This is a genomic window from Micromonospora sp. NBC_01699, from assembly GCF_036250065.1.
In the GTDB taxonomy this organism is placed as follows: domain Bacteria; phylum Actinomycetota; class Actinomycetes; order Mycobacteriales; family Micromonosporaceae; genus Micromonospora_G.
Genome location: NZ_CP109199.1, coordinates 2,815,206 through 2,930,548, shown reverse-complemented (window position 1 = coordinate 2,930,548; position 115,343 = coordinate 2,815,206). Strand labels below are relative to the sequence as shown.

Here is a 115,343-nt window from a genome sequence, read left to right as displayed (position 1 = left end):
GATCTGTTCACCGCTTCGGAGCGACGGCTGCTGCTCGGCGGCCTGCACCCGTCACCTCCGCCGCCGGCCGAGCCGGGATTCGTCGACGATCTGGTGGCCGCGCAGGCCGCCCGTACGCCGGACGCCCCCGCCGTGTACGGCGACGGTGAGCTGGTCACCTACGCCGAGCTCGACCGGTGGGCCGACCGGCTGGCCCGGCGGCTGCGGTCGGCCGGTGTCGGGCCGGACGTGCCGGTCGGGCTGGCGCTGCGGGCGGGTCCGGCCGGGATCGCCGGACTGCTCGGCATCCTCCGGGCCGGTGGCGCCTACCTGCCGCTCGACCCGACCCACCCGCCGCAACGGCTGGCCGACCTGCTCGCCGACGCCGGCACCACGATCCTGCTCACCGCCGAACCGGCCCCGGACAGCTTCACCGGCACCCTGATCCGGGTGGACGACACCACTACCGTCCCGGACGACTCCCCCGCCCCGCCGCACCGGCGGCCGGAGCAGCTCGCGTACGTCATCTACACCTCCGGTTCGACCGGGCGGCCGAAGGGCGTGATGGTCGCGCACGACACCGTCACCCGGCTGGCGGTCGCCTTCCGGGACAGACACGGCTTCGGTCCCGGGCAGCGGATCCTGATGATCCCGCCGCTGACCTTCGACGCCTCGGTCGGTGACGTGTTCCCGGCGCTGATCAGCGGCGCGGCCCTGGTCGTCCACCCGGAACCGGCCGCGCTCACCGGGCCGGCGCTGCTCGACCTCTGCGTCGAGCAGCGGATCACCGCGGTCGACGCGCCCTCGGCGCTCTGGCAGCGCTGGGTGGACGACCTCGCCGACCACGAGCTGCCGGCGGACCTGCCGCTGACGGTGATGATGGTCGGCGGGGAACGGGTACCGGCCGACAAGCTCGCCGAGTGGAACCGCCGCACCGGCGGCCGGATCGCCTTCTACAACCACTACGGCCCGACCGAGGCCACCGTCTGCGCCACCGTCCACCGGGCCGCCGCCGCTACCGTTCCCGCCTCCGTGAGTGCTGTCGACGAACACGGCTCGCTGCCGATCGGCGGGCCGCTGCCGCACGTGCGGGCGTACGTGCTGGACCCGGCCGGTCGGCCGCGTCCGGTCGGCACCCCCGGCGAGCTGTACCTCGGTGGTGACTGCCTGGCACGTGGCTACCTGAACCGACCGGGGTTGACCGCGCGGGTGTTCGTCCCGGACCCGTTCTCGACCACGCCGGGGGCGAGGCTCTACCGCACCGGCGACCTCGCGAAGGTACGCGCCGACGGCGAGCTGGAGTTCCTCGGTCGGGTCGACCGCCAACTCAAGATCCGGGGTTACCGGATCGAGCCGGCCGAGATCGAGACGGTGCTGGGCCAGCATCCGCTGGTCGGCGAGACCGTGGTGGTGGCCCGTGACCAGCGGCTGGTCGCGTACCTGGTGCCCCGCTCGGGTGCTGCCGCGCCGGCCGGTTCGTCGCCACCGGCGGCGGCCTGCTCGCCGGACCCGGACGAGCTGCGGGCGTTCCTGCGGGGCCGGTTGCCCGACTACCTGGTGCCGTCCGGGTTCGTGCCGCTGGACCGGTTGCCGCTGACCGCGCACGGCAAGATCGACCACCGTCGCCTGCCGGCGGAGGAACCCGAATCGCAGCGCCCGTTCGTGCCGGCGAGTACGCCGACCCAGGCCCGGCTGGCACCGATCTGGGCGGAGGCGCTGGGCCGGGACCGGGTCGGCGCCCGCGACGGCTTCTTCGACCTCGGCGGGCATTCGCTGCTCGCCGCCCCGCTGCTGGCCCGGATCAACCGGGAGTTCGGCGTCAACCTGCCGCTACGGACGATCTTCGACGCCCCGCACCTGCACACCTTCGCCGCCGTCCTCGACAGGGCTACTCCCGGTCTCAACACGGCTGCTCCCGGTCTCGACGCGACTGCTCCCGGTACGGCCCCGGCGGCAGCCCTGACCAGGGTAGACACCGACCTGTGGGCCGAGGCCGTGCTGCCGGACGACGTCTGCGCCGACCTCGGATCGCCGCCTGCCGGCCGTGACCCGGCCCGGCCGGAGCAGGTGCTGCTCACCGGGGCGACCGGGTTCCTCGGCGCCTTCCTCCTGGACGACGTGCTCCGGCACACCACCGCCGAGGTGCACTGCCTGGTCCGAGCCGGTTCGGTCGGCGCGGCCGTGGTCCGGGTGGAACACAACCTGCGCCGGTACGGGCTGTGGCGACCCGAGTACGCGGCCCGGATCGTGCCCGTACTCGGGGATCTGGGGCGGCCGCGGCTGGGACTGTCCGCGCCGGAGTTCGCCGCGCTCGGCGAACGGCTCGACGTGATCTACCACAACGGTGGGGCGGTGCACTTCGTGCATCCGTACCGGCGGTTGAAGCCGGCGAACGTGGACGGGACCATCGAGGTGCTGCGGCTGGCCGGGGTGGGCCGGGTCAGCGCCGTACAGCATGTTTCCACCCTCGGCGTCTATCTCGGTCCGGTCGACGGCTCGCGGACGGTCACCGAGACCGATTTGCCGGACCGGCCGGACGGGTTGTGGGGCGGCTACAACGAGAGCAAGTGGGTGGCGGACCGACTGGTCCGGGCCGCTCGGGACCGGGGTCTGCCGGTGTCGATCCACCGACCGGCGCGGGTCACCGGCCACGGCGGCACCGGTGCCGGCAACACCGACGACTACTTCAGCCGCCTGCTGAAGACGTTCGTGCAGGTGGGGGGCGTACCGGCGCTCGACTTCGCGGAGGATCTGGCGCCGGTCGACTACGTCGCCGCCGCCATCGGGCACCTCTCCCGCCGCGCCGACACCGCCGGCCGCGCCTTCCACTTCTACAACCCGAGAACCATCGGGTACGACACGATCGTCGAGGTCCTGCGCGAGCGGGGTTACCCGGTCCGGTCGCTACCGTACGAGCGCTGGTACGCCGAGGTGGTCGAGGCGACACAGCGGTCGGCCGAGATCGCGCTCGGTCCGTTCCTAGCCGGACTGCCCCCGACGATGAATCCCCGCGAACACCCCACGTTCGACTGCACCGCCACCGAGCAGGCCGTAGCGTCGGCCGGGATCCACTGTCCACCCGCCGACGCCACACTGCTCCGGCGATACATCGACTTCCTCACCCGCACCGGTTTCCTAAACCCCCCACCCACCCCACCCCCCACCACCCCCCACCCAACCAACCCCTAACTCCCCCACCCCCCCACCCCGCCCCGCCCCACCCACCCACCCACCCACCTCGACGATCTTGCAGTTGTGGCGCCCGGATTAGCACACTCGTCCGGATTTGTGAGCCACCACAACTGCAAGATCGTCGCGGTGGGGTGGGGTGGGGTGGGGGGTGGGGGGTGGGGGGTGGGGTCAGGGTGGGGTGAGGAGGCAGAACTCGTGGGACTCGGGGTCGGACAGGCAGGTCCAGGGGACGTTGCCCTGGCCGAGGTCGAGGTCGGTGGCGCCGAGGGTCCGCAGCCGGGCCACCTCCGCCGCTTTGTCGTCACCGGGGTACGGCAGCAGGTCGAGGTGGACGCGGTCCGGCACGGTCTTCACGCCGGGCGTACGGAGGAATTCGAGGTACGGGCCGACACCCTTGGCGGAGCGCAACACCGCAAGATCGTCGGTCGCCTCGTGCCGGGTCCAGTCCGTCGCCGCACCCCAGAACCGGGCCATGACCTGCGGATCCGCACAGTCGACCACCACCGCGGCGATCGGCCCGGTGTCCCGGTAGATCTCCCGAGGCTCCAGCACGCAGAACTCGTTGCCCTCCGGGTCGGCGAGGACCGTCCACGGCACGTTGCCCTGGCCCACGTCGGCGGGCGTCGCACCGAGAGCCCGGAGGCGCGCGACCAACTCCGCCTGATGGGCTTCGGAGGTGGTGGCGAGATCGAGGTGCGTACGGTTCTTCGTTGTTGTCTTGGGCTCCGGGACAGGAACGACGTCGATGCCGACGGCGACCGGGTGCGGCCAGACGAAGCCGCCGACGGGTCCAACGTAGGTCGTCGCGCCACTGTGCACCTCCCAGCCGAGCGCCTCCGCCCAGAACCGGCCGACCGCGAGGTGATCGAGAGCCTTTATGTTCACCTGAACAGGTCGCAGTGCCACACCGGCGATCCTAAACGCCGTCGACCGGCTGCTCGAACGAGATGTGCGCGAAGGCGAAGTCGTTGGCCAACTCGTGCTGGCGCAACCGCAGCTCGGTCAGGTCCCGGCCGAGCCGGTCGCGGGCGTACAGCACGGGTTCGTCGCCGCCGAGCCGCTTGAGCTGCTCACCGATCGCCGCCGCGGCCAGGTCCTCGGCGAACCTGCCCGGGTCGACGCCGCAGGAGAAGCCGTGCTGCCAGACCCGGACCCGTTCGAAGAAGAACTCGTCGGCGCGCACCTGTAGCCACGCCCAGCCCTCGGCCGGACCGTCCGCCCAGCTCACGTGCAGGCTCCGGATGATCGGGTCGAACACCTGCCGGCTCGCGTACGCGTCGACGGCCGTCGAGCGGGCGACGGCACCGAGGTCGTTGACGTACCCGCTGCGACCGTCGGGCAGGCGGCCGATGATGTCCCGGTAGGTCTGCGGCCCGTCCGCCGCCGGATCGACCTCGTCCGGGCCACCGGCGTCGCGGAAGGCACGGGCGTCGAGCACGTAGTCGAGGATCCGGCGTCCGGTGCCGCCACCGCGCAGCGTCGGCGACTCGATCCGCAGCAGTCGCAGGCCGATCGCCGCGCAGACGGCGTTGGTCATCCTGTCCTCCCGACCGACGTCCGGGCCACGGCCGACGGTCGCGCTGAGGTCGACGGCGAAGGTGGGCGCGACGGTGCGCTGGTCACCGACGACGAACGCGAACTGGGTACGGATCGCGGAACTCCACTGGTGCGCGGTGACCCCCGGCGGACGACGGCGGGTGAGCTGGCTGAGCTTCCAGTCCGGCTGCACCACGTCCCCGCCCCGCTCGAACGCTTCCCCACGGGCGACCCGGGCCGCGTACTCGGTCGGCGGGAAGATCGGTCGCAGCCACAGATCGTCGTCGATACCGGTGTCCACCATGAATGTCGATCCCAAATGTCGCAGCCCGGACGCCGTCCACCACGGATCGGGTGGACAGCCGGTAACCATGCTAGAAACGCGTTTCCGTACGGCCGGCGGCAGGTTCGCCACCCTCACTCGCCGCTCGGTCAGTCGGCGCGGAGCAGCAACTTGGCGACCTTGCCCATGGCGTTGCGCGGCAGTTGGTCCACCAGGTGCACCTGACGCGGACGCTTGTGTACGGACAACTGCCCGGCCACGAAGTCGATCAACTGCTGCCCGTCCACCCCGTCCGCGACCACGTACGCGGTGACCTGCTCGCCGAGGTCGGCGTGCGGGGTGCCGACGACGGCGGCCTCGGCCACGGCCGGGTGCGCCAGCAGGGCATCCTCCACCTCGCCGGCCCCGATCCGGTAACCGCCGCTCTTGATCAGGTCGGTGGAGGCCCGGCCGACGATCCGGTGCCACCCGTCCGGCCCGATCACCGCGACGTCCCCGGTGGCGAACCACCCGTCCGCGGCGATCTGCGGCTCAGGTTTCCCGTTGCGCAGGTAGCCGTCGAACAGGGTGGGTCCGCGCACCTGGAGATCGCCGATCGACTCGCCATCGGGTGGGAGAATCGCGCCGTTGTCGTCGACCAGCCGGGTCCGTACGCCGGTCACCGGCAGGCCGACCTGACCCGGGCGCCGCTCACCGGCCGCCCGACCACTGACCGTGATCAGGGTTTCGGTCATCCCGTACCGCTCCAGCGGCGGTTGGCCGGCGAGGGCGGCGAGCCGGTGGAAGACCGGCACCGGCAGGGCGGCACTGCCGGAGACCAGCAGTCGGGCCGGGCGCAGGGCTCGGGCGGCGGTCTCGTCGGCGCTGATCCGGGACCACACCGTCGGTACGCCGAAGTAGAGGCTGCCGGCGGCTGCCGCGTACGCGTCGGGGGTGGGTCGGCCGGTGTGGACCAGCCGGGAGCCGAGCCGCAGTGGCCCGAGCACCCCGAGCACCAACCCGTGTACGTGAAACAGCGGCAACCCGTGCACGAGCGTGTCGTCCGGGGTCCACTGCCAGGCGTCGGCGAGCGCGTCGAGGTCGGCGGCGATGGCCGCCCGGCTGATCAGGGCGCCCTTCGGCGGGCCGGTGGTGCCGCTGGTGTAGAGCACCAGCGCGGTCGACTCCGGCGACGGCTCCGGGTAGCGGGTGGACGACCGGGTGCTCCGGCCGATCGGCAGCACCGCCGGACGGGGTGTCCCGTCGGACAGTGCGTCGAGCAGGTCGGGACGCTCGGTGAGGACCAGGTCGGCGCGCGAGTCCCGGAGCAGGTGGGCGAGTTCGGCCGGGCCGGAGTCCGGCGGCAGCGGCACCACCGGCACGCCACCGATCAGCCCGGCGAGGACCCCGACAACGGTTTCGACGGTCGGGGTGGCGTGCACCGCTACCGTCGCGGCGCCGTGGATGTCGTCGGCGACCGCGGTGGCCCAGCCGATCAGGTCGTGCCGGGACAGCGTGCGCCCGGCGACCACCAGCGCGTCGGAGTCGTCGGATGTTTCCGTGAGCAGGGCGTCCAGCAGCACCGACCGCAACTCCTCGCCGCTTCGACTGACGGTGGTACGCACAGTCGGCGGGTCGTCCCCGACCGTGCGTGGCCGCAGCCGGGTGGAATGGGCAACTGACAAGAGCGTAGCCGCGAGAATGGGGGGTGGCGGTCCGACGGTGCCCGGAACGGACGCGCCGACCCTTGCCGGTGGTGCCGACCGGGCGGCGGCAGGGCGCCTCCGGGGAAACCAACGCCTTCGCCTCGTACACCTTCTTCGATGTACGTACGCCAAAAAGGGCGTACGAAACCCACCCGGTTGAAGGCGACAAAGCACTACCGGAGGCGGGGCAGCAGTTGCCGGGCGACGTCGAGGGCGCGACCCGGGGACGCGACGCCGCCCTCGGCGTCCCAGACCTCGGACAGCACGCACAGCACAAAACCCCAGGCCACGACCCGTTCCACCGGTAGCGCCAGCCCGTCGGCGAGCTGTTCGATCCGGGCCGGTACGAGTCCCAGCAGCTCGTCGTCGCGGCGGGGCGGCTCCGGGTTGTAGAGCCACGGACCGACCTCGGACCCCGGATCGCCGACCAGTCCGTGCGGGTCGATGGCCAGCCACGGTTCCCGGTCGGCCCGCAGGATGTTGTCATGGTGCAGGTCGCCGTGCAGGACGACCCGCTCGGTGGCGGTCGCGCACAGCTCGTCGAAGAGTCGCCCGGCCCGTTCCACCAGGTGCCGGGGCAGGACCCGGTCGTCCGGGAACCGTCGCAGGTGGTCGGCGAACGCCTCACCCCGGTTGGCCAGCTCGGGCAGCGGGCAGTCGGCCGGCGCTGGCCGGTGCAGCCGCCGGGTCAGCGCGACGAACGCGGCCGTCGCCTCCTCGTCCCGCTCGGGTACGAGCACACCGGCCGGCTCCCCCGGCGCGGCCCGTTCCAGCAGCAGCGCCCCCCGCTCGACATCCCGGTCGAGCAGGCGTACGGCACCCTCGCCGGCGAAGCAGGTGAGTGCCGCCGCCTCGTGGAAGAGGTGGTCGGAACCCGGCACCCCGAGCTTCAAAACGGCACTCGACCCGTCGCCGCGCCGGACCGGGGCGACCCAGTTGAAACTGAGCGCGTACGGGTCGCCGACGTCGAGGTCCCAGTCGCGGGCGACGGTCGTGACCAGTGACGGCAGGTCGGTGAGCCAGCGCTGCCCGTCGTCACCCCACACTTCAATGACGTTGCGGTGGAAGACGGGCGGGATGGTCATTTCGCGGGACATGCCGCGAATCCTGCCAGTGGTTGCGGGTGTCCGGAGTGACGTCGAGTGTGGACCTTACCGATCAGGGTGGGGTGGGTCTTGTTTCCTCGATGTTCAATCCGTAACCTGCCGATTAAACATCCGATGCTTGTCGGGCACCTTACTGCCATTAGTCCGCTTTTATCCACCAAAACATCAACACCACCACCACGTACCTCGGATGATTCCGGAGGCCCCGTTGATCCACCACCCCCGAAGAAGACGACTTCTCCCCCGTACGCTGCTCGCTGGCGTGCTTGCCGCGGCGGTTGCCGTACCCGTGCCCGCCTTTGCCGGTCCGACGCCGCTCGCGGCCCCGGACACCGCACCGCTCGCGGCCGGTGCCGACCCGCTGACCCTCTGGTACGACGAACCGGCCGCCGACTGGGAGACCCAGGCGTTGCCGATCGGTAACGGCGCGCTCGGCGGCATGGTGTTCGGCCGGGTCGCGAACGAGACCGTGCAGTTCAACGAGAAGACCCTGTGGACCGGCGGACCGGGCGCGCCCGGTTACAACTTCGGCAACTGGACCTCGCCCCGGCCGAACGCGATCGCCGACATCCAGGCCCTGATCAACCAGAACGGGCGCATCTCCCCGCAGGAGGTGGCAAACCGGCTCGGCCAGCCGAAGAGCAGCTTCGGCTCCTACCAGAGCTTCGGTGACCTGTCGCTGCGGCTGACCGAGGACCCGGGCACGGTCCAGGAATACCGCCGCGAGCTGAACATCGGCACCGCCGTCGCCAAGGTCAGCTACGTCGACGAGGGCGTCCGCTACACCCGCGAGTACTTTGCCAGCAACCCGGACAACGTGCTGGTGGTCAAGCTCAGCGCCGACCAGCCCGGCAAGGTCGGCTTCACCGCCGGCGTGACCGCGGCGAACAACCGCTCGAAGACGACCACCGCCACCGGCGGCCGGATCACCTTCGCCGGGGCGCTCAACGACAACAAGCTCAAGTACGAGTCGCAGATCCAGGTCAACAACGACGGCGGCACCCGGACCGACGGCACCGACGGCACGGTCACCGTGGCCGGCGCCAACTCGGCCACCCTGGTGCTGGCCGCCGGCACCGACTACGCCGGGGTCTACCCGACCTACCGGGGCACCGACCCACACGCGGCGGTCACCGGCCGGGTCGACACCGCGGCGGCGAAGTCGTACGCGGAGCTGCTCGCCGCGCACCAGGTCGACTACAAGGCCCTGTTCGACCGGGTCAACCTCGACCTCGGCCAGGTGATGCCGAACATCCCGACCGACGACCTGCTGCGCAACTACGACAAGGGCAACGCCGGTGCCGACCGCGCGCTGGAGAGCCTCTTCTTCCAGTACGGCCGCTACCTGCTGGTCGCCTCGTCGCGGGGCGGCTCGCTGCCGGCGAACCTCCAGGGCGTGTGGAACAACTCCACCAACCCGCCGTGGGACGCCGACTACCACGTCAACATCAACCTCCAGATGAACTACTGGCCGGCGGAGGTCACCAACCTCTCCGAGACCACCGCCCCGCTGTTCGACTACGTCGACTCGATGGTGGCACCGGGCAAGGTCACCGCCCAGCAGATCTACGGCAACCGGGGCTGGGTGGTCAACAACGAGACCAACCCGTGGGGGTTCACCGGCCTGCACAACTACCCGCAGTCGTTCTGGTTCCCGGAGGCGGGCGCCTGGCTGGCCCAGTCGTACTTCCAGCACTACCAGTTCACCAAGGACGACAAGTTCCTCCGTGAGCGGGCCTACCCGATGATGAAGGAACTGGCCCAGTTCTGGATGGACGAGCTGGTCGTCGACCCGCGCGACGGCAAGCTGGTGGTCTCCCCCAGCTACTCGCCGGAAAACGGTGACTTCACTGCCGGTGCGTCGATGTCGCAGCAGATCGTCTGGGAGCTGTTCACCAACACGATCGAGGCGGCCGGCATCCTCGGCGGCGACGGCACCTTCCGCAACGAGGTCAAGGCCGCCCTGGCGAACCTCGACCCGGGCATCCGGGTCGGCTCGTGGGGCCAGCTCCAGGAGTGGAAGCTCGACCTGGACAGCCCGACCGACACCCACCGGCACGTGTCGCACCTGTTCGCCCTGCACCCGGGCTCGCAGATCTCGCCGACCAAAAACCCGGAGATCGCCGAGGCCGCCAAGGTCTCGCTGACCGCCCGTGGCGACGGTGGCACCGGCTGGAGCAAGGCCTGGAAAATCAACTTCTGGGCCCGGCTGCTCGACGGCGACCACTCGCACAAGATGCTGAGCGAGCAGCTCAAGGGCAGCACCCTGGCGAACCTGTGGGACACCCACCCGCCGTTCCAGATCGACGGCAACTTCGGTGCCACCTCCGGCATGGCCGAGATGCTGCTCCAGAGCCAAACTGGTGAGATCCAGGTCCTGCCGGCCCTGCCGAGCAAGTGGGCCAACGGCTCCGTCACCGGCCTGCGGGCCCAGGGCGACAACACCGTGGACGTACGCTGGTCCGGCGGTGCCGCCGACGAGATCAAGGTGACCACCGGTCGCGCCGGCAAGGTCAGCCTGCGCAACTCGATGTTCACCGGCCCGTACACCCTCGTGGACGCGGCCAGCGGCCGGAAGATCACCACCACCGGCGGCGGCGAGAAGATCACCTTCGACGCCGTCAAGGGCCACACCTACGTCGCCACCGCCCAGGTCGACATCAACATCGCGGCGCCGGCCACCCTGGAGGTCGGCCAGACCGCGCCGGTCACCGTCACAGTCAAGGCATCGGGTACGGCCACAGTGCCGGCCTCGACGGTCAAGCTCGCCGTTCCGGAAGGCTGGACCGTACGGCCCGGCCAGATCGCCACGCCGAAGCTCCGCCCCGGAGACTCGCAGGTCTACACGTTCACGGTCGCCCCGACCAGGGAAGCCGAGGCGGGTCCGAACCGGATCGAGGCACGACTCATCAACGATGACTGGCGGGCCACCGCCAGCACCTCGATCGCCCTGCCCGTCCCGCCGCCGTGCGACGTGCCGAACCAGACCCGCCCGCTCGTCGCCTGGGACCCAAGCTCAGGTGACACCATCGCGGACCGCTCCCCCAACGGGCGCACCGCGACGGTCCAGACCGGAGCCGGGTACGTCGCCGCCGGCCCGACCGGCAGCGCGCTGGCGCTCAACGGCCAGCGTTACCTGCGTACGACCCCGACGACGCTCGGCTACCTGAACACGGCCACGTTCGCGGCCGAGGTGAAGGTGACGACAACCGGTAGCTACCGCCGGCTGTTCGACTCCCAGCCCGGCGGCAACCCCGGCACCGACGGGGTCCTGATCGACCTCACGCCGAGCAACCAGGTCCGGTTCATCGGCGCCGGCAACGGCGTGACCACCACGGCGACCCTGCCCACCGGCCGGTTCATCGACCTGGTCATCACGATGGCCGACGACGGAGCCATCACGGTCTACGTCGACGGTCAGGTGGCCGGTACGGCGAAGGTGCCGGACGGCGGCATCATCGGCTGCGCCACCCGCGAGCTGCGGTTCGCCGCAGACCAGGACGGCGGACAGCGGCTCACCGGTGAACTCGACCGGGTGGCCATCTTCCCGACGGCACTCCCCGCTGACCAGGTGGTCGGCTGGCAAGCCCGCGCCTTCGGCTAACCACCACCAGCACCACCAGCAGTACGCACACAGGGCTCCTGCCGACTCCCGTACCGGGAGCCGGCAGGAGCCCTCAGCTATTCGCTGCGATCCTCAGCAGGGCACGTTGCAGTAGCATGCCGGTCCGGCCAATTCAACGAACCGTTCCAAAGCAGCCACGGCCGCGCATGCTTGTGGCTGCGATGACAAGAGCCTCGTGACGAAGGAGGCTCTGCGGCGTTCTTCCAGGTTCGAGTCTGAACGCACGTGTCTGTCCAACTCCACGAAAAGTCGCCAGCGCCAACTAAGGTAGTCCCGCCCACTCAAAGGTTGGAAGCTATCGGGCGGTCACGATCGGTTGATTGGAGTTAACGGGTGGATATAGAGGACAAGCTGAGCGGTTGGACGCTTCCGTCCAGCGTGACGGAACAGGACAAGCAGGACCGCACGGAGAGAATGATCCGTGCGGCCATCAAGGAGCACGCGGCGTTCAACGGCTGCGATCTCAAGGTCTACGCAAAGGGGTCATATGCGAACAACACGAACGTCAAGGCTGACAGCGACGTAGACATTGCGGTGCAGTGCAGCAATCTCATCTACTGGGAGACGGAAAGCTCAGGCGCCAACCCACCCGCATCGCCGTATGCAGGGATCTGGACACCCGCAAAATTCCGGTCGGAGTTGGGCGCCGCGCTGCGGACCAAGTTCCCTGGTCAGGTCGACTCCTCCGGCTCGACCGCGTTCCGTATCAACTCCGGCAGCGCTCGAGTAGAGGCGGATGTTGTCCCTTGCTTCGACTACCACTATTACTTCACAAGCGGTGGGCGCCGGGAGGGCACCAAGGTTTTCAAAAAGGACAATAGCAGCCTCATCAACTACCCGACTCAACAGTTGCAGAACGGAAAAGACAAGAACAACCTCACCAGACAGTACTACAAAAAGACTGTGCGCATCATGAAGCGGGTCGAGAATGCGATGGTTATTGTGGGCACCCATCGGGAGGTGCCGTCGTTCTTTATCGAATGCTTAGTTTATAGCTGCCCCGACGAGATCTTTCTTAGGTCAACCTGGACTGAGACGGTTCGAGGAATCATCGCCCACATCTGGGGTGGCCTCCAAGGCGGAGAACCAAGCGTAGAACGCGAACGCTGGAGGGAGGTCAACGAATGCAAGTATCTATTCGACAGCCAGCAGTCCTGGAACCGCGCCGATGGACGTGACTTTGCTAAGGCGGCCTGGAATTACTTGGGTTTCCACTCATGAGACGCACGCTCACCATCCGCGTTGTCACGTCAGTCGCGGTCTTTGTCTTCGTGGCCGGCACTTGGCTCACGAACCGTGAGTTCAACCTCGGCTGGTTGCGATTCTTCTCCGCCGCCGTACTCATCGCAACGCTCGTGCTTACACTTTGGGACATCTGGCTCTGGCGACTGCCTCTGATCCAACGCATACCAGGAGTCCCTCGTTGCGCCCGCGGCACCTGGCAGGGGACGCTTACTTCTTTGTGGATTGATCCCACTACCCGAAAGTCACCGGCTCCCAAAACCGTATACCTGGTCATCCAACAGACCGCGACCCTCGTTACCGTCAAACTCCTCACCAATGAATCAAGGTCGACGTCCGTACTCGCAAATGTATTCGAAATCGACGGCTCAATCGTTCTGACTTATCTGTACTTCAATAAACCTGACATGCGTATCGAGCATCGCAGCAGGATGCATCACGGATCCGCAGTTCTCGACGTGTCCGGACAACCTGTACGGCGGCTCAGGGGCCGGTACTGGACCGATCGCGACAGCAAGGGCGAGCTTGAGTTCACGCAGCAAGACAGACGTCTGGCCGACGATTTTGCAGAGGCTGCCGAGTACTTCCGGTAGCGCCGATCAACCAGCGCCACCACCGACTACTCCACCTGATGAATCGATGGGAAACGATGGTAATTTGGGACCTGGATTGGCAATTCAGAACACATCTAGAGGCCGCCACCAAGGGCACTTTGGAGGCGATCGGATTTCGCGGCGAAGTAGAGGGAGCACTTATCGGCTTACGTCATTCAGGGGACGACGCGACAGTCATCTTGCAGCGACAGAACAACACAGCTTCACAGAACGTAGAGCGAGCATTCAGAGATATCGACATCCCGGCAATTGAATCGATACTTAAGGGCAGGGGCGATGGACCGCACAATGAACGGCCAGACTACCGGCACAGCATTGCCCTGCAACGCTACTTGAATTCCTCGAACAGCAATAGATCCTGGCGCTATTTTCTGGCACCAAAGTCGGCAACAGTAGGAGATTTTTCCGTCTACGCCACCCTCGCCACGACTTCAGTAGCCATAGGTCTGGCGCCACAACTGAGGCGCACTAAGAGCGACGGCACGGTGGCCACTTCTTCTTTAGTCTCCCAAGTTATTGACGAAATTCTCCGTCGATCATGGCTCCATCTGGCTAGCGATCCTAACGGCTACGGCATGTCCTCCCTGCGAAGCCAGAGATTCGAGCTAGTCCGTGCAGCGACCGCCACTATTGTTGCGGAAGCACTCGATCCAACCGGCCTACACGGAACGCGCGATAGCGATTTGCTACTTAGCAGCCTCTCGGCGCTTCCTTACGAGGGGAGAGTAGGCCGAGGAGCCATCATCGTTGCAGCACCAGATTCCACGAGCATTAGGGTCAACCTGCACCTCCAATCGCCAGTTCCCATCGACAGACTTCACGCGGTCCGAAAGTTGATGGAGGTAGCAACCGAGAAGACCAGCCTTCTCCTGTATCAATCGGCCATATACGGCATCGGCGAAATAGATGACTTTACAGAAAATTCAGACACGGAGCTAGCGAGCATAGATTTTACGGGCCGTAACTCTTGGCGGCTTCGGCAAGGCGAAAGGACTGTGCTACAAGTCAAAGATGGGATAAGCCAACTGCCAGATGATGTGGACGCCAACATTGCAGGCATTGCGGCGAGAGTTTCCTGGCTATTTCCGGAGGCCAACGTCGAAACCCTACTAAGGCTGGCCCGGGCGGCCCGTCAAAACCGTCACGGCGCCATGCTTATCATTTCAGCCGACGCCGCAGAGGAGTCGCGTCGCCTTGCTCCCCAAGCCTGGGCAGTTCAACCGACTGAGATTAGTGACGAGATGATGGCGCAACTCACCGATATGGATGGCGGCGTATTAGTTGACCCTCAGGGCCGATGCCATGCCATTGGTGTCATCCTCGATGGCCTAGCGTCAGGCACGGGAGACCCAGGTCGAGGCAGCCGATACAACAATCCGATTCGATACTTAAGAACCAGCAAGGGGACGGAAAAAAATATCCCCAATGCAGTCGTGGTGGTGTACAGCACCGATGGCGCCATCGATATACTCCCCCCATATCCACGTAAAGTTGAACAAGCCCTCATAAAACACCTGGTCGCTCGCCTGATTCGGAACGCCGATGTATCCACGCCAGACCTAAATGACCTTGGATTCGTGCTGCAAGCACTCCGCGATCACCAGTTTTATCTTTCACAGCGCCAATGTACGGACCTAAATGAGGCGCTCGATCGACTAGACCAAACTCTAACCGATTCCGCGATTCGCGATGCTTTGCGGCAAAGATTCGATCCAGACCCTCGCATGGATGAAGATCGGTTTTTGTCTTAACGCCGACGCGGAGCAGTAGAGAATTTAGTATAAGCCACATAGCTCTGCCAAGTGACCGCTTCGCCACCTGCTCGCGAATCTGTAGACACACATCGAGGGTTGCCAGAAGCTCTCAGTCTGCCGCCTTCCACGTCGCGTATTCGTCGTCTACCTGGCTCGTTTCGACCAGCGACCGCTCAAGCAACTTCGGTTCGGCAGTCCGCTCCCGTTCTATGATCTTTCCTGTCGCTTTTATTGCATCGGTTACGTTCTCCAGTTGCCTCACCACAGAATAGAGAGTCGTCGGCGCCGCCCAAGCGCCCTTGTAAGGAGTCAAGTCAACCACGTAGGTAGCTTGCTGCACTGGACCGAACGGACCCTCGCAGTCCACCACGAACTCGCATTTCAGTGGAGAGTTGCCTTTGAACGGCTGGAAACTGACGTCAAAGAAGAACTGCATCCTATGTCCGGGAGGCATCGTCTGAATACCTTCAGTGAACACGGTCCACTCGTGCATCTTCGTGCCGTCCGAGCGGAGCATCTCCTCAGGCGCCTTTATCTGAACGTTCCTAGCAATCGTGGAACCGATATTAGCAATCGTCAAGACGAAGACGCCAGGATCGTTCGCGCCTGGTGCGATATCCACAATGACTACCGGTTCCAGAGCTTCGCGGCGCGCGAGCCGATTCGCAGCTTCCATCCGCTCCGCTTGTTCGATCTGCCGCAGCAATAGATCGATTTGTCGGCGTCCTAGATCCACCTGCTCATGCGCCATCTGAGCCTGTTGCCGCGCCATCTCTGCCTGCTCTTGCGCGGCAACCGCCGCCTTGTCTGATGAGACTGTCTGCGCCTTGGCCGCTCGGGCTGACTGCGCCGAGTAGACAACCCCAGCCAGGGCAGCCATCGAGATCACTACCGAGGTCCGTCCCGCGTTGAACCAGTCGATGATTTCCGTAAAAGCTTCCACCTGACCGATTGTAGGTGGATGAATCAAGATGTTGCATCGACATAAATTATCTCTTGAAACGGACGGATTCGCCCCAAACTTCGGAATATGTCTACTACGTAACGACTTATCAAGTCAATGCGATCGTCATTCAAATAGCCTCAGCGGAGGTCGGGCCATCTCTGAATGACATCCAATCATTGAACGCTTCATCGCAAGTAGTTGTTCAAGTACAAAAAGTCACGCCCGAGCTTTCGCCACCTCTACGGAGACTCAATTTGAAAGGCGGTCATCGATGCGCGATTGATTTGCGCTCGATCGAGGATAGCGGAAGCACCAATAGATCCATGGTCGGGCCCCACGAAAGCACAGCCTTACCGACACCGCTCCAGCCCGCACGCTCATATATGGCTCGGGCAGCCGAGCGCGAGTCAGATGCCAAGGTTGCCCATGGCTCTGATCGTCCGTCGATCAGCCAACGGATCAACTGCGCGCCAATCCCCTGACCCCGTCTATCTGGCTGAACGATCCACTCCATGATCGCAAGCTTGTCAGCGGCCTTTAGGACAGGCGGCGGCTCGCGGTCGGCCTTGGACCACCACGTACCCGCCGGCATCGTCCATCCATATGCAAATCCAAGCAGGGCATCGTCATCGGTCGCGATTACCAACTCGAAGCCGGGGCGGAACATGTCCTCTGGAAGCTTGACCCGGAAGCCCTCTACCTCCTCGGGCCCTTCCTCATACGGAGCCTCGGCATATACGACGGCGTACAGGTCGACCAGCCGGGCAACCCAAGGGGCTGATGATGAGCCGGTGAGCCGTTTGTAGGAGATGGACATCGGCAACCCCCTCAGGCGATAGAGGTGATCGGCAGTCGGGCTGCCAGGTCGCCGAGTTCGATACGTCGACGTTCAGCCGTCGGTACGACTGCCATTACATGTCGAGCCACCTCGTACAGCAGCTTGTTGTGTTGCTCCACGGGTAGCTCATCCAGCAGGTCGGCGGCGAAGCGAAGGCCCTCCCCGACATGCCCCTTTTGAATCAAGCACGATGCTCGGTGCAGGGAGACCTGTGTCCTGAGTCGGGCTTGGCATTCCGGGTAGAGGACGAGCGCGCGGTCCTGCGCTGCATCGGCGTCGGCAAGGTTGCCGGTGTGGGTGGCGACGTACGACTCCGTGTGGCGGAGCCGGTGTTCGGGCCAGGCCCAAAGCGACGCAGCGTCGTTGGTGATCTCTGAAGGGAGCCTCGCCGTGATCTCCGCGACCTGACGTACTGCCGTCAGGGCTTCGTCGTGACGACCAGCTAAGGCGAGTGCCTGTGCACGTCCGGCGTACAGTCCGGCCGATCCTGCCGATGCTCGGTTGCCGGCGAGCGCAATGGCCTCGTCCGAGCGTTCGATTACTTGGGACAGTGGACGTCCGTCGTAGCAGCCGTTTGTCACGTCCCAGGCCCGCGCCAACACCTGCGTGTCCACACAGCGCGACTCGTCGGCGGCTCGCCGGGCCGTTGACCACCAACGTCGAGCCATGTGCAGTCGGCCGGTCGCGGTCAAGGTCATCGCGACGATCACCGAGAGCTGGGCGGCAGCTCGTAATAGGCCGGTCTTCTGCCGACTGCTGCTCTCGGCCATGACCGCTTGCAGCACAGCGAGATCGGCGGTGACCTGCTCCATCAGCACGTCGGGTGGCGTGAGGTAGTAGGCACGGCCATAGTCGAGCGCGATCTGCTGCCACTCGTCGTGGTCCTCGCCATCGACCGCATGACCGAGCCCCTGGCGAAGCGCCTCCAAGCCGACGAGAGGCGGGCCTGTCCCAACTGCGAGGGCGCTGAGCGCCCGGAGAACCGTGCGGCGTTGCATGCCGTCATCTAACGCCGCTCGCTCGTACTCGTCTATAAGGATGCCGTTGGCATCAAGTGCCTTGTCGCAGGCGTTGGCGACCTTGGACGTCGGTGAACGCTCACCTCGCTCAAGCTGGCCCAGGTACCCGAAGTCGTAGTTGACCAGCATGGACAAGCCACGGAGCGAGAGACCGCGCTCATTCCGGAGCCGCCGCAGGGCACTGCCGAATCCGCTCAAGATTCACTTCCGGGTTTGTGGGCTGTCGCGTGGGCCTACTGCTCACAGGTTCTACCTACGCAGGCTACCGGTAACGCTGTGTGTGCACCGTCCCGCACGCGCGGCATGTCGAGCGGGATACGAAGCCGTCGTCACGTTGCGAAGTGGCGGCCCACATGACGATCGAACGTAGCGGCTGGCAGGTATCCGAGTTCAGCCGTCACGTCTTCACAAAATGGCCGAACAAGATCGGACCGAGGCTGATGGGCAGGTGGAAGTGGTTCAGCGATCCGTACGAGCCGACCGAGGATGGGATCGGTCCTGCGACGCTTTACCCAGAGCGCGCTGGCTATCGAGGCAATGGGATCAACGCGGTACCTCCGTCGAATGAGTCAGAGGATGAGGCGTCCCCTCGCTCGACCACTTCGGCAGATCCGAGACCGGCTCGGCTACGCGGCAATCGGGGGTGCCGGTTCCGTCACGGAAACGATCAACGGTCGTGACCACTCCTGCCGGGCTGCCACAGATGCCGACAGGCACCGTACGTCGTCTTTGGGTCGGTGAATGGTCGCACTGCCGCGACCTCCCGCCGGGCGCAGCGGTCGATGTGGTCGTGGCGCGGATGCACGTGGACCGGTTGCACGTTCGATCGGACGAGGTGGGTGACCGGGCACACGCCGGAGTGCGCGTGGGAGTCGTCCGACTACACGAACCCGTTTACCGAAACTCCTGGTGCGGGTGGCCACGATCGTCCGTGACCTGGCCGCGCGATGAGCAGCGAAAACAGAGGTCGTGACCGGGAGGAGCAGGGGTGAGTACGCATAATCCGGTGGCGCGTACGTGGGTTTGCTCGGGGTGTGGGGGTGACTGGCCGTGTGCGACGCGGCGGCGGGAGCTGCGGGCCGAGTTCGCTGGCAGTCGGGTGTCGCTCGGGCTCTACCTGGGTCAGTACTTCGTCGTCGCGGCCGAGGACCTTCGGCACGTGCCCAGCGGTTGGCTGCACAACCGCTTCGTCGGCTGGATCCGCGCCGACGAGCAGGCGTCGCCGTACACCTCGGTTGATGTTCTTGTCAGCTCGTATGAGCTGGCCAGGGCCCACTCCCCCGACCGCGACGGACGCTGCCCCACCTGCGGCGAGCAGACCGACTGCTGGGTCCGCATCTCCCCCGAACCACCGGGCCTGTTCGTCCCGCTCCCCTGATGTTCGGCCCGCTGCCCCGACTCGACATGTGTCTTTTGCGCTTCTACCTCCTCAGAGGTCGAGGTTCGGCGCTTGGGGTGCTCTCGACAACAAGGAGGTATCGCGATGTTTTTGGTTCGCCGTTGGTGGGGCTGTGTCTGGCCGTGGCCCCTCGGGGCTGCCGCACCGCAGCTACCCGTCTGGTCATCGTCCACCTTTGCCCGCTCGTCGTGGGCCGGTGAGTTGACGGTGGACCTGAGGGCGGTACTCACGTTCGGGCAGCGCGCGGGCTATCGCGCCGCGGAACGGCGACCGTGATGATCAGTAGTGGGCTCGTGCGGGTGGGCGATGTCATCCACGCCGAGGCGGGTGACTACCGCCGAAGCAAGGTTCCCGCGTACGAGGACCACATGGGTGATCTCCATTTGCGGGTGACGCACGTGGCGATGGACGCCGGGGCGTACGACACCGAGTGGGTGACCGTGCGCGGCATCGAGAAACCGGCGGGAAAACCCGAGCTACCCGAGGCGGAGTACGCGATCCGTCGCCGGGTCCTGGCGGACATCGAGCGGCCCGTACCGAGGACGGCCTGACCGATGAGTGGGGAACTGAGCATCGACACGTTGGCGTGGATCGCTCGCGCGGAGGTGAAGCGCCACCGCCGGGGACCCCTGTGGCGGCCGGTCTGCCTGCACTGCACCCAGTACGGATGCCCGTACATGGATCGCGCGATCGAGTTCCTCCAGGCCCTCCCGAGGGTCACGGGCACCGGCACGCTGGCCGACTCCGGAGATGGTGAAGGGGATGGGGATTCGTGAGTAGGCAGGACCCGGCCGCCGGCCCGCGCGAGCCGTTCGTCGTGATCGGCGCCCGTCGTGGTTGAGCCGGACCGGTCAGCGCTGACGAAGGTAACGGTCAACCTGGTGCCGCGCGCGGTCGACGCGCTCGGCTCCGCGTGCACCCGTACACGGGACACGAAGACGGACACGATCAACCGGGCGTTGGTCGTCTTCGACCTGGTCCTCGACCTGATGGAACAGGGCGGGGGAACCCTCACCGTACAAAAATCCGACGGCAGCACTGAGCGCGTCCACCTGCTCTGAACGGAGAAGACGTGGAACACGACCCAGACGACGGCGACCCGATGGGCGCCCCGCACCGACCCGGCGACGACTGGCACTGCAAGGACGACGCCGAGGAATGGCCCTGCCAGGTGTTCCGCCGCCGGATGTGGTCCCTCTACCAGGGAAACCGGCCCCGGCTCGCCGAGGTGATGGGCGGCTTCCGCGACAAGGCAACGGCGACCCTGCCCGACCTGACCCCCGAGCAGGCCGAAGCCCGCTTCGTCGGCTGGGTCCACGACCCACCGGTCCGCCGCCGACTGCGGGCGGTTTAGCCGCCCCACGACCACCTGACCACCCGCTAGCCGCCGCGCTCGCGATTCGGCACCAAGCGGGCACGCCGCCGCCGTGTGCCACCTGCGACGGCGCAAAAGGCGGTTACGCGGTCAGGACGGTCAGGACGGTCAGCGCACTCCGGGGTTGTCGGCGCCTGCTCGGAGTGGCAGGTATGCCAGCGCACAAAGGTCAATCCGATGTGGACAGCCGCGTCATCCTAGAAATCCGTCCCCGGTCCTCGTCGACGAGGCGAGGGGCATGCCGGGCATCACCGGTGCGGCCTGGGCGTCGCGCCCGATCCGGGTCTCCTGAGCGGCCGACACCCGTGTGATCAGCAGGATCAGAGCCGCACCGGCCACCGCGCTGAGCAGCGCCACCAGCAGGTTCGGCCCCAGCGCGGCGGAGTAGTAGTCGACGTACAACTGGTAGTCGCTCTCGTCGGCGAGTGCGGTGGGCAGTGCCTCCCAGTCCTGGCTGTCGGACAACGTGTTGATCTGTCCGACAAACAGGTAGAAGAGCCACCCGCCGAACCAGATCCGTACCAGGGCCGGCGTGCTCGACCGCCAGAGGCTGTCCCGGGCGATGCCCGCCATCATGCGTGCCGGGATGATGAGGTTCGCGATCGGCACCAGCCAGCCGCCGATCGCCCAGCCCTTGCTCAGCGTTGTCGTGGCACCCGGGAAGGCGTCGAGGTTGGCCCGCGCCCGGTAGCACCAGACGATCACCAGCACACCGGCCGCAGCGAACGGGACGAGGTACGCCACCTGGGCGAGGGCTTCGACGAGGGAGGCGGCGTTGATCACGTCGGGGTCGAGGTCGCGCATCGCCCGCTCGGCCATCGCACGCCCGACGAGCGGCCAGAAGGCGAGCAGCAGATCGAGCAGCACCACGACGCCGACCGCGATCGACGCTGCCATCCCGACGCCACGAACGGGGTACGTCCGCGCCCCGGGAACGATCGCCGGCGCACCGGTCGGGGTGGCACAGACAGCACATTCCAGGCTATTCGGCGTTGATTCGGCGTGACAGGTCGGACAGCCCATTCAGTTTCCTCCGATGTTGTTGGCCGCGTCAGCGTACGGATCTGCGGCTGAACCCACGCGGCCGCGTCCGACAGCGGCGGCCCGAGCAGTCGACTACTCGGGCCGCCGCTGTCGGACGACCGGACTCCCGGACCGCGCGGCCGACGCGGGTCGGCCGGCGGGACCGACAGGGTGGTGGTCCTCGGCGTCAGCTCTTCAGCTCCCTGCGGCACCAGCGTTGCACCAGAGCGCGTTTACCCGCGGACAGCTCCCGGGTGATCGGCATCTCCAGGGCGGTGCCCCGGCGACTCTCGTCGATCACGTCCAGCATCAGCGCCGCGAAGTGGGTCACCCGGTCCGGGTCGTTGGGGACGTTGACCGGCCCCCACGGGATGATCGCCCCCATGATCGGGTAGAGCAGCGCGTAGTAGCGGAACACCTCCCGGTACACCAGCTCGAAGGTGAGCTGGTCATCCGGTATGCCGCTGTAGTCGTCGTACGGCAGGGCCCGGACCGTGGAGAAGTACTCCACCGCCCAGGCCGGGTTGTCCCGGTCGGCGTGCGTGTCCGGCGGCAGGTAACGCAGTTTGTAGCAGGCGGCGGCGTCGACCTCGATCGGCACCTCCACCCGACCGCCGGCCGGCACCTCCAGGGTGAACTCACGGATCTTTTCCTCACCGATCGACGTCGCGGTCAGCACCAGCGGGTTGACCGAGTTCGCCCGGCCGGGCGTCTGCGTGTCCCGCCAGAGCTGCACGGTCAGGGTCAGCGGCTCGGTGATCGGCTCGCCCTTGCGGAACACCCGCAGCGCGGCCGTGCCCTTCGCCCGGCCCTTCGCCGGCATGTCCAGGTACACCGCCTGGTCGTCGGTGGTCACCTGGACCGTCTCGATCTCCCGCAGCAGTGGCACGCGTACGCCGTCGGTCCGTACCTGTAGCAGGCCGTCGTGAATGTGCTGCCCAGCCTCGCTGCGCGGGTTGAACCCGTACTCCAGCACCCCGCCGTACAGCTCGTAGGGACCCTGTTCGTAGTCCACCACGTCGATCAGCGCACGCCGCTGCTTGCCGCCGACGTCGTAGAGCAGTTCCAGGACCACCCCGCCGAAGTCGACCTTGTCGAAGTCCCCGCCGCCGACCTCCGGGAACGTGTTGCCCAGGTCGAGCACCACCCGGTCCTCGGCGACGTACGCCATGGCCGGGCCGATCCGCTCGGCGTCCGGGCTCGACGCGCTCAGCGCGTTCAGGGCGGTGCCCGGGGTGGCGATCCGTTCCACGTCCTCGTGGGTCTTGACCCGCATCCGGGTCACCGCTCGGGCGGTGCCGCCCTCGGCCGCGGAGTAGGGCGGGCCGGGCTGTTGCAGGTTCCGGCCGACCGGGGCGGAGACCATGTCCGTGCCGTTCCACACGCCGACCGTGCCGACCACCCGGCCGATCTTCGGGTTCATCGCCCGCTCGCCCCGCTGGAACTTCTCGTACATGGTTATCTGGTCGAAGCTGGTCCGCATCCCGTAGAAGCACCAGCGCAGCAGCAGGCCGGCGCCGTCCGCGGCGCCCTCGCGCAGGGCGCGCAGGCCGTCCGAGTGCGGAGCACGCGCCGGGTCGACGAAGCTCAGCGCCGAGTTCGGGATGACGGCCTGGAACGTGGCGGCGCCGCCGGGGCGGAAGAAGTTCAGCCACCGGGTGAACGAGGTGGTCGGCACTCCCCGTACCAGCTCGACCAGGTCGCCGTCGCGGTCCGGACCGATGATCCGGAAGCTGGCCGCGACGAACTGGGTGCCGTAGCTGTCGGCCGGGTTCACGTCGACGATCCGGGCGTTGAGCGCGAAATGCGCCTTGAGCAGCGGATCCTCGGCCGGTCTGGTTACCGGCCGGTCGTCCACCCACACGCTGGTCGCCCTCGCCCTGCCGAACGTGGTGAGGTGGTCGCCCCAGTAGTTCCAGTAGCCGGGCATGCCGGACTGCCAGTTGGGATTGGCGGTGGCCGCAGTTTCGGCGTCCGCGTACACCACCAGGCTGGTCATCCATTCCCGGTACGCGGCGTCGTCCAGCGCCGGCAGGGTCGCGCCCTCCACCGTCGGCGGATTCAGCAACTGGACCCGGTCGTAGTCGAGCAGGTGGATGATGTTCTCGTTGTTGGCCGTGGACGGGTTGACCATCGCGTCGGTGCCGAAGAACCCGATCCTGGGCCGGTCCAGGTAACTCATGCCGGCAGCTCCACGGTCGACGGGGTGAACAGTGGGACCAGCGTCTCCAGGCGGGCGGCAATGGTGGCCAGCGCGTCCTGCGTACCGGCGTCGAGTCCGGAGTCGGTCAGGCCCAGTACCCGGCACCGCCCGGCGAGGGCGAGCAGCCGTCCGGCCAACTCGTCCACCGTGGCCGGTGGACCGGTCGGTTGCGGTTGCGGCAGTTCGAAGGCGGGCCCGGCGTACCGGCCCGGATGCTCCGCCCCGGCCGGCAGCCGGGTCAGCAGCGCCGCCAGCGGCTTGATGCCCAGCGGCATCAGCGCGGTGACCACCCGCGCTAAGCCCTGGCGCTGCCCGGTGCTCTGCCCGTCCGGGGTGAAGAGCCGGACCAGCATCTCCACGAAGAGCAGGTACAGCTCGTTGAAGGTGACGCCGACCGCACGCACCGCCGGGTCGGTGATCAGGGTGCCGCCGGTGTTCGCCGGGTCGTACACCGGGTTCTCCACGGTGGGCCAGCCCGGAGCGAAGTCCGGCTGGGTCTGCTTCAGCCCGTCCAGCTGGTCGGCGATCTGGTGGAAGTACGCGAAGTGGGAGTCCGACTGCCAGTCCGGCGCGCCCTCGCCCTCCAGGACGATGATGTCGATGTACCTGGCTGCCTGCTCGGCGGTGGTTATCGGGGTCAGTGTCGGGGTCAGCGGGATGAGGGCGCTGGTGACCTGTCGGGCGGCGGATGCCGGGTCGATCCACTCCGGATGGCCCAGGATCGCCGCCTTGATCTGGTCGTAGAGTTCGGCGATCGAACCGTAGGGCCGCTCCTCGCTGGCGGTCATCGCCAGGTTGAGCCGGGTGTGCGCCTGCCGGCCGCACTCGGCGCAGAAGTCGTCCCACCAGCCGTCCGGCTCCGGTTTCTCCCAGCACAGAAAGCGGCTCACGGTTTCCTGGCTGAACGGCGTCAGGGTGGACGGCAGGTTGATGTCCGAGTACCGGCTGGCCGGCTGTGGGAAGTTGGGCCGCCACAGGTACGGCGCGGCGCCCAGCGCGATCAGGATGTTGTTGGCCAGGGTCAGGTGGTACATCTCCTGCACCGCGATGCGGCTGAGCTGCTGGCTCCACTGCTCGGTCAGCGCCGCCCGGACGGTGGTGACCCCTGGGTCACCGCCGTGGGACAGGGTGGCCGCCGCGTACAGATACTGCACGCAGAGCATGTGTTCCAGCTCGCAGGCGTCGTGAAGCATGTTGATGGTCGTGGGCTTGTCCAGCAACGCGGGCTCGGTAGTGGCCACGCACAACCTCCGAGGGGTGCGGAAGGTGTTCTGATGACTACCCAAAGCTACGAAAGAGGGGACGGCACCACCAGCACAGTGACAGGGATCTATCGAATCAGCCAGAAGTCGATCGCCACCCGTTATGCTGCCGCTGTTACGGTCAGCGCCATGGTCGCGGTGTGGCGGATCGCGGGCTACCACCGGGCCGACACGCCCGTGACCGGGCAGGTCACCAAGTTCGGCGGGCAACCCGGCTGGCTCGGTGCGCCGCAGTGGCCGCTCGGCGCGGCGCGGGGCACGCCGATGCGCTTCCTCTGCCAGATCGTGCTGGAAGCCGAGCTGGTCGGCGACGGACCGGGACGGCTCGCCTACGTCTTCGTCAGCCACGGTGACCACGGGCACGACGCCGAGGACTTCGACCCGGACGTCGTCTTCCCCGACGGCGGCGAGAACGCGGTGATCGTCCAGCCCGGCGCCTTCACCGGGCCGACCATCCCGCTGACCAGCGGCCCGACGCTCTACCACGGGGACGGGTCGCCCGCGGAGTACACGGTCGACCTGGTCCGCGACGAGGACCCCGAGCCGATGTCGCCCGAGGCGTACCTGGCGCTACCGCCCGAACGGCGGGACCAGTGTTTCCAGGCGCTCGACGTGGAGGACTCCTAGCGCGATGGTCAGGGTCGAACAACGGGGGAAACGCCGAAAGTGCTCGTTCGGCAGTCCCCGTGCCTGCCGAACGAGCACCTGTCAGATTCTCCCTCAGCAGGAGGCGGTTACGTTTCCGCAGTAGATCCAGCCGTAAACGTAGGTGGTGGGGCTGTCCCGGTACCTCACGTAGTACCACCGGTTGTCGTACTGGTTGTCGGCGTAGTGGCTCCACTGGAGCGTCAGGTGGGGACTGAGGTTGATGACCGTGCCGCAGGTCGACTCATAGCACGTCCTGATTGGTCCGCCGAGAGACGTGGTCCACGTCCACGTGGCCTGGGTGCCGACAGCTGCGCTTGCTGCCGTCTGCCCCGTTGGCTGCCCGGTCGCGCCGGCGGGGGACGCGAGCAGTCCCAGTGTCGCCAGGCATGCCACGGCGACAGGAGCGACTTTCAATCTCATACCCATGTCAGCTCCCCGTTCAATTCTGAGGTGTTCAGTAACCCGCGAAGAAATACCAGACGCATTCGAGGAATGGGTGCTGGTCGACCGAAGACCCGCCGCAGATGTGGACCGACGAGGCCGGGCAGCACAAATTCTGCTGGCGCCGAACGGGTCGGGTCAACCGCGGACGGCGGCCCGGACAGTCCGTCCCTGTCCGGGCAGCTCACCGCCTTGTCCGGGACTGTGTCCGGCGCCTGTCCGAAGCCTGTCCGGCGACGCCGGCAAGATCATCCATGGATCTTGCTCGATGATGGCGCCGTCGCGATGATATGGACATGAGTAACCAAGGGGACTTGACGCCGCAAGACGCTCGGGACGTTGTCGAGTTCGTCGCCCTGTTGGGAGAGCTCAAGAAGCAGTCGCGGCTGACGTACCGGCAATTGGAGCGGCGCGCCTCCGAACAGGGCGAGGTCCTGGCCCGCAGCACGCTGGCCGACGTCCTGGCTGGTCGGACGGCGCCGCGCCCCGAACTGCTGGCCACCTTCGTACGAGCGTGCGGCGACGGCGACCGGGTGGAGATCTGGCTTCGGGCCTGGAACGAGATCGTCGAGCGACAGAACGCGACCGACGTCGGCGGCGGAGTCGGGAGTGGAGCCGGAGGCGGGGTCGAGATGATCGAGCCGACCCGACCGACCCCGCCGGCCAGGAAGCCGTACCGGGTTTTGGCGCTGGCCGTGTCGGCGTCGGCGGCCGTGGTCCTGGGCGTCGTCGGGGTCTGGATATTCGCCATCCCCGATCAACCGGCGGAGCCGCGCACAGCCGACCAGCGCTCGGAGTCCACTCCCCCTGGCAACGCGCCGGCTCTACCGAACGGCTGGGTACGCATCCGGCCCGTCACGGCTCCCGAACTCTGCCTGACCGACGGACGCGTCAGAGACCGCCGCTACACCCCCTTGGTGGCCGTGCAGCGCCCCTGCGACAGCGTGGCCCCGCAGGGCACCATGCTGGAACCCATGGGCGGTGACCTCTACCGGATCCAGTGGCACCATCCCGACTATGGCGTGGGCTGCCTCAAGGTATTGACCGAGGGACCCGGGGCCGGGTTGTTGGAGCCGATCGACGACTGCGCCCAGGACAGCCGCTTTCACCTCGAACCATCCGGACCGTACGGGGACAACATGTACGTACTGCGCGTGGACGGTCAGGGGTGCGTGGGCATCAGCGGGTCCGACGAAACCGAGGGTACCGAGGCGCTGATGGAGCGGTGCGTGGGAAAGGGCGGCCAGGTCTTCTTCGTCGAGCCCGCGTCCGGAACGGCCGGGTCATGAGCCGACCGTGGCGTCGCACCGCCGCCAGCGGTGTGGCGCGGCGACCGGTTCGCCGCCGCGCCACGGGTGCCGCTCCGGGGGGGGTTCGGGTCAGCCGGCGCTACAGGAGACCGTCGGCCAGGTCGTGTTGCCGTTGCCCTGGATGGTGACGCCCCAGTTGTTGCCGTTGCCGTTGGGCGTGGCGGTCAACACCTGGGCGCTGGGATAGGTGGCGCTGACGTTCCAGGTGGAGAGGACCCTCGCCGGGGACGGGACGTTCATCGTCACGGTCCAGTTGGTGGCGCCGGACACCGCGACGTTGAGGTTGTAGCGGTCGCTCCACTGCTGTCCCGCGGAGAGCGTGGCGGTGCAGCTGCCGCCACCACCGCCCCCGCCACCACCGCCGCCGGAACCGCCCAGCGTGATGTTGGAACTGCCGCTGCTCTGATATCCCTCGGTTGCGAGAATCATGTAGTTGTGGCTGCCCAGACTCATTCCGTTACGGGCCCACGCGTCGAAGTGGTTGCCACTGGTGATGGTGCCGCCGGTCCGCTTCGCCTGCCGGACGCTCCAGTACTGGTAGAAGGTGGCGATGCCGATGATCGAGGGTTGATTGACCCGCTGCGTCTGGTAGATGTCGTACGTGCCGCCGTCGCTGGTGACCGTGCCCTTGTACGTTCCCGTGGGCCGGTAGGTGCCCCAGTTGTCGACGACGTAGTACTCGATCAGCGGGTTGGTGGTCCACCCGTAGAGGGTCAGGTACGCGTTGCCGGACGGGTTGAAGCTGCCCGAGTAGGTCACGCTCCGGCGTCCGCCGGTGCTCCAGCCCTTGCCCGCGACGAAGTTACCGGTGTTGCGCCACGAGGTGCTGTAGTTGCCGCCGGACCCCAGTTCCATCGAGACCGATCCGGGGCTGTCGGTCCAGAACGAGTAGAAGTAGCCGTTGTTCGTGCCGGTCTGGTTCGAGGTGATGGCCGCGTACGCGATGCCGGGCAGCATCGTCGTGGCCGCGGTCAGCGCCACGGCGCAGGCGCTGCCGATGAGCAGTCTGATGCGGCCGAGTCTGCGGCTTTTCGGGTGGGCCGGGGCGTTGCTCATGTGCGTGCTTCCTCCTGGTGAGGGCTGGCGGGAGGCCAGGCAGCGCGATACGACCCGGCGAGGCTGTCGGCGGTCGGGGTGGTGGCCCGCGCGGCGGCGTCGTACAACGCGGTGGTGGTGGGCCGGTCGTCGTGCGGGTTGACGACCGGAGGTGCAGGTCGCGGTGGGTGGTACGGATCGACAGGGGTGGACGCCTGTCGATGGCGCCAGTATTGGTTCGACTTCGTCGCACTGTCAACAACTTCCGGAAACATTTCGGAAACACGATCTTAAGACAGCAGTCCACGATGGAGCGTTCGGCGTGGTAGCCGACCAGGCCTGATCGACCAGCTTCGGAGTTGATCGATGGATCGCTCCGGCCCAGGATCAGAATTTGACGCTAGTACCGGAAGTTTCCCGGTCCATATCGGACGGACGCGGTGGGATCGAACACGCGACGTCACTGACCGGCCGGCTGCGGGACGGACGGGCGCCCCTCCCGCTGGGTGATGCGCGCTCCGGTCGGCCGCATGAAGACGAACACGAGCAGGCTGGCGAGCACACCGGCGGCTCCGGCCACGGCGAACGTCGCCTGCACGCCGGTCACCGCCGCGGCGTGCGTCGCGCCGTCGAGCAGCACCCGCCCGTCCGGCGGGGCCGCTTGCAGCAGATTGTTCGTCTGTCCACCGGCAACGGCGTGGGCGACGCGGTCCGCGTCCGGGATGCCGCGCCCGGACAGGCTGTCCTGCGCGCGGGCGACGAAGACGCTGCCCAGGGCGGCGACACCGAAGGCGTAGCCGAGCTGGCGGGCGGTGTTGACCGCGCCACCGGCCATGCCGCCACGCACGGCCGGCACCAGGGACATGGCGGCCGAGCCGAGGATCGGCGTCGCCAGGCCGACACCGGCGCCGATCACCGCCAGCCCCGGCACCAGCGCCGGCCAACCGGCCGAACCCCGCAACAGTACGGCCGTGAGCAGGCTGCCGAGGCCGACGAGCAGCAGCCCCGCCCCGATCACCAGGTCCGGTCGCCGGCCGTGCAGCACCCGCCCGAGCACCGCCGAGACGGCGAACGCCATCACGGACATCGGCAGCCCGGTGAGTCCCGCCCCGATCGCGCTGAGCCCCAGCACCGACTGCAACCAGATCGAGGTGTACGCGAACGTGGCGAAGGCCGCGAACGTCAGCAGCGCCCCGGCGAGCAGCACCCCGACGAACGACCGGTTGCCCAGCAGGGTGAGGTCGAACATGGCGTGCCGCGAGCGCGACTCGACCAGCACGAACACCGTCAGCAGCACCGCCGCCAGCCCGAGCAGCCCCCAGACCCCGGCGTCGGACCAGCCGGCCCCGTTCGCGCGGATGAGCGCGTACGTGGCGGCGGCTGCGGCGGCGGTGAAGCTGGCCATGCCGCCGATGTCCACCCTGCCGCCGCGCTCCGGCCGGTGGGGGTCGCCGAGCAGGGTGACGCACACGGCGAGGGCGACGGCGCTGATCGGCAGGTTGACAAAGAAGATCCAGCGCCACGACGCGCCGTCGGTGAGCAGCCCGCCGAGGATCGGGCCGACCGCCGCCGAGGCGCCCGAGACCGCACCCCAGATGCCGTACGCACTGCCCCGGTCGCGGCCGACGTAGGCGCTGTTGAGCAGGGCGAACGTGGTCGCGAACAGGGCCGCCGCGCCGACGCCCTGCACCGTACGGGCGGCGATCAGCGCCCCCGGGTTGGGTGCGAGACCGCAGGCCAGTGAGGAGGTCGCGAAGATCGCGAGCCCGACGACGTAGACGCGGCGGTGCCCCAGCAGGTCGGCGATCGAGCCGACGCCGAGCACCAGGGCGCCCAGCGCGAGGGCGTACGCGTTGATGACCCATTGCAGTGCCCCGAACGACGCGTCGAGGTCGTCGACCATGTCGGGCAGGGCCACGTTCGCGATCGTGACGTCGATCAGCAGCATGAACGTACCCAGGCAGACCGAGATCAGCGGGAGCCATTTGCGCATGTCGCTACCTGTTCCTCGGGAACCGGAGACGGGATGGTTCGGCCTGGCGACGGGACGGGTCCCGGCCGGCCGCGTTACCCGCGTTGGACCGCTCGATGGACAAACGAGTGAGCTCCTCGGGCCGCATGGCCGTCCCGCATTCCGGCACGATCTGTCCGGAACACCCGCCTCGCCGGGCCCCGCCCACCGGTCAGAGCAGCCGCAGCCGGTCGCGGAGGAAGCGACGTTCCGCCTCGGTGGGCGCGAGGTCGAGCGCCGTACGGTAACTCGCGTCGGCCTCGGCCCTGCTCCCGAGACGTCGCAGCAGGTCCGCCCGGGTGGCATGCAGCAGGTGGTACCCGTCGAGCTGCCCGGTCGCGGCGATGGCGTCGACCAGCGGCAACGCCGCCCCGGGACCGTCGGCCATGCCGATCGCCACGGCCCGGTTCAGCTCCACGATCACGCTCGGTGCCACGAGCGCGAGTTGTGCGTACAGTCCGACGATCTGGGGCCAGTCGGTCCGGGCCGCGACCGGCGCGGTGGCGTGGCACGCCGCGATGGCCGCCTGGATCTGGAACGGCCCGGCCCGGCGTCGGCGCAGCGCCCGTTGCAGGATCGTGTCACCCTCGGCGATCTGCGCCCGGTCCCACCGCGAGCGGTCCTGTTCGTCCAGCGGGACCAGGCCGCCGTCGGCGTCGATCCGCGCCGACCGTCGGGCGTCGTGCAGCAGCATCAGCGCGAGCATGCCGTGCGCCTCGGGCTCGTCGGGCATCAGTGCCGTCAGCACGCGCGCGAGCCGGATGGCCTCCCGGGACAGCCGAACCTTCCGCAGGTCACCGTATCCCTCGTTGAACAGCAGATAAAGCACATGGAGTACGGCGGGAAGGCGCTCCGGAAGCAGGTGCGCCGGTGGTACGCGGAACGGGATGCCGGCGTGGGCGATCTTCCGCTTGGCCCGGAAGAGGCGTTGACCCATGGTGCGTTCCGGCACCAGGAACGCGCGGGCGATCTCGGCCGTGCTCATGCCGGTCAGGCTCCGCAGGGTCAACGCCACCTGGGCTTCGAGGTTCAGCGACGGATGGCAGCAGGTGAACATGAGTTCGAGGCGTTCGTCGGGAATGTCGCTGTCACTCGCGTACGGCGGGGTCGGCTCGGGTTCCATGGCGGCCACCTCTCGCAGCTTCGCCGCCTCGGTCGACGCGCGGCGGATCCGGTCGACGGCGCGGTTGCGGGCGGTCGTCGTGAGCCAGGCCAGCGGCTGCTCCGGTACGCCCGACTCCGGCCATGTGCGCAGCGCCTGTGCGAACGCGTCCTGTGCACACTCCTCGGCCAGGTCCCAGTTGCCGCCGGTGAACCGGATCATGGCGGCCACGATCCGGCTCCACCCGTCGGCGTAGAGATCGGCGATCCGGTCCCTGACCTGCGCGGTCACTCGTCCCCGTCCGCTTTCGCCGCTCGCCCGTTCCCGCTACCCATCGGTTCTCGCTACTCGTGCTCGTCGTCCGGCCAGAACGGGCGCAACTCGATCGCGCCGGCCCAGGCCATCGGGTGTCGGGAGGCGACCTCGACGGCCTCGTCGAGGTCGGCGCATTCGAGGATGTCGAAGCCGGCCATCAGGTCCTTGGTCTCCGCGTACGGACCGTCGGTGAGCAGCACCTCCCGGTTGCGTACCCGGACCGTGGTGGCATCGCTGGCCATCCGGGTGCGGCTACCCATCAGCCGGATGCCCTTCGCGTCCATCTCGCTGGCCCAGTCCTCGACGTCCGGGGCGCCATCGTCCTGGCCGGGGGTGTACTCCGGGTCCGTGCACACCAACATCAGGTACTTCATCGGGTAACTCCAATCGCGGGCTCGGCGCCGTCGCTCAACTCGTAGTGCCAGACCGAGCCGACCCGGCCGGCGTCGTCCAGGACCGTCCAGGCGAAGGTGCCCGGCCGCTCCGCCTCGGTGACCACGCAGGTCACCGTACCCATACGTCCGTTGGCGAAGCGGTTGCCGACTACATCCATCACGACTTCTCCTTCCCGTTCGTCAACTGGATGACGAACGGGTGGGGCGCTCCACTACCGGTCCACCTCAAGATCTTTTGTACGACGCTCGGGCGTCGGCGGCCGTACGCGGCGGTTGCGGCCAGGTGGTCACTCACCGCTACCGGGCGACGGATCCGGCAGTTTGTCTGCCGGAAAGTTTCCGGGACCTGAGGCCGGTCGCCGACCGGTTGCGGGCGGCACTCCCGAACGGCGTGACCGGGTGCGATCGCGGTGACCAGCGAGTGAGGGCCCATCGGAATTACCGAAACTTTCGGAAACAGGATTGACACTCGGCGATATTCTGCTCGACACTTGGGAGGCTTGGCATTCGTGATCATCGATCATTTCGGTCGCTCGTCATCCCCCAACCGGCTCGTCATCCCCCAACCGGAAGGAGCCCTAGTGATCATCAGCTCGGGCCGCCCCAGGATCCGTTCGACAGTCGTCGCGCTGGCGGTAGCGGCGCTCACGGTCGCCGGAGCGGTCACCGCAGTAGCGAGAACCACCACCGCCCAGGCCGCCGCCGGCGACATCGGCGCCGCCGCACTCGTCGAGGACGAGGGTGCCGACTGCGCCGTGTCCCTGCCCGGCTCGCTGACCGCCAACTCCAGGCTTCCCGATCCGTTCAAGAAGATCGACGGCGCGCGGATCACCGCCAAGTCCGACTGGCGATGCCGGCGGGCCGAGATCAGGGAACAGGCGGAGCGCTACGTCTACGGCGACAAGCCGGCAAAGCCGGCGAGCGTCACCGGGACGGTCTCGAACAGCAACATCACCGTGAACGTGGCGCACAACGGCAGGAACTCCACCTTCTCCGCGAGCGTCCAGCTGCCCAGTGGCACCGGCCCGTTCCCGGCCGTAGTCGTACTGGGTGGTTTCGGCGCGGACACGGCCGCCATCAGGGCCGCCGGTGCCGCCGTCATCAACTACGACCCCTATGCCGTCGGCCGAGAGGGCACCCCACGGAACAACAAGCAGGGCGCCTTCTACACCATCTACGGCGCCACCAGCAGCACCGGGCTGCTGATGGCCTGGTCCTGGGGGGTCAGCCGGATCATCGACGTCATCGAGCAGTCGGGCGGCAACATCCTCCGGCCCGATGCGACCGGCGTCACCGGATGCTCCCGGTTCGGCAAGGGCGCCTTCGTCATCGGCGCCTTCGACCAGCGGATCGCGTTGACCATGCCGATCGAGTCCGGTAGTGCCGGCGTGCCGATCTTCCGCGGGATCCCCGGCGAGGGCGCCCAGAGCCTGAGCAGCGCGTACGGTGAGCAGCCGTGGCTGGGCGACGCGTTCGGCTCCTTCACCAGCAGCCCGAACAACCTGCCGGTGGACACCCACCAGATGGTGGCCATGGTCGCGCCGCGCGGATTGTTCATCATGGACAACCCCCACATCGCCAACCTGGGTCCCCGGTCCGCGAGCGTGGCCGCCCTGGGCGGCGCGGAGGTCTACAAGGCGCTCGGGGCGGGGAGCAACATCACCTACTGGTCCGACATCCAGGACGGTAGCCACTGCGCCAACCGGGCCGAGTGGCGTACGCCGTTGCAGCAGAACATCCAGAAGTTCCTGCTGGGGACGGGTAACGCGCCCGGCACGATCAGGATATCGAGCCGGGCGGCCGGCGACCTGGCCCAGTGGCGGGACTGGCAGACCCCGACCCTCACCGACGGCCCCACCACCCCGCCCACGACACCGTCGACCACTCCCCCGACCACCCCGCCCACCACACCTCCGACCACCCCGCCGACCACCCCGCCCCCGACCACGCCACCCCCGACCACTCCCCCGGTCGGTGGCGGGTGCTCGGCGTCGGTGTCGGTCAACCAGTGGACCGGCGGTTTCGTCGCCACCGTACGGGTGACCGCCGGCTCCTCGCCGGTCAACGGCTGGACGGTCGCCGTGCCGCTGCCGTCGGGCGCCAGCGTCACCAACGCGTGGAACGCCAACCGCAGCGGCAACACCGGCACGGTCCAGTTCACCAACGTGGCCTACAACGGATCCATCGCCGCCGGTCAGTCGATCGAGTTCGGCTTCCAGGGCACCGGCACGGGCACGGGCATCACCCCCACCTGCTCGGCCGGCTAGTTCCCGGGCTCGGACAGGTTTCCGGGGCCCGGTACCGAGGCGACAAGCCTCCGTACCGGGCCCCTCCCTGTGCTTTCAAGCCGAATTTAGACTTTTTGCCGTACGCATGGTGTTTCATCCTTTTCTTCCTGTCTCGGCGGCCACAGACTCTGGCTGGTGAGCTTCCCGCGATTCCGGGGAAGCGACCTTGACCGCCCTACCGACGATCTTCGCGAGATACGGCCTGCCGACCATCTGAGCGCAGACAGTCACCGAAGGACGACAGGAATGACTCAGACCCGCAGCGACAACCGCACGCCCGCCCGGAGTTCCTCGGGGGTGGGCCGGTGACCGCCGTGAGCACCGACCAGGTGATGAGCCTGCCGCAGGGGGACGTACGCCTACTGGAAAGCGCCGTGGCGCAACGCCTGCTCGGCGGAACCGAACTGGCCCGGATCGCGTACGTGGCCGCCGACGACACCCCACGGATCGTCCCGATGCTCTTCCACTGGACCGGGACCGAGGTGGTGATGTCCACGTTCGGCGGGGCGAAGGTCGCCGCCCTGCGGGCTCGCCCGGCCGTCGCCGTCACCATCGACGCCGCCAGCACCCCGCCGGAGGTCCTGCTCATCCGGGGCCGGGCCGAGGTCACCGACATCGAGGGGATCGTCCCGGAGTACGCGCTGGCCATGCACCGTTACGCCGGCCCGGAGCAGGGCGCCGCGAACGTCGCCGCGGTCGATCACCCCGACACCAGGATGGTCCGGATCGCGGTCCGCCCGACCTGGGTCGGCGTACTGGACTTTCAGACCCGGATGCCGGGTGGGGCAAGCCCCGAGGAGTTCAACCGGCGGGGACAGTCCTGAGCGGCCGGACCGGTCCGCCGAAGATCAGGTCGAGGTGGTTGTCCAGCGCCGCCGGGCCCTGCTCGGCGCCGTACCGGCCACCGAGCAGGTAGACGGTCCCGGCTACCGGAAGGAGTCGGCGTAGTCCTCGGCCCACTGGCCGAAGGTGCGGGCGGGGCGGCCGGTCAGCCGTGTCACCAGCGCGGCCCACTCCTCGTTCACCGGGGCGGGATCGCGGGCGGAGTCGGCCCAGACCCCGAACATCCAGTCGACGAAGACCGCCGGATAGCCGTCCCGGATCCACTGCTCACGGGCCCGTACCGGATCGTCCTCCTCGAACCCGACCTCCTCCCCGAGCGCGACGCCGATCAGCCGCACCTGCTCGGCCGTGGTCAGCGCCTCCGGTCCGGCGAACGTGTACGTCGTACCGGCGTGACCCTCCCCGGTCAGCACCGCCGCGATCACCTCGGCGACGTCCGCCTCGTGCGTCGGCTGGGTCACCGCGTTGCCGTACGGCCGCCGGACCAGCCGCCGCGCGCGGATGGCAGGTGCCCAGCCGAGCCAGTTGCCGGCGAACTCCCCCGGCCGCACGTGCGTCCACTCCAGGCCGGACCGCTCGGCGGCGCGTTCCACGGCGAGGTAACCGCGATCGGTCCACGCCTCGTCGTCGGCCGCCGCTCCGGAGAGGACCACTATTGCGCGTACGCCGGCCGCGCGGGCCATCGCGACCACCTCCGGCGCGGTCTGCGGGGCCGCCGGGACCAGGTACAACCGGTCCACCGACCGCAGCGCGTCGCGGATCGTCGCGGGCCGTTCGAGGTCGCCCGCGAACAGTTCGACGCCGTCGGGCAGGCCGGCTCTTTCCGGCGTACGGGTAAGGGCCCGGACCGGCTCGCCGACGCGGACCAGTTCGTCCACGATCCGCCGGCCCATGAAACCGGTGGCCCCGGTCAGCAGGATTGTCATGCGACTCCTCCCGTCCGGGCGGTCGGCCGGAAGTCGTCCGCGTGGTCGACGGCCCACTGGGCGAAGGTGCGTGCTGGTCGTCCGGTGATCCGTTGGTAGGTGTCGGTGGGCGGCAGCAGGTCCGGCCCGTCGACGGCGGCGGCCAGCAACTCGATCAGCCAGTCGGCGGTCCCCCGGTCGTAACCGTCGGCCAACCACTGGTCGCGGGCCTGCTCCGGGGTCAGCTCCTCGAACCGGAGGTCCAGCCCGATCGCCGCACCGATCGCGGCCACCTGCTCGGCCTGGCTGACCTTCGCCGGGCCGGTGAGCGTGTGGGCCGCGCCGAGGTGTCCGTCACCGAGCAGGGCGGCGGCGGCCACGTCGGCGACGTCGGCCTCGTGCACCCACGGAAACCCGGCCGAGGCGTACGGCGCCCGCACCACCTGTCGACTCCGGATCCGGTCGGCCCAGTTCAGGGCGCCCACCGCGAGCAGACCCGGCCGTACATGGGTCCACTCGGCGCCGCTGGCCTCCACCATCCGTTCGACCGCCCGGTGGGCCGACCGTTCCTCGGCAAGGTGCCGCCGCAGGGCGCTGATCTGCGGGTCGTCCGGAGCGTCGGCGGACTCGAACCCGGCCGCGGCGGCCGAGTGCACCACGAACCGGCGCACGCCGGCCCCTACCGCCAGGTCCACGAACCCGCCGCCGGGCTCGCCGTCGACCTCGACAAAGGGAAACAGGTAGATCCGCTCGACTCCGTCGAGCACCGCCGGCCAGGTCTCGGGCCGCCGGAAATCACCCCGGACCACCTCGACGCCGACCCGTGGCGGGACAGACTGCGGGTCGCGGGTCATCGCTCGTACCCGCCGGCCGGCGGCGACCAGGCGGTCCACCACCCGACGGCCGGTGTTCCCGGAGGCACCGGTCACTAGGATTGTCATGTTGCTCCTGTCCGGATCCCTTGAATGGGCGCAATAGACCGCCGCCGTACCCGGCCAAAGGTTCGCGGCGGCGGTCATCCCGGACGATAGGCAAATTTTCGCGATCCCGCACATAGCACATGTGTACGAACGAGCGCGGAACCCCGGAGCGAAGCTGGCCGGCAGCGTGGTCCGTCCGGGTCGAGGTAGCCAGTCTTCGAAAGTCCGCCGGGAAATATCGCGGTGGGATGTCGAGAACCGGCGGGCGGTTCCGTCCCCGCGACGAACACGGCCAGACCGGGGCCGTACCGCACCGAGGAGAACATGATGGCCAAGTACCTACTGCTCAAGCACTACCGGGGCGCGCCGGCAGCGGTCAACGACGTGCCGATGGACCAGTGGACGCCGGAGGAGGTCTCGGCCCACGTGCGGTACATGCAGGACTTCGGCGCTCGACTCGAAGGCACCGGCGAGTTCGTCGACGGGCAGGCGCTGTCCCCGCAGGGCACTTTCGTCCGCTACGACGGCGAGGGGCGGCCACCGATCACCGACGGCCCGTTCGCGGAGACCAAGGACCTGATCGCCGGCTGGATGGTGATCGACGTCGAGACGTACGAGCGGGCGCTTGAGCTGGCCGGCGAGTTGTCCGCCGCTCCGGGGGCGGGCGGCAAGCCGATCCACGAGTGGCTGGAGGTGCGCCCGTTCCTGTGCGCGCTGCCGACCATCACGGAGTGACGCGCGGTGGACGAGGCGCTGCTGCGTACCCTCACCCCCACCGTGATCGGCATCCTCGTCCGGCGCGGAGCCGACTTCGCGGCGGCCGAGGATGCCGTGCAGGACGCCCTGGTGGAGGCCGTGCGCGGGTGGCCGGACGACCCGCCGCGGGACCCGAAGGGCTGGCTGGTCACCGTGGCCTGGCGGAAGTTCCTCGACGCCGCCCGCGCCGACGCCTCCCGAAGGCACCGCGAGGTGCGCGCCGAGGGCGAGCCCGTGCCCGGCGCGGGCGAGGTGGACGACACGCTCCGGCTGTACTTCCTGTGCGCGCATCCGTCCCTGACAGCGGCTTCGGCCGTCGCGCTCACGCTGCGCGCGGTCGGCGGCCTGAGCACGCGGCAGATCGCGCAGGCGTACCTCGTGCCGGAGGCGACCATGGCCCAGCGGATCAGCCGGGCCAAGCGGACCGTCTCCGGTGTCCGGTTCAACCAGCCCGGTGACGTCGCGACGGTGCTGCGCGTGCTCTACCTTGTCTTCAACGAGGGCTACTCCGGTGACGTCGACCTCGCGGCCGAGGCGATCCGGCTCACCCGCCAGCTGGCGGTCGGGATCAACCACGAGGAGGTGGCCGGCCTGCTCGCGCTCATGCTGCTCCACCACGCCCGGCGCCCGGCCCGGACCGGCCCCGACGGCAGGCTCGTGCCCCTTGCCGAGCAGGACCGCGGCCGGTGGAACACCCGTTTGATCGCCGAGGGCGTCGACGTGCTCCAGGCCGCTCTGGCCCGCGACCGCCTGGGCGAGTTCCAGGCCCAGGCCGCCATCGCCGCGCTGCACGCCGACGCCCGGACGGCGCAGGAGACCGACTGGGTGCAGATCGTCGAGTGGTACGACGAACTGGTGCGCCTCACCGACAGTCCGGTGGCCCGCCTCAACCGGGCCGTCGCGGTCGGCGAGGCCGACGGCCCGCGCGCCGGCCTGGCCGCCCTGGCGGGGCTCGACCCGGCCCTGCCCCGCCACGCCGCCGTCGCGGCGTATCTGCACGAGCGTGACGGTGACCCGGTCACGGCGGCGCGGCTCTACGCCGAAGCCGCCCGATCGGCGCCCAACCTCCCCGAACGCGACCACCTCACGCGACAGGCGGCACGACTCAACATGGAACTGCGCAGCTGAGCGGCGGGAGGTCGAACCGGTCGGCGAACGCGGACATCTGGTCGCGCTGTTCCCGTGGGTCGGCCGAGGCGGGGCTCACCACCATCCGGGTCACCCCCTGGGCGGCGAGCGCCTCGACCCCGTCGACGGTCAGCTCGATCGAACCCCACCTGGTGTATTCGAGTCTTTCCGGGTCGCGGCCGGCCAGCTCGGCGGTCGACCGGACGAGGTTCCACTGGGCGGCCCGCTCGTCGGCGGTGAGGGCGCCGCCGGGAAAGTAACCGTCGCCGCGTGCCCCGGCCCGGCGGGCGGCCGGCCGGCTCGAACCGCCGACGTGGATCGGCAGGTGGGTGACGCCGTCCGGCTTGGGGTAGCTGCACAGGTCGTCGAAGTCGAAGAACTCCCCGTGGAAACTCACCCCCGCCTCGCCGCCCTCCCAGAGCAGCCGCAGCACGTCGATCGCCTCGTCGGCGCGCCGGCCACGGCTGCCGAAGTCCACCCCGAGCGCCCGTGCCTGGCCCGGCAGGGTGCCGAGCCCCACGGTGAGCAGCCGCATCCGGCCCCGGGAGAGCACGTCGATGGTGGCCAGGCGTTTGGCGAGGGTCACCGGGTGGTGGTACGGCAACAGCAGCACGCCCGTACCGAGCAGGATTCGGCGGGTGTTCGCGGCGACGAAGTTCAGCACGTCGAGCGGGTCGCCGTACGGCAGTGACGGCGGCACCGGCATCGCCCCGAACGTGGCGCCGGGGTAGAGCACGACGTGCTCCGGCACGTACATCGCCTCGAATCCGCACGCCTCGGCGTGCTGCGCGAAGCCGACGATGCGGTCCGGGTCCACGCCGTAGAACGGGGTGCTGTAGCTGATCGCGAACCTCATCGTCGTCCTCTCCGTCGGTCCCGGCGACGCAAGACCTCGCTGTCGGCGACGCAAGACCTCGCTGTCGGCGACGCAAGACCTCGCTGTCGGCGACGCAAGATCTTGCCGCCGGCGACGCTAGACGTTGCCGCCGGTGTCAACGCAAGATGCGGGCGTCAGGTGCTGACCCGCGCGCGGTCGCATAGCGCCCGGCCCGGCTGGGTAACACGACTCCGGCCGGGGACGTGCGTCCGCGTGCGACGATCCAGACAGACACGGGGGTGCTGATGTTCCTGATTTTCGGCTGGCGCACGAAGGCCCAACTCCTGGGTACGGTGCTGATGGCCTGCCGGGTGTGCGGGCAGCCCGGCAACCTGCTGGTGGTTCGTGAGGTCACCAGGCTGAGTCTGTTCTTCATCCCGCTGATCCCGATCAGGACGAAGTACGTGGTGCGGTGCGCCAACCCGTACTGCGGTGCGGGGACCGGGGTGAGCGCGGACGAGGCGCGGCGGCTGCTCGCCACCGGCGCCGGGTCGACGCGCTGACCGGAAACGCTCAGCCGGTCGGCGCGGCGGGGCCCGGCGGGATCGAGTCGATCACCGAGACCAGTACGCCCCGCGCCTGCTCCAACTCGCGGATCATCCCGTCGACGCGGGCCTTCTCGACCAGCAGGCTGGACCGCAGCTCCGGCGACTGCTCGCCCTCGAAGCAGGGCAGCAGTTCCGCTATCTTCTCGCTGCACAGCGCCGCCGAGTAGAGCCGCTGGATCAGCTCGACCCGAGCCACCGCGTCGTGGTGATAGCGGCGCTGGCCGCCGGAGGTCCGTTCGCTGGACAGCAGCCCCTGCTGCTCGTAGTAGCGCAGCGACCGGACGCTGACCCCACTGGCAGTGGCGAGTTCACCGATCCGCATCGTCGCTCCGCGTTTCGTACTTGCACCTGACACCAACGTCAGGTTTTAACATACCCGGCATGCCCGAGAACACAAGATCGAACGAGGTCCGTCAACTCCGCGTGGTCGTCGAGGCGGCGGACTACGAGGCGGCGGTGGCGCTGTACCGGGACGTACTCGGCCTTCGGTCGGAGGCGGCGTACGCGGGTGAGGGCGACGCCCGGGTGGTCATCCTCGACGCGGGCCGGGCAACCCTGGAACTCGCCAACCCCGCCCAGCGGGCGATGATCGACCGGGTCGAGGTCGGGCGGCCGGCGAGCCCGCACATCCGTCTCGCGTTCCAGGTGGACGACGCGGCAACCGCGACGGACGCGCTGGTGGGAGCGGGCGCCGCGCTTGTCGCCCCGCCGACCAAGACGCCCTGGGACTCGCTGAACTCACGCCTGGAGACCCCCGGCGACCTACAGATCACCCTGTTCCAGGAACTCGGCGCCGAGGCCGCGACGCCGACCGACGTCCCCTTCGCGCTGGTGGACGTGTTCGGCGACGCCCCGCTCACCGGCAACCCGCTCGCGGTGGTGGACCTGACCGACTGGGACCGGCCGGTGGACGAGGCGTGGTACCCGACCGTCGCCCGGGAACTCAACCAGTCCGAGACCACGTTCATCCTGCCCGGCCGGGACGGTGCCGTACGGGAGCTGCGTTCGTTCACGGCCGGCGGGGTGGAGGTCTTCGGCGCCGGTCACAACGCGCTGGGCGCCTGGTGGTGGCTGCTGGAGACGGGTCGCCTCGGTCGCACCGAGCCCGGTACGGAGATCGTCCAGCGGATCGGCGGCCGGAACCTGCCGGTGGTGGTCCGCGACGACGGCCGGCTCGACATGCGCCAGACCGCAGCCCGCTTCGGCGCGTACGCCGACCCCGCGCTGGTCGCCCGCGCCGTCGGCCTCGACCCGGACGACATCTCCGAGGAACTGCCGCCGCAGGTGGTGGACACCGGGGCGAACCACCTGATGGTGCTGCTCCGCAGCGGCGACGCGCTCGCGGTGGCCACCCCGGACAGGCCCGCGCTGATCGCGGTCGCGCGGACCGTCGCCGCGCAGGGCGTCTACCTGGCCTGGCTCGATGGCGCGCAACCGCAGCCGACGGTGCACACCCGATTCTTCAACCCCGGCGTGGGTCTGGACGAGGACCCGGCCACCGGCAGCGCCGCCGGCCCGCTGGCCGCCCTGCTGCACCGCCACGAACTGCTCGCCACCGACCAGCGGCTCACCATCGTCCAGGGCGAGAAAATGGGCCGCCGGAGCACGATCACGGCCGGGGTGGACCCCGACGGCGTCGCCGCCGTCTCCGGTCGCGGTTTCATCACCGTACGCGGAAGCATCCATCCGCCGAGCCCGGTCGCGCCCGCCCGGCGGTCATGAGGCCGCGTTCATCAGGTCGACGGCGCTGTGCTGCCGGGCGGCGTCGGTCGAGTCGAGCGGCCCCGCCCAGCGCAGCCCGTAGGCGTCGAGGGCGTTGCGGTCCGTCGCGTACGCGCTGTCCGCCTGCCGTCGCAGATACCCGGTGTACGGCCGGTCCGCCAGCACGCCGTTGAGGATCGCCAACCCACGCACGTACGCGCCCTTGAACGACGGACCGTCGGCGCCGCAGTCCGGTTCGCACGGTTCGCGCAGGATCCCGTTCGGGTTCAGCGCGGTGCTGGCCGTGGCGGCGTCGCCGATCCGCCGCGCGACGCTCAGCACGGCCGTGTCGCCGGTGGCCCGGTACAGCTCGGTCAGCCCACCGATCAGCGATCCCTGGTTGTAGGACCAGGTGGGGCGGGTGTTGGCCCGGCAGGTGGCGAGGTCGATACCGTCGACCACCAGGTTGCCCTGGTTGACCATCCCGGTGCCGGCGAACCAGGTCCAGGTGGCGCGGGCCCGTTGCAGGTAGACGGTGTCGCCCGGCAGCCGGTTGTGCAGTGCCGCGGTGAGATGCAGGTAGAGGCTGTTGGCGATGGCCGCCTTGTAGGTGCGCGCGGTGCTCCACCACACCCCGCCGCCGCAGGTGCCGTCCCAGTAGGCCGCCATGTGCTCCGCCCCGGCACGGGCGGTGTCGAGGTAGCGGCGCTCACCGGTCAGGTCGTACGCCCTGATCCAGGCCAGTGCCCACCAGCCGGTGTCGTCGATGTACTCGTTGGTGAAGTTGCCGCCGTACGCGTTGAGGTTGCGGTCGTAGGTGTTGGCGATGGCGTAGCGGTAGCTGCCCATGCCGGTGACCCTGATGTTGTCGACAACGGCGGTGAGCGCGTTGGCCGAGTTCCACCAGCCCGTCGTGGCGAACAGGCCGGTGCCGGTGTTGTAGAACTGCATCAACGCCGTGACCGCCGCCGTCCGCCGCTCGCCCGCGTTCCAGGTCGTACGCGCCCAGGCGGTGCACGCGACCTCGGGCCGGTCGCCCGCCCTGCCGCACGCTCGCATGGCGCCGACACCGAGGCCGGCCCAGTCGTCAACGTTGAACATCGACGTGCGCCGCGTACGGCTGCCGGTCGGGATGGTCGCGGCGCCGAGCCGGCTCCCGGACGCCCAGGTGCGACCACCGTCGAAGGATCGGTCGAGCCAGACCTCGTCGCCGGGGTTGCCGTTGTCGACAACCGCCCAGGACATCGCGTCGGCGTCGTCGAAGTGCAGGGTGATGTGGCGCGACCAGACCGAGGCGGCCACCGGGCTGCGATCGCCGGGCGACAGCGCCGGATCGCGACCGTCGCAGTATCTGTTGCAGATGACGGCGGCCTGCGCGGCGCCGGCCGGCACGACCGCGCCGACCGCGACGAGCAGGGCGACACACACCAGACGGAACCCGGTACGGACCACGAGGTCCTCCTCCGCATCCATGAGAGCGCTCTCCACGAGATTGTTACCGATCGATGTCCAACGCGTCAACGAACGTCGACCGGCAGCGGTGTCGACGGTCGGGGCGGCGACCCCCGCAGGGGTCCACGTTGATTGGGAAACGTCGTTATGCTGCCCCTATGGCTTCAGCGAAACGATCACGGGCCGGCGCGTGGGTGGCCGTCGCGGTGACGATCCTCTGCACGATCGTCACGCTGCTGATCCTCGCCGCAGCGGTCTTCACCGCCGTCATCCTCGCCGCCGATCACGAGCTGACCGGCGCCACCTGGCTGTCCATCGTCATCCTCACCATGTTCGGCGTGATCAGTGGCCTGGGGACCGCATACCTCGGCCGACGCGCCAGGCAGGAGTTCCGCGCGGTTCGTTGAACGCGCCTGGGTCCCGACGCCTCCAAGCTCTTGATCCAGAAGTACAAGGAAAGGTAATTAATGCGATGAGGATCAGACCGGACCGGTTCTGAGCATCAGCCCTGCGGGCTGGAGCAATTTCATCAGCAGCATGCACTGAGATCCACCAACCCCTACAACGGTTGTTCCGCAGACAAGGCAATCTGATCAGGGAACAGAAAGACGGGAGGGGCAAGCATCGCTTGCCCCTCCCGTTACTTGTCTTCCTCTTTCGGAATGAAGTTCACCGTCCTGCCGCCAGGCTGATTCTCCTTAACACCTGTGATCTTATATTTGGCCAGCTAGTTGGCCTTTTGATCTCTCCTGAACTTTTCGAACCGAGGACCGGTTGCCCTGATATTTCAGCGGAACTGGACGTACGTGCGGAACTGCTTGCCGTCGTCGAGCGAGAGGACGAACTCGCGGCAGGTTCCGGCCCAGTCCCGTTCCGTCTTCCACGGATAGGTGTAGCGGTCGTGCCCGCTCGCCTCAAGCTTCGAGCGGCCGGGCGTCTCCGCCTTCACCGGCAACGGCCCCGGCGTGATCGTCCCGTCCGGGTTGACCGTGGCCAGGGTCGCGCAGTCGACCAGCCGGGAGTAGGGCGAATTGCTGGCGAGAATGTCCCGGCCACGGTAACGGCCGAGATTGAACTGCATCGGGGCGGTGGAGCCCGCCTTCACGCTGTTGAGCGCCGGCTTCGCGGACCGGTTCGAGAACGGCCGCTCACACGACGGGTGCGTGTCGTACGCGCCGGAGTTGTCGTCCCGGCCGGTGGTGCCCTGTACGGCGCTGTAGCCGAGGCCCCGGCGGGCGAAGGAGGCCCACAGGGTGCAGTTGTTCTCGCCCCCGGTCAGCGCCGCGTCGGCGGCGATGATCGCGTCCCGGGCGACCACGAAACCGGGTGCGCAGCCCTGGATCTTCAACCCGTCGATGACGAGTTGCATGGCGAGGTTGTTGCCGCCGGTGTTCCAGCGGCCGTACGCGTTGCGGTTGAGACCGTGCCGGTCGATCAGGTCCCAGGTCATGTCCCAGAGCACGGCGGCCCAGCCGTGGCCGATGCCGTGCGGCGCGGCCAGTGAGGTGCCGTCCAGCCAGGCACCGGTCTTGATGCTGTCGTAGGTGAACGGCTGGATCTCCATGTTCCGCGAGTACGGCCGGGGCCGGAAGCCGTCACCCGAGCGGCTGTCGGCGAACTGGGCGTACTGGCCGTAGCCGCGCGGGCCCTCGGGGTCGTCGAGATCGGGGTTGATCAGCGACACGATGGCGAGGAAGTCGCTCCAGCCCTCGCCCATCTGCTCCTGGCCGCTGAGGCAGTTGACGTTCGGGCCGCCGGTCAGCCGGTTCGAGACGCCGTGTCCGTACTCGTGGAAGATCGTCTCGGACCGGAAGGCGGCGTCGCGCATCGCCGGCCGGTCGACGTTGCGGTGCACCCGCCCCGACGCCGGCAGACTCGCCCGCAGGGCGGCGGCGTCGGCCTGGCTCACCATCACGGCCGGGATGCCGACCGGTGGGTTCATCGAACCGTTCATCACCACGGGGGCGCCCGCGACGTTGTTGGCGACGACCACCGCGACCGCACCGGCGGCCTCGGCGTTGACGACCTGGGTGTAGTAGTTGCAGGTGCCGGTACGGTCGACCAGCGCGATCGACCCCGCCGGCAGGCTGTACGGGGTGCAGCCGTCGCCCACCGCGTCGACACCGTCGTCCACCGAGACGACCTGGCCGCCGAAGCCGGTGTTGGTCGGGGCGGGGGTGAAGCGGGCGTACTCGGCCTGGTAGGTGCCGGCCGCCGGCCCGGAGCCGACGGTCACCGCGTTCGGCAGCCCGAACTGGTTGCCCGGCCAGAGGAACATCTGCATCCGGGGGGCGCCACCGTCCTGCGCCGGGGTGGAGAAGTTGGCGTTGTTCTGGCCGGAGCCGTCCTGCGCCTCGCACCGGACGTCGTCCCCGCCGACGCCACCGCGCTCGTAGTTGTTGACCTGGAAGTTGCCGCCGACCTCGTTGAAGCCGTACCGGTAGGTCAGGTCGTGCACGACGTTGCACCAGTAGAAGAGGTTCGCCACGGCGGCGTCGGTGTAGGTCTGCGGCTGCTGGTTCAGGTCGGCCGGGAAGTCGAAGTCGAGACCGGGGCCGCCGTCGGGCACGCTGTTCGGGTCGGGCTGGTTGTTCGCGTCGCGATCGGCGTACGCGCGGACGTTGTTGCCCTGCGTGGTGCTCGATTCCGCGCCGGCCACCCCGTCGGTGTCGTGCCAGCCGTACGGGGAGGCGAACGCGTCGGCCGGGTTGGTGATCCGGCTGCGTGGACCCTCGTTCGGGTCGTTCTTCGGAAACGTGAAGACCCGGTAGCTCGAACCGTCGTTCACCCGGACCGGCGGCAACTGCGGTTTGACGTCGACCGGGCGGGTCGGACCGTGGCCGCTCGTACCGGTGCGGCGGCCCAGGGTGTCGGCCAGCTGCTCGGGCGCGTCGTGCGTGGTCCAGTCGTCCACGTTCAGCAGGGCACCGGTGGTGCCGTCGACGGTGGCGTTCCAGAGGTGCGCCTCGGCGGACTCGTCGATCACCAGCTGCCAGGCGAGCCGCAGTCCGTCGTCGGTCCGCTGCCAACCGAGCCGGGCCGGGATCGGCTGCTCCGAGACGCCGGCACCGGAGACCACTGTGCGTCGGGCCGGGCCGGTGCTGCGGTCGAGCACCTGCGGAGCGGCCGGTTCGGGCAGGTCGAGCGCCTCGGCCGCCGCCTGCACCGCGGCGGGAGCGTCCAGCACCGCACTGCCGGAGGGCCTGTCGGCCAGGCCGGGGGCCAGGGTGTGGCCGACGAAGACGACGCTGCCGTCGCGGGCGATGCTGACCGTGGCGGTCGCCCCGAAGACCTCCAGTTCTCGGAACCGCTGGGACAGGTTGACGTGGGTGACCCCGTTGTGTTCGCTGGTGTAACTGGAGGAGACGACGAGGTCGCCGAGGTCGGCGGTGGTCACCCCGTACCGGGCGGGGTTCGCGCGCAGGTGCTCGATCGCGATGTTCTCGGGCTTGCCCTGGTTCGGGCCGGTGAGGAACAACGCGTTGCGACCGTCCGTACCGGAGTCGCCCGTGGTGTTGTCCGGTGCGGCCGAGGCGGGCTGCGCCGTCATCGGCACCAGGGCCGCCACGAGTGCGGTGACCAGCAGAAATGCGGCGTGGCGGCGGACCGGGATGAGATGGGGAAATGGCTGCACCGGTGCTCCCTTCGTTGCTGGAGATCACACAGGGATTTCACTGACGGTACGGATCACTTCACGATCGGTCGTCCGACGGATGTTCAAAATCATCAATGTCTTGTGCTACGGCTGTCGGACCCGCGCCCACCCGGACGTACCACCACGGACATCGACCTCGGTCACCCGCGGAGCAGGGTGACCGCGAGGGCCGCCATCAGGACGGCTACCAGCCCGTCCACCACCCGCCAGGCGCCGGGCCGGGCCAGCAGCGGGGCGAGCCGGTGCGCACCGAAGCCGAGCGCGGTGAACCAGACCACGCTGGCCAGGACGGCGCCGGACCCGAACAGCCAACGGTTGTCGTACCGGTTGGCGACCGTGCCCAGCAGCAGCACCGTGTCCAGGTACACGTGCGGGTTCAGGTAGGTGAAGGCCAGACACGTCGCGATCGTCGTACCCAGCGCGACCGGTTGACGGTCGGTCGGCGTCAGCGTGCCGGGGCGCAGCGCCCGCCGGGCGGCGAACACGGCGTAACACAGCAGGAACGCGGCACCGGCCCAGCGGACCGTACCGGCGATCGTCGGATGCTCCGCGATCACCGCTCCGAGTCCGGCGATCCCGACGGCGATCAGCAGCGCGTCCGACACCGCGCAGGTCAGCACCACCGGAAGCACGTGCTGCCGGCGCAGCCCCTGACGGAGGACGAACGCGTTCTGGGCGCCGATGGCGGCGATGAGCCCGATGGCGGCGGTGAAGCCGGCGAGCGTCGAGGTAAGCATCGGGCCGACGGTACGGATCGGCCCGAGCACACTCCAGCTAAAGAAAATCATGCATCGTTAGAATCTCTTAACATGGTGCTCGACTCCGGCCAGTTGGCCACCCTCCAGTCGGTGGTCGACGAGGGCAGCTTCGAAGGCGCGGCCCGCGCGCTGCACATCACCCCGTCGGCGGTCAGCCAACGGATCAAGGCGCTGGAACAGGCCGCCGGGCAGGTGCTGGTCCGGCGTACGAAACCGTGCCAACCCACCGAGGCGGGTCGGCCCCTGGTCCGGTTGGCCGGACAACTCGCCCTGCTGGAGCGGGAGGCACTGGACGCCGCGCGCGGTCCGCTGGCCGGGCGGCAACCCCGTACCCGGATCGCGGTGGTGGTGAACGCCGACTCGCTCGCCACCTGGTTCCTGCGCGCACTCGCGCAACTGCCGACGGACCTCGCGTACTGCTTCGACCTGCACCAGGACGACCAGGACCACACCGCGGACCTGCTCCGCGACGGAACGGTGATGGCGGCGGTGACCGCGCAGCGGGTCGCCGTCCAGGGGTGTCGGGTGCACCGGCTCGGCGCCATGCGCTACCTGGCCATGGCCTCGCCCGAGTTGCACCGCGCCCACTTCGCGGGAACCGACACCGTCTCGGCGCTGGCCACCGCGCCGATGGTCCGCCTCGACCGCAAGGACGAGTTGCAACACCGTTTCGCCGGCGGGCTGACCCGACGGCGGCTCGACCCACCGACCCACTATGTGCCGGCGGTGTCGGCGTTCATCGAGGCGATCCGGCTCGGGCTGGGCTGGGCCATGGTGCCCGAACGGATCGCCCGGGAGGACATGGCGACCGGCCGGCTGGTCGACATCTCCCCCGGCCGGCATCTCGACGTGCCCCTCTACTGGCAGTCCTGGCGACTGGAGTCGACGGCGTTGACCATCCTGACCGGGGCCGTCCGGGCGGCAGCCGCGGAGGCACTGCGCTGAGGCGGCCAGCTCGACGGGTAGCGACGCAGGCCGAGACGGGCCAGTGGACCCGCATCGACAACGTTGATGACGCGGCAGCCGACCCGGTCGCGCCATCACCACTACCGAAAGGAGTGGAGAGCGGGAGTTCCGACGGATGCCGGATCTCCCGCTCGAATTCGCAACTCCGGTCCGACCGAACAGGCGCCCCTGTCAGCAGTGAGGGAGAACGTTCTGTACGTAGCCGGTGTCGAGGTAGTAGTCACTGACCCAGTGCTGCTGTGCCGCCGGGATGTCCAGCCGGACCCAGATGTCGTAACTGTAGACCGGAGTCCCGGTTGACCAACACATCAGCTCGACCGTCGCACCGTTGGGGAATGAGGACCACGGACCCGTGGCCCGCGGGTAGTTGGTACCCGGCCCGTTACGCACGGTCAATGAGCTGCCGGGATCGATGCCGATGACCTTGGTGCACTTGGAGCCCGGATCGGAGCCCGCCCCCGGACAGCGGAAGACATTGGCGGCGGAAGCGGGCGACGCGAATAGCAGAGTGGACCCGATTGCTGCCGCCATCGTGAACGCGGCAATGATGGAACGCTTCGACATTACTGTGCCTCCGAACGACTCTGGTGATTGTCAGTCACCTGTCAGCGACTACCTTGAGAAATCTTCGAACTGTCGGCTACATTTCCGCTACAACGCGGACAGTGATCTGGCGTCGACAGGATCCGGGTGAGTGGTCACCACGACGATCGAGGGGTCGCAGTGGAATTCCAGGTGCTCGGCCCACTGTCGGTGACGCGTGCCGGCAAGACCGTCGACCTCCAGCCCGGCCACAAACCCACGCTGCTGCTGGCGATCCTGCTGGCCCGCGCACCACAGGTCGTGTCGATCGACGAGTTGCTCTCCGGCGTCTGGGGTGACCGGCCGCCCCGATCCGCACGATCAAACATCCACCAGTACGTTCACCGGCTGCGTCTCGCGCTCGGGCCGGAGCGGATTACCAGCCACCCGGCCGGCTACTCACTGTCCACCTCGGATGACGAGGTGGATGCCGCCCGGTTCCGCGCGCTCGTGACACACGCCAGGCACGACCTCGACCAGGCCCGGACGGAGGACGCCAACCTGGGCCTGCGCTCGGCGCTCGATCTCTGGCGGGGACCCGCGTTCGACGGGTTCCTCGACTGCGAGCCGGTGGCCGCCGAGGCCGACCGGCTCGAACAGCAACGGTTGTCGGTCCAGGAACGGTGGACGGAGACCGAGCTGGACCTCGGCCGGCACCGGGAGATGGTGGAGGTCCTCACCGAACTCATGAACGCCCGTCCCTACGGGGAGGGCATTCGCGCCCAACTCATGCTCGCCCTGCACCGCAGCGGCCGCCGGGCGGACGCGTTGGACCTGTACCGCCGGACCCGGAACCGGTTCGTCGCCGAGTTGGGAGTCGAGCCGGGCGAGGCGTTGCAGTTGCTGCACCGGCGCATCCTGGTCGGAACGCCCGGCGCTCTCGGCGGCGCGGCACCGGCCCCGCACACCGGTGGCGCCCTGAACCAGTTGCCGCCGCTGTTCGCATCCTTCGTCGGTCGGGCCACCGAGCGGGCACAGCTCGTCGAGGCACTCATCAGCCGGCCCGCCACGTCCCCGGTGGTGGTCGGCATCTCCGGCCTCGGCGGACTCGGCAAGACGAGCATCGCGGTCTGGGCGGCGAACTCGGTCCTTGATGCGTACCCGGACGGCTGCGTCTTCGCCGACCTGCGTGGCACCGACACCAAGCCACTGTCGCCCCATGCGGTGCTGGGTGCGCTCCTGCGTGCGCTGGGGGTTCAAGGTCCCGAACTGCCACAGGGACGTACCGCCCGGCTCGGTCTGTACCGGACGATGACGGCCACCCTGCGCCTGCTCATCGTGCTCGACAACGCCGACGACGAGCCGCAGGTCCGTCCGCTGATACCCGGTGGTCCGGGCTGCGCGGTCATCGTGACCTCGCGGCGCGCACTGTCCGGGCTGGAACGGACACACGTCCTCGAACTGGATCCGCTCACCGACCGCGAGGGAATCGAACTGCTGCGAGCGGAGGTCGGCCCGCGTGTTCTCGCCGACCTCACCGGGGTCGCGGACCTGATCCGCTGGTGCGGCGGGCTGCCCCTGGCGATCCGCATCGTCGCCGGCCGGCTGCGGTCACGGAACGCACCCGGTCCGAGCCAGCTGGTCGGCCTCCTAAAGGAGTCCGGCAATCCGATGGACGAGTTGCATCTCGGTGACCTCAACGTTCGCAGTTCCTTCATGCTCAGCTATCGGCGGCTGAGCCCGATCGCCGCCACGCTCCTGGCCTACCTCGGCCGGCTGGGCATCGCTCGTTTCGACCTGGCCGTCTGCGTGCCGCTGGTGGCGGCGGAGCACAGGTCCGCCGTTGACGCGCTCGCCGAACTCGATCGGGCAGGTCTGGTCACGGGTGAATATTCCGGTCGGTCCGACGGTGCCCGCTACCGCATGCACGATCTCGTGAGGTCGTTCGCCGCTGACCAATCCGCGAGCGGTCCCGGTGATGGCTACCGTGACGCGCTGGGTCGGCTCGTCGGACATTACATCGCGACGATGTGTGTCAGCCGGGACTTCGTCCACGGCGGCTCGTTGCACCATCTTCCAATCGTGGTCGCGCCGGCCAGACCATTTCCCGACGAGGTAGCGACGCTGGCCTGGCTCGACAACGAGGTGGACAACATCGTGGCCGCACTGCCGGCCTTCGCCGCCGCGGGACTACACGAGGAGGTCTGGCAGGTCGCCTACCTGCTCCGTCCGTACCTTCGTCTGAGGCACCGGTCCGATGACCGGTACGCCGTCAGCGCGGCGGGCGTGGAGAGCGCCCGCCTGATCGGGGACCAGCTCGCGGAGGCCCTGTTACTCGAATGCCTGGCATCCGCACACCACGACGACAGCCTCCGGGATCCACTCACCAAGCTGCACTACGAGCGGGCGCACCTACTGTTCCGTACGGTCGGCAGCCAGATCGGGATGGCGATCTGTGAAGATCAGCTCGGCGTCTACTACCAGAGCGTCGGCGAGCTGGAACTCGCGGAGCAGCACCACCGTAGGGCTCTCTCGGTTCCCGAATACATGAACGACCCGGGAAACGGCTCTCGCTCGCACATCAGCCTCGGCACCCTCTACGGCCGGCAGGAACGGTACGCCGACGCGGAGCGCGAGTTCCACCTCGCACTCGCGCTCGCGGTGGACACCCACGACCAGTATGTGGCGTGTTTCGCCCACCACAACCTTGCCTATCTCTACCATCTCCGGGGACGACCCGACGAGGCCCGGTCCCATGCGACCGCCGAGATCGAGCTGGCGGTGGCCATCCGGAACAGACTGCGCGAGGCGCGCGGATGGGATCTGCTCGGCGACATTCACCACGAATTCGATCGGGACGCGGCGACGACGGCGTGGAATCGGGCCGTGGACCTGTACGAACAACTCGGCAGCGACCGCGCAGCCGATGTCCGATCCCGGATGCACAGGTAGGGCTGGTGGAGACGAAACTGTTGGCGGCGGCGCGTTCGGGTGACCCGGACGCCTTCGGGCAACTGGTCGATCCGTACCGGAACGAGTTGCAGACGCACTGTTACCGGATGCTCGGGTCGGTGCACGACGCCGAGGACGTGATGCAGGAATCGCTGGTACGCGCCTGGCAGGCCCTGGGACGGTTCGACGACCGTGGCCCGATCCGGCCGTGGCTGTACCGGATCGCCACCAACCGCTGCCTGACGCTGATCGAGCGCCGACGTCGCCGGGAACTGCCGACCGACCTCAGCCCCGGTGCCGTACGGCTGGCGGAGACCGTGTGGCTGGAGCCGTACCCGGACGCGAGAATCGGCTGGGCGGACCGGGGGCCGGAGGCGCGCTACGTCGCCCGCGAGGGTGTCGAGCTGGCCTTCGTCGCCGCGCTCCAGCACCTGTCGGCCGGGCAGCGGGCGGTGCTGATCCTGCGCGAGGTGCTCGGTTTCTCCGCGCGTGAGGTCGCCGACCTGCTGGACACCACGGTCGCGGCGGTCAACAGCGCCCTGCAACGGGCACGCCGGGTGCTCGACGACCGGGGACCGCGGGTCAGCCAGCAGGCGACCCTGGCCACGTTGGGCGATCCGACCGTACGGCGGCTGGCCGACCGGTACGCGGCCGCGTGGGAGAACGGCGACGTGGAGGCGATCGTGGCGATGCTGACCGACGACGCCAGGTACTCCATGCCACCGCTGGCGCAGTGGTACGACGGACCCGACCGGATCAGGGCGTTCCTGGTCGAGAAGCCGCTGACCCTGCGGTGGCGGTTCCTGCCGGCGTACGCGAACGGGCAGCTCGCGTACGGCACCTATCTGTGGGACGACGAGCGGGGCGTGTTCGTGGCGGCGGGACTGGACCTGGTCGAGTTCCGGGGTACGAGGATCGCCGGGGTCGTCTCGTTCCTCCTGCCGGAGATCTTCGGCCGGTTCGGCCTCCCCGACGAGGTGCCGAAATAGCCCGAGGAACCGGCACCTCGACGCGGAGTCCGCCGGCGGGCCTGGAACAATTGACGGATGACGATATTTGTCGATGAGAGGGGCACCGGGCACGCGCCGGCCGTGGTGCTGCTGCACGGGCTGGGTACGACCGGCTGGATGTGGCACCGGTTGGCCGCCGTACTCGGCCACGACCTGCATCTCCTGCTGCCGGACCTGCCCGGTCACGGGCGCAGCCGTGGCCGACCGTGGGTGTCGGTGGCCGACTCCGCCGACGCGGTCGCGGAGCTGATCAGGTCCCGGGTGCCGGGGGGCCGGGCACACGTCGTCGGGCTCTCCCTGGGCGGGTACGTCACCGTGCAGCTCGCCGCCGACCGGCCGGACGTGGTCGAGAGCGCCCTGGTCAGCGGGGTCAACGTGCTGCCGTCTTCCCGGCCGAGGCTGATCCGGCTGGGCAATCTGGTGATGTCGCCGTTCATGACCACCGGTCCGATGCTGCGGGCCAGCGCCAGGGCGTTCCGGGTGCCGGCCGAGGACTTCGACGAGTACGCGGCCTCGGCTCGGGCGGTGGCGCGGGGGACATTCCGACGGGTCGGGGGCGAGGCGCTGGCGTTCCGGGTGCCCGCCACCGCGGCCACGTCACCGCGCCGGCTACTCGCGGTCGCGGGCGAGCACGAGCAGGAACTCATCCTGCGATCGCTGCCGAAACTCGCGTACGCCTTTCCCGACGCGCGGGCCCGGATCGCACCCGGGGTCGGGCACGGCTGGGTGGTCGAGGCCCCGGACCTGTTCGCCGAGATGGTGCGTGCCCATGTGGCGGGCGCCGATCCACCGGCCGCGCTGCGTCCGGCGCCGACCCGGTAGACACGGACGTCGCCAGCGAGCATGCCCTGTCGCTGGCTGGTCGATCCGGGTGTGGAAGCGGCGCCCCGTTCCGTTCACCCGCTGGCCGGCAGCGGCGCCCGCTCGGCCCACGGTCGCTCGTCCCGCCGCAGCCGCCGGATGGTCAGCAGGATCAGCGTGATCGCGACGACCGTGAAGAAAATGTCGCCGATCAGCTCCTCGGTCGGTGAGACGGGTCGCCACGGGCTCAGGTGGAAGCCGTCCCATGCCTGGGTGAGCAGCGCACCGGCGGCCAACGCCAGCCGGTGTCCCCGGGACCACTGCGGACTGCGCGCCCACCGGGCGACCAGCCAGGCCGCGGTGACGAGCAGGGCGACGCTGAGCCCGACACCGAACCAGCTCTCGTGGATCCACAGCAGTCGGGACGCGACGAGGGCGATCAGCAGGACCAGGATCCGGCGCTTCGGCGCCCGAGCGGCGGGCTCGGTCGGCCGGTTCGGCACCCGGAACGCGGCCACGACGAAGATGACTGCCAGCGTCGCCGCCACGGTGAACTGGAGCGGGCTGGCGCTGAACCCCTCGGTCCGCTGGAGGTCGGCGTAGATGATGCCGCCGCCGAGGAGGTACAGGCCGGCGGTCGCCACCAGGCCCGGCGTACGCAGCCACGGGGTGGTGCTGCGGTGGGGAACCAGGGACTCGATGATGGCGATCGGTACGCCGATGCTCCAGATGGCGTGTCCGGTCACGAACAGCAGCCCGAAGTAGCCACTGATCCGCAGGCCGGGAATGTGGGCGACGCTCTGGAAGTCCTCGCCCGCGTAGTCGGGGTTGAACAGCGACTGGTCGAGCAGTCCCGCCTCGATGACACCGTAGGCGAGCCCGAGCAGCAGCATCGTCGGCCAGCCCCGACCGGTACGCCGGGCCACCTCGCGGATCAGCAGCGCGCCGCCGCCGTACATCGGCACCAGGAAGACGATCAGCGGTAGGTCACGGACGCTGTGGCTGCCCACTAGGTACTCCGCCACCCAGGGCGAGAGCAGGACGAGCCCGAGTACGGGCAGTAGGCGCCGACCGAACCGGGGTGGCCGGACCGGAGCGGCCGGCGGGGACTCCTGGGTCATACCGACGAGTCTGGATTCCCACCCGGTACGCACACTACGAACCGAAGTCTCGTACCGTCGCGACTTCGGTCTACTCGGGCCCCTCCACCCCCGGCTCGCCGGGTTCGGATCGACGGCCGCGAGCCGGGGCATCGCGATGGTCATGGATGGGGAACAATGTCGGGCGTGGAACCCCTACGCCTGGTGCTGCTCTATGTCCACCTGATCGGTTTCGCCCTGCTGCTGGGCGGTTCGATCGCGCAGTACGCGAGCGGCGTACTGCGGATCAATCCCGCGATGCTCTGGGGCGCGGGCATCCAACTGCTCTCCGGCCTGGGGCTCGCGGCACCGCTGCGCGACGGCGACGAACCGTCGCCGGCGAAGCTTCTCACCAAGCTGCTGATCGCGCTGGCGATCTTCGTGATGGTGTTCTTCTCCCGCAAGCGGGACGCCGTCAACCGGGGGCACTTCCTCGGAATCATCGTGTTGACGCTGGCCAACGCCGCAGTGGCGGTGTTCTGGCGCTGACCGCCCGCCGTGTGACCGGCAGGCTGCCGGCGATCTCCCGGATGCGGGGGGCCGAACGCAATCCGGCCGTTCTGTCCACTATGGATGATGGGTGCCCCGTGGGAATTGACCGAGCGAGGAGAATCAACATGGCAGCACCGACCAAAAGGTCGTCCGAATTCGTCATCGGCACCGCGCTCGTCGGCAGAACGGCCGCCCGCCGCCCGCGTGCCCGTACGGCCTATCCGCGCCCTATCGAGAATGACACCGCGACAACGGCGACACCCGTCGACAGCGACAACGCCGGACCTGTGACGCCCGTTACAACCTGAGCGCCCACGAAAGGGCAATGATGCACACGGAGGACGGGTAGCGCCCGTACTCCCTGGTGGCACCCCTTCTCCTTTGCGGGCCGCCGGACCGGGTGGCAATTCCGGTCAGTCGGCGAGCGGGACACCGATAGCTCGCACATCCACCACTCCAGCGCCGATCGTTCCACTGGACAGCGCCGTACGTTCATCGGGGCGTCAATTTGCCACGGTGGTCGGACGATTGCGGCCGGGCATGATGTTCGGGGCCAGTCACGACCGTACAACTGCCGAAAAGGGCGCAGTCCGTGCTGGTCGAACGCCGGACCCGGCGTAGAAGGAGGAAGTGTGCGAATCTCGGTTGCCCGAACAGTTGCGCTACTGGCGGTGTCCACCACGGCGCTCGCCATTGCCGCGTGCTCGCCCCCGGAGAAGGAAAGCGCGGGGTCGAGCAGCGACGCGGCCAAGGCCGTCAGCGTGACCGACCTGGGCGGACTCGACAAGCTCGTTGAGGAGGCCAAGAAGGAGGGGCAGCTCAACGTGATCGCGCTGCCGCCGGACTGGGCCAACTACGGCGAGATCATCAAGGCGTTCGGCACGAAGTACGGAATCAAGGTCAACTCGGCCCAGCCGGACGCCTCCAGCCAGGACGAGATCAACGCGGCGAACCAGCTCAAGGGCCAAGACACCGCTCCGGACGTGTTCGACCTCAGCGGCGCCGTGGCGTCGGCCAACACCTCGATGTTCGCCCCGTACAAGGTGGCGACCTGGGAGGACATCCCGGCCGCGCTGAAGGACGCCAACGGCACCTGGGTCAACGACTACGGCGGCTACATGTCGATCGGCTACGACAGCAGCAAGGTCCCCGCGCCGACCAGCGTCGCCGACCTGCTCAAGCCGGAGTTCAAGGGCAAGGTCGCGCTCAACGGCGACCCGACCCAGGCCGGTGCGGCGTTCAGCGGCGTGGTCATGGCGGCACTGGGCAACGGCGGCTCGGCCGACGACATCAGCAAGGGTGTCGACTTCTTCGGCCAGCTCAAGAAGGCCGGCAACTTCCTGCCGGTCGACCCGACCCCGACCACCATCGAGTCCGGCCAGACCCCGGTCGTCATCGACTGGGACTACCTGAACGTCGCCCAGGGCGCCAAGCTCCAGGGCAAGATCGACTGGAAGACCGTCGTTCCGGCCAACGCCGTCGTCGGCTCGTACTACGTACAGGCGATCAGCAAGGACGCGCCGCACCCGGCCGCCGCTCGGCTGTGGCAGGAGTTCCTCTACTCCGACGAGGGCCAGAACCTGTGGCTCGGCGGTGGCGCCCGACCGGTCCGGGCCGACGCGATGAGCAAGGCCGGCACGATCGACCAGGCCGCGTACGGCAAGCTGCCGAACACCAGCGGCGAGCCGGTGTTCCTCACCGACCCGCAGACCGCGAAGGCCAAGGAGAGCCTGGCCACGAACTGGGCGAAGGCAGTGGGCTGAGCGACGATGACCGTCGTCACACCACACCCGGACCCCGTGGCGCCCGCGCCCGGGGTCCGGCCCGCCCCGGCCGACCGGCGCCGGAGCGGCCTGCCGGGCCGTGACCTGCTCGGCGTCGTACCGTTCTTCGCGTTCGTCGTGGTGTTCCTGGCGATACCCACCCTGGTGGTGGTGATCGGCGCGTTCACCGGCGACGACGGTGGCTTCACCCTCGACAACCTGTCGGCGGTCGGCACCTCGTACATTCTCGAAGCCTTCGGGCGCAGCATCCTGCTCTCCGCCGTCACCGCGGCGATCGGCGCGGTGCTCGGCGCGCTGCTCGCGTACGCCCTGGTCACGGCGAAGCCGGACGGGGTGCTGCGGCGGGTGGTGACCTCGGCGGCCGGCGTGCTCGCCCAGTTCGGTGGGGTCACCCTGGCGTTCGCGTTCATGGCCACCATCGGGCTGAGCGGGTTCGCCACCCTGTTCCTGCGCGACCACCTCGGCATCGACATCTTCTCCCACGGGGTGTGGCTGTTCGAGCTGCCCGGCCTGCTGCTGGTCTACACCTACTTCCAGGTGCCGCTGATGGTGATCGTGTTCCTGCCGGCGCTGGACGGCATTCGTCCACAGTGGCGGGAGGCGGCGGAGAGCCTGGGCGGCTCGACCTGGCAGTACTGGCGGCTGGTGGCGATGCCACTGCTCGCCCCGCCGTTCCTCGGCGCCACGCTGCTGCTGTTCGCCAACGCCTTCTCGGCGTACGCCACCGCCGCCGCGCTGGTCAGCCAGGGCAGCCCGATCATCCCGTTGCAGATCCGTGGCGCGCTCACCAGCGAGGTCATCCTCGGCCAGCAGAACCTGGGCAAGGCCATGGCGCTGGGCATGATCGTGGTGGTCGCGCTGGTGATGTGGCTCTACGCGGTGCTACAGCGAAGGAGTTCACGATGGCTGGGGTGATCAAGCGCCGGGCCCGGCGCCAGCGGGCCTTCCGCTGGACAATCGTCACGCTGCTCGGCACCTTCTTCCTGCTGCCGCTGCTGGCGATGCTGGAATTCACCACCCGTGGCCCGAACGGCACGATCACGCTGGACACCTGGAAGCTACTGGTCGACTGGGGCCAACTCGGCGAGACCTACCCGGACCTGTTGACCGGTGTCACCAACTCGTTCGGTCTGGTGCTGCTCACCGTCGCGCTCACCCTGCTGCTGCTGGTCCCGACCGTCGTCTGGGTCCGGCTACGGCTGCCCCGGCTGCGTCGACTGGTGGAGTTCCTCTGCCTGCTGCCGCTGACCATCCCGGCGATCGTGCTGGTGGTCGGGCTCGCCCCGGTGTACGCGTGGGTCACGTACTTCCTCGGCGGCTCCGCGCTCACGCTCACCTTCGCGTACACGATCCTGGTGCTGCCGTACGCGTACCGGTCGATCGACGCGGGGCTCTCCGCGATCGACGTGCGTACGCTCGCGGAGGCGTCCCGGAGTCTTGGCGCGAGCTGGGCGACGGTGATCTGGCGGGTGGTCCTGCCGAACATCCGCTCGGCGGTGCTCTCGGCCGCGTTCCTCACCGTCGCGCTCGTGCTGGGCGAGTTCACCATCGCCTCCCTGCTCAACCGCAGCAATCTCCAGGTCGCCATCAACCTGCTCGGCAAGAGCAGCGCCACGATGTCGGTCGCGGTCTCGTTGACGGCGCTGGTGCTCGCATTCGTCCTACTGATGCTCTTGTCCCTCGTCGGCGGCGGCCGACGCCGGACCTCCCCGAAGGAGACACGGTGACCGGTAACACCAGCGTCGCCGCCACGCCCGGCGCCCGCGACGGCGCCCGTCAGGGCGTCACGGTACGACTCGTTTCGCTGCACCGCCGGTTCGGCAACACCTCCGCGCTGGACGGACTCGACCTCGAACTCGCCCCCGGTGAGATGGTCGCCCTGCTCGGCCCGTCCGGCTGCGGCAAGACCACGGCGTTGCGGGTGCTCGCCGGCCTGGAGGAGGCCGACTCGGGCCGGGTCCTGGTCGACGGGGAGGACATCACGGATCGGCCGGTCAACCGGCGCGACATGGGGATGGTCTTCCAGGCGTACAGCCTGTTCCCGCACCTGACCGCGCGGGAGAACGTGGAGTTCGGGCTCCGGCTGCGCGGCCGCCCCGCCGCCGTACGGCGCGAGCGGGCCGGCGACATGCTCGACCTGGTCGGCATCGGCGGCCACGCCGACAAGTACCCGCACCAGCTCTCCGGTGGCCAGCAACAGCGGGTGGCCCTCGCCCGCGCGCTCGCCATCCAGCCCCGGGTGCTGCTGCTCGACGAGCCGCTCTCGGCACTGGACGCGAAGGTACGGGTCCAGTTGCGCGACGAGATCCGCCGGATCCAGATCGAGGTCGGCACCACCACCCTGTTCGTCACCCACGACCAGGAGGAGGCGCTGGCGGTGGCCGACCGGGTGGGTGTGATGCGCGGCGGCCGGTTGGAGCAGTTGGGCGCACCGGCGGAGATCTACCTGCGTCCGGCGAGCGCGTTCGTGGCCGATTTCGTCGGGCTCAGCAACCGGCTGCCCGGCCGGGTCAACGGCGACACGGTGGAGGTCTTCGGAGCCACGCTGCCGCTGGTGGAGCCGGCCGACGCACCGTCGGACCCGACCACGCCGGTGACCGCGCTGGTCCGTCCGGAGGCGGTCGACGTGGTCGCCGACCCGGACGGCGACGGACGGGTCCTCGCCGCCAGCTTCCTCGGCCCGATCAGCCGAGTAACCATCGCAATGCCCAACGAGACCCTCGTGGTCGCACAAATCCCCAGCACCCGCCTCCCCACCCTCCCCCCGGGCACCCCCGTCCGCATCAATTTCCACCCCTCCCCCGTCACCCTCGCCCCCTGAGCCCGGCACTCAGGTAGCGAGGGAGTGGCCGTCAGTTGAGGGGGGTGGGCCTGTCGTGGGAGCGGGTGGGGCGGAGCATCGCCGGGTGGAGGAGGGAGGCGGTGCCGCGTTCGTAGAGGATCGCGGGGCGGCCGGTGGGGGGAAAGCGGCGTTCCTCGGTGGCCTTCACGAAGTCCTTGACGCCGGTGACCTTGCGGTGGAAGTTGCGCGGGTCGAGCCGTACGCCCCAGACCGCCTCGTAGACCGCGCGCAGGTCGCTGATCGTGAACAGGTCCTGGCAGAACGCCGTGGCCAGGGGCGAATACTCCAGCTTGTCGCGGGCCCGTTCGATGGCGTCGCGCAGCAACACGTCATGGTCGAAGGCGAGCCAGCCCCGGCCGAGTCGATCGTTGTCGACCGGTTCCCAGTGGGCGGTCGCGGCGTCCGTACCGGCGACCGGTATCGGCAGGTCCGGCGCGATCGCCAGGTACGCCACCGAGGCGATCCGCCCGCGCGGGTCCCGATCCGGGTGACCGTAGGTGCGCACCTGCTCCAGGTGGAGCTTGCCACCGTCGATCCCGGTCTCCTCGGCCAGCTCGCGTACTGCCGTGTCGCGCAGGTCCTCCCCGGCCCGGACGAATCCGCCCGGTAACGCCGGTCGGCCCTCGAACGGCTCCTTGCCCCGCTCGATCAACAGGACGTGCAACCGGTCCTGACGGATGGTCAGGATGACCAGGTCGATGGCGATCCGAAACGGACTCGGTGGGCGGGAGGACACAGTGCGAGGGTAACCATAGAACCGCTCCGGACCCATCATCCGGTGCCCGGACGGCGGGTAGGACGGGCCCCGGTTCGCGCGCAGCGTACCCGTGCGCCTGGCGGACCGGCCCGGTCCGGCGGCGGCGGTCATGCCCGGCCGGCGTCGGTCCCGCGCCGCCCACCGCCGATCGGGGCCGGCTGCCCGTTGGCCCAGATCAGGTCGAACTCGCTGGCGAAGTGGCGGTACCAGATCGGGTCCCGGCCGGCGTCGAGATTGATCACCGCCTCCGGACCGGCCGGTTGGTGGGAGTAGATGTCGACCGAGATCCGGCCGTGCGACGTCGCCGGATCCACCAGGGTCAGGCCGAAGGCCGGGACGAACCGGAGGAATCGCACCTCCAGCCGGCCGCTGACCCCCGGGCCGGCGGCCAGGTGGTGCAGCAGGTCGATCGTCGGCTGCAACCGGTGTTCGAACACCAGCGCGTCGTCCGGCACCGCGTTGCGGCGGGCCGCCTCGCGCGGTCCAGGACCGTCCGGGTCGAGGATGGCGACCCGGACCGACGCCCCGGCCGCCAGTCGACGTTCCAGGTCGTGCAGGTGGCTGCGGATGGTCCGGCTCAGGGTGACGCCGACCAGTCGGATGTCCTGCGCCTCATCGATCCGCAACACGGTTCCCGGCCCGGCGGCCGTGATCAGACGGTCGACGGATTCGGTCAGGCCCGCCTTGCCCAGCGACCTGGGCAGGTCCCGGATCGCCGAGTCGATCCGGCGCAGCCGTCGGCGCCCGGTGAACAGGTCGAAGACGATCAGCCCGAGGATCGACAGGGTGGCGGCGGAGACCGCCGCCGGGTTCGCCACGTCGAGGAGGCTGAGCAGGCCGACGGCCAACGCCAGGCTCGCGGTGAGGTACGCCTCCAACTCCCGGCCGGCCAGTCGGCCCCACCAGGGCTGCCGTACGGGTGTGCGCCACTTCTCCCGACCCGGCCGGTGGCCGCCGGCCCGCGTCACTGCCCGGCCTCGGTCAACCAGAGGTACGGCAGCAGCCGTTCCATCACCGCGGCGGCGTGCCGAGCGGCGAGATCGTGGTGCTCGTGTCCCTTGTGCCGGTCGGCGAGGTCGGAGATGCCCCGGATGGTAAGCCAGCCGCGCAGCGTCTGGTCGACGTCGACCTCCTCGTAGAACGCCTGGGCCACCCCACCCGCCTCGGTCTCCACCGCGAGCGTCCGCTCGTTGAACCGCTCCAGGTAGGCCCGGATGTCCGAGTCGGCGTCGGTGATCACCGCGTCGCCGGAGCCGATCGGACCACGGTGGACCCGGAAGTGAGTTTCCGGGTCGAGTTGGACGATCCCCCGCTGCCGTACGAAGAACTCGTTGAGCCGGCGCAGCAGCACCGGGGCGATCTGATGGGCCTGTCCCCGGCGCTGGGCGCCGGTTGGCGTCTCCCGGCGGGCGTCGTAGTAGATCACCTCCTCGGAGATGACCACGTCGCCGATGTCCAGCGTCGACCGGATCCCGCCGGCGACGCCGACCAGCAGCACTATCGGTGGCCGGTAAAGCCCGCGCAGGTCCCGGTAGGCGACCGCGGCTGACTGCGGGCCACGGCCCAGCGTCTGCATGGCGACCGTACGGAGGCTGCCGCCGTCGGTGCGTACCGACGCCTCGTGGACCTGGGCCCCGCCGAACATCTGGTACGAGCGGTGGTCCCGCATCCGTTCCAGCACCTCGACCACGGCCACCATCTCCGCCTCCAGCACGGTGAGGATGCCGATGTCGGCCCGCCGGTCCCCGTCGGGGTCCCGGCCGGCACCGGCAGCGGCCCGACGGGTCGGCGGTTCGGCCGGGTGGTAGATCCGCTGGGATCCGATCGCGGAGCCACCGACGGTGATGCTGCCCGACCCGCTGTTGTACGCCCCGACGTTGCGTGGCCCGCCGTCGTCCATGTGGCCTTCCATCAGACGCCGGAGCCGGTGGGTGCGCCGGAGCCGGTGGGTGCGGGTGCCGGTGCCCCCTGCTGGAACTGGCTGCCGATCGCGTCACCGTAGACGTTGACGCTGCCGCTGCCGGTGACCACCGCACCGGCGCTGAGCAGGGTCATCACCCGCTGCCGGTACTCACTCGTGTCCACGCCCCGGCCCTCAAGGAAGTCGAGGATGGCGGCCAGCACCCGGCGCTCGATGACCCGCTGATACTTCTCGATGTCCTGGGTCTGGGTGTGGTTGCGGGTGTCCAGTGCGGTGCCGAGTTCCCGGACGCTGAACCTCGCGCCATAGTCGTAGCCGATCGTCACCTGGTCCGGTCCGGTCGGGCCGTCGGTGCGGGCGAACGAGGCGACGACGCTGTCGTACCCGGCGCGGAGCAGGTTCAGCGGGGCGACGCCGATGATCTGCGGGCATTCGGTGAGGCTGCGCACGATCCCCCTGAGGTACGCCGTCGGACCGGTGCCGTCCACCTGGTCGATGATTCGGTACCGCTCGTCGCACGGGGGCAGCGCCATCGAGGTCAGCTCGGTGTAGAGCGACCTGCCCTGGACGGCGAAGTGCACGTACACGGTGGTGACCAGTTCGCCGCGCCAGGAGACCACCTGGCACACCAGGTAGTGCCGGGCCGGTGCGGTCGGGTGCCGGACGACCTGGTCGACCTGCTCCGCCGACATGTGCGGGACCAGCCGGCTGGTCTCGGTCCCGGCGAGGAACACCCGGTCGGTGATGGTCAGCCCCGGCAGTTGCTGCTCCGGGCTGGTCGCGGCGGTCAGGCCCCCGAGGTGGTCGCGGACGTGCTTGATGATGTCCTCGGCGACGAACGGCGGCTCACGGAACTCCCGTTCGGCCTCCGGCCGGGCCAGACCGAGCGGGTCGGTGCGGCGGACCAGCCGCTGGGCGAAGCCCCAGGACTTCAGGACGCGGCCGGAGCCGACGAAGGGCCAGTAACCGGAGTAGACGACGACGTTGCCGCCGTCCTGCCGGCGGATCTCGTCGAATCGCGGATTCGGTTCGGTGACGGCGGACGGCTGCCCCGGCGCGAGCCTGTCGAGTTGCCGCTGCCGCCACACGCTCATCGCTACCGGTATCGCAAACAGTACGGAGATCAGGAAGGAGGCGCCCTGTTGCGCGCTGGCGGTGATCGCCGATGCCGTTGCCGTGTCCCGACCGGTTGCGAGCAGGCCGAAGAGAAGGGGCAGGGAGGCCAACGACACCAGGATCGCGCTGACCACGAGCTGGAAGAACAGGCGCAGAAGTCGGACGAGGACAGCCAGGCCATTGAACGGCTGATCGCCCTGCATCTCCCGGCCGGTCGCGCGCAGCACCCGCAGGGTCGAGACGGTCAGGTGGATTCCGATCAGCGTGCAGAGCGTGACCGTCGCAACGAACGGTGCGGCACACAGGGCGACGATCAGCAGGCCGACGATGGCCGCGTCGCGGATGTTCGCCATCCTCGTCGCCCGCAGGCAGTGCCCGAGCACCGTGATGACGTCGTAGCCGTAGGACGGGGCGACCAGCCGCTTCGTCTGGTGGTAGACCTGGTTCAGGCTGTCCCGGCGGAACCGGTCGTCGAGATACGCCCCGGCGCTGAGGTGCCGGGTGGCGCTGGAGACCGTGTGGACGGGTGCCGGCCCGGCGGAGTAGATGGGGCGGTGCGGGCGCGGCGGTGGAGGCTCGGGTGAGGGTGGCCGGATCTCGTGGGAACCGGTTGCCTGGTGCGGGAGTTGCGGATTTGTCATGACGTCCATCCATCGACTGTCGAGGGTGCGGAGGAAGTTGCCGGGAGCTGCGTCGTGAGCTGGCTTTGCGCTGTGTTGTCGGACGACCGGCACGGGCCTTCGGCGGATCGGACCCGAGGTGTTCTCGTCAATATGACGCTAAGTCGAAAGTAGAGGCCGACCCAAGTTCGTGTCAAGTGGACGATTAGGGGTCTGTCGGCGACGACGACCGCGACCGGGCCCGCGATGCCCGACAACCCGACCACCGATGCTCATCGGCGCCGGCCACCGGCCTGCGGCACGCGGTCCACAGCGGACGGAGCCGGAACGGTCAGATCATCGACACAACCATGTGGATCGATCGTTGACGGCAGGCTCGGGGCGTGGTCTGATCGCGGTCGCGAAGATCTCTCGCATTCTGCTCATCGGCAGGGAGGACACCCCATGTCCATGTTCCGTCGTACCGCGCTCGTGGTCGCCCTCGTCGCGACCCTGAGCTCGGTCGATGCGCTGTCGGCCACCACCACGGCCCGATCCGGCGCGGCAGCCAAACCGGTCGCGGAGATCGCGGCCCTACCGACCGCCGCGGTGGCGCTCGGCGACAGTTTCATCAGCGGCGAGGGCGCCGGGGCGTACACCCCGGTCGTCGACGTCAACGGCGTGGCCCAGGGCTTCCCGGGCTGGTCGGCGCCGAACAACAACGCCTTCTTCTGTCACCGGTCCGCCAACGCCTCGCTCAACCAGGCGAGCCTGCCCGGCATTCAGGCCCGGTTCAACCTCGCCTGCTCCGGCGGCCAGCCGCACGACATCGCCACCGCCTCGATCAACCGGCCCAGCGGCCGGACCGTCGCCGCCCAGCTCGACCAGCTCCGCGCGGTCGCGTCGACCCACGACGTCGACCTGGTGCTGATCGGCCTCGGCTCGAACAACAGCTCGTTCACCTTCGGCGACGTCGCGTCGAAGTGCGCCAACCGGTTCGTGGCCGACGCCTGGACCGGCTGGTGGGAGTTCTGGGCGTACCTCGGCGGCCCGGTCGAGCAGGCCCCGTGCAGCTCCGGCGACCTGGCCACCCCGGCCCAGGTCAGTGCCGCGACCGCCGAGACGACCATCGCCGTACGGCAGCTGCTCACCACCCTCGACCAGGTGGACGCCGACGGGCAGCACCGGATCGTCTTCCAGGACTACACCAACCCGCTGCCGTTCGATCTGGAGTCCAGGTTCCACGAGGAGGACGGCCGCGACGACAGCCGGGACAAGTTCCGTGACCTCGGCGCGGAGCGGTACGCGGCCGGCTGCCCGATCCACCGGGCCAGCCTCGCCGCCGGTCACCTCTTCTCCGGCAACCTCGGCACCCTGGTCCAGTCGGTGGCGAACACCATGCGGTCCGAGTTCCCGGCCGACGACCTGGTGTATCTGAACGTGCAGCGGGCCTTCGACGGCGCCCGGCTGTGCGAGGCGGCGACCAGCCCGACCGGGACCCTCGCCACCCCGATCCGGCTCCAGGACGGCCCGACCGGCACCTTCCTGACCAGCCTCTCCGGCTACGACAAGATCGCCATCCAGCGCATCGCCAACAGCTGTGTGTCGTACTTCCAGACGTGCCAGGAAAGTTGGCACCCGAACGCCGCCGGACACGTGGTGCTCGGGCAGTGTCTGACCGGGGCGGCGGCCACGGTCAATCGCACGGTGTCCTGCGTACGGTCCGGCACGGGGGCGATCACCGTCTCCTGAGCCGGTTCCGGCTCGCACGCGACGGCATCCGGCCGCCGCCTCCCGTCCACGGGCGGGTGGCGGCGGCCGGTGCCGTACGGCCGATCAGGTCAGGCGGGTGCGCCGGACTCGGCTCGGATCAGCTCCACGGGTTGGCGGGCTGGTCGTTGATGTGGGTCCAGAACCGGGTGTTGGCCGCCGGGGTGCCGTTGGCCCAGAAGCTCCAACCGCTGCGGGCCCGGAACCGGCCGATGGTGTAGATGCCGTCGTGGAACTCCGCCATCCGCCAGCCGGCGCCGAAGTTCGCGACGCAGATCGCGTCCGCCGCGCCGAGGCTGGTCAGTTGCGAGCCGAGCACCGGGGCGGTGATCCGTACGCTGCCGCTGGACCAGCCGGCGTACTGGTCGGTGACGATCCCGGCCGGCAGCGGGGCGCCGGTGACCGACAGGCAGAGCAGCGGCAGCGCGGCACTGGCCGGCGTGTCGCCCTGGTAGGCGTTGGTCAGCGCGTCGGCGCCGACCCGGACCACGTTGTCCGCGCGCTGTTCCAGGACCCGCCAGGTCATGCCGGCGTGGCTGGCTGCCACGGCCCCGGTGTACAGCAGCAGGTTCGGCGAGCCGGTGCCGACGTTCGACAGCACGTTGGGGGTGGCCCGGCCGAGGATCCACGAGGTCACCGTGGCCGGGGTGGCGGTGGGGTGGGTGCTCAGGTAGAGCGCGGCGGCACCGGCCACGTGCGGGCTGGCCATCGAGGTGCCGCTGATCGTGTTGATGGCGCTGTCGGCGAAGGACCAGGTCGAGGTGATGGCGGTGCCGGGGGCGAACAGGTCGAGGCAGCCGCCCCAGTTGGAGTACGTGGTGTCCCGGCTGTCGGCGCTGGTGCTGGCGCCGACCGTGATCGCCGTCGGGGTACGGGCCGGGGAGAGCGCGCAGGCGTCGCCGTTGTTGTTGCCGGCGGCGACCACGTACGTGACGCCGGAGTTGATCGAGTTGGTGACCGCGTCGTCGATCGGCTGGTACGCCCCGCCGCCGAGGCTCATGTTCGCCACCGAGGGTCCGGAGTGGTTGAAGGTGACCCAGTCGATGCCGGCGATGACGGAGGCCGCCGTACCGCTGCCGAAGCAGTCGAGCACCCGGACCGGGACCAGGCGCACCGCCTTCGCCACCCCGTACGTGGTGGAGCCGATGGTGCCGGCCACGTGGGTGCCGTGACCGTTGCAGTCGTTGACGCCGTTGCCGTCGGAAACGGCGGTGTAGCCGGGGAAGACCCGCCCGCCGAACTCGGCGTGGGTGGAGCGGATGCCGGTGTCGATGACGTACGCGGTGACGCCGGTGCCGGTCTGGTCGTAGTTGTAGGTGTTGTCCAGCGGCAGGTTCCGCTGGTCGACGCGGTCGATGCCCCAGGTGGCGGGGGTCTGCGCGACGTCGATCCCGACCCGCTGGTTCGGGGCCAGGTAGGCCACCGCCGGGTCGTCGCGCAGGGCGGCGACCTGGGCCGGGGTGAGCCGGGCGGAGAAGCCGTTGAGGGCGGCGGCATACCGGTGCTCGATGCTGACGCCCAGCGCGGCCGCGCGGGAGACCGCGGCGCCGGCCCGCGCGGCGTCGGCGGTGCCGGGCTTCCCGGCGAGCACCACGACGTAGCTGCCGGGGATGGTGTCACCGGTCGCGGCGACCAGTGGCGCCGGGCCGGCGACACGGCCGGGGGCGGCGCCGGCGACGCCGGGTGCGGCCAGGCCGCCGGCCGCGAGCGCGATGGACAGGGCGACGGACGCGCCGGCACGCCACCGGCGCCGGTCCGGTCGTCGTTCGGTTCCGGCCGGTCCGGTGCCGGAGCCGGGTTGCTGACTGTCGGACATGGACGGTTCCTCCTCGGTGGCCTACCCACCGCCCCGGCAAGGTCCCCACCAGTGCTTTTCCGGGTCGCCAAGAAAGCGATGGTCATCAATTGACGGCCACACTTTTTCATCGATCCGGTCGCGGGTCACCACATTGGACAGTCCAACCCATCGATCTATCACCATCAATGCCAAGCGACAATTGCCGACAGCCGGGCCACGGCGACGGTCAGCCGACCCGCGACCCCCGCCCGGCCACCACGCGCAACGCCCGCGCCCGGTGCGCCGCGTCGGCGACCAGCCGCCGCAGCGACCCCGGATCCACCCCCGGTCCGGCCACGACCGCCGGCAACAGTCCGTCGGGGTCCGGCTCCGGCAAATCCGGCGGTACGGGCGGCAGCTCGGCCACCGGCCGCCCGAACACCCCCGCCGCCGGTACGCCGACCAGCCCCGTCCCCCGTTCCGGGGCCGGTGGTTGCCGGCGCAAATCACCGAGCAGCTCGGCCGCTCCCCGACCGCGCAGGAGCAGCAGCACGAACGGATCGGCGTCGATCAGCCACGCCGACTGGTAGGACAGTGCCGCCGCGTGCCGGCAGGGAAACTCCCAGTCCGGGCAGGAGCAGTGCGGTTGCAGGTCACCCAGACCGGGCAGCAGCCGTACGTCGACATCCTGGGCCGCGTCGACCAGCTCGTGCGGCACGTCCCCGTCGAGCAGTGCGGCGAGGTGACCCGCCTTCGCCGTGATCGCACCGAGCAGCCGCTCCCACTGCCGGTCGGTGAGCCGTTCCACCTCCACCACGGTCCGGTACGTCGCGCCCGCGTCGTCGTACACGGTGGCGGCGAGCCGCCCCGGACTGACCGTGATCGAACCGACGTGCCCCCCGTACGCGTACCGCCGGCCCTTGCGAAGCTGGATGCTGTCCAGCGCGGTCTCCTCCATCGCGGTCAGCCAGGCCCGCCCCCACCACGATCGGGCGAAGCGCGGGATCCGGCGCAGCCCCTTCGGAAACGCCGGAAATCCCAGCACCTCACCGCCGCCGCCGCTGCTGCCGCCGCTGCCGTTGGTCATGTTGTCTCCCGCAGGGTCACCAGTTCGGCGAGTTCGTCGTCGGTCAGCTCGGTGAGCGCCGCCGCGCCGCCGGAGAGCACCGCGTCGGCCAGTCCGCGCTTGTCGGCGATGGTCCGGGCGATCAGGTCCTCCACCGTGCCCTCCGCGATCAGCCGGTGCACCTGCACCGGCCGGGTCTGCCCGATCCGGTACGCCCGGTCGGTGGCCTGGTCCTCCACGGCCGGGTTCCACCAGCGGTCGTAGTGGATCACGTGATCGGCGCGGGTCAGGTTGAGTCCCGTGCCGGCGGCCTTCAACGAGAGCAGGAAAACCGGCACCTCGCCGGCCTGGAACCGCGCCACCAGCTCCTCCCGCCGGTCCACCGGGGTACCGCCGTGCAGCAGCCGGGTGCCGATCCCGCGCCCGGTGAGATGCCGTTCGAGCAGCCGGGCCATGGCCACGTACTGGGTGAAGACCAGGGCCGCTCCCCCACCGGCGAGGATCGTGTCGAGCAGTTCGTCGAGCAGTTCGAGCTTGCCGGACCGGCCACGCAGCCTCGGCTGCTCCTCGCCCAGGTACTGCGCCGGATGGTTGCAGATCTGCTTCAGCGCGGTCAGCAGCGCCAGCACCAGGCCGCGCCGGGCCATCCCGGTGCTGTTCCTGATCTCGTCGAGGGTCTCCCGGACCACCGCCTCGTAGAGGCCCGCCTGCTCCGGCGTCAGCGTCACCGGCCGGTCCGTCTCGGTTTTGGCCGGCAACTCCGGGGCGATGCCCGGATCCGTCTTGCGCCGCCGCAGCAGGAACGGGCCGACCAGCCCGGCCAGCCGGTCCAGGTCCACCGCGCCGTCCGGTCGCACCCACCGCTCCCGGAACGCCGACAGCGGTCCGAGCAGCCCCGGCGTGGTCCAGTCGAGGATCGCCCACAACTCGGTCAGGTTGTTCTCCACCGGCGTGCCGCTGAGCGCCACCCTCGCCCCGGTGTCGATGGTGCGCAGTGCCTTCGCCGTGTCCGACGCCGGGTTCTTGACGTGCTGGGCCTCGTCGGCGACGACCATCCCCCAGCGCCGACCGGCCAGCCGCCGGGCATCCAGCCGCATCGTCCCGTACGTGGTGAGGGTGAAGCCGTCGGCCGGGTCGAGATCCCGGCCGGTGCCGTGGAAACGGCGTACGGCCACGCCGGGGGCGAACCGGCGGATCTCCCGTTCCCAGTTGCCGAGCAGCGAGGCCGGGCAGACGACCAGGGTCGGGCCGGCGGTCTCCGGGTCCCGCTGGCGGTGCAGGTGCAGGGCGATCAGCGTGACGGTCTTGCCGAGTCCCATGTCGTCGGCGAGGCAGGCGCCGAGGCCGAGCGAGGTCATCCGGGTCAGCCAGCGCAGCCCCCGGAGCTGGTAGTCGCGCAGCGTCGCGGTCAGCCCCGCCGGCGCGGGCAGCGGTTCGGTGCCGCCGTCGGCGTCGGCGATCCGCCGCCGCAGCTCGTCCAGCCAGCCGGTCGCGCCGACCGGCACCGCCCGCCCGTCGACGTCGACCGTGCCGGTCAGCGCGGCGCCGAGGGCGGCGACCGGGCTCAGCGGCGGCAGAACCCGGTGCCGGGCCCGGCGTACGGTCTCCGGGTCGACCAGGATCCACCGTCCGCGCAGCCGGGCCACCGGTCGGTGCGCCTCGGCGAGCCGGTCCATCTCGGCCGCGCTGAGCGGGATCCCGCCGAGCGCCACCTGCCAGTTGAAGTCCAGCAGCCGGCCCTCGCCGAACAGTCCGGCGGTGCCGGCCGGCAGGTCCCGACCGCCGCCGAGCAGGGCGGTGGTGTGCAGTTCGCCGGCCAGTTCCCGGGGCCAGTGCACGGTCACCCCGGCCGCCGCCAGCCGTGCGGCGGCACCGCCGAGCAGGTCGGTGACCTCGTCGTCGTCGAGCACCAGCATGTCCGGCACCGGATCGTCGAGCAGACGGCTCAGGGGCGGGAACACCCGCCCGGCCCGGCGTACGGCCAGACTGATGTCGGTGCGGACGTTCTCCGGCCAACCCGGTGTCCGGCCCGGCGCCCAGAGCGTACGGGCGTCGGCCAGGCTGGCGGCGTCGTTGCGGTCGGCGACCTGGAGCACCGCCCGCAGCGGCCCGGTGCCGACGTCGTCCGGGTCCGCCTCGATCCGCAGCGACAGCCGCAGCCCGGTGTCCACCGTGGCCACCTCGCCGGCCCAGTCGCGCAGCTCATCGGCCGGCTGTGGCGCGTCGGCGGCGTAGGCACCGGTGGTGTCGGGGCGCCGGGGCAGGGTGTCGGCGACCGCGTCGAGGAACGCCCGCACCAGCGGCACCGCGTCGGGCAGCCGGGGCGGGTCCTGCTCGGGCAGCGGGATCGCCCGCGCGGTGGCCGGCATCGCCGCCCCGAGCGCCGCGACCCGCTCCAGGTCGGACTCGTCGAACGGCCCGACCCGCCAGGCGTCGAACCCGGCCGGGGAGATACCCGGCAGCAGCCGTCCCCGGCCGACCAGGTGCAGGGCCTCGTCGGCGGCGGCACCCCAGAACACCGCCGCCGGATGGGCGTTGCCACCAGCGTCGCGCCGGGCCCGTACGAGCAGCGCCAGAGCGTCGCGTACGGGCAGCCGACGGGCCTCGACGGTGCGTACGGCGACCCCGTTCGGGTCGACCGGGTCCGGGGTGAGCACGGTGAGCTTGCCCGGCTCGCCCAGCGGCTCCGGTATCCCCTCGGCGGTCCAGAAGGCCACCGTGCCGGCGCGCGGCGGATCGGCCGGCTCGAACAGGACGGCACACCGGGCGAACGCCACCGTCGGCTCGTCCCCGGTGGAACCGGTCCCCGCAGGTACGCCGCGCCCCGCCTCGGCCATGTTCCCGCTCACGCGCTCAGCCTGCGGTAACGGCGTACGGCGAGGGGGAAGAAGACCACTATCAGCAGGGTGGGCCAGAGCACCGACATCAGCAGGGCGTGCTGGGCGATCCAGGAGTCGCCGCCCCAGCCGGGGTTGCCGAACAGCTCGCGGGTGGCGGCGACGGTCGAGGAGAGCGGGTTCCACTCGGCGATCACGCCGAGCCAGCCCGGCATGGTCTCCGGCGCCGCGAAGGTGTTGGACAGGAATCCCAGCGGCCAGACCAGGATCTGTACGGCGACCAGCGCCTCCGGGCCTTTGGCCAGCAGGCCGAGCCAGATGCCGACCCAGAGCAGCGCGAAGCGCAGCAGCAGGAGCAGTCCGATCGCGGCGGCGGCGCGTACCGGTCCGTGGTGCCAGGACCAGCCGACGGCGAGCCCGCAGCCGATCATCAGGGCCAGGCCGACGAGCGAGTTGAGCAGGTCGGCGGTGCCTCGGCCGACGACAACCGCCGACGGTGCCATCGGCATCGAGCGGAACCGGTCGGTGACGCCCCTGGCCGCGTCGGTGGCGACCGCCGCGAACGTCGTCTCCAGCCCGAAGACCATGGTCAGGGCGAACATGCCGGGCAGCAGGAACTCCCGGTAGTCGCCGCCGCCCGGCACCGTCATGCCGCCGCCGAGCAGATAGCCGAACATCAGCACGGTCAGCACCGGGAAGAGCAGCGCGATGACGATCTGCCACGGCTGGCGGGCCCAGTGGGACAGGTCGCGGTGGGTGATCGTCCAGCCGTCGGCGACGGCCCAGCGCAGCCGGCCGAACAGTGACCGGGGCGGGGGCGGGGCGAGGGTCGTCACGCGGTCACCTTCTCGTCGGTCGAAGCGGTGGCGCTGGTGGTGGGGTGTCCGGTCAGGTGCAGGAAGACCTCGTCGAGGGTGGGTCGGCGCAGCGCGATGTCCTCGGCGTCGATCCCGGCGCCGTCGAGCCCCCGGACGACGGCGGTGAGCGCGGTGACCCGGTCGGCGACCGGCGCACTGACCCGTCGGGTGTCGGGGTCGACCTCGGCCTCGGCGCCGGCGATCGCGGCGACCACCGAGGCGGCCACCGGCAGTTGGTCGCGGTCGCGCAGCACGACGTCGATCCGGTCCCCGCCGAGCCGCGACTTGAGCTGGTCGGCGCTGCCCTCGGCGATGGTCCGGCCGTGGTCGACCACCGAGATCCGGTCGGCGAGCTGGTCGGCCTCGTCCAGGTACTGGGTGGTGAGCAGGACCGTGGTGCCGCCCGCCACGAGACCCCGGACGGCGTCCCAGACCTCGGCCCGGCTGCGCGGGTCCAGCCCGGTGGTCGGTTCGTCGAGGAAGAGCACGGTCGGGGCGAGAATCAGGCTGGCGGCGAGGTCGAGACGTCGGCGCATGCCGCCGGAGTAGCGGCCGACCGGCTTGTCACCGGTGTCGGCGAGACCGAAGCGGGCGAGCAGTTCGTCGGCCCGACGCCGGGCGGTCGCGCCGGGCAGGTGGTAGAGCCGGCCGAACATGACCAGGTTCTGCCGGCCGCTGAGGATCTCGTCCACGGCGGCGTGCTGGCCGACCAGCCCGATCCGGGTGCGCACGGCGACCGGGTCGCGTTCGACGTCGTGGCCGGCGACCACGGCCCGGCCGGCGTCGGGTCGCAGCAGCGTGGTGAGGATGCGTACGGCGGTGGTCTTGCCGGCGCCGTTGGGCCCGAGCAGCCCGTGCACGGTGCCGGGGTCCACCCGCAGGTCGAGTCCGTCCAGCGCGGGGCGCCCACCGTAGCGCTTGACCAGACCCTCGACCTGTACGGCTGCCGCTGTCACTGTCATCCGGACCCCTTAAGATCGTACGGTGTACGAAACAGACCGTACACCGTACGGTTGGCGGGTGCCAACCCGAATCGCGGACGTCCTGGGAGCGGCGATGACCACCGAGTACACCGGCGGCGGGGACCCGGCCCGCAGCATGGCCCTGCTCTGGCGGGGACCGGAGAAGCCGGCCCCCCGGTCCGGGCTGACCGTCGACCGGATCGTCGACACGGCGATCGAACTGGCCGACGCCGAGGGACTGGCGGCGCTGTCCATGCGCCGGCTCGCCGAACGGCTCGGCGTCGGGGTGATGTCGCTCTACACGTACGTGCCGGGCAAGGCCGAGCTGGTCGACGTCATGCTCGACGCGGTGCTCGGCCGGATGGACCGGCCCGACCGGGGTGACCTGGACTGGCGGACCCGACTCGAACACATCGCCCGGGAGAACCTGACCACCTACCAGCGGCACCCGTGGATGCTGGAGGTGGCCGTACAGCGCCCCCCGATGGGCCCCCACCTGATCGCCAAGTACGACTACGAACTACGGGCACTGTCCGACATCGGGCTGACCGAGGTGGAGATGGACTCGGTGCTCACCCTGCTGCTCGGCTACGTCGCCGGGGCGGCCCGTGGCGCGGTGGAGGCGGCCCTGGTCGAACGCCGGACCGGGATGACCGACGAACAGTGGTGGACCGCCCAGGCACCGCTGCTGGAGCAGGTCCTCGACCCGGACCGCTACCCGGTGGCGAGCGCGGTCGGCAGCGCGGCCGGCGAGGTGAACCAGGGCACGTACGAGCCGACCCGGGCGTTCGAGTTCGGCCTGCAACGGGTCCTCGACGGGATCGAGGTGTTCGTCCGGCGTACGGACCTCTCCGCCGACCGGGGCGGACCGGCGCGGTGAGCCGTGACTACCGGCCGATGGTGTCGAGTTCCGCGATCACGTCGGCCGACAGTTCCAGCTCGGCCGCGGCCAGGGCGTTGAACTGCTGCCCGAGGGGTTCGTCCGAGGTGCCCTCGGCCGAGCCCATCCGCAGGTTGACCACGTCGAGCACGTCCAGATCGAGGTGCCGAAGGTTCTCCCGTACCTGGGCTCGGCCGGGTACGGGTACAGCCCTTCCCGGATGAGTTCGTCGACGACCACCGCCCGTAAAAGTCGGCGATATCGATGTGCGTCACACCAAGTTCCCCCACCCCACCCCACCCCCACCCCACCCCCACCCCACAGGCCGCGTCGATCTTGCACTTGTGGCGGTGAACAAATCAGGATGAGCGTCCTAAATCGGGCACCACAAGTGCAAGATCGTCGACAAAAACGGGGGCGGGGTGGGGTCTAGCGGTGGTGGTTCTGCCACTTGGTTAGGAAGGTGCGGCCGAGGTAGCCGGCGATGATCCAGGAACCGATCGCGGGGAGCAGGCGGAACTGCACCGCGCCCACGATCATGGCGACGGTGACGCCCAGGGCCGACAGGCCCACCACGAGGGCCACCAGCCCGAGCGCGCCCACCTGGAGCCGGTGGGCGATGCTCCGGCGACCCGCCGCGGTCCCGGCCACCGGTTGCGCGGTTCCCGGTCGGGGGATCTCGTCCGGATCGCGGGCCGGCAGGTCGACCCGCACCTCCCTGCGCACCCTGGCGTCGATGTTCAGGGCCGTCGCACCCCGGTACAGGGTGGGCTCGATCCGGACCGTGACCGCGTCGGCGCCGACGAGCTGCCGGGCCCCGTCCGGCCAGGCGAGCATGGCCACGCACCGGTCGAACCGTACGGTGTTCGGCTCGCCCTCCTCCGGCACCAGGCTGATCCCCGACTCCCCCACCACGAGCCGCGTCGACCGGTCGCCCAATCCCGGGTACGTGGTGCCCCGGACGGCCTCCTCGGAGCCGGTCGGCGCGGCGACAAAACCGGCCCAGTCGGCGGTGCGCCCGTTCGGGGTCATCAGCAGCGCCGAGCCGAGCGCGACACCGGTGACCTCGCGTACCTGCTCGATGGTGACCGCCTTCAGCTCCCCGGCCAGTTCGTCGCTCGACCGCAACGGCTGACCGGTGAGCAGTTTGAACGCCGCCGAGGGCAGCCGGGCGGCGTCGGCCTCGGCGGTGAGCAGCGCGTCGGTGGCCTTGGCCACCACGGCGGTCAGGTCGGCCTCATCGATCCGGCCGATCCTCAGCTTGGCCAGTACGTCGACAAATCCGCCGAGTACCGCGTCCTGCTTCTCCGGCAGCGCGTCGGCGAGTGCGGTGATCACGGCGAACCCGTCGCCGCGCGGGTCGTGGTTCGCCGCCGCCGTGTACGACAGCCCGCCCCGCTGCCGCAGACTGCGGAACAGATCCCGTTCGAGTACGCCGGTGAACACGCTGGCGGCGGCGTTGCTCGGCACCACCGCATCCCACCCGGTCGCCCGTGACGGGCCGCGGAAGAACGCCGGGGTGGCCGGCAACGCCGAGGACGCCACCGGCACCGGCTGGCGCCGGCCCGACGGCAGGTCGAGCGTCAGCCCCGGCGGTACCTCGTCACCGGCGATCCAGAGCACGGCGTTCTCCCGGGTGAAGTACCGGGCGACCCAGTCCCGCAGGTCGTCGGTGGTCAGCCCGGACAGCCCCCACTCGGGGTAGCTCACCAGGCCGTAGTCACGGGCGCCGTACCGCCACAGCGGCATCGGGTCGGTGGCCGAGTGGGACCGGGAGCTCCACTCCGTACGCAAAATGGTCTTCTCGGTCTCCAGCCGCTCGCCGGCGAGGTTGCGCAGGGATTCGCAGACCCCGACCAGGAAGGTGCTGATGTCCCTGGCGGAGCCCTGGAGGTGGAAGTAGGTGATGACGTTGCCGGTGGCGCCGTTGTAGTGGTAGTCGGCGACCCCGGTCGGGAAGAGCACCAGGTGTTCGAGCAGGTGGGTGATGCCCCGCCGGGCGAGGGTCTCGTCGGCCTGCCCGACCCGGAACATCAACCCGGCGTGCATCGGCCCGGTGGTGCCGGCGAGCAGGGTCGGTACGCCGTCGACCTCGGTCTGGCGAATCATCGTGCGCTACCTCTCCTGAGCGCCCGGTCGCGGCGCCGGGTGAAGACCGTGAGCGGGTTGCCGAGATATTCCCAGGGTGATTCGCTCACCAGGTGTCCGACGGCGGTGAAGTGTCGGGCCGCCGCGACCTCGTCGTCGATCATGCCGAACATGAAGGCGAAGTAGTTCTCCACGGTGACCCACCCGACGGTGCGCCGGTACGCCGGGTGCAGCACCGAGCGGGCCGCCGCCTCCCGGATCTCCTCCCGTACCCGGCCGTCGGTGAAGTACCTGCCCTGGTCGGCGCCGGGCAGGTCGAGCCAGTGTTCGAGGTGCGCCTCCAGGACCAGCAGCGCGTTCGGTGCCCCCTCCGGCGCCGCCAGCATCTGCGTACGGGCGAAGGCGTGCATCGTCTCCAGCGAGCCGCCCCACTTCGGCGCGATCTGCTGGAGGAGCTGGGACTGTCCGGGCAGGTGGTGCGGGTCGTACTCGGACAGCCGGTCGTACCGGCGACGGGCCTCCGACTGGCCGAGTCCGAGTCCCCGCGCCGTGACGAGCCGCTGCACCCAGACCGCCGGGTCGCTCGGGTCGTAGGCGGCGGCGTCGATCAGCAGTTGTTCGGCCGTACGCAGGATCGCGTGGAAGCGGTCGAACTGGTCCCGGCTGACATCCGCGGCCCGGGCCCCGGTACGGATGTCCCACGCCGTCTTGATCCGCCGCCCGGCCAGCAGCGCGGCGGCGAGCGTGTCGCCCGGCTCGGCCGTCAACCGGGGCCGGGGTAACACGCCGCCCTCCGAAAGCTCGCCGGCCAACCGGATCAGTCGGGTACGCGCCGCGGGTTCCTGCCCGTCGACCACCGCTCGCACGCCGTCCCAGTCCAGGTCCCGCAGGGCGGTGGCCAGACGGGCGAATTCGGGGTAGGCGGCGGCCGGGTCCACGGTGGGGGCCAGGGTCGGGGCGACGGACATGGCGATGATCATAAACAGCGGCCGCCCCGATCCGGTGACCCCCCGGCGCAGCGCGTACGGGGCGCCGCGCCGGGGTGGGGTTCAGAGGGTGACGGGCAGTGCCGCGAGCCGCCGGGTGCCGGGATCGGGTAGCCAGCCGGGCTGGGTCGGCGAGCCGGCGAACGCGAGGTCGGGGAAGCGGCGCAGCAGCCGGGTGAGCGCCACCTCGACCTGGGTACGGGCGAGTGCCGCACCGAGGCAGAAGTGCGGGCCGTGGGCGTACCCGAGGTGGGCCGCCCCTTCGGCGGGACGGCTCAGGTCGAGCGTCTCCGGGTCGGGAAAGGCGCGCGGGTCGCGGTTGGCGGCGGCGATCACGGCGGTGACCGCTTCGCCCTTGCCGACCAGCACCCCGGCGACCTCGACGTCCTCGCGCGCGTACCGGGGTATGGTCATCAGCTGCGGTCCGGCCCAGCGGGTCAGTTCCTCCACCGCGCGCGGCATCAGGTCCGGGTTCCGCCGCAGGGCGGCGAGTTGGCCGGGGTGGGCGAGCAGGGTCTCGACCGCGTTGGCGACGAGGTTGGTCGGGGTCTGGCCGGCGAGGACGAGGTGCCAGACCAGGGTGACCAGCTCGGTGTCGTCGAGCCGGTCGCCGTCCTGCTCCCGGATCCGGATCAGCTCCGAGACGAGGTCGTCGCCGGGCTCGGCCCGGCGGTGCGCGACCGCCGCCTCGGCGCCGGCCATGATCTGCGGGATCGCCTCGACGAACGCCTGTCCCCAGCCGGTGGCGACCGCCGCGCCCCACTCCCTCCACCGCGGACGGTCGTGCTCGGGGATGCCGACCAGTTCGCAGATGACGTCCATCGGCAGCGGCCGGGCGAAGTGCAGCAGCAGGTCCACCACCCCGTCGCCGGCCTGCGCCGCCCGCTCGGCCAGGTCGTCGAGGAGCCGGTCGACGATCGGTTCGATCCGGGGCCGGAACCCGGCCGCCCGGCGGGCGGTGAACGCGGGCGACACCAGCCGGCGCAGCCGCAGGTGCTCCGGGCCGTCCATTTCCTGCATCGTCCGCAGATAGGCCAGGCAGTGTTCGGGTACGTCCGGACGGGCGTAACTGGCGGCGGTCAGCTCGAACCTCGGGTCAGCGAGCATCGCCCTGGCCTCCTCGTGCCGGGTGAACGCCCAGATGGGCCCGAATCCGGGTGCCTGGATCAGGGCCAGAGGCGACCGTTCGCGCGCGTCGCCGTACGCGGTGAAGGGGTCGTGCAGCACCTCGGCGTCGGTCAGGTTGATCTCGGGTACGGCGTTCCCCCGGTGATCGGTGCTGGTCAACGGCACTCCAATCGCAGATGTTCTCGGGACAGTCTCAGATGGTCGCCACAGATGATGGGATCATCTGAATGGTGACGGTATCTTGAATCGGCACACCCGGCAACGTCGGGTGGCAACGCGCGGAGTGGACCGGCGGCGACCGCCGCGGGGTGAGGAGAACGATGGGTCGGCTCAGCAGGGCGCAGACGCAGGAGCGCAACCGGGCGAGGGTGCTCGCCGCCGCCCGGGACGAGTTCGTCGAGCGCGGGTTCCGGGACGCGAAGATCGACAGCATCGCCGAACGCGCCGAACTCACCCGGGGCGCGGTCTACTCCAACTTCCCCGGCAAGCAGGCGCTCTACTTCGCCGTACTGGCCGACGAGGTCGAGCGGGCACCCGAGCCGCCGTACCGGGATCCGGGCGACTCACCGCGTACGGCACTCGCCGAGTTCGCCCGCGCCTGGCTCGCCCGACTCCCGCTCGCCACCGACTCCTCCGGCACCGCCCGGCTCGGCGCCGACCTGATCCCGGAGATCCTCGCCGCCGAGCGGACCCGGCTGCCCTACACCCAGTTGGTGCACCTGGACGCGATAGTGCTCGGGCTCGCCCTGGAACGGCTGCATCGCGCCGGAACACCGGCCGGTCGTCGGGTAAGGGTGGCCGAGGCCGCGCTCACCACCCTGCACGGCGCGAGCCAACTGGCCGCCGCCGCGCCCGGCTTCGTGGAGCCGTTCGGTGTGGTCAGCGCCTGCGCCCAGGTGGCCGACCTCGACCTGGACGACCGGTGGGACGCACCCCACCTCACCCAGATCCCACGGGCGCGACCCGCCGACGAACCCTGGTCGCCGCCGGCCGCGACCGACGCCCTGCGCGACGAACCCGCGCGGCTCGACGGCAACGGGGTGATCGCGATCCTCGGCCTGCACCGGCTCTCCGCGATCGAGGAGGCGGTACGCGCCGCACCGCCCGGCGCCGACGTCACCGCGGTCCTGGTCAGCGGCACCCCGGACGAGTTGGCGCCGCTGGCCCGGCTCACCGTCGCGGAGCTGCGGGCCTGCCTGCGCCAGGCGATCCGGCCGTCGGACTGGCCACGGCTACAGGTCGTACACGATCGGGACGGCGTTCTGGCGGCGGCGGCCGGCGTACCGTCGGTCAGCGACGCCACCGAGACCGCCGTCGCGGTCCGCGGCGGCCGGATCGTCGCCCGCGCGGACGGCTGGGGCGCCTGCCACGCCGCCGCGTCGAGCCAGGGCCCGGCCTGACCCGGTCGAACGCGCCCCCGCGCCCGGGACCACCGGGGCGGGGGCGCTGGGTGCGACGCTCCGACTAGGACAGGGTGGTGCCCGACGCGAGCGGCAGCGGCTCCGAGTAGACGACCTCAAGCCGCGCGGTGCTGGGGGTGAACCGCTTCCACTGGGCCTGCGCGGTCTCGCTCGCGGCGCGCAGTCCGACGGTGGCGGTCGGATTGGCGGTGGACGCGCCCTGCTGGACCAGGTCACGCAGGGCGGTGCCGGAGAACGACATGTTCTGCTGCGGCTGACCGCAGGTGCTGTTCGCGGCGCCATTGGCCTGGGCGAGCAGCGCCGGCCAGGAACCCGCGTGGCTGGTCCAGGTCGTCGAGGCGTCGATCGCGGCGGTCTGCCAGAGCTGCACCGGCGTGGACTGGCAGGACCAGGAGTGGGCGAGGGTGACCCGGAACGCCGCGCTGTCGATGATCTTCCCCTGCACCGCCGACGTGTCGAACTGGAAGATCGAACGCCACACCCCGGTCGAGCCGATGTCGGAGAGATAGCCGACCCGGGCGACACTGTCCATCCAGTACGACTGGTTCGGGTACTGACTGCTGATCGAGGTCCAGCTCGCCGTACCCGACCAGATCCCGTCGATCGCCGCGGCTTGCTCGGCGGGTACCGAGAACACCGCCCGCCTGGTCCCGTCCGGGTTGGCGTAGACCCGCTGGGTGTCCGTACGCAGACCGGCGATCTCCACCGCCGCGCCGGTGGCCCGAGCCCGCTGCGCCTCGTCGGCGGCGCTCGGGGAACCCGCGCGTCCGGCCGAGGCCGGTGCCGCCATCAGGCCGAGCAGCAGACCGGTCAGCACCGTGGACGTGCCGAGCATCCGGACCAGGTTGAACTTTCGCCCCCGCATGGAATCGCCTCCACCATAGGTTCGTCGGTCCCCCACCCGTCGGCGGGGCCGTCACGAGCGTGGAGCCTAGAGACGGGTACGGCGCACGGGAAGGGCGGTTCGAGACGTTGACGCCAGAATGTCAGGGCGCTTGACTCCCGAATCGTCACCCACGATGATCTAGAGATCGTCGCTCAGTGACCACCGGACCAGCGGCGAGCAGACATGATGACCTACGGGGAGGTTGCCATGCCGGACGAGCGCGGCCCGATCAGCGACCGCGAACGTCGGATCGTCCACCTGATCATCGCCGACCACAGCGACGAGCAGATAGCGGCGGATCTCTTCGTCGCCGTACGGACCATGCAGCGACAGTTGCGCCGGCTGATGGACCGGGTCGGTGCACCCAACCGGTGCGCGCTCGGCGCCATCGCCGCCCACCACGGCTGGCTCGCCCCCGAGGCGCTCGGCGGACCAGCTTCCGCGCAGGACCGTGCACCGACAGCGCCCCTGGCCGCCTGAGGCTGCCTGCCGAACGCTCCCGACCCCGACCCCGTCGACTGTCCGGCCGTGGTTCGGCCGGCGCGACCCGATGTGAGCAACCTTCGCCAAACGGCCAAGTCGACCCATTTGCCATGCATAGGCTCTGCGTCACGAAGCGTGATGAATCGCCACGAGTGCCACCCGTTCGGCGCACTCCGACGATTCCGCTGACCGAATCGCGGAGGCAGTCGATGAAACTCGGACGTACGCTGCGCGCCCTGGCGACCCTCGTCACCGTCGCCGGCCTGACCGCCGTCAGCGCGCCCGCCGGTGCGGGCCCGACCGCCGTCAGCGCGCCCGCCGGGGCGAACACGCCAATCCACGCACCCGGGGGCACCGACACGCCGCCCGCCGTCACCGACGCGCCACCCGTGACCACGGACGGATCGCTGGAGGTCACCGAAGCCCCACCCCAGGTCGCCGACGTGCCGCCCGCGTTCCGGGTCGTGCCGCCCTCGGTGACCAGTGTTCCGCCCACGGTCACCAGCGCCGACATCCGGTTCGCCCACCCGGCGCAGACACTGCGCTACGGCACCGCCGAACAGGTCGGTCTCGATCCCCGATGGATCGACCAGATCGCCGTCGACATCGCCGGCTACCTGCAACCGTCGCCGACGTACCCCGAATATGCCGGCGCGGTCGCGCTGGCCGCGCGCGACGGCGTCATCGTCGCCCACGACGCCGTGGGGTACGCGCTGCGCTACTCCGACGACAAGCCGACCGAGTTGCCGCCGGCCGAGCGGATCGCGATGCGGACGAACACCATCTTCGACGTCGCCTCGATGACCAAACTGTTCACCTCGATCGCCGCCGTCCAGCTCATCCAGGCCGGTCGGATCGGGCTCAGAACCCCGGTCGCGCAGTACATCCCGGCGTTCGCCGCGAACGGCAAGGGAAACATCACCATCCTCAACCTGCTCACCCACACCTCCGGGCTGCCCGCCGACCCGGACCCGTCGCTCTGCGCGTACGCGAACAACGACGAACGCTGGGCCGCCGTGTACGCGGTGAAGCCGTTCGCACCACCGGGCACGGTCTTCCTCTACAGCGACATGAACATGATGACGCTGGGCCAGGTGATCGCCACCGTCACCGGGCAGACCCTCGACCGGGTGATCGCCGAGCAGATCACCGGGCCGCTCGGGATGACCGAGACGATGTTCAACCCGCCCGCGTCGCTCAAGCCGCGCATCGCCGCCGAGGAGTACCAGCGGTCGATCGGCCGGGGACTGGTGTGGGGCAGCGTGCACGACGAGAACGCGTACTGCCTGGGCGGGGTGTCCGGCCACGCGGGCGTCTTCTCCACCGCCCACGACCTGGCCATACTCGGGCAGACGCTGCTCAACGGCGGAGACTACGAGGGCACCCGGATCCTCTCCGAGGAATCGGTGCGGGAGCTGTTCACCAACTACAACCAGACGTTCCTCGGCCACGCGCACGGGCTGGGCTTCGAGTTGGACCAGCGCCGGTACATGGGGGCGCTCAGCTCGCCGGTGACGGCCGGACACACCGGATTCACCGGCACCTCGATCGTCATCGACCCGCTGTCGCGGTCGTTCGTCATCCTGCTGACCAACCGGGTGCACCCGAGCCGCAACTGGGGCAACAACAACCCGTCGCGGGCGGCGGTCGCCACCGATCTCGCCCTTGCCCTTCCCGTACGCCCGGAGCAGCGCGGAACCGACTGGTTCGCCGGTACGGCCAGCAACACCAATGCCACGCTGACCGTCCCGATCGCCGTACCCGCTCGTGGAGCGGAGCTGTCGTTCGCCCTCTGGTACGACACCGCCGACACCGACACCGGCGCGGTGGAGGCGTCCTCGGACGGCGGCGTGACCTGGCAGCGGGTTCCGCTCTCGCTGCGGGTCGGCGGTCGGAGTTGGCAGACCGACGGGGCGTTCTCCGGCTTCGAGGGCCAGCAGTGGTTGCGGGCGTCGGCACACCTGCCCGCCGGGACAACCGAGGTCCGCTGGCGCTACACCACCGGCCCGGAACCCCACGGCCGCGGCGTCCACGTCAACGCCGTACGCGTGACCGGGCCGCGGGGTGTGCTCTTCGACGACCGCCGACCGGCCGACGCCGCGCTGTTCCAGCCGGACGGGTGGACGGCCGGACCGAAGCCGGTCGCCTCACCCGTCCCCCCGGTGCCAGCCTGCGAGACCTCCGCCACGAAGGACTCGGACTGTTCGACCGCCTACCGGCCCGGTCACGCGTTGATGTCGCCGAAGTGACCCGCGAACTTCCTCGTTCTCAGGAAATGAGGTCGTGCGCGGTGAAGATGCCCTTCCGGGCCAGGACGACCGGCTTGTGGAGCCTGCTCACGGTGAGGAACGGGATGAAACTCGGGTCGTAGAATGCGCCGTTCGGATCGATGTCCTTGACCGCCCGGGACCCCGGCAGACCGTTGCGCTGGAGCGCGTACCACTGGTCCACGACGAAGGCGTTCGGGCCCCACGTCGCATGGTCGCTCAGCGTGCCGTCCTGCGCGCGGTCCACCACGATCAGGGCGTGCGCGGCCTCCCCCATGGTGGCCATGAGAACCACCTCGATGGTGCTGGTCGGGTTGAACAGCGCCCGGAACTGCGAGCCCAGGAGTGCCACCGCCAGGCAACAGATGTCCAGGCACGTGCCGATGGCCGGCGTCTTCTTCGCCGCGAGGAGGCGCTCGTTCCCCATTCGCAGGTACGCCCTCCCGAGGGCGGCGTAGATCTCCAGATCGCTCTTGTCCCGAAGTGCGAGGTCCAACCCGAGCTTGATCTGGCTGGTCAGGGGTTTCATCTGGGCACCGGGGCCCATGAGGGCCGGCGCCCAGGCGGTGAACCCGTTCTGTGTCACCAGATTGTTCTGGTTCAGCGTGTTCCACGGGTTGGCCACCACCACGTTCACCAGCACCGAAGCATCGATGGCGTCCTGTACGTCGGCCATGATCTGCGCCTTCGTCTTGATGACTGTGTGAACTGCCTCGGTCATGGTGCACTCCTCGAACTGCGCGGTCTGGGGAGGGATTGCCGCGCTCAACCTCTCACCGCGTACGCGGCTCAGGTATGTATAGCCGCGCCACTGCGACGACGGCCGCACGAGTCGTATGGGAGACAACGACTACACACCGACAGTCGGTCCCGCCGACAGGTCGCGGATGACGAATTGTGCCGCCATTTCAGGATCGCCTCCGGCGTGGGCCATCAGGCCGTCCACCCACCACTGCGCCGGTTGGCCACCGTGCGGCGGGAGAGCGACGTCGAGGTGCAGGCCGATTTCGAAACGCTCGGCGTACAGCGCGATCTCGGCCTCGGGCAGACGCGCGTGCAGGGCGTCGAACAGGGTGGAGGCGAACGCGTCCCGGCGGGCCCGGAGGACCGGATCGCACTCCCGCAGCGCGTCGGCCACACCGCGATCGGCGGGATCGAACTTCTCCAGCAGCGGCAGCAACGCCGGATCGCCCAGGAACGCCGCCGCGTCGAAACTCATGACGTGGGCGCTCTCCTGCGCCAACATCCCGGCCAGCAGCGGAAGCGCGCCTGGGTCCCGCCGCCTGGCCAGGCCCCGGACACCTTCCTCACGTACCTCGCTGTAGCCGTCAGCGGTGCGCTCCCGGAGGACCTGCCGAACGAGATCTCCGTCGGCGTTGGTCTGCCAGCCGAGCCCGAACGTCGCCCAGTTGCGTACCTCCCGGTCGGGGTCGGCACACAAACCAACCAACGCGTCCACGCCGGGACCGTCGACAGCATCACCGATCGCGGCGGGCAGGGAACACGCAACCCGATGCCGTACGTCGGAATCGTCGTGCCGGGCGAGCCTGACCAGCACCGGGATGGCGCGGGGATCCCCGGTGGCGCCCAGCGCGCGGGCAATGGACCAATGCACGTCCCCGTCGACCTCGGTCTCCAGCAGCGATATCAGGAGGGTCGCCGCGTCCTCGCGGGCCTGCTCGTGCACCTCACTGACGAGGCCGAGCAGGTCACAGGCCGTGGCCCGTACCCTGGGGTCGGGGGAGGTTGACTGTATACCGGCCAGTTCGGCCGCTACCCGCCCCCGCCCCGCCAGTGCCTTGACGAGCCAGGTCCAGCACCCCCCGGGGTTCGTCCGGTGCTGCGTCAGTAGCATGGCGGGTCGCGCAAGTTTGATCAACAGGAGGGCCTGATGCCCACTCGCCGGGTCCGGACAGGGGTCGTCATCATCGCGATGGCCGTCCTCGTACAGGGTGGTTGCGCCTCCGATCCGAAGGGTTCGGCCACGCCCAGCGGCACGTCGGTGACGACGCCCTCATCCGGCTCGCCCACGCCGAGGCCGATCCCCTCGTTCGTACAGGAACGAGCGGACGCGGCGATAATTGCCCCGGGTGCCCTGGCGATACTCGAAGGGCCACGTTCGCCCTCGTCGGATGACTCGGAGCTCTACACCACCACCGATGTGTGCGGCAAGAGCATCGCAGCCGATTCGGATCGAGCGCGCCGGAGCCATCTCCGGACGTGGGCGAGCGAGGGCTGGTGGGTACGGAACATCACCCACGCGTACGGCACCACCACGGCTGCTGTTGTGATCGATCAGGTGAAGGCGGCGGTCGAAGGGTGCAAGGAGTACGAGGATTCCGGTGACCAGGTGAAAGTCCTGGGCCCGGTGGAACTGCCACGGTATCCGCGTACTGAGGCTCGCTTCGGTTTCTGCTACAGCACCACTCCCGCCGACGGTGGCGAGGCATACATCGCCTGCGACGCGTACATCGCCAGGGACCACGTGGTGTCGTCGGTGACGGTGGTCCGGGGCGACGACCAGGAAAGCTCAAGACTCGGAGTGTTGTTCGTCGGTGCGCTGGCAGCCGAGGCGCTTGCCAAGGTTGTCTAGCGCTCGGACGCAACGACGCCCCGCCCCGCCCCGTTCCGAACCGGCACGGGGCGTCGCGTGAAACATGTCAGTGATGCTTGGCGAGGGTCACGAACGCGCGCCAGGCGTCCGGGACGAACGTCAGCGCCGGACCGCTCGGGTCCTTGCTGTCCCGCACGCCAACGACGCCGGGAAGGTTCCTCGCCACCTCGACACAGGTCGAGCCCCCGTTGTCACTACGGGTCGACTTCCGCCAGACGGCACCGGTCAGGTCCATCTCTTCGCCACCTCCTGGAGTCGGTCAGCGCTGCTTTGTCAGGCCGACGAACGCGCGCCACGCGTCCGGGACGAACGTCAGCGCCGGACCGCTCGGGTCCTTGCTGTCCCGCACGCCGACGACACCGGGAAGGTTCCTCGCCACCTCGACACAGGTCGAACCACCGTTGTTACTACGGGTCGACTTCCGCCAGACGGCACCGGTCAGGTCCATGTCTTCGCCACTTCCTGGATCAGGTCTACGGTCTCCCGGCTGGGAGCCGCATCGCTTCGGATACTTTCCCACCTGTCCTGAAGCATATCCAGGTCCGCAGCGCGGTCGGTCACATGCGCACGCACCGGATTGTCTAGATGCGCGGCCTCGCCCTCGGGCCCCTTGGCCAGGATGAAGCCACCGGCAAGACCCTCGTGCATGCCGACCGTCTCTGGGATCACGTGCAGGTGGATGTGCGACATGCTGGCCATCTGACAAAGATGCTCGAACTGCTCCATCATCACGGCAGCCGGGCCCACCGCCCGCCGCAACACCATGGCGTCGATCACGGCGACGAGCTTGGGCGGCTGCTCGCGGTGCAAGATTGCCTGTCGCTCCATCCGAGACGCCAGAAGTTGACCAATTTTCTGCTCTGAATACCGCCCGCCCACGCTGAGCACCGCGCGGGCGTACGCCTCGGTCTGGAGTAGTCCGGGGACGAGCGAAGGCTCGAACCACCGGAGCAACGTCGCTGTTCGTTCGAACTCGATCCACTCAAGGAGCCAGTTGGGTGCGGCTCCGTCCTTCACGAAGTCGTCCCACATGCGTACCAGCCGGCCACGGGCGCCGACCGCGTCGTCCACGAGCTGGACGAATTCGCTGGTCAGCGGTGCGCGGCCGGTCTCGACGGCGCTCACCTTCTGGGCCGAGAAGTGGATCCGCTCGCCCAGCGCTTCCTGAGTCAGCCCGGCGTCGATCCGGGCCTGCCTCAGTTCGCGCAGGAGAAATTCATAGGGAGACAAACTCACGTTCTCGACCTCTCTTGTCTTTTGTAGATCGACTCGGGGGTGGCATACGGGCGGCCCGGCAATCCTCGGTTCAGGCCGGAAGCATTCCGACAGTAAGCCCAGCCACAACAGAGTGTCACTAGCGGAACCGCTCGGAGTTCACGGCAAAACCCGGGCGGGACTGCGGGGCCGCTCCGCGCTCTCCCCCAACCCGAATATGCGGCGGGGCGGCCCCTTCCATTCACGAGAGGAGACAGATATGTCGAACCACGACGACAACCAACCCGTCACCCCCGTACCGCTGCCGGCTGAAATGGCCCCGGACCTTCCGCCGGCCCCCGGCACCCGGCGGCGTCCGCGAAACGTCGGCCGATTTGGTACGGCGGACAATGCGTTACCGATCGAGTCCTTCGCGGTCGGGGTTTCCGGTCGCGTCCGGCGCAACCACCCGGCGTGAGACGGTGGAGGAGTTACCGGTGGGTCGTCGGGTGGCCTACTGGCGGGGGCGGCGGAAGATGTCCCAGCAGGTGTTCGCCGACCGGATTGGAAAATCGAAAAGCTGGGTCGACAAGGTCGAGCGGGGCGAGCGCCGACTGGACAAGTTCTCGACCCTGCACGAGTTGGCCACGGTGCTACAGGTCAGTGTGGACACCCTGCTCGGCCGTAAGTCGAGCACTGCGAAGGTAACCCCGACCGACCCGATCGACCTGGAGCCGCTGCGGGCGGCTCTCGCCCGCTACGCTCCGGCCGCCCTGCCAGAGAGTTCCGGCCCGGCGCTGGACGAGTTGGCCCGCGCGGTCGGGCACGCGTGGCTGACGTTCCAGCATGCCCGGTACGACACGCTGGTCCCGGCGCTGCCGACGCTGCTGCGGCGGGCCGGGGCGGCGCAGGTCTGCCACACCGGCGACGGTGCCGTGACGGCCGCGCGTCTGCTCGGGCAGGTATACCAGGTCAGTTCGTCGGTGGCGCGCAAGCTGGGCGCCTTCGACCTGGCCCGGCTCACCGCCGAGCGGTCGATCGCGCTCGCACCGTACGCGGACGATCCGCTGCTGGCCGGGACCGGCACGACCCGGTTCGCCAACGCCCTGCTCGCGGCCGGTGACGACCGCGCCGCGTTCGAGGCGAACGTCGTCATGGCCCATCGGCTCGCGCCGGACGGTCCGACCTGGTCGGACCCCAACCGCGTCTCGGTGTACGGGTCGCTGCTGTTGCAGGCAACGATGGCGGCGGCGCGGATGGGCGACGATGCGAGCGTGCGGGAACTGCTCCGGGAGGCGACGGTGGCCGCCGCCAGGTTGGGCGCGGACGCGAACCGGTACTGGACATCGTTCGGTCCGACGAACGTCGAGCTGCACCGTGCGGCGGCGGCGGTCGAGTTGAGCGAGGGCCGGCAGGCGGTGACGATCCACCGGGGTCTGAACCGGCGGCTGTTCGACGCACTGCCGCCGGAACGTCGGGCGCAGCACCTGCTCGACGTGGCTCGCGGTCACGTACTGCTCGGGGACCTGACCCGCGCCGGGAAGGCGCTGGTGGAGGCCGAGCAGCACGCTCCGGCCGAGATCCGTGGCCGGCCGGTCGCGCATGACGTGATGACCGGGATCCTCCGGCGGACCAGGGGCGTGCCGCCGGCGATGGTGACGGAGTTGGCCGACCGGATGGGGGTGCGGGTGTGACCGGGAAGCACGAGGGTGCCGACGACCCGATGGGGTCACCGCACCGGCCGGGCGAGGACTGGCGGTGCCGCGACGACGCCGAGGAATGGCCGTGCCAGGTGTTCCGGCGGCGGATGTGGACGCTGTACCGGCACAACCGGCGGCAACTGGTCGAGGTGATGGGACGATTCCGGGACCGGGCGGTGGACGACCTGGACGACCTGAGCCGGGAGCAGGCCGACGCCCGGTTCGTCGGCTGGGTCGCGGATCCCCCGGTCCGGCGCCGACTCCGATCGGTCTGACTCAATGGATCCGGCTCTGGCGAACGAGCTCGACGGCTCTCGGGATCGAGCCGGAGCGTGCACGCGTGGCCGAGGGTAATTGACTGGCCGGCAGTGCGGCCGGGTTGATAGCGTGGCCCCGGATCCGTGACCCGGCCGAGGAGGTGAGACCCGTGAACGCAGTTCGCACGTGGTGCTCCCTCCCGTCACGGACGGGCGGCTGACGTAACCGTCGCCGGGAGCGCCCATCAGGATGGCACTCCCGAAAGGCACTAAACCATGCATTCTGTACGTTTCACCGCTGAGACCTCGTCCGACGGTGTCATCGAACGCGACTTCCTCGTGGGCGAGATCCCGGGTGTGCTCTGGGCACCCGTATCCGGCGCCGATCATGCCCCGATCGTGCTCGTGGGGCACAACGGCGGCATGCACAAGAAGGCGCCGGGGCTTCGGGCCCGCGCCCTGCACACTGCGGCCACGTGGGGATTCAACGTCGTCGCGATCGACGCGCCGGGACACGGCGACCGCCCGCGTACGGTCGAGGACGAGCAGGCCCGTACGGAGATCAGGGAGGCTGTGACGGCGGGTGACACCCCGCGGTTCGCGGCGGCCAGCGTCCGCTTCATGGCCGCGCTCGCGGAACGGGCCATACCGGAATGGCAGGCGACGCTGGACGCCCTGCAAGCGTTGCCGCAGATCGGCCCGGACGCGCCGGTCGGATACGGCGGGGGCATCGCGATGGGCACGGCGATCGGGGTACGGCTGGCCGCGGCCGAGCCCCGGATCACCGCCGCGATCTTCGGCGGTGGGTTCCCCGTGGACGAACCGGTGCTCGTGGCCGCGCGGCAGATCACCGTGCCGGTCCAGTTCCTGCTGCCGTGGGACGACGAGCACGTCGACCGTTCGTCCGGGCTCGCGTTGTTCGACGCGTTCGCCTCGGCGGAGAAGACGTTGCACGCGAACCCGGGCGACCACCGAAGCGTCCGGTGGGTCGGGTTGGACGACACGTTCCTGTCCCGCCACCTCGGCCGGCCCTGACCCATCCGGTACCGGCGTCCGGCGCGAAGCCGGGCGCCGGTACCGGCGAACAGGTACAGCCCCGGAATTGCGCTTGCCTGGCTCGGGAATCCCTGACAACATGGCCCGCATGATCGACAGAAAGGGCTTTGACGCCCTCGCGCGGTGAACGCGCGTACCCGGCGGCGACAGTTGCGCCGCAAGGGAAACCCACGTGATGTGGCCCTCGACCTGGAACGCTGGCAGGCTGCCGCCGCGATTCGGTCGGAGTGGACCGAACACGGTCTCTCGACCGCACCGGCCGACCGCGCCACCGCTGAGGCGGCGATCGGCGAACTGTACGGACTCATCGGCAGGCCGCCACCGCGATTCGACTGGGTCGACTCACCACAACAGGCGATCGACCTGCTGCCGGTCACCGGAGCACCGATCGACCTGCGGAGGTGCGCGTCCACGGACGCGGGCCGGTCCTGGGACGTCGCGATCGCCCTGGTCAACCTCGCCCACCAGCTTCGGACATCGATGGACCGGCGCACCTCGTCGGCGTCCGACAACTGGTGGGAGTTGACGGCCGACCAGCGGCTCGCCAGGACGCGACCGCCGCTGGAGGCGCTGGCCTCCGGCGTCGGGCTCGAAGATCTGCTCGACGTCGGTGTCCGCGACTCGCTGCGACGGTCGGTGGGCGACGGGGTACGCATCCCGCTGCGGACCGCGCTGGCACCGAGGTTGGAGCGGTTCAACGGCCTGGGCTGGTACGGCCAGCACGACGTGCACTGGGTCGCGCACTACGACGTCCGGCAGCGGTTGGGCCGGCGTACGTTCGGCGCCGACGACATCGAACAGCTCGGCCTGTGGGCGGCCATTACCCGCTCCTGCGGGTGGTGGTGGCCGCTTCAGGGGCGGTGTGTCATCACCGGACGGACCGCCGAGGTGCACACCGAGTCGGCTCCCGGCGGGTGGCACGGCGAGACGCGTACGCACCATCCGGGGGCGCTGGCGATCCGGTACGCCGACGGGACCGGCGCGTACGTCTGGCACGGCACCCCGGTGCCGGACTGGGTGATCAACGCGCCGGCCGTCGAACGGATCCTCGCCGAACGCAACGTCGAGGTACGCCGCTGCGCGATCGAGCGGATCGGCTGGGACACGTACGCCGACCAGGCCGGACTCGACCTGGTGGCGGTCGCGGCCGACCCCGGCAATCCCGGCTGCGAACTCCAGCTCTATGACCTGCCCCGACAGCTCTGGGGGCCCCCGGCCCGGGTGCTGCTGGCCGTCAACGGCTCGGTCGAGCGCGACGGCCACCGGCGCCGCTACGGGCTCAGCGTGCCCGCGGACATCGATGACCCGGTGGCAGCCGCCGGCTGGTCGTACGGGCTGTCCGGGACGCAGTACTCCAGTCTTCTCCGCCGAACCTGAACCCCAGAGGTGATGACCATGAATCTTGCTGACCTGACCCGGCGTAGCGGTCTGGACGTGCTGGAACATCTGGAGCGGCAGGTGACGATCCCGGTCGTCGACGGGCTACAGGCCCAGGGCGACCTGATCGTCATCCCGCTCGGGATGCTGGACGACGTCACCGTGGCCGCGCACGCGCGGTGGCGCCCGGTGCCGCCGACCGGGGTGGAACTGCTGCGCGGCGCGGGCGGCGGCAACCCGCACACGCTGGTCGCCGATCCCGGCGCCTGCCAGTGGACGGTCGACGTCCGGGACGACCAACTGCTGGCCATCGGCGTACTCCGGGCGATTCGGCCGGCGTACCTCATTCATCCGGAGCACGGCGGGAGCGGCATCGCGCCCGGTACCTACCTCGTCCGCCGGCAGCGGGAACGCGCCAACCAGCGGGGAGTGCAACTGATCGCGGACTGAGGCCACACGGGGGGCCGTCAGCCGTACGCGCGGGAAGGTCGACCTGACCCGCGGAGCACGGGGTGCGTCCCGATTGGAGGGGCGCACCCCGTGCGGTTCCGGATTCCCTGTCGGTGGTCTGCGGTACGTTCCCGCCCATGCTGGAGGGGCTGGCCCGGATCGCGGTCCGGCGGGGACAGCGGGCAGCTCCGGCGCGCCGGGCGGGACGGAGGTCACATCACCGGTATGTCCGATAAACCGCTCGTAGGCGCTGATTCCGGGAGGTGATCCGCGAGGTGAGCGGGGCGGGCTCACCCGACGTTGACGTAACGTCACGGTATGTGGGATATGGGGTGGTGGCGGCGGACAGCCCGGTTCCACCCCTATGCCCTTGATGCCGCTGCCGCCGTCGGGCTGTTCGCGATCAGCATCGGCGAGCCGCTGGTGGACCCCGCCCCCACCCGGGGCGAACTGAACGCGGGCGAGATCGCGTTCAGCGCGCTCGTCTGTACCGCCGTCGCGCTGCGCCGCCGCTGGCCGCTGCCGGTGCTCGCGTTCTGTAGTGCCGCCACGGCGGCGTCGATCGCGTTCGGCGCCGCGCGCAACCTCGCCACCTTCGCGGTCGTGATCGCCGTCTACACCGTCGCCGTGACGACGAACCGGGCCACCGCAGTCATCGCCGGCACCTTCACCGCCCTGCTCCTGGTCGTCGGGGCCGTCTACTCCTCGTCCAAGGGGTCCTGGCTCGACTCGGAGAAGATCGTGCTGGCCCTCTGGAGCGGGCTGGCCACCGCCGTCGGTGACGCCGTCCGCAACCACCGGGACTACATCGTCGCCGTCGAGGAACGCGCCACCAGGGCCGAGCAGAGCCGGGAGGAGGAGGCCCGGCGGCGGGTCGCCGAGGACCGGCTGCGGATCGCCCGGGACCTGCACGACGTGATGGCGCACAACATCGCCCTGATCAACGTCCAGGCCGGGGTGGCCGGACACGTGCTGCGTACCAATCCGGAGGCGGCCGAGCAGGCACTCGGGCACGTACGGCAGGCGGGACGGGCGGCGCTGGACGAACTCGGGACGGTGCTGGGCGTACTGCGCCAGTCCGACGACGCCGCCGCGCCGACCGAGCCGGCCCCCACCCTGAACCGGCTACAGGAACTGGTCGACTCGTTCCACGGGACCGGGCTGGCGGTGAAGTGGCGGCTGTCGGGCCAGCCGTACCCGCTGGCGCCGGCGGTGGACCTGGCCGCGTACCGGGTGGTGCAGGAGGCGCTGACGAACGTGCACAAACACGGCGGCGAGTCCGCGCAGGTCCGACTGGGGTACCAACCGGACGAGCTGACCATCGTGGTCGAGAACGACGCCCGGCCCGGACAGCCGGCGGCCGACCCGGCGGCGGGCACCGGGCACGGGCTGCTCGGCATGCGGGAGCGGGTGACGGCGGTCGGCGGCACGATGCACGCCGGGCCGGTGCCGGGCGGCTTCCGGGTACGGGCCGTGCTGCCCGCGCGGCAGGAGAGCTCATGACGATCCGGGTGCTGCTGGCCGACGACCAGAACCTGATCCGGGCCGGATTCCGGGTGCTGGTCGACTCCGCCCCGGATCTTGAGGTGGTGGGCGAGGCGACCACCGGTCTGGAGGCGGTCGCGCTGGCCCGGACGACGCGGGCCGATGTGGTGCTGATGGACATCCGGATGCCGGATCTGGACGGCCTGGGCGCAACCCGACAGATCACCGAGGACGAGAACCTGTCCGGCGTACGGGTGCTGATCCTGACCACGTTCGAGGTGGACGAGTACGTCCTCCAGGCGCTCCGGGCCGGCGCGAGCGGCTTCCTCGGCAAGGGTGTCGACCCGGCCGAACTGTTGGACGCGATCCGGGTGGTGGCGCGGGGGGACGCGCTGCTCTCCCCGGTGGCCACCAAGGGCCTGATCGCCCGGTTCCTGTCCCAGCCGGAGGATTCCGCCACCGTGCCGGCACGGCTGGATCTTCTCACCGAGCGTGAGCGCGAGGTGCTGATACTGGTGGCCGCCGGGCTGTCCAACGACGAGATCGCCGAACGGCTCGTGGTCTCGCCCCTGACCGCGAAGACGCACGTCAACCGGGCGATGACCAAGCTCGGCGCGCGGGACCGGGCCCAGCTCGTGGTGATCGCGTACCAGAGCGGTCTGGTACGCGCCAGCGACCCGCCGTCACGTTGAGTAAGCAGTCCGATATACCACCTTCGTAGTACGTCAGGTGTCTACGGGCAGATGACGACGCACACCCCGAGCAAAAGCGATGGTTGACCCCATGCGCCGCTGCACGCGGCACCGCCCCGTGGAGGAGCAGCCGACCATGATCGAAGTCAAGAACCTGGGCAAGCGGTACGGCGACAAGGTCGCCGTCGACGATCTGAGCTTCACCGTACGGCCCGGCATCGTCACCGGCTTCCTGGGTCCGAATGGTGCTGGCAAGTCCACCACCATGCGGATGATCGTCGGTCTGGACGCACCCACCTCGGGCTCGGTGACCGTGAACGGCCGCCGGTACGCCGACCACGCCGCGCCACTGAACGAGATCGGCGCGCTGCTGGAGGCGAAGGCGGTACACACCGGGCGGTCGGCGTACCACCACCTGCTCGCCATGGCCGCCACCACCGGAATCCCGAAACGCCGGGTGGACGAGGTGATCGACCTGGTCGGCCTGCACGAGGTCGCCCGCAAGCGGGCCGGCGGCTTCTCCCTGGGCATGGGCCAGCGCCTCGGCATCGCCTCCGCGCTGCTCGGCGACCCACACACGGTCCTGCTCGACGAGCCGGTCAACGGGCTCGACCCCGAGGGCGTGCGGTGGATCCGCAACCTGCTCAAGGGGCTGGCCGCCGAGGGTCGTACCGTTTTCATCTCCTCGCACCTGATGAGCGAGATGGCGTTGACCGCCGAACACCTGGTGGTGGTCGGCAGGGGCCGCCTGATCGCGGACGTGCCGATGGACAAGTTCTGCGAACTGTCCTCCGGCAGTCGAATCCGCGTCCGCTCCCCGCAGTCGCACCTGCTCAGCGAACTGCTCGTCGGCCCGGACGTGACGATCAGCAGCGCCGAACGCGGCGTGCTGGAGGTCTCCGGGCTCAGCACCGAGCAGATCGGTGAGCGGGCCGCCCTGGCCGGCGTCACCCTGCACGAGCTTTCCGTGCAGCAGGCCTCGCTGGAGGAGGCGTTCATGGAGCTGACCCACGACTCGGTCGAGTACTCCGCGACCAGCCACGAGCCCGTACTCGCCGGAAAGGCGGCCTGATGAGCACCGCGATCCTCGAACCCCGGCTGGCGGCCACCACCGCCACGCCCCGTACGCGCACCGCCGCGCCCGGTCGGGTCACCCTCGCCCGCGTCGTCCGCTCCGAATGGATCAAGCTGCGGTCGCTGCGGTCGACCGTGGCCGGTCTGCTCGCCGCCGCCGCCATCGTGGTCGCGCTCGGCCTGCTCTTCACCGGGGTGGTGTCCGGCAGCATCGGCGGTGAGTCGATGGACCTCGGTCCCGGCGGCACCAGCGACCCGGTCGGCTCCAGCCTCGGCGGGGTACAGCTCGGCCAACTGATCGTCGGCGTGCTCGGGGTGCTCTTCGTGGCCAGCGAGTACTCCACCGGCATGATCCGGGCCACGCTGGCCGCCGTACCCCGGCGACTGCCGGTGCTGTGGGGCAAGTCGATCGTGTTCGGCGGGGTGACCCTGGTCGCCATGCTGGTCGCGGTGCTGGCCGCGTTCTTCGGCGGCCAGGAGATCCTGGGCGCGCAGGGCGTCAGCGTGCTCGACTCGGGCGTGTTCCGGGCGGTGATCGGCGGAGCCGTCTACCTGACCGGCGTCGGCCTGCTCGGCGTGGCCCTCGGTGCGCTGCTGCGCGGGACCGCCGCCGCGATCGGTGCCCTGTTCGGTGCCATGCTGGTGGTGCCCGGTCTCTTCCCGCTGCTGCCGAGCAGTTGGAACGACGCGGTCGGACCGTACCTGCCGTCGCACGCCGGGGAGTCGTTCATGGCGGTCACACCGGGCGCGGGCATGCTCGGCCCGTGGGCCGGACTGGCGGTCTTCGCCGGCTACGTCGTGGCCGCCCTCGCCGCCGCCGCGATCATGCTCAAGCGCCGCGACGCGTAACGGACACGAATCCTGAGCAATCGGCGAGCCGCACCGATCCGACGACGATGCCCCCGAACCTAACCGGGTTCGGGGGCATCGTCGTCGTTTGCCGCCTATCGGCGCGTACCCCGGACCGGACATTGATCTTCGTCTTGCAGAACATCAAGAGGCATCAATGCTACTAACCGGGACATTCTTTCCTTAAGGATCACATCAACTTTTGGTTGCGGGTACAAAAGTTTTACGACCCAGTACGTAACTTTCGCTTTACACGACCGTCATCAATGCCTAGTCTTCGATGCCAAGGGTCGCCGGATGCGGGGGTGGCGTGGATGACGGACGCACACACAGCGGCGATGGACGGCGCATCCGACCAGGTCATGCTGCGAATGAGCGGCATCACCAAGCGGTTCTTCGGGGTGACCGTGCTCGATCGGGTCGATCTCGAATGCCACCGTGGCGAGATCCACGCCGTGATGGGCGAGAACGGCGCCGGCAAGTCGACACTGATGAAGGTGCTCGTCGGGGCGTACCAGCCGGACGACGGGACAATAGTGATCGACGGCGCCGAGGTGCAGTTCGGCCACCCCCGGCAGGCCCTGGAAAAGGGCGTCAGCATCGTGCACCAGGAACTCAACCTGCTGCCCGAGCGGACCGTCGCGGAAAACATCTTCCTCGGCCGGGAACCACGCCGACGGCTCGGCGTCGACCGGCGCGCGATGGAGACCGCCGCCACCGAACTGCTCGCCACCCTCGGCGCCGCCGACGTCATCGCCGCGCGTACCCCGGTCGGCCGGCTGCCGGTCGCCCAGCAGCAACTGGTCGAGATCGCCAAGGCGCTCTCCTTCGAACCCCGCATCCTGGTGCTGGACGAACCCACCGCCGCGCTCTCACCGCACGAGGTCGACGCGCTGTTCGCCCGAATCCGACGACTGCGCGACAACGGCCTGACCGTGCTCTACATCTCGCACCGGCTCAAGGAGATCTTCGACCTGACCGACCGGATCACCGTACTCAAGGACGGTCGGCGGGTCGACACCGTGGACACCGCGCGGGTCGACACCCGCCGGCTCGTACAGCTCATGGTCGGGCGGGAACTCGACCACTACTTCCCGCCCCGGGCCACACCGGAGCAGGTCGGGGCCACCCGGTTGGCCCTGCGCGGCGGTGCCGCCGGCATCCTGCACGACGTCGACCTCGAACTGCGGGCCGGCGAGATCGTCGGCCTGGCCGGGCTGGAGGGGTCGGGCCGCACCGAACTGGCCAAGCTGCTCTTCGGCGCCACCCGGCTGGCCGCCGGCACGCTGACCATCGACGGGCGGGCCCGTACGCTGCGCTCGCCCCGGCAGGCGATCCGGTGCGGCATCGGCCTGCTGACCGAGGACCGCAAGAGCGAGGGCCTGGTGCTGCCGCTGTCCGTACGCGACAACAGTCTGCTCGCGATCCGGGCGATGGGCTCGGCCGGTCGGCGCGGCACCGGCGGCACCCGGGCGACCACGGCCTCCGTACGGGACCTGCTGGAGCGGGTGCAGTTGCGCGGCGGCGCCCCGCACCGGGAGGTGCGCTACCTGTCCGGCGGCAACCAGCAGAAGGTGGTGCTGGCCAAGTGGCTGGCCACCGGCGCGACCGTACTGATCTTCGACGAGCCGACCCGGGGAATCGACGTCGGCGCCAAGGCCAGCATCCACGAGCTGATGCGCGAGCTGGCGACGAGCGGGGTGGCGATCCTGATGATCTCCTCCGAACTGCCCGAGGTGATCGGGATGGCCGACCGGATAGCGGTGATGCGGCACGGCACCATCGCCGGCACCCTCCCGGCCGGTGCCAGCGAGGCCGAGATCATGCTGCTCGCCACGACGGAAGGCGCCGCCCGATGACCGCGCAGACCCTCTCCCCCACCCTCGGCCGGACCGGGGTGATCCGCGGCGGTTTCGCCAGCGCCCCGGTGTGGCTCGTCTTCGGCGGCGTCTTCGCCGTGGCCTGGTTGCTGGTCGAACTCGACGGCGGCGACTTCCTGACGGTCAGCAACCTACAGAACATGGCCGTCCGGTCGGTGGCGCTCGGCCTGGTGGCGGTCGGCCAGACCATCGTCCTGATCGGTGGCTCGCTGGACCTGTCGGTGGCGTACACCGTCGGCGTCACCGCCGTCGCGGCGTCCTTCGTGATGCAGGGCGACCCGGACCGGATGGTGCTCGGCGTGCTGGTCACGCTCGCCCTCGGGGTGGTGATCGGACTGGTCAACGGGCTGGTCATCACCGGTCTGAAGGTCAACGCCTTCATCGCCACGCTGGGCACCTCGCTGGTCATCAGCGGCATCCTCAACGCCCTGTTCACCAACTTCACCGGGTCGGTGCCGCGCGCCTTCCAGGGGCTGGGCTACAACGCCGTCGGACCGGTGCCGGTCTCGGTGATGCTGCTGCTGGCCGTGGTCGGCGGCGCCTGGTGGGTGCTGCGGCACACCCGGTTCGGCTACCACCTCTACGCCGTCGGCGGCAGCGAGGAAGCCGCCCGGCTGTCCGGCGTACGGTCCGCGCGGGTGATCGTCACCGCCCACGTGCTGTGCAGCGTGACCGCCGTACTGACCGGGTTGTTCCTGGTCAGTCGGCTCCGCTCGGGTGCACCGTGGGTCGGCACCGACGGCGGGTACGACCTGGAGTCGATCGCCGCGGCGGTGGTCGGCGGTACGGCACTCGCCGGTGGCCGGGGCACCGTGGCGGGCACCCTCGCCGGGGTGCTGATCCTGGCCGTCATCGACCAGGTGTTCAACCAGTACGAGGTGAACGCCTTCCTCAAGACCCTGATCCGGGGCGTCATCATCGTCGGCGCGGTCGCCCTGTACGCGCTGCGCACCCAGCGGGACGAGGCGGGACTGTGAGCGTCACCGAGCAACCGGCTCCGGTCGTACCGTCGAAGGAGGCCGCCGGGCGGCGGGCGGTGACCGCACTGCGGGCCGTGCCCCCGATCTGGATCATCCTGCTCGTCGTGATCGCGGTCCTGACCTGGCGCAACCCGGTCTTCATCGAGCCCGACTCGTTCGTCGGCTTCCTGCGTCGCTCGGCCCCGCTGGCGATCCTCGCCGCCGGCCAGGTCTACGTGATCATCTCCGGCGAGTTCGACCTGTCGGTCGGCGCGCTGGTCACCGCCGTCGTGGTGGTCGCCGCCCAGCTCTCCGACGGCGACCCGGCCAACACCTGGTGGCTGATCGGCCTGCTGCTGGCCGGCGGGGTGCTGGTCGGCCTGGTCAACGGCGTGGTCACCACCCGACTGCGGGTGCCGTCGTTCATCGCCACGCTGGGCATGCTGCTGGTACTCAACGGTGCGGTGTTCCTCTGGTCCGGTGGCGCGCCGCGCGGATCGCTGGCCGACAACTTCCGGCAGCTGGGCCGGCGCGGCATCGAGGGCCTGCCCGGCCTGAACATCCTGCCGTACGCGCTGCTGGTCCTCGTCGCGGTCGGGGTCGGACTGTGGCTGCTGCTGGGGCACAGCCGGTTCGGCCACCAGGTCTACGCGGCCGGCGGCAACCAGCGCGCCGCCGCCCTGTCCGGAGTGGACGTACGCCGGGTGCGTACGACCGCGTTCGTCATCTCCGCGCTCTGCGCGGTGGTGGCCGGCATCCTGCTCGGCGGCGCCACCGGTGTGACCGCCGAGGCCGGGGTCGGCTACGAGTTCCAGGCCATCGCCGCCGTCGTGCTCGGCGGCGCGGTGCTCGGCGGCGGGCGCGGCAGCGTGGGTGCGGCGATCGCCGGCGCGCTCACGTTGCAGGCCCTCTTCTCACTGCTCAACCAGTTCGGCCTTGCCCAGTCGCTCCGGCAGGTGGTGCAGGGCGTGATCATCATCGGCGCGGCCGCGTACGCGGCACGCAGGATGCGCCGATCGGGCTGACCACGGCGGGTCAGGTCCCATCCGCAGTTCCCGAACCGGAAGGAGAAAGGCCCGATGCGTTCCACCACCACACTGCGCCGCGTCGCGCTCGGCGCGGCGGCGGCGCTGGCCCTGGCCGGCTGCAACTCCACCGCCCCCGACGACGGGGCGGAGGGCGACGGCGGACCGGCCGGCAGCGGCACCGGCAGCCAGTCGTCGTTCTTCGTCCAGGCCGACTACGACGAGCAGATCAGCCAGCGGGACGTGGCCGCCACCGGCCCGGCCGACTCGCCGTGGTTGCAGGCCATCGCCCCGCAGCTCACCGACACGGCGAAGTTCACCAAATCCGGCCCGCACACCATCTGCTTCTCCAACGCGGCGGTGAACAACCCGTGGCGGCAGGTCGGCTGGACCACCATGCAGGCCGAGGCGAAGCTGCATCCGGGGGTCACGCTCACCGCGGTCGACGCCGAGGGCAAGGACGAGAAGCAGATCAGTGACATCGAGGGGCTGATCGCCGGCAAGAAGTGCAGCGCGCTGATCGTGTCGCCGAACACGACCAAGGCGCTCACCCCGGCGGTGGAGAAGGCGTGCGCGGCGGGGCTGCCGGTGGTGGTCTTCGACCGGGGCGTCGAGACCGACTGCCCCACCACCTTCATCCACCCGATCGGCGGGTACGCGTTCGGCGCGACCGCCGCCGAGTTCCTGGTGGAGAAGGTCAAGAAGGGCGGGAAGATCCTCGCCCTGCGCATCCTGCCCGGCGTGGACGTACTGGAGACCCGCTGGTCGGCGGCGAAGGTGATCTTCGACCAGGCGGACGCGAACGTGGTCGGGGTGGAGTTCACCGACGGCGACGCGGCCAAGGTGAAGACCATCGTGAACGACTACATCGAACGGTTCGGCTCGATCGACGGAGTCTGGATGGACGCCGGTGCCACCACGGTCGCGGCGATCGAGGCGTTCGAGGACGCCGGCGCGGAGATCCCGCCGATCAACGGCGAGGACCAGCAGGACTTCCTGAAGATCTGGCAGGAGAAGAAACTGACCGGGATCGCCGCGACGTACCCGACCTACCAGTGGCGTACGCCGGTCATCGCGGCGCTGGACATCCTCGCCGGCAAGCAGGTGCCGAAGGAGTGGGTGCTGCCGCAGCCGACCATCACCGACGCCAACCTGTCCCAGTACGTGTTGCCGGACATGCCGCCGCTGCACTACGCCCTCTGCGGCTGCGAGAAGATGCCCGGCTTCCCCACCGTCTGGGGCGGTAAGTAGCCACGTCGTCGGCCGGGCCCGGCGGTGGCACGCCGCCGGGCCCGCACCCACCGGAAGGAGCACCGTGTACGCCATCGGCGCCAACACCTGGATCTGGGTCTCCCCGCTCACCGACGAACGGCTCGCCGCGCTCGCCCCCCGGATCGCCGCCTGGGGCTTCGACACGATCGAACTCCCGATCGAGTCGCCGGGCGACTGGGACCCCGGACGTACGGCGGACCTGCTGGCCTCGCTCGGACTCGGCGCCACCACCTGCGCGGTGATGCCGCCCGGCCGGGACCTGGTGACCGACGACCCCGACGTGGCCGCGAACACCGCCGACTACCTGCGGACCTGTGTCCGAGCGGCGGCCCGGATCGGCGCCCGGGTGGTCGCCGGGCCGATCTACGCCCCGGTCGGGCGGACCTGGCACCTCGACCCGACCGGCCGGCGGACGACGATCCGGCGGCTGGTCGAACGGCTGCGCCCGCTCGCCGACGAGGCGGCGGCCCACCGGGTCACGCTCGCCCTGGAACCGCTGAACCGGTTCGAGACGAGCCTGGTGAACACCGTCGAGCAGGGCCTGGAGGTGGTGGAGGCGGTGGACAGCCCCGGTCTCGGGCTGGCGCTGGACACGTTCCACCTGAACATCGAGGAGCGCGACCTACCCGCCGCGTTGCGCCGCGCCGGTCGTTGGTTGGCGCATGTGCAGGTCTGCGCGAACGACCGGGGTGCGCCCGGCAGCGACCATTTCGACTGGCCCGGAATTGTCGACGCGTTGGCCGAGGTGGGTTACGCGGGGCCGCTGTGCATCGAGTCGTTCACGTCGGAGAACCGTACGATCGCGACCGCGGCGGCGATCTGGCGACCACTCGCGCCGACTCAGGACGAACTGGCGACCGGGGGACTGGCGTTCCTGCGCGCGTTGCTGGCCAGGCGGGAGACGCCGGCTCGGGCCGCGAACTGACCGGCGCCGACAGCCCGGCCGCCCGGCGATCAGTGTCGCCGGGCGGCCACCACCTGCGTGTTTGTTCTATCCACAGTGGAGAAATGAAAATTAGGACATTGACTTTTGACGATTGATAACGGCAGCCTGGTGGAGCGAAACGAATGCGTGGGGGACGGTCCCCCGTTCGGCGACGCGTTCCAACGACCACCACCACCGCCCGCCGAAAGGAGACGGCATGCGTCGCCGTTTCTCAGCATTGGTCACCCTGTCCGCAGTGGTCCTCACGTTCTTCGTACTACCGGCCCGACCGGCAGCGGCCGCACCGTTCCGCGCGCTGCTCTTCTCCGAGACCGCCGGCTACCGGCACGACTCGATTCCGGCCGGCATCACCATGTTCAACCAGCTCGCGGCCGAGAACGGCTTCACCGTCGTCGCCTCCGAGGACTCGGCGGTCTTCACCCCGGCCAACCTCGCCACCTTCGACGTGGTGATCATGTTCCAGACCTCCGGCATGGTCTGGGACAACGACGCCCAACGCCAGGCGATCCAGGGGTACGTGGCCGCCGGCGGCGGCATCGCCGCCATCCACAACGCCACCGACATGGGCATCGACACCACCTACCCCTGGTGGGACAACCTGGTCAACGGCGGCGCGCACATGCCGGAGCACTCCCCCGGCGTACTGCCCGGCACGGCCAACGTCGCTGACAAGGCACACCCGTCGACGGTCGGCCTACCGGACCGGTGGAACCGCAGCGAGGAGTGGTACAACTTCGACCGCAACCCGCGCGGCAACGTACACGTGCTGGTCACCGCAGACGAGCGGACGTACAACCCGGGCGGGGCGGCGATGGGCGCCGACCACCCGATCTCCTGGTGCCGGGAGGCCGAGGGCGGCCGGGTGTGGACCACCGCCATGGGTCACGCCGCCTCCTCGTACAGCGAACCGCTGTTCCGTCAGCACCTGCTCGGCGGGGTGCAGTGGGCCGCCGGGGACAAGCCCGGCGACTGCGGCGGTACGGTCTGGGGCAACTTCGAGAAGGTGGCGCTGGACGAGAACACCGTCGACCCGATGGCGGTCGACATCGCCGCCGACGGTCGTGTCTTCTACGCCCAACGCGGCGGACAACTGAAGATCTTCAAGCCGTCGAACAACTCCACGGTCACCGCCGGCTCATTGAGCGTCTACACCGGCGGCGAGGACGGTCTGGTCGGGATGGCCCTCGACCCGAACTTCGGCACCAACAAGTGGATCTACCTCTACTACTCGCCGTCGGCCGCGACCACCGACATCAACCGGCTGTCCCGGTTCACCGTCAACGGCGACACCCTCGACCCGGCCAGCGAACGGGTTCTGCTCGACGTGCCGGCGTACCGGTCGCGGACCAACCCGGAACCCGGCCACACCGGCGGGTACGTCGCCTTCGGCCCCGGCGGCAACCTCTATCTGTCGGTCGGCGACGACACGCCCCCGAACTACGACCCGGCCTGGCAGGGCTACGCGCCGCTGGACTGGCGCTCGGGCCGCTCGTTCCTGGACGCGGCCCGGTCCGCCGGCAACACCAACGACCTGCGCGGCAAGATCCTGCGGATCCACCCGGAGGCCGGCGGCACCTACACCATCCCGAGCGGCAACCTGTTCGCCCCCGGTACGGCGAACACCCGGCCGGAGATCTACGCGATGGGCTTCCGTAACCCGTTCCGCTTCCAGGTGGACCCGCAGACCGGCTGGATCAACATGGCCGACTACGGCCCCGACCGGGGCGGTCCGACCACCAACCGGGGCCCCGAGGGGCTGGTCGAGATCAACGTGATCAAGCAGGCCGGCAACTTCGGCTGGCCGTTCTGCCACGGCAACAACCAGGCGTACGCGCCGTACAACCCGGACACCGGAGTGGTCGGGGCGAAGTTCAACTGCAACGCCCCGGTCAACAACTCGCCGAACAACACCGGGCTCACCACCCTGCCCCCGCTGGTCCAACCCCAGGTCTGGTACGGCTACGGCGTCTCGCCGCAGTTCCCCGAGCTGGGCGAGGGCGGCGCCGCCCCGATGGGTGGACCGGTCTACCGGTACAACGCCGCGTCCACCTCGCCGACGAAGTTCCCCGCGTACTACAACGGGGTGCACTTCTTCTACGAGTGGGCCCGCAACTACGTCAAGGAAATCCACTACGACGCCAACGGCGCCCTGGTGAAGATCAACCCGTTCCTGCCGAGCGCGTTCTTCAACAAGCCGATGGACATGCGGTTCGGACCGGACGGCTCGCTCTACGTACTGGAGTGGGGAGCGAACTTCGGCGGCGGCAACAACGACTCCGGGCTCTACCGGATCGACTATTCCAGCGGCGACCGGTCGCCGATCGCCAAGGCCACCGCCACCCCGAACAACGGCCGTACGCCGCTGACCGTGCAGTTCTCCAGCGCCGGCTCGTACGATCCCGATCCGGGTGACGTCATCACGTACGCCTGGGACTTCGACGGGAACGGCAGCACCGACTCGACCGCGGCCAACCCGTCGCGGGTCTACACCGCCAACGGCAACATCACCGCCCGGCTGACCGTCACCGACAACACCGGCAAGAGCGCCTTCGCCAACGTACCGATCACGGTCGGCAACACGGCACCGACGGTCACCATCACCGGGCCTCCCAACGGCGGCATGCTCGACTTCGGCCAGCAGGTCGGCTACAGCGTGTCGGTGAGCGACCCGGAGGACGGCGCGGTCAACTGCACGCAGGTCTTCATGAACCCCGCCCTCGGGCACGACGACCACCAGCACCCGACGAGTGACTACGCCGGCTGCTCCGGCACCGTCTCCACCGAACTGCTCGGCGGGCACCCGGACGGGGCGAACCTGTACTACGTACTCAACGCCCGCTACCAGGACAACGGCGCCGGGTCGGTGGCCCGGCTGACCGGCTACGCCAACACGATCCTGCAACCGAAGCACAAGCAGGCCGAGTACTTCACCGGCCAGTCCGGCATCCGGGTGATCGACCAGGCCGGGGCGGAGAGCGGCAAGCGGATCGGCGACGTCAGCAACAACGACTGGATCATGTTCGATCCGATGAGCGTGCAGGGGATCAACTCGGTCAGCTACCGGCTGTCCAGCCCGACCGGCGGTGGCTCGATCGAACTGCGGGCCGACTCGCCCACCGGTCAACTGCTCGCCACCGCACCGGTGGCCGCCACCGGCGGCTGGGACACGTACGTCTCCCAGCCCGCCGTACCGGTCAGCGCCCTGGCCGGTACGCACAGGCTGTACATGGTGTTCAAGTCGTCGGTCGAGAACAACTTCGACCTCGACTCGTTCACCTTCGGCGGCGCCGGTGTCGGCACCACCCCGTCGGGTGGCATCGCCGGCCGGACCTGGACGCTCACCGCCACGCACAGTGGCAAACTCGCCGACGTCAACGCGCAGTCCACCGCCGACGGTGCGGTGGTGCACCAGTGGGCGGCGACCGGCGGCACCAACCAGCGCTGGCAGGCGGTCGACGCCGGCGGTGGCACGGTGCAGCTCAGGGCCGTACACAGCGGAAAGTGCATGACGGTGACCGGCGCGGGCACCACCAACGGCACCGGAGTCACCCAGACCACCTGCGGCACCGCCGCAAATCAGCGGTGGCAGCCGGTGGCAACATCCACCGGCGTGTACGAGTTCCGAGCCGCCCACTCCGGCCTCTGCCTCGACGTCAACGGCAACTCCCTCACCGACGGCGCCACCCTCATCCAGTGGTCCTGCGGCGCCGCCGCCAACCAACGCTGGCGCCTAACCCAGGTCTCCTAACCCCACCCCACCCCCCGCGCCGCCGCACCCCCACCCCGTCGATCTAGGGCAAATACGTGTGATTAGAGATCATCTAACACGCATTTGCCCTAGATCACGGGCGAGGGGGGCGGTGGCGCGGGGGGTGGGGTCACGTGGGGGGCTCGGGGGGGGTGGGGGGTTAGCGCTGGCGCGGCATTGGGGTGGCGGGGCCTGTTGGTGTGGGTAGGGGGTCGTCGATGTCGGCTACTGGTTGGGAGAACTGGGCGTGGTAGAGGCGGTGGTAGGCGCCCTCGGCGGCCAGCAGTTCGGCGTGGGTGCCCTGCTCCACGATCCGGCCGCTCTCCATCACCAGGATGAGGTGTGCGTCGCGGATGGTCGACAGCCGGTGCGCGATCACGAAACTGGTCCGGTCCGACCGCAGCGCGGCCATCGCCCGCTGCAACAACACCTCGGTACGGGTGTCCACCGAACTCGTCGCCTCGTCCAGGATCAGCAGCGACGGGTTGGACAGGAACGCGCGGGCGATGGTGATGAGCTGCTTCTCCCCCGCGCTGACGTTGCTGCCCTCCTCGTCGATCATCGTGTCGTAGCCGTCGGGCAGGCTGCGTACGAACCGGTCGACGAAGGTCGCCTTCGCCGCGGCGAGGATCTCCTCCTCGCTCGCCTCCGGGTTGCCGTACGCGATGTTCTGCCGGATCGTGCCGCCGAACAGCCAGGTGTCCTGGAGCACCATGCCGATCTCGGAGCGCAGCGTGTCCCGACTCAGGTCGGTGAGGTCGACCCCGTCCAGGGTGATCCGGCCGGAGTCCAGCTCGTAGAAGCGCATCACCAGGTTGACCAGCGTCGTCTTGCCGGCACCGGTGGGTCCGACGATGGCCACCGTGTGACCCGGTTCGGCCACCAGCGACAGGTCCTCGATCAGCGGCTTGTCGTGCTCGTACCGGAAGGAGACCCGTTCGAACTCGACCCGGCCGTGCCGGTCGGTCAGCTCCGCCGGCCGGGCCGGGTCCTGGCTCTGCTCCTGCGCGTCGAGGAGGTCGAAGACCCGCTCGGCCGAGGCGACCCCGGACTGGAGCAGGTTCGCCATCGACGCCACCTGGGTCAGCGGCTGGGTGAACTGCCGCGAGTACTGGATGAACGCCTGTACGTCACCGAGGCTCATCGCGCCGGAGGCGACCCGCAGGCCACCGATCACCGCGATCGCCACGTAGCTCAGGTTCCCGATGAACATCATCGACGGCATGATGATGCCGGAGACGAACTGGGCGCCGAAGCTCGCCCTGAACAGCTCGTCGTTCTTCGCGGCGAAGGACGCCTCGATCTCGCGCTGCCGGCCGAACACCTTGACCAGCTCGTGGCCGGTGAACGCCTCCTCGATCTGGCCGTTGAGCGCACCGGTGTGCTTCCACTGGGCGACGAACTGCTTCTGCGAGCGCTTGGCGACCTGCTTGGTCACCCAGACCGACAGCGGCACCGCGACCAGCGCGACCACCGCCAGCAGGGGTGAGATCACGAACATCATGACCACCACGCCGACCACTGTCAGCAGCGAGGTGAGCAGCTGGCTCAACGTCTGCTGCAAGCTCGTGGAGATGTTGTCGATGTCGTTGGTCACCCGGCTGAGCAGCTCACCCCGGGGAGACGCGTCGAAGTACGGCAGCGGCAACCGGTTGAGCTTGTCCTCGACGTCGGACCGGAGCTGCCGGATGGTCCGCTGCACCACCCCGTTGAGGAGGTAGCCGGCCAGCCAGGAGAGCAGGCTGGCACCGACGAAGAGGATCATCACCAGCAGCAGCACCCGGCCGAGCCGGTCGAAGTCGATGCCGACCCCGGGCAGCACGTTCGCCTTGGCGATGATGTCGGCCAACGAGTCGTTGCCGGCCGCCCGTGCCCCCTCGACCGCCTGCTCCGTGGTCGTCCCCGGCGGCAACTGCTTGCCGATGACGCCGGAGAAGATGATGTCGGTGGCGTGCCCGAGGATCTTCGGGCCGATGACGCTGAGGCTGACGCTGGCGACGACGAGCGTGATCACCCCGATCAGTTGCAGCCGGTGCGGCCGCAGCCGACCCAGTAACCGCTTGGCCGAGGGTAGGAAGTTCATCGACTTCTCGGCCGGCATGCCCGCGCCCATCCAGGGTGGGCCACCGCCGCGCCGCCCGGCTTCGGGCAACCGGGCAGGTGCGGTACCGGTGGTCTGCTGGCTCATCCCCGTACTCCGTGTCTGGTTTGGTGCCGGTTGGCTGCTCATGCGACCGCCGCCGCGCTGAGCTGGGATTCCACGATCTCGGCGTAGGTGGGGCAGGTGTCGATCAGTTCCCGGTGGCGGCCGATCCCGACGACCGCCCCGTCCTCCAGCACGATGATCTGGTCGGCGTCGATGATGGTGGAGACCCGCTGGGCGACGATCACCACGGCGGCGTCCGAGGTGACCGGCCGCAGCGCGGCCCGCAGCCGGGCGTCGGTGCCGAGGTCGAGCGCGGAGAACGAGTCGTCGAACAGGTAGATCTCCGGCTGGCGGACCAGTGCGCGGGCGATGGCCAGGCGTTGTCGTTGCCCGCCGGAGAGGTTCGTTCCGCCCTGGGAGACCGGTGCGTCCAGTCCCTCGGGCAGCGCCTCGACGAAGTCGCGGGCCTGCGCGATCTCCAGGCTGGTCCAGAGTTCGTCGTCGGTGGCGGCCGGGTTGCCGTAGCGCAGGTTGCTGGCGACCGTGCCGGAGAAGAGGTACGGCCGCTGGGGCACCAACCCGATCCGCTGCCACAGGATGTCCGGGGACAGTTCGCGTACGTCGACCCCGTCGACCAGCACCGTGCCGCCGGTGGCGTCGAAGAGCCGGGGCACCAGGCCGAGCAGGGTGGTCTTGCCCGCCCCGGTGCTGCCGATGATCGCCGTGGTCTGCCCGGCGCGGGCACGGAACGAGATGTCCCGCAGCACGGGGGCCGCCGCGCCCGGGTACTGGAACCGCACGTCGCGCAGTTCCAACTCGCCGTGGTTGGTCACCTCGGCGATCGGGCTGGACGGCGGCACGACGGAAGAGTGGGTGTCGAGCACCTCGACGATCCGGTCGGCGCAGACCGCCGCGCGCGGCACCATCATCAGCATGAAGGTCGCCATCATGACCGCCATCAGGGTGAGCATCAGGTAGCTCAGGAAGGCGGTCAGCGCGCCGATCTGGATCTGGCCGGCGTCGACCCGGGACGCCCCGAACCAGAGCACCGCGACGCTGGAGGCGTTGAGCACCAGCATCACGATCGGGAAGATCAGGGCCATCAACCGGCCCGTACGCAGCGCGGTCGCGGTCAGGTCGACGTTCGCGGTGTCGAACCGGCGGGTCTCGTACGGCTCCCGGACGAACGCGCGGACCACCCGGATGCCGGTGATCTGCTCACGCAGCACCCGGTTGACCGTGTCGATCCGGGTCTGCATCAGCCGGAACTGCGGCACCATCCTGCGGATGATCAGGCCGATCGACGCGATCAGCACCGGTACGCAGACGACCATCAGCCAGGAGAGGCCGACGTCCTCGCGCATCGCCATGATCACACCGCCGACGCAGGTGATCGGGGCCGCGACGAGCAACGTGCAGCTCACCACGACGAGCATCTGCACCTGCTGCACGTCGTTGGTGTTCCGCGTGATCAGCGACGGGGCGCCGAACTGGCCGACCTCGCGGGCGGAGAAGCTCATCACCCGGCCGAAGATCGCCGTGCGTACGTCCCGGCCGAAGCTCATCGCGGTCCGTGCCCCGAAGTACACGGCCGCGATCGAGCAGGCGATCTGTACGCCGCTGACCAGCAGCATCCAGCCGCCGATCCGGAGGATGTAGTCGGTGTCGCCACGGGCGATGCCCTGGTCGATGATGTCGGCGTTGAGGCTGGGCAGGTAGAGCGAGGCCATGGTGCCGACGAGTTGCAGCAGCACCACGTAGGTGAGCGGTCGCCGGTAGGGCTGTAGGTAGGTGCGCAGGAGACGAGTCAGCATCGGTGACCCCCCGAATCATGGATGCGTTGGCCGGTCATGACGGTTCCGGCTGATGTTGGCGAACGCCGTCGAGCAGTACGGAGACGATCTGCTCCGCGGTCAGTGGATCACCATCGGTGATCATGGGATGGGAGCCGGAGAAGGCCAGCAGCCGGAGCAGCCGGGCCACCTCTCCCACGGTGAAACGAAACTGGTCGTGGTCCGGTTCGACGATCCGGGCGATCTCGGCCTGGATCCGCTCGTTGGTCGATCGGACCGTGGCCCGATGCGCCTCCCGGTCGGGCGGCTGGCTGTGCGGCCCGAGCGCGGTGACCAGGTTGATCACCCTGAGCAGCCGGCGCTGGATGATGCCGGTCGCCTCGACCAGCCGGTCGCGGAGCGGCAGGGTCGGGTCGACCTCCGCGAACTCGGTCCAGTCCGGCTCGGGGTCGAGCGCGGCGGCGACCGTCGCCTCGATGAGGGCCCGCTTGTCCGGGAAGACACGGAAGATGGTTCCCTCGGCGACGCCCGCGGCCTCGGCGATCTGCCGGGTGGTGACCCTGGTGCCGTACTCGCCGACCAGGGGCAGGGTGGCGGCGATCAGCGCGGCCCGCCGCTCGTCGGGCGGTAACGGGCGAGCCCGGCCGGAGCCGGGTCCGCACTGTGGCGGTCGGCTCGGGCCGGGCGGTACCCCGTTGGCGGGGGAGGTGTTCACGGCGGCGACATTAACTGAGTGAGTCGCTCACTCACAAATGAAATAGCCCTCACCATCGGCCGGAATGGGCTCCCGCCGGGTGGACGGGTCGATTCAGCCCTTCAGGCTGGTACGAAGCTGGTCCAGCACCACCCGCGCGGCGGTCGGGCCGGCGTTGAGGTACCACGGGTCGTCGTCGACCGCGACCGCCCGCTTCGCCACGACCGCCTCAAGCGTCGGCCAGATCGGCGCCCCGGTCAGCGCCCCGGCCTTGCCGCCGCCGCCCTGCACCCCGTAGAACAACCAGTCCGCGTCGGCCAGGTCGAGCTGCTCGTTGCTGATGTCCTGCGAGGTCTTGTCGAACTGCTGGCTCTTCGGCCGGGCCAGGCCGGCGTCCTCGGCGATGCTGCCGGTGAACGACGCGACCCCGAAGATCCGGGTCCGGTCGCCGTTGACCCGCAGGAACGAGACCGTCGCCGGCTTGTCCAGCGAGCGGCCGAGTCCGGCGGCGTCGGCGTGGAACGTGTCCAGGATCCCCCGCGCCTGCTCGGACCGGCCGGCGGCCGCCGCGATCAACAAGAAATCCTGCTTCCAGTTGACCCCGGTCCCCTCGGTCACCACCGTCGGCGCGATCGCGGACGCCGCCTTGTACACGTCGTCCTTCAGGACCGAGGAGTTCATCAGGATCAGGTCCGGCTTGGCCTGCGCCACCGCCTCCAGGTTCGGCTCGCCCCGACCGCCGACGTCGCTCATCTGGGCGAGCTGCCCGGCGTACCGGGGGAAGGCCGTGGTCAGGTAGGCGGGCACCAGGGCGGCGTCGTCACCACGGGTGGCGGCGACCGGCACGATTCCCAGGGTCAGCAACCCGTCGAGCTGCCCGGTGGAGATCACCACGACCCGGGCCGGCTGCGCGGGGACACTGGTGCTACCGGCAAAATGCCCGACCGTACGGGGAAAGACGCCGTCGGCGGCGTCGCTGCCCATCCCGGCGGGGACGGTGCGGGGCGCGGTGAAGCTCGTCGGAGTCCCGGCCGAAGCGGCGGCGGCCGGTGCCGCCTCCGGCTCGGAGGAGCCGGCGCAACCGGCGGTCACCGCAACGGCGGCGACGACGGCCGCGACGAAAAACAGGGTACGGGTCCGCGAGCGGGCCTTCGAATTCAGCAAGATCACCAGGTTAGCTTAGCCTAACCTGTGCTCATGATATTTTCTGGCCGTGCCCCCTGACCTCAGCAGACGTCCGGACGCCGGCACGGCGCCCCTCGGCCGGACCGGTGTCGCCACGACGGTGCCGCCACCCCCGCCGCCCACTCTCCGGGGGCCCGCGCCGGTCGTCGGACCGTCGGCGCGACGACTCTGGAGCGGCCGAATCGGCGGGCTGCTGATCGCCGGGGCGGTGCTCGTCCTGCTGGTGACGGTGAGCGTGGCACTCGGCTCGCGGACCATCGCCCTGCCCGACGTCTGGCACGTGCTCTGGCACCGCGACGGCAGCCGGGACTCCATAGTGGTCTGGCAACTGCGGATGCCCCGTACGATGCTCGGGGTTGCGGTCGGCGCGGCGCTCGGCCTGGCCGGCGCGGTCATGCAGGCACTGACCAACAACCCGCTCGCCGATCCGGGCATCCTCGGGGTCAACGCCGGCGCCGCCTTCGCGGTCGTGACCGCCATCGCCGTCTTCGGCGTCACCCAGGTGACCGGCTACGTCTGGTTCGCCTTCCTCGGCGCGGCCGTCGCCGCCCTGGTGGTCTTCGGCCTCGGTGGCCGCACCGCCGGACCCGCCGGACAGATCCGGCTCGTGCTCGCCGGCGCCGCACTCTCCGCGAGCCTCGGCGCCTGCACCGGCATCATCACCATGTTCAACTCCACCGCCTTCGACTCCTACCGGTTCTGGGTGGTCGGCTCACTGGACAACCGCGACGCGCAGACCCTCGGCCGGATCGCCCCGTTCCTGCTCGTCGGCGTACTGCTCGCCCTCACCCTGCCCCGCCAACTCAACGCGATGGCCCTCGGCGACGACGTCGGCCGCGCCCTCGGCGTGTCGGCCCTACGGATGCGCCTGGTCGCCTTCACCTCGGTCACCCTGCTCTGCGGCGCCGCCACCGCAGCCGCCGGCCCGATCGGCTTCGTCGGACTGGTGGTCCCGCACGCCGTACGCCTGATCGTCGGCCTCGACCAGCGCTGGGTGCTGCCGTACTCGCTGCTCACCGCGCCGATCCTGGTCCTGGCCAGTGACATCGTCGGCCGGGTGGTGGCCCGGCCCGGCGAACTTGAGGTCGGCATCGTCACCGCCTTCGTCGGCGCCCCGGTCCTGCTCGGACTGGTCGTACGCCGCCGGGCCGGGCGACCGTGACCGCGCCCCGGGTGCTGCGCGGCCCCGGTCGGATCGCCATCCGGTACCACCGCCGGTCCGCCGCCACGGTCGCCGTGCTGCTGCTCGGCTGCGCCGCGATCTGGGCCGTCACCATGACCACCGGCGAGTACGCCCTCGGCCCCGCCCAGGTGTGGCACGTGCTGACCGGTAGCGGCGACCGCACCAGCCGGCTGGTCGTGCTCGACCTGCGGCTGCCCCGCGCCGTCGCCGCACTCCTGGTCGGGATGGCGCTCGGGCTCTCCGGCGCCATCTTCCAGAGCCTGTCCCGCAACCCCCTCGGCAGCCCGGACATCATCGGCTTCACCACCGGATCGGCCACCGGCGCGCTCGTGGTCATCCTGGTCGTCGGCGAGACCTCCGGCACCCTCGTCTTCGGTACGCTGATCGGCGGCTTCGCCACCGCCATCGCCGTCTACCTGCTCGCGTACGCCCAGGGGATCCACGGGCAGCGGCTGATCCTGGTCGGCATCGGGATCGGCGCGATGCTCGCCTCGATCAACGACTACCTGCTCACCCGGGCCGAACTCGAACAGGCACAGGCCGCCAAGACGTGGCTGTTCGGCAGCCTCAACGCCATCGCCTGGCGACACGTCGTACCGCTGGTGATCGCGCTGGCCGTACTGGTTCCGGTCACCATGGTTCTCGGGCCCCGGCTGCGCGCCCTGGAACTCGGCGACGACATCGCCGCCGGACTCGGCGTACCGGTCAACCGGAGCCGGCTGATGCTGCTGCTGTGCGGCGTGACGCTGGCCGCAGCCGCCATCACCGCCGCCGGCCCGATCGGCTTCCTGGCCCTGGCCGCCCCACAACTGGCCCGCCGCCTCACCCGCGCCCCATCCATGCCCCTCGCCCCGTCGGCCGCGATGGGCGCACTACTCCTCCTCGGTGCGGACCTGCTCGCCCAGCGCGCCCTGGCCCCCTTCCAAATCCCCGTAGGCCTCATCACCGGCGCCCTAGGCGGCACCTACCTCCTCTGGCTCCTAACCCGCCGCCCCACCCCCCACCCCTGACCCCCCCCGCCCCGCCCCCCGCCCCCCGCGCCCACCCCGCCCCCCGCCCCCCGCGCCCACCCCGCCCCCGCCCCCCGTGCCCGCGCCCGCCCCCCGTGCCCGCGATCTAGGGCATATACGTGCTTGTTGATCTCTGATCACACGTATTTGCCCTAGATCGCGGAGGGAGAGGGGGTGGGACCTTTGGCTGATCTGTGGTCCGGCTTATGGGGGCCTGGTTGCGACGATCGGCCGCTGGCAGGAAATTGATCAATCGGCCGGGGAGCAGTGAATCTT

The 115,343-nt window shown here is 69.7% G+C and carries 98 protein-coding genes (1 of these 98 only partly in view); 50 read left to right on the top strand and 48 right to left on the bottom strand.

Annotated elements, in window-relative coordinates; genetic code table 11:
* Positions 1–3,168 carry the 3' portion of a non-ribosomal peptide synthetase family protein gene (locus OG792_RS13145; RefSeq protein WP_442932468.1) on the top strand. Its footprint begins 1,410 nt before the window's first position, so only the last 3,168 of its 4,578 coding nucleotides appear in the window; its start codon lies off the left edge, out of view; its stop codon occupies positions 3,166–3,168.
* Positions 3,169–3,339: 171 nt separating this feature from the next.
* Here the strand turns inward: OG792_RS13145 and OG792_RS13140 are convergent, their stop codons facing one another.
* The 4 genes from OG792_RS13140 to OG792_RS13125 all read right to left on the bottom strand — a co-directional run bounded on the left by OG792_RS13140 (position 3,340) and on the right by OG792_RS13125 (position 7,772).
* A complete protein-coding gene (locus OG792_RS13140; protein WP_329109751.1) occupies positions 3,340–4,077 on the bottom strand; it encodes a VOC family protein in 738 nt (245 codons plus the stop codon).
* 10 nt (positions 4,078–4,087) lie between these two features.
* Positions 4,088–5,011, bottom strand: coding sequence for a hypothetical protein (locus tag OG792_RS13135; protein WP_329109750.1), 924 nt, complete (start codon positions 5,009–5,011; stop codon positions 4,088–4,090).
* A gap of 128 nt (positions 5,012–5,139) precedes the next feature.
* A complete protein-coding gene (locus OG792_RS13130) occupies positions 5,140–6,552 on the bottom strand; it encodes an acyl-CoA synthetase (RefSeq protein WP_329111242.1) in 1,413 nt (470 codons plus the stop codon).
* Between the two features lie 296 nt (positions 6,553–6,848).
* On the bottom strand, positions 6,849–7,772 hold the full coding sequence (locus OG792_RS13125; protein WP_329109749.1) for an aminoglycoside phosphotransferase family protein: 924 nt from the start codon (positions 7,770–7,772) through the stop codon (positions 6,849–6,851).
* Between the two features lie 271 nt (positions 7,773–8,043).
* Between OG792_RS13125 and OG792_RS13120 the strand changes: the two genes are divergently transcribed.
* The 4 genes from OG792_RS13120 (at position 8,044) to OG792_RS13105 (ending at position 15,013) form a co-directional block, all read left to right on the top strand.
* Positions 8,044–11,385, top strand: coding sequence for a glycosyl hydrolase family 95 catalytic domain-containing protein (locus OG792_RS13120; protein ID WP_329109747.1), 3,342 nt, complete (start codon positions 8,044–8,046; stop codon positions 11,383–11,385).
* Between the two features lie 354 nt (positions 11,386–11,739).
* Positions 11,740–12,627 carry a nucleotidyltransferase domain-containing protein gene (locus OG792_RS13115; protein ID WP_329109746.1) on the top strand — a complete coding sequence of 296 codons (888 nt, stop codon included), beginning with the start codon at positions 11,740–11,742 and terminating at the stop codon, positions 12,625–12,627.
* On the top strand, positions 12,624–13,241 hold the full coding sequence (locus OG792_RS13110; protein ID WP_329109744.1) for a hypothetical protein: 618 nt from the start codon (positions 12,624–12,626) through the stop codon (positions 13,239–13,241). The genes OG792_RS13115 and OG792_RS13110 overlap by 4 nt, the downstream gene beginning before the upstream one ends.
* A 38-nt stretch (positions 13,242–13,279) precedes the next feature.
* A complete protein-coding gene (locus tag OG792_RS13105) occupies positions 13,280–15,013 on the top strand; it encodes a hypothetical protein (protein ID WP_329109743.1) in 1,734 nt (577 codons plus the stop codon).
* 112 nt (positions 15,014–15,125) lie between these two features.
* On the opposite strand, the gene OG792_RS13100 is transcribed toward OG792_RS13105, so the two are convergent.
* The 3 genes from OG792_RS13100 to OG792_RS13090 form a co-directional block, all read right to left on the bottom strand.
* Positions 15,126–15,959, bottom strand: a complete 834-nt coding sequence (locus OG792_RS13100) for a hypothetical protein (RefSeq protein ID WP_329109742.1) — start codon at positions 15,957–15,959, stop codon at positions 15,126–15,128.
* Between the two features lie 268 nt (positions 15,960–16,227).
* Positions 16,228–16,779 carry a GNAT family N-acetyltransferase gene (locus OG792_RS13095; RefSeq protein ID WP_329109740.1) on the bottom strand — a complete coding sequence of 184 codons (552 nt, stop codon included), beginning with the start codon at positions 16,777–16,779 and terminating at the stop codon, positions 16,228–16,230.
* 11 nt (positions 16,780–16,790) lie between these two features.
* Positions 16,791–18,017 carry a helix-turn-helix domain-containing protein gene (locus OG792_RS13090; RefSeq protein ID WP_329109739.1) on the bottom strand — a complete coding sequence of 409 codons (1,227 nt, stop codon included), beginning with the start codon at positions 18,015–18,017 and terminating at the stop codon, positions 16,791–16,793.
* 901 nt (positions 18,018–18,918) lie between these two features.
* Between OG792_RS13090 and OG792_RS13085 the strand changes: the two genes are divergently transcribed.
* From OG792_RS13085 to OG792_RS13070, 4 genes are all read left to right on the top strand, one after another.
* The gene (locus OG792_RS13085; RefSeq protein WP_329109737.1) at positions 18,919–19,197 is read left to right on the top strand and encodes a hypothetical protein; all 279 of its coding nucleotides are present in this window, start codon (positions 18,919–18,921) and stop codon (positions 19,195–19,197) included.
* A 320-nt stretch (positions 19,198–19,517) separates the two neighbouring features.
* Positions 19,518–19,769, top strand: a complete 252-nt coding sequence (locus tag OG792_RS13080) for a hypothetical protein (RefSeq protein ID WP_329109736.1) — start codon at positions 19,518–19,520, stop codon at positions 19,767–19,769.
* Positions 19,770–20,051: 282 nt separating this feature from the next.
* Positions 20,052–20,279 carry a hypothetical protein gene (locus OG792_RS13075; RefSeq protein WP_329109734.1) on the top strand — a complete coding sequence of 76 codons (228 nt, stop codon included), beginning with the start codon at positions 20,052–20,054 and terminating at the stop codon, positions 20,277–20,279.
* Between the two features lie 11 nt (positions 20,280–20,290).
* Positions 20,291–20,572 carry a hypothetical protein gene (locus tag OG792_RS13070; protein WP_329109733.1) on the top strand — a complete coding sequence of 94 codons (282 nt, stop codon included), beginning with the start codon at positions 20,291–20,293 and terminating at the stop codon, positions 20,570–20,572.
* A gap of 213 nt (positions 20,573–20,785) precedes the next feature.
* Here the strand turns inward: OG792_RS13070 and OG792_RS13065 are convergent, their stop codons facing one another.
* The 3 genes from OG792_RS13065 to OG792_RS13055 all read right to left on the bottom strand — a co-directional run bounded on the left by OG792_RS13065 (position 20,786) and on the right by OG792_RS13055 (position 25,060).
* The gene (locus tag OG792_RS13065) at positions 20,786–21,490 is read right to left on the bottom strand and encodes a DUF4328 domain-containing protein (protein WP_329109732.1); all 705 of its coding nucleotides are present in this window, start codon (positions 21,488–21,490) and stop codon (positions 20,786–20,788) included.
* Positions 21,491–21,803: 313 nt separating this feature from the next.
* On the bottom strand, positions 21,804–23,798 hold the full coding sequence (locus tag OG792_RS13060; protein ID WP_329109731.1) for a hypothetical protein: 1,995 nt from the start codon (positions 23,796–23,798) through the stop codon (positions 21,804–21,806).
* Positions 23,795–25,060, bottom strand: coding sequence for a ferritin-like domain-containing protein (locus tag OG792_RS13055; protein ID WP_329109729.1), 1,266 nt, complete (start codon positions 25,058–25,060; stop codon positions 23,795–23,797). Before OG792_RS13055 ends, OG792_RS13060 begins: the two co-directional genes overlap by 4 nt.
* Positions 25,061–25,210: 150 nt before the next feature.
* On the opposite strand from OG792_RS13055, the gene OG792_RS13050 reads away from it, so the two are divergent.
* Positions 25,211–25,708, top strand: a complete 498-nt coding sequence (locus tag OG792_RS13050; RefSeq protein WP_329109727.1) for a hypothetical protein — start codon at positions 25,211–25,213, stop codon at positions 25,706–25,708.
* Positions 25,709–26,466: 758 nt separating this feature from the next.
* Positions 26,467–27,459, top strand: a complete 993-nt coding sequence (locus OG792_RS13045; RefSeq protein ID WP_329109725.1) for an RICIN domain-containing protein — start codon at positions 26,467–26,469, stop codon at positions 27,457–27,459.
* 90 nt (positions 27,460–27,549) lie between these two features.
* On the opposite strand, the gene OG792_RS13040 is transcribed toward OG792_RS13045, so the two are convergent.
* The 5 genes from OG792_RS13040 to OG792_RS13020 form a co-directional block, all read right to left on the bottom strand.
* Entirely contained in the window at positions 27,550–28,536 is a 987-nt protein-coding gene (locus OG792_RS13040) for a glycoside hydrolase family 11 protein (protein ID WP_329109723.1), read from the bottom strand.
* A gap of 439 nt (positions 28,537–28,975) precedes the next feature.
* Entirely contained in the window at positions 28,976–30,508 is a 1,533-nt protein-coding gene (locus OG792_RS13035; protein WP_329109721.1) for an MFS transporter, read from the bottom strand.
* Positions 30,509–30,698: 190 nt separating this feature from the next.
* Entirely contained in the window at positions 30,699–31,919 is a 1,221-nt protein-coding gene (locus tag OG792_RS13030) for an RNA polymerase sigma factor (RefSeq protein WP_329109720.1), read from the bottom strand.
* A 53-nt stretch (positions 31,920–31,972) separates the two neighbouring features.
* Complete coding sequence (locus tag OG792_RS13025) at positions 31,973–32,317, bottom strand: YciI family protein (protein WP_329109719.1); 345 nt, start codon at positions 32,315–32,317, stop codon at positions 31,973–31,975.
* The gene (locus OG792_RS13020; RefSeq protein ID WP_329109717.1) at positions 32,314–32,499 is read right to left on the bottom strand and encodes a hypothetical protein; all 186 of its coding nucleotides are present in this window, start codon (positions 32,497–32,499) and stop codon (positions 32,314–32,316) included. Before OG792_RS13020 ends, OG792_RS13025 begins: the two co-directional genes overlap by 4 nt.
* A 420-nt stretch (positions 32,500–32,919) precedes the next feature.
* Between OG792_RS13020 and OG792_RS13015 the strand changes: the two genes are divergently transcribed.
* Both OG792_RS13015 and OG792_RS13010 read left to right on the top strand, forming a co-directional pair.
* Entirely contained in the window at positions 32,920–34,605 is a 1,686-nt protein-coding gene (locus OG792_RS13015) for a glucuronyl esterase domain-containing protein (RefSeq protein ID WP_329109715.1), read from the top strand.
* 326 nt (positions 34,606–34,931) lie between these two features.
* Positions 34,932–35,450, top strand: coding sequence for a pyridoxamine 5'-phosphate oxidase family protein (locus tag OG792_RS13010; RefSeq protein WP_329109714.1), 519 nt, complete (start codon positions 34,932–34,934; stop codon positions 35,448–35,450).
* Here OG792_RS13010 and OG792_RS13005 read toward each other — a convergent pair.
* From OG792_RS13005 to OG792_RS12995, 3 genes are read right to left on the bottom strand one after another with little or no spacing between them, the layout of a single operon-like run.
* The gene (locus tag OG792_RS13005) at positions 35,428–35,586 is read right to left on the bottom strand and encodes a hypothetical protein (protein WP_329109712.1); all 159 of its coding nucleotides are present in this window, start codon (positions 35,584–35,586) and stop codon (positions 35,428–35,430) included. The genes OG792_RS13010 and OG792_RS13005 overlap by 23 nt on opposite strands.
* A complete protein-coding gene (locus OG792_RS13000) occupies positions 35,553–36,395 on the bottom strand; it encodes an NAD(P)H-binding protein (RefSeq protein ID WP_329109710.1) in 843 nt (280 codons plus the stop codon). Before OG792_RS13000 ends, OG792_RS13005 begins: the two co-directional genes overlap by 34 nt.
* Positions 36,392–37,315 carry an NAD(P)H-binding protein gene (locus OG792_RS12995; RefSeq protein ID WP_329109708.1) on the bottom strand — a complete coding sequence of 308 codons (924 nt, stop codon included), beginning with the start codon at positions 37,313–37,315 and terminating at the stop codon, positions 36,392–36,394. The genes OG792_RS13000 and OG792_RS12995 overlap by 4 nt, the downstream gene beginning before the upstream one ends.
* A 306-nt stretch (positions 37,316–37,621) precedes the next feature.
* Here OG792_RS12995 and OG792_RS12990 point away from each other — a divergent pair, with 306 nt between their 5' ends.
* Positions 37,622–38,029: a YciI family protein gene (locus OG792_RS12990; RefSeq protein ID WP_329109705.1), complete on the top strand. Its 408-nt coding sequence runs from the start codon at positions 37,622–37,624 to the stop codon at positions 38,027–38,029.
* A 6-nt stretch (positions 38,030–38,035) separates the two neighbouring features.
* Positions 38,036–39,178 carry an RNA polymerase sigma factor gene (locus tag OG792_RS12985; protein ID WP_329109704.1) on the top strand — a complete coding sequence of 381 codons (1,143 nt, stop codon included), beginning with the start codon at positions 38,036–38,038 and terminating at the stop codon, positions 39,176–39,178.
* Here OG792_RS12985 and OG792_RS12980 read toward each other — a convergent pair.
* A complete protein-coding gene (locus OG792_RS12980) occupies positions 39,156–40,034 on the bottom strand; it encodes a TIGR03619 family F420-dependent LLM class oxidoreductase (protein ID WP_329109702.1) in 879 nt (292 codons plus the stop codon). The genes OG792_RS12985 and OG792_RS12980 overlap by 23 nt on opposite strands.
* 266 nt (positions 40,035–40,300) lie before the next feature.
* On the opposite strand from OG792_RS12980, the gene OG792_RS12975 reads away from it, so the two are divergent.
* Positions 40,301–40,558 carry a zinc-ribbon domain-containing protein gene (locus tag OG792_RS12975; protein WP_329109701.1) on the top strand — a complete coding sequence of 86 codons (258 nt, stop codon included), beginning with the start codon at positions 40,301–40,303 and terminating at the stop codon, positions 40,556–40,558.
* A gap of 10 nt (positions 40,559–40,568) precedes the next feature.
* Here OG792_RS12975 and OG792_RS12970 read toward each other — a convergent pair whose 3' ends face one another.
* Positions 40,569–40,925 (bottom strand): MerR family transcriptional regulator, encoded by a 357-nt coding sequence (locus OG792_RS12970; protein ID WP_329109700.1) that lies wholly within the window; start codon positions 40,923–40,925, stop codon positions 40,569–40,571.
* A gap of 59 nt (positions 40,926–40,984) precedes the next feature.
* Between OG792_RS12970 and OG792_RS12965 the strand changes: the two genes are divergently transcribed.
* Complete coding sequence (locus tag OG792_RS12965; protein WP_329109699.1) at positions 40,985–42,325, top strand: PhzF family phenazine biosynthesis isomerase; 1,341 nt, start codon at positions 40,985–40,987, stop codon at positions 42,323–42,325.
* Here the strand turns inward: OG792_RS12965 and OG792_RS12960 are convergent.
* Positions 42,320–43,777 (bottom strand): glycoside hydrolase family 76 protein, encoded by a 1,458-nt coding sequence (locus OG792_RS12960; RefSeq protein ID WP_329109698.1) that lies wholly within the window; start codon positions 43,775–43,777, stop codon positions 42,320–42,322. The genes OG792_RS12965 and OG792_RS12960 overlap by 6 nt on opposite strands.
* Positions 43,778–43,914: 137 nt before the next feature.
* Between OG792_RS12960 and OG792_RS12955 the strand changes: the two genes are divergently transcribed.
* Positions 43,915–44,163 (top strand): hypothetical protein, encoded by a 249-nt coding sequence (locus OG792_RS12955; RefSeq protein ID WP_329109697.1) that lies wholly within the window; start codon positions 43,915–43,917, stop codon positions 44,161–44,163.
* Between the two features lie 380 nt (positions 44,164–44,543).
* Here the strand turns inward: OG792_RS12955 and OG792_RS12950 are convergent, their stop codons facing one another.
* Positions 44,544–47,390 (bottom strand): M36 family metallopeptidase, encoded by a 2,847-nt coding sequence (locus tag OG792_RS12950; RefSeq protein WP_329109695.1) that lies wholly within the window; start codon positions 47,388–47,390, stop codon positions 44,544–44,546.
* Between the two features lie 161 nt (positions 47,391–47,551).
* Positions 47,552–48,148: a LysE/ArgO family amino acid transporter gene (locus tag OG792_RS12945; protein ID WP_329109693.1), complete on the bottom strand. Its 597-nt coding sequence runs from the start codon at positions 48,146–48,148 to the stop codon at positions 47,552–47,554.
* A gap of 75 nt (positions 48,149–48,223) precedes the next feature.
* Between OG792_RS12945 and OG792_RS12940 the strand changes: the two genes are divergently transcribed.
* Positions 48,224–49,114 (top strand): LysR family transcriptional regulator ArgP, encoded by an 891-nt coding sequence (locus OG792_RS12940; protein ID WP_329111241.1) that lies wholly within the window; start codon positions 48,224–48,226, stop codon positions 49,112–49,114.
* Between the two features lie 192 nt (positions 49,115–49,306).
* Here OG792_RS12940 and OG792_RS12935 read toward each other — a convergent pair whose 3' ends face one another.
* Positions 49,307–49,699 (bottom strand): hypothetical protein, encoded by a 393-nt coding sequence (locus OG792_RS12935; RefSeq protein ID WP_329109692.1) that lies wholly within the window; start codon positions 49,697–49,699, stop codon positions 49,307–49,309.
* Positions 49,700–49,858: 159 nt separating this feature from the next.
* Here OG792_RS12935 and OG792_RS12930 point away from each other — a divergent pair, with 159 nt between their 5' ends.
* The 3 genes from OG792_RS12930 to OG792_RS12920 are packed head-to-tail and all read left to right on the top strand — an operon-like array spanning position 49,859 to position 54,441.
* Positions 49,859–52,609 (top strand): AfsR/SARP family transcriptional regulator, encoded by a 2,751-nt coding sequence (locus OG792_RS12930; protein ID WP_329109691.1) that lies wholly within the window; start codon positions 49,859–49,861, stop codon positions 52,607–52,609.
* Positions 52,610–52,614: 5 nt separating this feature from the next.
* A complete protein-coding gene (locus OG792_RS12925; RefSeq protein ID WP_329109690.1) occupies positions 52,615–53,598 on the top strand; it encodes a sigma-70 family RNA polymerase sigma factor in 984 nt (327 codons plus the stop codon).
* A 57-nt stretch (positions 53,599–53,655) separates the two neighbouring features.
* Positions 53,656–54,441, top strand: a complete 786-nt coding sequence (locus OG792_RS12920) for an alpha/beta fold hydrolase (RefSeq protein WP_329109688.1) — start codon at positions 53,656–53,658, stop codon at positions 54,439–54,441.
* 74 nt (positions 54,442–54,515) lie between these two features.
* On the opposite strand, the gene OG792_RS12915 is transcribed toward OG792_RS12920, so the two are convergent.
* The gene (locus OG792_RS12915) at positions 54,516–55,541 is read right to left on the bottom strand and encodes a hypothetical protein (RefSeq protein ID WP_329109687.1); all 1,026 of its coding nucleotides are present in this window, start codon (positions 55,539–55,541) and stop codon (positions 54,516–54,518) included.
* 165 nt (positions 55,542–55,706) lie between these two features.
* On the opposite strand from OG792_RS12915, the gene OG792_RS12910 reads away from it, so the two are divergent.
* The 5 genes from OG792_RS12910 (at position 55,707) to OG792_RS12890 (ending at position 60,656) form a co-directional block, all read left to right on the top strand.
* A complete protein-coding gene (locus OG792_RS12910) occupies positions 55,707–56,048 on the top strand; it encodes a hypothetical protein (protein ID WP_329109686.1) in 342 nt (113 codons plus the stop codon).
* A gap of 635 nt (positions 56,049–56,683) precedes the next feature.
* Positions 56,684–57,814, top strand: coding sequence for an ABC transporter substrate-binding protein (locus tag OG792_RS12905; protein WP_329109685.1), 1,131 nt, complete (start codon positions 56,684–56,686; stop codon positions 57,812–57,814).
* A 6-nt stretch (positions 57,815–57,820) separates the two neighbouring features.
* Positions 57,821–58,750 (top strand): ABC transporter permease, encoded by a 930-nt coding sequence (locus tag OG792_RS12900; protein ID WP_329109684.1) that lies wholly within the window; start codon positions 57,821–57,823, stop codon positions 58,748–58,750.
* Positions 58,738–59,562 carry an ABC transporter permease gene (locus tag OG792_RS12895; protein ID WP_329109683.1) on the top strand — a complete coding sequence of 275 codons (825 nt, stop codon included), beginning with the start codon at positions 58,738–58,740 and terminating at the stop codon, positions 59,560–59,562. Before OG792_RS12900 ends, OG792_RS12895 begins: the two co-directional genes overlap by 13 nt.
* On the top strand, positions 59,559–60,656 hold the full coding sequence (locus OG792_RS12890; protein ID WP_329109681.1) for an ABC transporter ATP-binding protein: 1,098 nt from the start codon (positions 59,559–59,561) through the stop codon (positions 60,654–60,656). Before OG792_RS12895 ends, OG792_RS12890 begins: the two co-directional genes overlap by 4 nt.
* Before the next feature lie 31 nt (positions 60,657–60,687).
* Here OG792_RS12890 and OG792_RS12885 read toward each other — a convergent pair whose 3' ends face one another.
* From OG792_RS12885 to OG792_RS12870, 4 genes are all read right to left on the bottom strand, one after another.
* Positions 60,688–61,413 (bottom strand): NUDIX hydrolase, encoded by a 726-nt coding sequence (locus OG792_RS12885; RefSeq protein WP_329109679.1) that lies wholly within the window; start codon positions 61,411–61,413, stop codon positions 60,688–60,690.
* 128 nt (positions 61,414–61,541) lie between these two features.
* The gene (locus OG792_RS12880) at positions 61,542–62,402 is read right to left on the bottom strand and encodes a hypothetical protein (protein ID WP_329109678.1); all 861 of its coding nucleotides are present in this window, start codon (positions 62,400–62,402) and stop codon (positions 61,542–61,544) included.
* On the bottom strand, positions 62,399–63,334 hold the full coding sequence (locus OG792_RS12875) for a 5'-methylthioadenosine/S-adenosylhomocysteine nucleosidase family protein (RefSeq protein WP_329109677.1): 936 nt from the start codon (positions 63,332–63,334) through the stop codon (positions 62,399–62,401). The genes OG792_RS12880 and OG792_RS12875 overlap by 4 nt, the downstream gene beginning before the upstream one ends.
* Positions 63,335–63,345: 11 nt before the next feature.
* Positions 63,346–65,121, bottom strand: coding sequence for a hypothetical protein (locus tag OG792_RS12870; protein ID WP_329109676.1), 1,776 nt, complete (start codon positions 65,119–65,121; stop codon positions 63,346–63,348).
* Between the two features lie 414 nt (positions 65,122–65,535).
* Here OG792_RS12870 and OG792_RS12865 point away from each other — a divergent pair, with 414 nt between their 5' ends.
* A complete protein-coding gene (locus OG792_RS12865; RefSeq protein WP_329109675.1) occupies positions 65,536–66,822 on the top strand; it encodes a hypothetical protein in 1,287 nt (428 codons plus the stop codon).
* Between the two features lie 118 nt (positions 66,823–66,940).
* Here the strand turns inward: OG792_RS12865 and OG792_RS12860 are convergent, their stop codons facing one another.
* The 5 genes from OG792_RS12860 to OG792_RS12840 form a co-directional block, all read right to left on the bottom strand.
* The gene (locus OG792_RS12860; RefSeq protein ID WP_329109674.1) at positions 66,941–68,656 is read right to left on the bottom strand and encodes a S8 family peptidase; all 1,716 of its coding nucleotides are present in this window, start codon (positions 68,654–68,656) and stop codon (positions 66,941–66,943) included.
* 208 nt (positions 68,657–68,864) lie between these two features.
* Positions 68,865–69,704, bottom strand: coding sequence for an SWIM zinc finger family protein (locus tag OG792_RS12855; protein WP_329109673.1), 840 nt, complete (start codon positions 69,702–69,704; stop codon positions 68,865–68,867).
* Complete coding sequence (locus tag OG792_RS12850) at positions 69,701–72,532, bottom strand: DEAD/DEAH box helicase (RefSeq protein ID WP_329109672.1); 2,832 nt, start codon at positions 72,530–72,532, stop codon at positions 69,701–69,703. Before OG792_RS12850 ends, OG792_RS12855 begins: the two co-directional genes overlap by 4 nt.
* Positions 72,529–73,356 carry an ABC transporter permease gene (locus OG792_RS12845; RefSeq protein WP_329109671.1) on the bottom strand — a complete coding sequence of 276 codons (828 nt, stop codon included), beginning with the start codon at positions 73,354–73,356 and terminating at the stop codon, positions 72,529–72,531. The genes OG792_RS12850 and OG792_RS12845 overlap by 4 nt, the downstream gene beginning before the upstream one ends.
* The gene (locus tag OG792_RS12840) at positions 73,353–74,339 is read right to left on the bottom strand and encodes an ATP-binding cassette domain-containing protein (RefSeq protein ID WP_329109669.1); all 987 of its coding nucleotides are present in this window, start codon (positions 74,337–74,339) and stop codon (positions 73,353–73,355) included. The genes OG792_RS12845 and OG792_RS12840 overlap by 4 nt, the downstream gene beginning before the upstream one ends.
* A 94-nt stretch (positions 74,340–74,433) precedes the next feature.
* Here OG792_RS12840 and OG792_RS12835 point away from each other — a divergent pair, with 94 nt between their 5' ends.
* On the top strand, positions 74,434–75,219 hold the full coding sequence (locus tag OG792_RS12835) for a TetR/AcrR family transcriptional regulator (RefSeq protein ID WP_329111240.1): 786 nt from the start codon (positions 74,434–74,436) through the stop codon (positions 75,217–75,219).
* 7 nt (positions 75,220–75,226) lie between these two features.
* Here OG792_RS12835 and OG792_RS12830 read toward each other — a convergent pair whose 3' ends face one another.
* The 4 genes from OG792_RS12830 to OG792_RS12815 form a co-directional block, all read right to left on the bottom strand.
* Positions 75,227–75,370, bottom strand: coding sequence for a hypothetical protein (locus tag OG792_RS12830; protein ID WP_329109667.1), 144 nt, complete (start codon positions 75,368–75,370; stop codon positions 75,227–75,229).
* Positions 75,371–75,648: 278 nt separating this feature from the next.
* On the bottom strand, positions 75,649–77,328 hold the full coding sequence (locus OG792_RS12825; RefSeq protein ID WP_329109666.1) for an insulinase family protein: 1,680 nt from the start codon (positions 77,326–77,328) through the stop codon (positions 75,649–75,651).
* Positions 77,325–78,275: a hypothetical protein gene (locus OG792_RS12820; RefSeq protein ID WP_329109665.1), complete on the bottom strand. Its 951-nt coding sequence runs from the start codon at positions 78,273–78,275 to the stop codon at positions 77,325–77,327. The genes OG792_RS12825 and OG792_RS12820 overlap by 4 nt, the downstream gene beginning before the upstream one ends.
* Positions 78,276–78,356: 81 nt before the next feature.
* Positions 78,357–79,580: a cytochrome P450 family protein gene (locus tag OG792_RS12815; protein ID WP_329109664.1), complete on the bottom strand. Its 1,224-nt coding sequence runs from the start codon at positions 79,578–79,580 to the stop codon at positions 78,357–78,359.
* A gap of 161 nt (positions 79,581–79,741) precedes the next feature.
* On the opposite strand from OG792_RS12815, the gene OG792_RS12810 reads away from it, so the two are divergent.
* Positions 79,742–80,821: a TetR/AcrR family transcriptional regulator gene (locus OG792_RS12810; RefSeq protein WP_329109663.1), complete on the top strand. Its 1,080-nt coding sequence runs from the start codon at positions 79,742–79,744 to the stop codon at positions 80,819–80,821.
* A 64-nt stretch (positions 80,822–80,885) separates the two neighbouring features.
* Here the strand turns inward: OG792_RS12810 and OG792_RS12805 are convergent, their stop codons facing one another.
* Positions 80,886–81,707 (bottom strand): hypothetical protein, encoded by an 822-nt coding sequence (locus tag OG792_RS12805; protein WP_329109661.1) that lies wholly within the window; start codon positions 81,705–81,707, stop codon positions 80,886–80,888.
* A 228-nt stretch (positions 81,708–81,935) separates the two neighbouring features.
* On the opposite strand from OG792_RS12805, the gene OG792_RS12800 reads away from it, so the two are divergent.
* Together OG792_RS12800 and OG792_RS12795 are read left to right on the top strand one after the other, a co-directional pair.
* Positions 81,936–82,208 carry a helix-turn-helix transcriptional regulator gene (locus tag OG792_RS12800; RefSeq protein WP_329109660.1) on the top strand — a complete coding sequence of 91 codons (273 nt, stop codon included), beginning with the start codon at positions 81,936–81,938 and terminating at the stop codon, positions 82,206–82,208.
* A 212-nt stretch (positions 82,209–82,420) separates the two neighbouring features.
* Positions 82,421–84,460 (top strand): serine hydrolase, encoded by a 2,040-nt coding sequence (locus OG792_RS12795; protein WP_329109659.1) that lies wholly within the window; start codon positions 82,421–82,423, stop codon positions 84,458–84,460.
* Between the two features lie 19 nt (positions 84,461–84,479).
* Here OG792_RS12795 and OG792_RS12790 read toward each other — a convergent pair whose 3' ends face one another.
* Together OG792_RS12790 and OG792_RS12785 are read right to left on the bottom strand one after the other, a co-directional pair.
* A complete protein-coding gene (locus OG792_RS12790) occupies positions 84,480–85,199 on the bottom strand; it encodes a hypothetical protein (RefSeq protein WP_329109658.1) in 720 nt (239 codons plus the stop codon).
* 129 nt (positions 85,200–85,328) lie between these two features.
* Positions 85,329–86,333 (bottom strand): HEAT repeat domain-containing protein, encoded by a 1,005-nt coding sequence (locus OG792_RS12785; protein WP_329109657.1) that lies wholly within the window; start codon positions 86,331–86,333, stop codon positions 85,329–85,331.
* Between the two features lie 432 nt (positions 86,334–86,765).
* Between OG792_RS12785 and OG792_RS12780 the strand changes: the two genes are divergently transcribed.
* A complete protein-coding gene (locus OG792_RS12780) occupies positions 86,766–87,071 on the top strand; it encodes a hypothetical protein (protein ID WP_329109656.1) in 306 nt (101 codons plus the stop codon).
* A 67-nt stretch (positions 87,072–87,138) separates the two neighbouring features.
* Here OG792_RS12780 and OG792_RS12775 read toward each other — a convergent pair whose 3' ends face one another.
* Genes OG792_RS12775 through OG792_RS12765 form a run of 3 tightly spaced genes read right to left on the bottom strand, consistent with a single transcriptional unit; the run spans position 87,139 to position 88,328 of the window.
* Positions 87,139–87,327 (bottom strand): DUF397 domain-containing protein, encoded by a 189-nt coding sequence (locus tag OG792_RS12775; RefSeq protein WP_329109655.1) that lies wholly within the window; start codon positions 87,325–87,327, stop codon positions 87,139–87,141.
* Between the two features lie 24 nt (positions 87,328–87,351).
* Positions 87,352–87,540, bottom strand: coding sequence for a DUF397 domain-containing protein (locus OG792_RS12770; protein ID WP_329109654.1), 189 nt, complete (start codon positions 87,538–87,540; stop codon positions 87,352–87,354).
* Positions 87,531–88,328, bottom strand: coding sequence for a helix-turn-helix domain-containing protein (locus tag OG792_RS12765; RefSeq protein ID WP_329109653.1), 798 nt, complete (start codon positions 88,326–88,328; stop codon positions 87,531–87,533). The genes OG792_RS12770 and OG792_RS12765 overlap by 10 nt, the downstream gene beginning before the upstream one ends.
* Positions 88,329–88,768: 440 nt before the next feature.
* Between OG792_RS12765 and OG792_RS12760 the strand changes: the two genes are divergently transcribed.
* From OG792_RS12760 to OG792_RS12690, 15 genes are all read left to right on the top strand, one after another.
* Entirely contained in the window at positions 88,769–89,980 is a 1,212-nt protein-coding gene (locus OG792_RS12760) for a helix-turn-helix domain-containing protein (protein WP_329109652.1), read from the top strand.
* A complete protein-coding gene (locus OG792_RS12755; RefSeq protein WP_329109651.1) occupies positions 89,977–90,261 on the top strand; it encodes a hypothetical protein in 285 nt (94 codons plus the stop codon). The genes OG792_RS12760 and OG792_RS12755 overlap by 4 nt, the downstream gene beginning before the upstream one ends.
* Before the next feature lie 258 nt (positions 90,262–90,519).
* Positions 90,520–91,278 (top strand): dienelactone hydrolase family protein, encoded by a 759-nt coding sequence (locus tag OG792_RS12750; protein WP_329109649.1) that lies wholly within the window; start codon positions 90,520–90,522, stop codon positions 91,276–91,278.
* Positions 91,279–91,422: 144 nt separating this feature from the next.
* Complete coding sequence (locus OG792_RS12745) at positions 91,423–92,676, top strand: DUF6745 domain-containing protein (RefSeq protein ID WP_329109648.1); 1,254 nt, start codon at positions 91,423–91,425, stop codon at positions 92,674–92,676.
* An 18-nt stretch (positions 92,677–92,694) separates the two neighbouring features.
* Positions 92,695–93,126, top strand: a complete 432-nt coding sequence (locus OG792_RS12740; protein ID WP_329109647.1) for a hypothetical protein — start codon at positions 92,695–92,697, stop codon at positions 93,124–93,126.
* 318 nt (positions 93,127–93,444) lie between these two features.
* Entirely contained in the window at positions 93,445–94,629 is a 1,185-nt protein-coding gene (locus tag OG792_RS12735) for a sensor histidine kinase (protein WP_329109646.1), read from the top strand.
* Positions 94,626–95,303: a response regulator transcription factor gene (locus tag OG792_RS12730; RefSeq protein ID WP_329109645.1), complete on the top strand. Its 678-nt coding sequence runs from the start codon at positions 94,626–94,628 to the stop codon at positions 95,301–95,303. The genes OG792_RS12735 and OG792_RS12730 overlap by 4 nt, the downstream gene beginning before the upstream one ends.
* 136 nt (positions 95,304–95,439) lie before the next feature.
* Entirely contained in the window at positions 95,440–96,375 is a 936-nt protein-coding gene (locus OG792_RS12725; protein WP_329109644.1) for an ABC transporter ATP-binding protein, read from the top strand.
* Positions 96,375–97,226 carry an ABC transporter permease gene (locus tag OG792_RS12720; RefSeq protein ID WP_329109643.1) on the top strand — a complete coding sequence of 284 codons (852 nt, stop codon included), beginning with the start codon at positions 96,375–96,377 and terminating at the stop codon, positions 97,224–97,226. The genes OG792_RS12725 and OG792_RS12720 overlap by 1 nt, the downstream gene beginning before the upstream one ends.
* A gap of 314 nt (positions 97,227–97,540) precedes the next feature.
* Positions 97,541–99,085 carry a sugar ABC transporter ATP-binding protein gene (locus OG792_RS12715; RefSeq protein WP_329109642.1) on the top strand — a complete coding sequence of 515 codons (1,545 nt, stop codon included), beginning with the start codon at positions 97,541–97,543 and terminating at the stop codon, positions 99,083–99,085.
* Positions 99,082–100,083, top strand: a complete 1,002-nt coding sequence (locus OG792_RS12710; RefSeq protein WP_329109641.1) for an ABC transporter permease — start codon at positions 99,082–99,084, stop codon at positions 100,081–100,083. Before OG792_RS12715 ends, OG792_RS12710 begins: the two co-directional genes overlap by 4 nt.
* The gene (locus tag OG792_RS12705; RefSeq protein WP_329109640.1) at positions 100,080–101,090 is read left to right on the top strand and encodes an ABC transporter permease; all 1,011 of its coding nucleotides are present in this window, start codon (positions 100,080–100,082) and stop codon (positions 101,088–101,090) included. Before OG792_RS12710 ends, OG792_RS12705 begins: the two co-directional genes overlap by 4 nt.
* A gap of 54 nt (positions 101,091–101,144) precedes the next feature.
* Positions 101,145–102,341, top strand: a complete 1,197-nt coding sequence (locus tag OG792_RS12700) for an ABC transporter substrate-binding protein (RefSeq protein WP_329109639.1) — start codon at positions 101,145–101,147, stop codon at positions 102,339–102,341.
* Positions 102,342–102,405: 64 nt separating this feature from the next.
* Positions 102,406–103,287, top strand: coding sequence for a sugar phosphate isomerase/epimerase family protein (locus OG792_RS12695; protein ID WP_329109638.1), 882 nt, complete (start codon positions 102,406–102,408; stop codon positions 103,285–103,287).
* Between the two features lie 217 nt (positions 103,288–103,504).
* Complete coding sequence (locus OG792_RS12690; RefSeq protein WP_329109636.1) at positions 103,505–107,056, top strand: ThuA domain-containing protein; 3,552 nt, start codon at positions 103,505–103,507, stop codon at positions 107,054–107,056.
* Positions 107,057–107,216: 160 nt separating this feature from the next.
* Here the strand turns inward: OG792_RS12690 and OG792_RS12685 are convergent, their stop codons facing one another.
* The 4 genes from OG792_RS12685 to OG792_RS12670 all read right to left on the bottom strand — a co-directional run bounded on the left by OG792_RS12685 (position 107,217) and on the right by OG792_RS12670 (position 112,859).
* Positions 107,217–109,244, bottom strand: coding sequence for an ABC transporter ATP-binding protein (locus OG792_RS12685; protein WP_329109635.1), 2,028 nt, complete (start codon positions 109,242–109,244; stop codon positions 107,217–107,219).
* 38 nt (positions 109,245–109,282) lie between these two features.
* Positions 109,283–111,016 (bottom strand): ABC transporter ATP-binding protein, encoded by a 1,734-nt coding sequence (locus OG792_RS12680; RefSeq protein WP_329109634.1) that lies wholly within the window; start codon positions 111,014–111,016, stop codon positions 109,283–109,285.
* Positions 111,017–111,050: 34 nt separating this feature from the next.
* Positions 111,051–111,710, bottom strand: coding sequence for a TetR/AcrR family transcriptional regulator (locus OG792_RS12675; protein ID WP_329109633.1), 660 nt, complete (start codon positions 111,708–111,710; stop codon positions 111,051–111,053).
* A gap of 93 nt (positions 111,711–111,803) precedes the next feature.
* The gene (locus OG792_RS12670) at positions 111,804–112,859 is read right to left on the bottom strand and encodes an iron-siderophore ABC transporter substrate-binding protein (RefSeq protein ID WP_329109632.1); all 1,056 of its coding nucleotides are present in this window, start codon (positions 112,857–112,859) and stop codon (positions 111,804–111,806) included.
* Positions 112,860–112,902: 43 nt separating this feature from the next.
* Between OG792_RS12670 and OG792_RS12665 the strand changes: the two genes are divergently transcribed.
* The gene (locus OG792_RS12665) at positions 112,903–114,036 is read left to right on the top strand and encodes a FecCD family ABC transporter permease (protein WP_329109630.1); all 1,134 of its coding nucleotides are present in this window, start codon (positions 112,903–112,905) and stop codon (positions 114,034–114,036) included.
* Positions 114,033–115,067: a FecCD family ABC transporter permease gene (locus OG792_RS12660; RefSeq protein WP_329109629.1), complete on the top strand. Its 1,035-nt coding sequence runs from the start codon at positions 114,033–114,035 to the stop codon at positions 115,065–115,067. The genes OG792_RS12665 and OG792_RS12660 overlap by 4 nt, the downstream gene beginning before the upstream one ends.
* Positions 115,068–115,343: the final 276 nt, after the last annotated feature.

Bases quoted from the DNA above. Each gene is read 5' to 3' on its own strand.
- OG792_RS12945 (WP_329109693.1), bottom strand. From the start codon at position 48,148: ATGCTTACCTCGACGCTCGCCGGCTTCACCGCCGCCATCGGGCTCATC.
- OG792_RS12710 (WP_329109641.1), top strand. From the start codon at position 99,082: ATGACCGCGCAGACCCTCTCCCCCACCCTCGGCCGGACCGGGGTGATC.
- OG792_RS12900 (WP_329109684.1), top strand. From the start codon at position 57,821: ATGACCGTCGTCACACCACACCCGGACCCCGTGGCGCCCGCGCCCGGG.
- OG792_RS12690 (WP_329109636.1), top strand. From the start codon at position 103,505: ATGCGTCGCCGTTTCTCAGCATTGGTCACCCTGTCCGCAGTGGTCCTC.
- OG792_RS12775 (WP_329109655.1), bottom strand. From the start codon at position 87,327: ATGGACCTGACCGGTGCCGTCTGGCGGAAGTCGACCCGTAGTGACAAC.
- OG792_RS12865 (WP_329109675.1), top strand. From the start codon at position 65,536: ATGTCCATGTTCCGTCGTACCGCGCTCGTGGTCGCCCTCGTCGCGACC.
- OG792_RS13105 (WP_329109743.1), top strand. From the start codon at position 13,280: ATGAATCGATGGGAAACGATGGTAATTTGGGACCTGGATTGGCAATTC.
- OG792_RS12685 (WP_329109635.1), bottom strand. From the start codon at position 109,244: ATGAGCCAGCAGACCACCGGTACCGCACCTGCCCGGTTGCCCGAAGCC.
- OG792_RS12795 (WP_329109659.1), top strand. From the start codon at position 82,421: ATGAAACTCGGACGTACGCTGCGCGCCCTGGCGACCCTCGTCACCGTC.
- OG792_RS12820 (WP_329109665.1), bottom strand. From the start codon at position 78,275: ATGTCCGTCGCCCCGACCCTGGCCCCCACCGTGGACCCGGCCGCCGCC.
- OG792_RS13060 (WP_329109731.1), bottom strand. From the start codon at position 23,798: ATGAGTTACCTGGACCGGCCCAGGATCGGGTTCTTCGGCACCGACGCG.
- OG792_RS12870 (WP_329109676.1), bottom strand. From the start codon at position 65,121: ATGGACGTCATGACAAATCCGCAACTCCCGCACCAGGCAACCGGTTCC.
- OG792_RS13110 (WP_329109744.1), top strand. From the start codon at position 12,624: ATGAGACGCACGCTCACCATCCGCGTTGTCACGTCAGTCGCGGTCTTT.
- OG792_RS12785 (WP_329109657.1), bottom strand. From the start codon at position 86,333: ATGCTACTGACGCAGCACCGGACGAACCCCGGGGGGTGCTGGACCTGG.
- OG792_RS12990 (WP_329109705.1), top strand. From the start codon at position 37,622: ATGGCCAAGTACCTACTGCTCAAGCACTACCGGGGCGCGCCGGCAGCG.
- OG792_RS12840 (WP_329109669.1), bottom strand. From the start codon at position 74,339: ATGACAGTGACAGCGGCAGCCGTACAGGTCGAGGGTCTGGTCAAGCGC.
- OG792_RS12805 (WP_329109661.1), bottom strand. From the start codon at position 81,707: ATGCGGGGGCGAAAGTTCAACCTGGTCCGGATGCTCGGCACGTCCACG.
- OG792_RS12915 (WP_329109687.1), bottom strand. From the start codon at position 55,541: ATGACCCAGGAGTCCCCGCCGGCCGCTCCGGTCCGGCCACCCCGGTTC.
- OG792_RS12800 (WP_329109660.1), top strand. From the start codon at position 81,936: ATGCCGGACGAGCGCGGCCCGATCAGCGACCGCGAACGTCGGATCGTC.
- OG792_RS12720 (WP_329109643.1), top strand. From the start codon at position 96,375: ATGAGCACCGCGATCCTCGAACCCCGGCTGGCGGCCACCACCGCCACG.
- OG792_RS12935 (WP_329109692.1), bottom strand. From the start codon at position 49,699: ATGTCGAAGCGTTCCATCATTGCCGCGTTCACGATGGCGGCAGCAATC.
- OG792_RS12740 (WP_329109647.1), top strand. From the start codon at position 92,695: ATGAATCTTGCTGACCTGACCCGGCGTAGCGGTCTGGACGTGCTGGAA.
- OG792_RS12770 (WP_329109654.1), bottom strand. From the start codon at position 87,540: ATGGACCTGACCGGTGCCGTCTGGCGGAAGTCGACCCGTAGTAACAAC.
- OG792_RS12725 (WP_329109644.1), top strand. From the start codon at position 95,440: ATGATCGAAGTCAAGAACCTGGGCAAGCGGTACGGCGACAAGGTCGCC.
- OG792_RS13000 (WP_329109710.1), bottom strand. From the start codon at position 36,395: ATGACAATCCTGCTGACCGGGGCCACCGGTTTCATGGGCCGGCGGATC.
- OG792_RS12825 (WP_329109666.1), bottom strand. From the start codon at position 77,328: ATGATTCGCCAGACCGAGGTCGACGGCGTACCGACCCTGCTCGCCGGC.
- OG792_RS12965 (WP_329109699.1), top strand. From the start codon at position 40,985: ATGCCCGAGAACACAAGATCGAACGAGGTCCGTCAACTCCGCGTGGTC.
- OG792_RS13125 (WP_329109749.1), bottom strand. From the start codon at position 7,772: ATGTCCCGCGAAATGACCATCCCGCCCGTCTTCCACCGCAACGTCATT.
- OG792_RS12980 (WP_329109702.1), bottom strand. From the start codon at position 40,034: ATGAGGTTCGCGATCAGCTACAGCACCCCGTTCTACGGCGTGGACCCG.
- OG792_RS13045 (WP_329109725.1), top strand. From the start codon at position 26,467: ATGAGTAACCAAGGGGACTTGACGCCGCAAGACGCTCGGGACGTTGTC.
- OG792_RS13095 (WP_329109740.1), bottom strand. From the start codon at position 16,779: ATGTCCATCTCCTACAAACGGCTCACCGGCTCATCATCAGCCCCTTGG.
- OG792_RS12955 (WP_329109697.1), top strand. From the start codon at position 43,915: ATGGCTTCAGCGAAACGATCACGGGCCGGCGCGTGGGTGGCCGTCGCG.
- OG792_RS12715 (WP_329109642.1), top strand. From the start codon at position 97,541: ATGACGGACGCACACACAGCGGCGATGGACGGCGCATCCGACCAGGTC.
- OG792_RS12835 (WP_329111240.1), top strand. From the start codon at position 74,434: ATGACCACCGAGTACACCGGCGGCGGGGACCCGGCCCGCAGCATGGCC.
- OG792_RS13135 (WP_329109750.1), bottom strand. From the start codon at position 5,011: ATGGTGGACACCGGTATCGACGACGATCTGTGGCTGCGACCGATCTTC.
- OG792_RS13050 (WP_329109727.1), top strand. From the start codon at position 25,211: ATGGTCGCGGTGTGGCGGATCGCGGGCTACCACCGGGCCGACACGCCC.
- OG792_RS12875 (WP_329109677.1), bottom strand. From the start codon at position 63,334: ATGGACGACGGCGGGCCACGCAACGTCGGGGCGTACAACAGCGGGTCG.
- OG792_RS13025 (WP_329109719.1), bottom strand. From the start codon at position 32,317: ATGAAGTACCTGATGTTGGTGTGCACGGACCCGGAGTACACCCCCGGC.
- OG792_RS12810 (WP_329109663.1), top strand. From the start codon at position 79,742: ATGGGTCGGCTCAGCAGGGCGCAGACGCAGGAGCGCAACCGGGCGAGG.
- OG792_RS12750 (WP_329109649.1), top strand. From the start codon at position 90,520: ATGCATTCTGTACGTTTCACCGCTGAGACCTCGTCCGACGGTGTCATC.
- OG792_RS12970 (WP_329109700.1), bottom strand. From the start codon at position 40,925: ATGCGGATCGGTGAACTCGCCACTGCCAGTGGGGTCAGCGTCCGGTCG.
- OG792_RS12895 (WP_329109683.1), top strand. From the start codon at position 58,738: ATGGCTGGGGTGATCAAGCGCCGGGCCCGGCGCCAGCGGGCCTTCCGC.
- OG792_RS12680 (WP_329109634.1), bottom strand. From the start codon at position 111,016: ATGCTGACTCGTCTCCTGCGCACCTACCTACAGCCCTACCGGCGACCG.
- OG792_RS12975 (WP_329109701.1), top strand. From the start codon at position 40,301: ATGTTCCTGATTTTCGGCTGGCGCACGAAGGCCCAACTCCTGGGTACG.
- OG792_RS12790 (WP_329109658.1), bottom strand. From the start codon at position 85,199: ATGACCGAGGCAGTTCACACAGTCATCAAGACGAAGGCGCAGATCATG.
- OG792_RS12735 (WP_329109646.1), top strand. From the start codon at position 93,445: ATGTGGGATATGGGGTGGTGGCGGCGGACAGCCCGGTTCCACCCCTAT.
- OG792_RS12860 (WP_329109674.1), bottom strand. From the start codon at position 68,656: ATGTCCGACAGTCAGCAACCCGGCTCCGGCACCGGACCGGCCGGAACC.
- OG792_RS12855 (WP_329109673.1), bottom strand. From the start codon at position 69,704: ATGACCAACGGCAGCGGCGGCAGCAGCGGCGGCGGCGGTGAGGTGCTG.
- OG792_RS13035 (WP_329109721.1), bottom strand. From the start codon at position 30,508: ATGCGCAAATGGCTCCCGCTGATCTCGGTCTGCCTGGGTACGTTCATG.
- OG792_RS12920 (WP_329109688.1), top strand. From the start codon at position 53,656: ATGACGATATTTGTCGATGAGAGGGGCACCGGGCACGCGCCGGCCGTG.
- OG792_RS12995 (WP_329109708.1), bottom strand. From the start codon at position 37,315: ATGACAATCCTAGTGACCGGTGCCTCCGGGAACACCGGCCGTCGGGTG.
- OG792_RS13065 (WP_329109732.1), bottom strand. From the start codon at position 21,490: ATGGCAGCGTCGATCGCGGTCGGCGTCGTGGTGCTGCTCGATCTGCTG.
- OG792_RS13040 (WP_329109723.1), bottom strand. From the start codon at position 28,536: ATGAGCAACGCCCCGGCCCACCCGAAAAGCCGCAGACTCGGCCGCATC.
- OG792_RS12960 (WP_329109698.1), bottom strand. From the start codon at position 43,777: ATGGATGCGGAGGAGGACCTCGTGGTCCGTACCGGGTTCCGTCTGGTG.
- OG792_RS12700 (WP_329109639.1), top strand. From the start codon at position 101,145: ATGCGTTCCACCACCACACTGCGCCGCGTCGCGCTCGGCGCGGCGGCG.
- OG792_RS12730 (WP_329109645.1), top strand. From the start codon at position 94,626: ATGACGATCCGGGTGCTGCTGGCCGACGACCAGAACCTGATCCGGGCC.